Here is a 114,161-nt window from a genome sequence, read left to right as displayed (position 1 = left end):
ATGGGCATCAATCTGCATGCGTACAAGCTGCTCGCCTTCGTCACCTCGGCCTTCATCACCGGGATCGCCGGCGCGCTCTACGGAATCTATCTCTCCTTTGTCAGCGTCGAGGGCTTTCCGTTCCTGCTCTCGATCGAGGCGCTGGCGATCCTGATCGTCGGCGGGCTTGGCTCGGCGCTTGGTGCCGTGCTCGGCACCGTCCTGATCGTGCTGCTGCCGGAGGCGACACGGCTCGTCTTCAGCCTGTTCAGCGCGCAGATGGACGCGACGTTCGCGACCGGCGCGCAGGAGCTGAAGAGCATGCTTTACGGCCTCGTCATCATCCTGTTCCTGCGCTTCCAGCCGAGGGGGCTGGTCGGCGCCTGGCACGACATCAAGCGGGCCTGGGTGCACTGGCCGCTGCGCTACTAACAAAAAAGACACAACACCATGAGGAGGAGACAATGATCAAACACTTGGCGGCGGCCTCGCTGCTATTCACCACGGCCTGTCTTGTCATCGGGCCCGCTGCGGCCGCCGATCCCGGGATCACCGACACCGAGATCCTGATCGGCGACGTGGAGCCCCTGACCGGCCCGCCGGCGTTGCTCGGCGTCGCGGCCTCGATCGGCCACAAGATCGCGATCGCGGAGGCCAACGCCGCCGGCGGCATTAACGGCCGCAAGATCAAATATGTGCTGGAGGATGACGGCTACGTTACCGCGCGCACCATCCAGGGCGTCAAGAAGGTGATCGACGTCGACAAGGTGTTCGCGATGCTCGGCATCTCCGGTTCGGGGCAATCGATCGCCGTGATGCCGGTGCTGGAGAAGTCCGGCATCCCGACCGTGATCGACGTCGCTCCGGTCAAATTCCTGTGGGAGCCACCGCGCAAGAACGTGTTCGTGGTCGGCCAGTCCTACGAGGAAGGCATCATCCACCTCGTCAACTTTCTCGCCGACAAGAATCCCGGCAAGAAATGGGGGTTGATCACCCAGGACGACGATTACGGTATCACGGTCCACGACGGCTTCGATTCCGTGGTCAAGGCCAAGAAGCTGAACGTGGTCTATAGCGGCAATTACAAGAAGGGCCAGCAGGACTTCTCGTCCGACATGCTGCAACTGAAGGAGTCCGGCGCCGAGGTGTTCCTGGCCGGCGGCATCATCGCCGAGAACATCGCGATGATGAAGGAGCTCGAAAAACTCAGCATCAAGCCGGTGACCGGCATCTTCTGGCCCGGCCGCATCGAGCCGGTGCTGAAGCTGATGGGCCCGGCCGGCGACGGCATCTACGCGGTCGATTATGTCGAGCCGTTCGCCGGCGCGGCCGGCAAGGCGTTCCTCGAGAAGGCCAAGCCGCTGGTCTCGGAGGCCGAGTTCAAGGGCATCAACCGCTACACCATGACCGGCTATGCCGCGGCGAGGGTCATGATCGCGGCGATCGAGCGCTGCGGCAAGCAGCCGACCTGGGCTTGCACCATCGCGGAGCTGGAGAAGACCAAGAATGTCGAGACCGGCGTGATGGCGCCGATCAGCTTCGGTCCCGGCGTCCGCTTCTCGAACCAGAAGCTGCAGATCATGCAGGCCGATGCAGCGACGCTCAGCTTCAAGCCGGTGGAGTAGGAAAATGAGGGTCCTGATCGTCTTTGCCCATCAGGAGCCGCAGTCGTTCAACGCGGCGTTGCTGGCGCGGTCCGTGGCGGAGCTCAGCGCGATCGGGCATACGGTCAGGATCTCCGATCTCTACGCCATGCGCTTCAACCCGGTGGCGACATCGGAAGACTTCGGAGAGCGGCGGTTCCCCGACCGGCTGCAATATGACCGCGAGCAGAAATACAATCTGCAACACGGTTCGCTCAGCGACGACATCGCCGCCGAGGTCGAGAAGCTGCTGTGGTGCGACCTGCTCATCCTGCAATTTCCGCTGTGGTGGTTCTCCGTCCCCGCCATCATGAAGGGCTGGATCGACCGCGTGTTCGTCAACGGCGCGGTTTATGGCTCGGGCCGCCGCTACGACACCGGCGGCCTCGCCGGTCGCCGCGCGATGGTCGTGACCTCGACCGCCGCCTATCCCGGCATGTGCGCACCCGACGGGCTGGTCGGCGCACTCGACGTGGTGCTGTGGCCGATCCAGAACGGCATGCTGGCCTATGCCGGCTGCAAGGTGCTGCCGCCCTTCGTGTCGTATTCGGTGAATTTCGTCGACGAGGCCACGCGGCAGCGCTATCTCGACGACTATTCCGAAAGGCTGCGGCAGATCGAGACCACCGAGCCGCTGTTCTTCCATCCGCTGGCGGATTTCGGCCAGGACTGGCGGCTGAAGCCGGGGATCGCGGCACAGGCGATCGGCCAAGGCGCTCGCACCCAAAAATGACATGACCCGGACGTAGGTATGCTCCCTCGCCCCGTTCTTACGGGGAGAGGGTTGGGGTGAGGGGCTGTATCCGCACACATGGTGATAGAAGCACTCGCGGAGACTCCCCCTCACCCGGATCGCATCTGCGATGCGATCCGACCTCTCCCCGCAGGCGGGGCGAGGTAAGAGACCGCCCTCACATCCGCTTGGCGACCTCTTCGAGCATCACCTCGGTGGCGCCGCCGCCGATCGTCAGCACGCGGGCGTCGCGCACCATGCGCTCGATCGCGGTGCCGCGCATGAAGCCACTGCCGCCATGCAGCTGCAGGCAGCCGTGCACGACCTCGTGCAGCACCTCCGGCGACAGCGCCTTGACCATCGACACTTCGCGCAGACATTCCTTCCCGGCAGCCGCAAGCTCGGCGGCCTGATAGGCCAGCGCTCGCGCGGCGGCCGCCTTCGCGGCGAGCTGAGCGAGCTTCAGGCGCACGCCTTGCTGGTTCCAGAGCGGGCCACCGAACGCCTGCCGCGTTTTCACATAGTTCGTCGTCATTTCGATCGCCTTGGCGGACTCGCCGGCACAGATGCCGCCGATGCAGATGCGCTCGTTCTGGAAGGTCTCCATGATGCCATAGAAGCCCTTGTTCTCTTCACCGAGCAAATTCTCCGCCGGCACGCGCACGTCCTGGAAGCCGAGCTCGGCAGTGTCCGAACAGAGCCAGCCATGCTTGTCGAGCTTGGTCGCCGTGATGCCGGGCGTATTGCGCTCGACGATGAACAATGAGATGCCGCGACTGCCCTTGGCGTGCGGGTCGGTACGCGCCGCGACGATCAGGATGTCGCCATAGACCGCATTGGTGATGAACATCTTGGCGCCGTTGATCACCCAAAAATCACCGTCGCGCCGCGCACGGGTCTTCAGGCCAGCGACATCAGAGCCGGCGTCGGGCTCGGTCACCGCGATCGAGCACACCGTCTCGCCGCGAATGATCGCCGGCAGATATTTCTGCTTCTGCTCCGGCGTGCCGCGCAAGGAGATGTGCACCGCCGACATGTCGGTGTGCACAAGGATCGACGAGGTGAAGCCACCAAAGCTCGAGCGGCCGAGTTCCTCGGCAAATACCATCGAGGCCAGCGGCCCCATGTCGGTGCCGCCATATTCGGCGGCGTGGCGCATTCCGAGGAAACCGAGCGCGCCCATGCGGCGATAGACCTCGCGCGGGATCTTGCCGTCGCGCTCCCACGCCTCGGCAAACGGCACCACTTCCTTTTCGACGAAGCGGCGGACCTGCTCGCGCAACATCCGCAGCTCCTCAGGCAGATTGGGCTGCTCCGGGAACTGAAATTCGGCTTCGATGAGCTGGCGCGGATCCGAGGTCATGACGTTCATTGTGGCGCCCTCTCATGGTCGATGTGAAGATGCTTGCGCAAAAAAGCTGCCAGCGATGCGATCGCCTCTCGCGCCTGCGGAATTTCGGGGAACATCTGGAACACGTGGATCATGCCGTCCCAGACCTGCAATTCGATGTCGCCCCCGGCGGCCTTGGTGCGCGCGGCAAGCTCGGTCGAATCGTCGCGCACGGTTTCGCGGTCGCCGACCTGCACCAGCAGCGGCGGCAGCCGGCTGAGATCGGCATAGAGCGGCGACGCCAGCGGTTCGTGGGGATCGCCGTCCTTGCCGAGATAATTCTTCGCCAGCGCTACGATCATCGCGCGCTGGTGGATCGGATCGGCCTCCGCCCTGCTCTGATAGCTTGCGCCGGTCGCAGCGAGATCGGTCCAGGGTGACATCAGTGCGCCGGCCGCAGGCAACGGCAGGCCGCGGTCCCTCGCCGCCAGCATCGTGCCCAGCACGAGATTGCCGCCAGCAGAATCTCCGGCAAAGGCGATATCCGCCGGACATAGTCCCTGATCACGCAGATATTGGTAGGCGATCAGCGCATCGTCGAGCGCCGCAGGGAAGCGATGCTCCGGCGCGAGGCGATAGTTGAACGTGAGCAGGCGGCAGCCGGATGCATCGGCAATCCGCACAGCCAGATCACGATGCGAGGCGACCGAGCCGATGCGGAAGCCTCCGCCGTGAATATAGAGGATCGCCTTGTCGCGCGGCGCGCCGGCCGGTTCGAGCCATTCGCCGTTGACCCCGGCGGCGGAGAGCGGATGGCAGCTCATCGGCACCGAGCAGCCGGCAAAGGCAGCGTCCCAGTCGCTGCGCATCTGCACCACTGATGTCTCGCGAGTCCAGCCGCGATAGATCGCCCGCAGGCGCGCGATGGCTCGATCGACCGGCGTGACTGCGATATCGTCACTCGCGCCCGCCATCTCAGCCGCCGATGCCCATGCCGCCGGACACGCCGAGCGTCTCGCCGGTGATATAGGCGGCCTGGTCGGAGGCCAGAAACAGCGCGGCGGCCGCAACCTCCTCCGGTTCGCCGAGCCGCCCGAGCAATGTCGCGCCGGTCATCGCCTGCAGGATCTTGTCACCGCCCTTCGCGACCGCCTGCTCCAGCATCGGGGTGCGGATCGGCCCCGGCGCGATCGCATTCGCGGTGATACAAGAGCGTGCATTCTCCCGCGCGATGCTCCGCGTGAAGGAGATCACGCCGCCCTTGGCCGCGGAATAGACCGCGCCGCCCTTGGAGCCGAGCCGCGCCGCCTCCGAGGTGACGTTGATGATGCGGCCGAAGCGCGCCGCCTGCATCGCCGGCAACGCGGCGTGAGTGCAGGCCAGCACCGAGGTGAGATTGACTGCGATCAGCCGGGCCCAATCCTCCGCCGTCGTGTCGGTGAAGAAGGCGTGCTGGTCGACGCCGGCATTGTTGACGACAATGTCGAACGGCCCATCCTGCACCATCACAGCCTGCACCGCGGTGGCATCGCTGACGTCGAGCCCTGCGACGCCGGCACCGGTCTCCCGCGCGAGCTCGGAGGCTGCGGCAACATCGAGATCGGCGATCACGACCCTGGCGCCGGCCCCGGCAAAGCTGCGGACAATCGCAGCACCGATGCCGCGCGCGCCGCCGGAGACGAAGGCACGGCGGCCGTCGAGACGACCAAATGGCAAGCTTGCCACCTCAGCGCCCCGTGAACACAGGCTTGCGCCGCTCGATCACGGCGGCGAGCCCTTCGCGGGCGTCGGCCATCCCCGAGAGTTCGGCAACCGTGCGCGCCTCTTCCGACAGGCATTGCTCGACGCTGGTGCCGGTGCCGGCCCAGACCAGCCGCTTGGTCGCCGCCAGTGCCTTCGGCGCACCGGCGGCAAGCTCGCGGGCCAGCGCCAGCGATGCATCGGCAAGCTCGGCATCGGGCACGACCTTGGTGACGATGCCCATCTGCAACGCTTCGCCAGCCGATATCACCGGGTTGGTCAGCAGGATCGACATCGCCCGCCGCAGGCCGACCAGCCGCGACAACGTGACGGAAACGCCGGCATCCGGCGCCATCGCCACCCGCGTCGCACCGGCGAGGAACTTCGCCGACTCTGCCGCAATCACGATGTCGGAGGCGCAGACCAGACCGAAGCCACCGCCGCCTGCCGCAAAGCCCTGTACCGACGCGATGACCGGCGCCTCCAGCCGCAGCAATCCGGTGACTGCGTTCTGCAGATAGGCGGTGGCTTGCCGGATATAATCCGGCAGCTGCTCGCCCTTTGAGGCAAAGGCGCGGACGTCGCCGCCGGCACAAAAGTTGGTGCCTTCGCCGCTCAGCAGCACGACGCGCAGATCGGGATGGCCGTGGCAGACCATGATGGCGTCGCATAGCGCGCTGAGCAACTCGGCGCTCATGCCGTTGGCCGCATCGGGCCGGTTGAGCCGCAGCCGCGCGATGCCGTCGGTGATGTCGAGCAGAACGGGGCCCTTGTCGATCATGGCGAGACCTTCCCTAAACCAGGAATGACAGCGTGTAGATCGCCTTGTCGTTGTTGACGAGGATGACCTTCTTGGAAGCCATCCGCAGTTCGCCATCGACATGACGGAGCCGGTATTCATTGCGCGCCGCCCACAGCGTGTCGTCGCGCAGGCTCGATTCGAAGATCAGGCTGTTGCTGGCGACCGCGATGTCGCCATCGTCAGGCTGCCCGTCCATCAATTCGATGTTCGAGATCAGCCGGCGCAAATTCGATTGCGGCGTCTGAGTGAAATGCTTGCCGGTCATCAGCTGGCGGACGCGCAGCGCGATCCGCGAACGGTTGTCGTAGATGATCGACATCTGCCGCTCGGGATCAATGTCGGCGCCGTTAGCCGGCACCCAATAGACGCCGTCGTCGGTCCAGAGCTTTTCCCAGGCCTCGTATTGATGCTCGTCCTGCAGCCGCGCCTCGCGATAGAGGAAGGCGGTGATGGCGCTCATCAACGTGGCGCTGCTTTCGCGCGACAGCATCAGTTGGGCTCCATCAGCTTGCGATAATGGGTCCAGATGCCGCGCGACGGCACCTCGTCGGTGACGTGGCCGACCGTGAAGCCGAGCTCGTCCTGGCGCTGGCGTTTCTCGCCGCGGCCGAGGAAGATCCATTCCGGATTACGCGCCAGCACGCCGCGGTGGCAGCGCTCGTACATTTCGGAATCATCCGCGAGCAGGAAGCCGGCCGGCCCGACCGAGCCCATGGTCTGCTGGCGCAGCCTGCGGTTCAGATCCGGCGCGCCCTTGAACTGCAGCGCGGTGACGTGCTGCACGCTGTCGTCGACGCCGAGCGGCTGGATCACGAACATCTGGATCTCGGCGATGAACAGGTTCGGGAAGATCATCACGTGCGGCGTGCCGTCGATCATGATCTGGCGCGCCGCGGTGTCGCCGTAAGCCGTCTTCATCCGCGCGGTGTAGTCCGGCAGCCGCTCCTCGCTGGTGCCGAACCAGCTCATCGGCGCATCGCGCTTGCGGAACTCGGGCCGCAAATCGATCTCGGTATGGCCGTTGCCGTAATCGCGGGTCAGCGCGGTCGAGGCGCCGCCGTAGAGCTTGCCGATCATGCTGTCGGCGACGCCGAAGATCGAGGTGTGCACGAAGGCCGGGTGGTAGCCGTCGCACTCGTTCTCCAGGATGAACTTCCAGTTCGCCTTGACGCGGTGCTTGAGGAAACCCGCCGTGATCTCGACCTCGCCATCCGGCGAAGTCCGCACCAGGCGATCGATGGTCTCGGCGGCGCCGCCGAGATGCTCCTTCAGGGTCGGGCCATCGGCCGCGAACGAGCCGAACACGAAGCCGCGGTAAGATTCGACGCGCGTCACCCGCCCGAGCGCGAGCTGCGATTTGTCTTGCCCCTCGTAACCATCAGGGAATGCGTAGCCGACCAGGCGGCCGTCATTGGCGAAGGTCCAGGAGTGGAACGGACAGGTGAACGAGCGTGCATTGCCGCGCTCAAACGAGCAGACCTGGTTGCCGCGATGCGAGCAGCGATTGAGCAGCAGGTTGACCTTGCCCTGCTCGTCGCGGGTCATGATCACGGATTGCGGGCCGATCGACTTGACGACGTAGTCGTTGGCGTTCGGGACCTCGCTCTCGTGGCCGACATAGACCCAGGTCCGGTACCAGATGTTCTTCAGCTCGGCCTCGAAGATCTCCGGATCGGTGTAGAGCGAGCCGTGCACCCGGTCGGGCCGGATCAGCCGCTCCCATGGCGAGACGCCGGTCATCATGTTCATCGCTCCGTCTCCCTCGCCGGCCGCTTGCCGCGGATGTTTGTGCCGATCGCTCAAATAATAATCCGAACGACCGTTCGGTGAATTAATAGCACGGGCTCCGCGGGGCGGCAAGCTTCTTTCCGAACGCCGGTCTTCGTCGGGAAACTGTACAACGATGCAATCCCCGGTGGTCGGCGGCGAACGGTCTCAGCCCTGCGCCGCGCCACCCTCGCGTTCGCCGCCGGCGATCTGCTGCAGCATCGATTTCGGCGTCGTCGCAAGCTCGATCTTGAGCTGGTCGCAGATCGCCCGCCGCAACAGGCGCTCGATCTCGGCGGCAGCGTTGGGATCGGCCGCACGCGCGCCCTCGTCGCTCGCCCAGAGCAGAAGCTGCCCCAGCCGGCGGTCGCCATCGTCGCGCAACGCCTCGATCACGGCCGCATCGGAGATATCGCCTGGGATGCGCGGCGTCGCCGGAATCTCGGGATGTGCCATGCCGTCGGCCAACCGTTGGACTGCCGCAAACGTCTCGTCCTGCAGGCGCACCTGCTCCAGCAACGGACCCGCCCTCCAATCGGCGGCGAGCTTCAGCCCGTTCAGCGCATAGATCGCGGAAAATACCTGCCCGCGGACGAAATCGTCGTTGCTGTTCGGCACCACATGGCTCTGCAAGGCGTCGATGATGCCGTCGATCAGCCGCTCGAAGGATGCACTCATGCCGCGGCCTCCAAGGCACGCTCGAAGGCCCGGACGATCGAGGGCATCTGGCTTGCCATCACCGCAAGGCGCATGTCGTTGAAGCAATCGACCTCGAAGGCGCGCACCGCGCACATCTGGATCGCTGCCGCCTGGTACAGCGCATAGGCCTCATAGAAGGCCAGGCTCTTGTCCGACACCGCAATGCCGGAGGCGCGCTGGTAGAGATCGATCACCTCCGCGCGCTCGAGCACGCCATAGAGTTTTCGGCTCCTGGCGTTGAAGGTCGGCATCATTGCCCAGGCCAGATCCTCATGGGGATCGCCCAGGTGAGTGAGTTCCCAATCGAGAATGGCGGTGATCTTCCGCTGGTGCTCAATGAAATTCCCGATCCGGTAGTCGCCATGCACGATGGTGCGGCGTGGCGGCTGCGGACAATTGTCGTGCAGCCAGCGCCCACCCCAATCGAGCAGCGGATAATAACGCGCCGTCGGACGCGCGAGCGAGGTGCGCCAGCCGGCGATCGCGTGGAGCTCGGCGCGTTGCTCGCCCTGTTGCAGCGAGGCGAATGGCGTTGTACCCGGATCGATCCGGTGCAGCGACGCGAGGATCTCGACGAACTGCCGGGCGATGTCGCGCTTGTGGTCCGGATCGAGTTCGCTCGCCGCCCAGGGCGCGGGCACATCGCCCTCGATGTGTGCGCAGATGAAAAACGGAAAGCCGATCTCGGCGCCGTCTTGTTCTGCCGACACCAGCGCCGGCACCGGCACGCCGCTGCCATGCAGCGACTGCAGCGCATAAACCTGCGGCAGCACCGAGTAAGGCGCAAACAGCCCGTTCGGGGGACCGACGCGCAGGATCAGCTTGCGATCTCCTTCAGCGGCAGAGCGGGCCACAAAGGCGTAGGTGATCCAGGAGAAGCCCGACGATTTGCGGCCGAAGCTGACAATCTCCGTCCGGCTTCCGGATATCCGCGACAGATGCTGAGCGAGCGCCGACCGCACCGCGTCGTCATTCACCGCGACGGGACGAGCCGGCTCCCGGACGTCGTCGGATCGTTTCGCAGCCTCCCGCGTCAATTGACCGACCTCGTATAGCCCTGCCACTTCTCCTCGCGCAGCGCCGATTTCATGATCTTGCCGGAGCCGGTCAGCGGCAACGGCTCGAGGCGGATGTCGACCGATCGCGGGCATTTGTAGCCGGCGATCAGGGTGCGGCAATGCGCGATCACCATTTCAGAATCAAGACTCCTGCCGTCCTTCGGTACCACGATGGCGTGCACTGCCTCGCCCCATTGCGGATCCGGCACCGCGATCACAGCGCATTCCTTGACATGCTCATGCTGGAAGATGGCATTCTCCACCTCGCCGGAATAGACGTTCTCCCCGCCGGAGACGATCATGTCCTTCAGCCGATCGACGATATAGACGAAGCCGTCCTCGTCCATCCAGGCGCCGTCACCGGTATGCAGCCAGCCGTCGCGTAGCACGCGTGCACTTTCCTCGGGCTTGCGCCAATAGCCGAGCATGACACCGGCGCCGCGGATCGCGATCTCGCCGACCGTGCCGCGCGGCACTTCGTTGCCCGCGGGATCGACGATGCGGATCTCGACGCCGGGCGCCGCCCGTCCTGCCGATTTGCGCTTACCCGCCAGCGGCCCTTCCAGCGCGTGGTATTCCCAGGGCAGGATGGTCGCCAGCGCCGCGCTCTCGGTCATGCCGTAGCCCTGGTGGAAGCGCCAGCTCGGCAGCACCCGCATCAGCTTGACCAGAAGCGCATCCGGCATCGGCGACGCGCCATATTCGCAATCCTTGACGCTACTCAGATCATACGTGCCGAAGGACGGATGATTGAGCATCATGTTGAGCATGGTCGGCACGAACAGGCAGTAATCCACTTTGTGCTCGGCAATCGTCTTCATCGCAAGCTCCGGCTCGAACTTGGGAATAGTGACATGAGTGCCGCCCACCAAGGTCAGCGCAATCATCGGCGAGGTGCCGGCCAGATGAAACATGCCGGCCGAGTGCAGATACCTGGTGTCTTCGCGGAAGCGAAGCGCATAGATCCAGACCAGCGATTCATAGATGATGTTGGCATGCGACAGCATCACGCCCTTGGGGAAGCCGGTGGTGCCGCCGGTGTAGAAGATGCCTGCGAGGTCGTTGTAAGCGCCGGAAGCGTCCTCGACCGGCGCGTGCGCAACAAGCTCGTCATAGCTCTGCATGCCGTCGGGGACCCGCCCATCATCCAGATAGACCATCGCGGTAAGTGATTTCGCGCCGCGCAGCGCCGAGCCGATCTCGGCAAAGGCCTTGTCGACCAGCAGCAGCTTCGGCGTGGAATCATCGATCGCATAGGCATTCTCCGCAACCGCCCAGCGCGTGTTGAGCGGCACCGCGACGGCACCGGCCCAGGCGATGGCATAGAGCGCCTCGATATAGAGATCGCTGTTGTGCGCGAGGATCGCGACGCGGTCGCCGGCTTCGACGCCGAGCCGCCGCAACCCGCCCGCAGCACGGGCGACGCGTTGGCCGATCTCCTTCCAGCTCCGCGATCGTCCGGCTTGGATGGTGCCCGGTGAATCCTTGCGCAACTGCACTGCCGAGATGAGCGCCTGCGTCAGCTTCATGTTTCCTCCTCGCCGTCATGCGGCCGCGCACGCCTGCGGATGTTTCCGTCGTTGCGTGATGCCGATCTGCCGCCCGGAGATTCCAGTTGATAATCCGGACAGACGGTCTATTATTGCATAGCCGCCGCGACGGGTAAAGCCTCTGATGGCACCGCAGGTGGGATCAACCAGCCCCGCAAAAGAGGGCGTCATGGGAGGGGAAGATGCGGAAGCCAATCGTCACGCTTGCGGTATGGGCGTTCGCGCTCACCGGCGCGCTCGGACCAGCGAACGCCCAGAAGGCCTATGGTCCCGGGGTCAGCGATACCGAGATCATCCTCGGCGCCAATGCCCCCTACAGCGGGCCGGCGTCGATCTATGCGAGCTTCCCGAAGACCATGCTCGCCTATTTCACGATGCTGAACGAGAAAGGCGGCATCAACGGCCGTCACATCAACTTCCTGACCCGCGACGATGCCTATAGCCCGCCCAAGACGGTGGAGGTGACGCGCGCGCTGGTCGAAAACGACAAGGTGCTCGCGATGATGGCGCCGTTCGGCACGCCGACCAACGCCGCGATCCAGAAATATCTCAACAGCAACGGTGTCCCGCAGCTTCTCGTGCAGAGCGGCGGCACCCGCTGGAACGATCCGAAGCAGTTTCCCTGGACGACGCCCTACTCGCCGACCTACGTTAACGAGTCGCGGATCATCGCCCGCTATGTGCTGCGCGAGAAGCCCGACGCCAAGATCGGCGTGCTCTTGCAGGCCGATGACATCGGCAAGGACTTTGTCCTCGGCCTGAAGGAAGGGCTCGGCGCCAAGGCCGACACCATGATCGTCAAGGAGGCGATGTATCAATCGACCGAGCCGACCATCGACTCCCAAATCGTGAACCTGAAGGCGTCCGGCGCCGATACCATCCTGATCGCGGCGCAGAACAAATTCGCCTCGATGGCGATCCGCAAGATCCACGAGCTCGGATGGAAGCCGCTGATCTTCCTCGGCTCGACCGCCAACTCAATCGCCGGCGTGCTGGTGCCGGCCGGGATCGAGGCCTCGACCGGAATCCTGACCACGACCTCCTACAAGACGCCGAACGATCCGGAGTGGGCCAACGACAAGGGCATGACCGACTATCTCGCCTTCGCCGCGAAATACATGCCGGGGATGGACCCGAACGACGTAATTGCGGTGACCGGCTACACCACGGCACAGCTCGGCGCGATCATCCTGCAACGTTGCGGCGACAACCTCACGCGGGAGAACGTGCTGAAACAGGCCACCAACCTCAGCGGCATCGAGCTGCCGATGCTGCTCCCTGGCATCACCATCCAGACCACACCGCAGGATTATGCCGCGATCACCGAACGCCGCTTCGCCCGCTTCGACGGCAAGACGTGGGTGCTGTTCGGCGACATCGTGGGCGCCAGCCCGGCCAAGGATTGATCTCGCGCTTCGTATCCCCGGCTCAAACACAAGGACAAGAACAATGCTGACAGCCCAGGACGACCTCATCGGCCACCAGACGCCGCAACCGTTTGCCAAGGCAGGCGGCGGCGATATCCGCTTCACCGAGCGCTACTGGTACACCGCCCATCCGATCGACGGCAGCGAGCTGCTGATCGATATCGGGCTCGGCTATTATCCGAACCGCAACGTGATGGACGGCTTTGCCGGTATCACCATCGGCCGCCGCCAGCACAATTTCCGTGCCTCGCGCCGGCTCGGGGCGCGCCCGCTGGAGACCGAGGTCGGCGGGCTCAGGATCGAGATCGTCGAGGGCATGGGTCAGCATCGGCTGTCGCTTGCCGAGAACCCGTCCGGCATCAGCTTTCAGCTCGAATTCAAGGCCAGCTTTCCGGCGGCGCAGGAGAAGCAGAATTTCCGCGAGCGCAATGGCGTCGTCGAGGAGGACCTTGCCCGCGTCTCGCAGTTCGGCCGCTGGCGCGGCTGGATCGTCGCCGATGGCAAGCGCTACGAGATCGAGCCGGAGCTGTGGTGGGGACAGCGCGACCGCTCCTGGGGCCTGCGCTCCGAGATGCGCACCGACGAGACCAGGCCCCCCGTTGCGACCCATCGCAATTTCCTCTGGACCTGGTCGATGTTCCAATTTGAGCAGTCCGCGCTGTCGATCTTCATCAAGGAGCGCACGCCGGGCAAGCCGCATTACCTCTCAGGCACCGAGTTCCGCCGCGAGACGGACGGATCGGTATCGCATCGCGAGGTCACCTCGGTCGAGCACGCGATCGAATGGGCCGACGATCCGCTCGGCCAGACCATCGCGGCAGCCGATTTCACCTTCACCTTCGAGCATGGCGAGCCGCGTCGCGTCAGGATGCTGGGATTGCCGACGCGATTTTATCTCAAGGCCGGCATGTATGGTGGCCTGCAAGGCTGGACCCATGGCGACGACCGCGGCGAGAACCATGCCGCGCATGACATCTGGAACCTGGACGATGCCGGCACACGCGGCATCGCGCGCACGCTGTCGGATCACGTCGTCCGGCTCGAGAGCGGCAACGAGACCGGATTTGGCATCAGCGAATACGGCGTCGCCGCGGGCTATCCGCTCTATCCGGGGCCACAGAAATTTCCGGCGATGTGATGGACGGGCAAGGCATCCGGGTCGCGCAGCGTGACGACACCGCATGCGACCAGTGGGACAACCAGGCGGCCGAGGCGCTGGTTTCGCTCGAGACCGTCGCTCCGCTGCGCTATCGCAGCCGGTTCGGCGACGGCAATCTCAACCGCCGCTCTTACGGCGGCCAGATCCTCGGCCAGGCCATGATGGCCGCGACACTCAGCGCTCCCGAAGATCGCCCGGCGGCAATGCTGCAGCTCCTGTTCCTGCGCGGCGCCGATCCCACGCGGCGCATCATCTTTGACGCACAGGTCCTGCAGGACGGCAAACGGTTCTCCTCCCGCCATGTCGTAGGCCACCAGGACGACGGCCGCACTGTGCTCAGCGCGCACGCCACGTTCTGCGCGCCGCAGCCGGGTCCGCGGCACGCAGTGCCGTTTGTTCCGCCGGAAGATCCCGACGGCCTGCCCGAACTGAGCATGATCCCTGACGCGTTGATGACGCAATTGCGGCCGCTCGGCCCTTACTCCCAGCACGTCAAGCCGAGTATGGATTTCCGGATCCCCGCGATCGAGCGTCAGCTATCGGCCGCGACGGCAGAGCCGCGCTTGCGCTTCTGGATCAGGAGCAGGCAGCCACTCGCCGCGGGTTCCCGTGCCCAGGCTGCGGTATTCGCCTATCTCTCGGATTGGTGGCTCAACTTCTCCAGCGTCGGCGGCCATCTCCGCGAACTGCAGTCGCGCGCGCCGCTTTATTTGTCGAGCCTCAACCATTGCATCTGGTTTCATCGCACGTTCTCGCCCGACGCCTGGATGCATGTCGAAACCGAAAGCCCCTGCGCCGATGGCGGCCGCGGGCTGTCGATTGCCCGCGTCCATGATCGGGACGGAGCGATGCTTGCGACCTCGATCCAGGAAACCCTGATGGTGCACCCTGACGACGATGCGTAGGCCGAGCGACGATTTGAGAGCGTGCCCCGATCCCGCCTGAGCTGCCGCCGCTGCCCTCGCTGGTTCCATCATCTGTTGAATCCCGGCAACACCGCCGGACAAAAATGCGCAATCGTGCAGATTGCGCATCTTGAATCACGACTGTGCCGCATCTCTGTCAAATCCTGCCCGCGGGTGGCGCAACAAAAACACTATTGGGGAAAACCTACATGCAGCAGGCACCGTTGGCCGCACGGAATGCGGACTCATCCGGCTATGTCCTTTACTTCCAGCTTGCCAGCAATGGCGCGCGACGCGCGTGCAGTCTGACGATCCAGGCAGAGAGCGCTAACGAGGCGGCGCGGATCTTTCGCGAGAACTGGGGCGAGATCGAATCGATGGCACGTGACGGCGTCAGCACGGGAGTTGTCGGCAAGGCACCGGTCAGCCTGGCGATGTCGTGAGGCGCATCGCGCCACGCGGCGTACACAATGCTTGAGGCGTGACAGGACGACGACCGCAATCTCAAGCCATCGCGCGACCATTTGACGCGGTGACGCGACAATCAAGTCATGAGGTGCAGGGCTCGCGCGCACACGCGAGCCCTGCTGCGTCTTAGAACGATTCAAATCCAGTTCGGTTAGAGAGATTCAAGTCTGCTCCGGTTCTTTTCGCGTGCGCCGACTGCTAGAGGCCCGGCGTGAACGAGTTCGCGTGAATCGGAAGTCCAAGAGTGCCTGTGAATGCTGATCGTCGCATTGTCGGCGACCGTCTAAATGCCGCCGACAAGGGCCGCACCCACCTGCTGATCGGTGCAGCATTCCTGCTCGCCGACGTCTCCTCCGCGGCGACCCCGGCAAGCGCCCAATCGAGCGTCCCGTTGCCGCCGGTCACGGTCGAGCAACCGACGCAGAAGCGCAAACCGGTCGCCAATTCGGCAAGGTCGGCGCAGCGAACGCAGGCGGCCGCCGCGGCACGGCAGCGCGCCCGCAATGCCCAACCAACACCACCGACCCCATCGCAGCGCGCGGCAGCTAGCGCCGCGGTCCTGAACGAAGCCAAGCTCCATTATCGCGCAATGCCGAGCTCGACCACCTTGCGCAGCGGCGCCTCGCCGCTCGACACCGCGCAGACCGTCAACGTCGTACCCGAGCAGGTGTTGAAGGATCAGCTGCCGCGCAATCTCGATGACGCGCTGGCCAATGTCAGCGGCGTCACCCAGGGCAACACGCTGGCCGGCACCCAGGACGCCGTGATGCGCCGCGGCTTCGGCGACAACCGCGACGGCTCGATCATGCGCAACGGCATGCCGCTGGTGCAGGGCCGCAGCCTCAACGCGGCGGTCGAGAGCGTCGAGGTGCTGAAAGGCCCGGCGTCGCTGCTCTACGGCATCATGGATCCCGGCGGCATCGTCAACACGATCAGCAAGCGCCCCGAGCTCTACCAGCACGGCTCGGTGACGCTGCTCGGCTCGACCTACGCCAACAACAAGAACGGCGCCGACGGCACCATCGACATCACCGGCCCGATCGGCGATGGCGGCCTCGCCTACCGCTTCATCGGCTATGGCGTCAGTGAGGATTACTGGCGCAATTTCGGACGGCATCGCGAGATGCTGGTCGCGCCGTCACTGGCCTGGTACGGCGACAACACCACCGTCCAGCTCAACTATGAGCATCGCGAATTCATAACGCCGTTCGACCGCGGCACCGCGTTCGTCAACAATGCACCGCTTGCGATTCCCGCGACACGCCGGCTCGACGAGCCCTTCAACAACGTGTGGGGAACCTCGGACCTGATGCAGGCCTCGGTCGAGCACCGGCTGAATCAGGACTGGAAGCTGTTCGCGGCCTACAGCTACAACACCGAGACCTTCAGCGCCAACCAGCTCCGCATCACCGGCATCAACACCAAGACCGGCGTCGAGACCCGCAGCAATGACGGCACGCAGGGTTCGCTGAGCAATGCGAGCTATGGCACCTCCTATCTGCAGGGCAATGTCTGGCTCGGCGGCTTCCGCAACGAGGTGCTGTTCGGCGGCGACGGCCAGTACCGCACGATCTACCGCGACAATCTGATCCGGCAGGCGACGCCGAGCTTCAACTTCTACAATCCGATCTACGGCCTGGTCTCGCCGGGCACCACGGTCTCCGCCACCGACAGCGCCCAGACCGACAAGCTCGGCCAGTGGTCGCTGTTCTTCCAGGACACGCTGCATCTGACCGAGCGCTTCGCGCTGGTCGGCGGCGTGCGCTACATGGACTACGACCAGATCGCCGGCAGAGGCAAGCCGTTCATCACCAACACCAACGTGTCTGGGGACAAGGTTCTTCCGCTCGGCGGCGCGATCCTCAAGCTCACCGACGAGGTCTCGCTGTATGCGAGCTACACGCAGTCGCTGAAGCCGACCTCGACCATCGCGCCGCTCACCGGCGGTGTCGTGATCGGCTCCAACATCGCGCCCGAAGAAGGCACCCAGTGGGAGACCGGCGTCAAGTTCGACTTCAACAAGCGGATCTCCGGCACGCTTGCGCTTTACGACATCGACAAGAAGAACGTCCTGGTCTCGCAGCTCAACGCCTCGACCGGCATCGTGGAGTACCGCACCGCCGGCAAGGTTCGCTCGCGCGGCGTCGAGCTCGACGTCACCGGCAGGCTGACCGACAGCTGGAGCATGATCGGCAGCTATGCCTACACCGATGCGCGCGTCATCGAGGATCCGACGTTCGCCGGCAACGCCTTGCAGAACGTCGCGCTCAACACCGCATCGCTCTATCTGGTCTACGATTTCGGCACCACCTTGCCCGGCCGGCTGCGTCTCGGCGGCGGTGCGCGCTATGTCGGCGACCGGCCCGGCGATGCCGCGAACAGCTTCGTGCTGCCGGCCTATACCGTCGCGGATGTGTTTGCGACCTACGAGACCAAGGTCCAGACCTTCCCGGTGATCTACCAGTTCAACGTCAAGAACCTGTTCGACACCGTCTACTACCCCTCAGCCGTCAGCAATCTGGCCGTGGCGATGGGCGATGCGCGGCGCTTCTCGCTCTCGGCGACGGTGAAATTCTAGCATGCGCGCAGGTAGGACAGCGATCGGACTGCTAGCCGTCCTGGCCACGACCGCGCTCGCCGCCGCCGTCCGCGCCGACGAACTCACGCTGTATTCGACCCGGGAAGCCAATCTGGTCGAGCCTGTCATCTCGGCCTTCACGGCCGCGCGCGGCACCAAGGTCAAGACCGTCTTCATCGAAGACAGCCTGGTCAATCGCCTGACATCGGAAGGCGACAATTCGCCCGCGGATGTCCTGCTCACCATCGGTCTCGACAAGACAACGCAGCTTGCTGCGCGCGGGCTGACGCAGGCGCTTGCATCGCCCACGCTTGAGCAGACGGTGCCCGTGAACTTGCGCGGCAAGGACGGCCAGTGGATCGCGCTCGCCATCCGTCCACGCGTGCTGTTTGCACGCAAGGACGATGCCCTCACCACAATCACCTATGAAGACCTCGCCGATCCCAAATGGCGCGGAAAATTGTGCATGCGGCCGGCCGCGCACCAGAACAATGTCGCGCTGATCGCAGCCTATCTTGCGCATCACGGGGCAGAAGCAACGGAGACCTGGCTCGCCGGGTTGAAGGCCAATCTCGCCCACAAGCCGGCCGGCAAGGACAACGACGTGGTCCGCCAGATCGCCGAAGGTCGCTGCGCCATCGGCATCGGCAACACGGTCGCGCTCGCCCAGCTCCGCGACGGCCGTGAAAGCAGTGATTGGCGCGCGTGGGCGGACGCCGTGAAAGCCGTGCCGACCGCGTTCGCGGGGGGCGGCAGTCACGTCAATCTGACCGGCGCGGCGATCGCCCGGCACGCACCGCATCCGGCTGCCGCGCGCGACTTCCTGGAATTCCTCGTCACGCCCGAGGCGCAGACAATCTTTGCAGCCGCTGAGCTGGAATATCCCCTGCATCCGACGGCAAAGCAGCCGCCGATCGTCGAGGGGATCGGATCGTTCTCCGCCGATGATCTGCCTGTCGACGAGATTGCCGCGCATCAAGTGGCCGCAATCGCCTTGATCCGAAAGGCCGGATTCGATGAGTGATGTCCGGCGCCCGATCAAGGCCGCACTGTTGCAGGTCCATTCCGTCATTGGTCTTGTGCTGGCCCTGCTCTGGGCCGTGGTCGGGCTCACCGGCGCGACCATGGCCTTTGAGGATGAGATCGAGGCCAGCCTGAACAGCCAGATGATGCATGTCGACGCCAGCGCCACCCGGCGGCTCACGCCGGACGAACTGGTCGCGCGGCTGCAAGCGGCCGGCGGTTTCGGCAAGGTTTCGGCCGTCACCATGTCCAGCGATCCATCGGCCGCAGCCCGCATCCGCTTTGCCCGCAGCGACGGCGGCGCGCGGCCGTCCTCGGTCTATGTCGACCCCTACAACGGACACGTGCTCGGTTCGCCGCGGGCTGAGGACTTCTTCGCCACCGTCCGCAAGCTGCACCGCTGGCTGCTGCTGCCGGGCGACGGCAATGGTCTCGGCCGCAAGATCACGGGTACCGCCGCGATCTGCCTGATCGTGATGCTGATATCAGGCCTCGTGCTGCGCTGGCCGCACCGCGCGCGCAGCGTGAAGATGTGGCTGAAGCCCAATCTCGGCCTGCGCGGGCGTGGCCTGCACCGCTCGCTGCATGCCGTGATCGGCACCTGGGTGCTGCCGGTCTATCTGGTGATGACGCTGACCGGGCTGTGGTACTCGTTCGAATGGTACAAGGCCGGCGCCAACTGGCTGTTGGCGCGGCCTCAGGCCACAGCCGCAGCGATGCAACCGAAATCACCACGCGGCGCGGCGGCTGCCGACGGCAAGGGGGAAGCCAGGGCGGAGGCGAAGACCGAGGCAAAACCGCTCGTGTTCGATCACGTCTGGTCAGCGTTCCTGCAGCAGGAGAATAACGATTACGGACGGGCTCTGCTGACCCTGCCGGCCGGCGCGGGCACGGCGGTGCGGGTGCGGTCGTGGCCGCGGGATTCGTCGCTCGAGAGCGTACGCGACGAATTCCGCATCGATGCCGTCACCGGGCGCGTCATCTCCTCGGATCGCTACGCCGACAAGACATTCGGCGAGCGGGTGCTGGCCAGCGTGCTCGACATCCACCGCGGCGCCATCCTGGGGTGGCCCGGCAAACTCGCCTTCATGCTGGCGGCCGCGATGATGCCGCTGTTCGCCGTGACCGGCCTGCTGCTCTATCTGTCCCGCCGCAGGCATCGCCGCCTCGCCGCGCCGCCGGTCGCAAGCCTGGTTCCGGGCGAATAGATCGTCCGCCCGGAACACGCGCTATCTGCGCAATCAGGGCTGCAGCTTGGCGGCGACCAGCTTGGCCAGCGCGTTCACGCGCCGTGTGGCGTCGTCATACAGCTGGCGATCGCGGTCACCGCCGCTGACCCGCACCTCGACCACGAGCCGTCCTTTCCTGATCACAATCGAGTTCATCTTGCTGATGCTGGCTTCATCGCCAAGTCCGGGGACATCGGTGTCGGCATCGCCGGTCTTGCGCGCGATCTGATAGAACTTCTTCGACAGCTCGTCGTTCGCTGCCATGTTGGAGATGATCAGGCTGGCGTCATACACCGCAAAGCGCTTCTCGCCATTGACGATGTCCGTCCGGCTGGTCGAGTAGACGCAACGGATCGGCTTCGGCAGGGTTTCGACCTTGTCGATACGGGATTCCAGCTTGAGCTGCGCCATCGTCTTGCGCGGCGGATCGATCTTCATGTCGCCGAAATTCGCGCTGACATCCTCGGGCGACAGCAGCGCACAGGCATCGGGCCACTGGTCCGCGGGCGCCGCCGACGAGGCGCGGGTGTCCTCGGGGATATCGACGCTGCCGTTGGCGGCAATCGGCGTAGCGGCCTCGACCATGCCCACGCCCGGCTTCCAGCGCTTGGCCGCCTGCGTCGCGAGCGCGACGACATTCGGCTGGGTCTGCGGCGAGTAGATGTCGAGATTGACGACATAGATCAGATCCGCCTTGCGTACCCGAACCGTGACGGTCGACGGCGACGTCTCCACGAAAGCTTCATCGCCGATCCCGGACAGTGGCTCCAGCTTCAGGTTCAGCTTCGGATCCTGCGTCAGCCTCTCGCGGGTCGAGCGCATGTTGGCGAAGGTCGCCGTCGAGCCTCGCAGACCGTCGATCGGCTCGCCCGATTGCACGATGGTGATGGTGGTGAATTTGGTCAGCTCGGATTTCGATGTCGGGCTCGGCACCTTGACCGTATACATGCAGCTCTGATTGTACTGCGGACCCTTATAGACCGGGCTCAGAGTCCCGCCTTTGCTTGCAACCGGGCGGCCCGGGAACAAGGCTTCGAGGTCACCCTGCGTCAGCAGCTTGCAGGCGTCCGGCATGTTGGCATTGGCTAGCGCCGCCGGTGCATCGGGATTCGGGGTAACCGTGGTCTGCGCCTGCACTGCGGACGCACCGAGACAAATCAAGACGGGAACAGACCAAAGCGTGCATTGCTTGAAAGACATGGAGAGACGACTCCTTGATTTTCTTGTGTCGCGCGCGGAATCGGGAATGGGGAACTCCCGATCGATGAGTTTGCGCACGTCAATTTCTTCGTAGGCTCGCCAGCATTTGGGCGAGGCACGGACTATTCAGTGACGCCAAGGAGAAAATGAGGCGGAGCGCATCTCACGCGAGCCACAACCTGCGGGTTTCGCGTGACGTATTTTCATCACATCAAATGGAACCTGCGAGGGCCGCAATCCGGGTGCGCAACACGGCGTCCGTTTCAGCGGCAAGCTCGAGCAATGCGCGGTAGGGATCTCCGGTGATCCCGAGCACAGCGGCGAATGCGGGCTCGGTCTTGACGCCGCCTGCCCTCAATCTGCCGACGGCGCGCCGCAGCCGTCCGTCATCGAGCGCAAGCAGCCGCCGCTCGACCTCGAAATGGATCCAGCCCGGCTGCTGGTCCACCGGACGCTGATCGCCGAACAGTTCGAACGGCCAGCCGTTCAAGACAAAGCGCGCAATCGCCGGACGCGTTTCCGAGATCCATCTGTAGAGCGCGAAATCATCGGCCGATCGATAATGAGCCCAAACGATATCAGCGAAAGCGTTCGTATCAGGCGCATGGCAGACGATGTCGATGTCGCTGCCAGGCACCGCAAGATCGAGCGGCAGCGTTCCGACGACACGCGGATCGAACGGCGCGAGCCGCTCCATCACGGCGGAGCTGGTGACGGCGGATGCATAATCGGCAGCACTCATCGCGCGGGCCGCCGTGTCGCGGCGCGGGCCTCGGCCGCCGCCGGCGCAAATATCACATGAGAGCCGGAATCGCCCTGAACAGCGCGACGTTCAAGCGCCGAACCGGATCGTCGGACGCGTCCGGTTGCGACGAGAATTTGGCGATCACGATCTCCGCCGCGGGATTCACATAGAGCCATTGGCCGTGAATGCCGACCGCGAACAGTGATCCGGTTCCGTCGCCGACCTGATACCATTGATTGCGATATCTCCCGTCCGGCAGGACGCTGGCAAAGGTGCCGCCTTGCAACGCCCCATCTCCGCCGCAAGCCGTATCACGAATCCAGTGCTCCGGCACGATGCGGCGACCATCGACGCTGCCGCCGCAACGTACCATCTCCCCGATCCTCGCGAGATCGCGCGGGCTCATGGATAGCCCGCCGCCGGCCCGCGCGGTGCCCTCGGCATCGACGGTGATGGCGGCGTCCGTCCGGGCCTGCAAGGGCTCCCAGAGTTTTTCAGTGAGCAAGTCCGGATAGCGCTGGCCTGATGCGCGCTCGACGATGAGCCCGAGCACATCAGAGTTGGGAGAGCTATAGGTGAACCGCTCGCCATGTTCTCCTTCGCCCTTCCTGAGCGAGGCGAGAAAGCCGATGACGGTTTCCGGCGGCTCGCCGGCGAGCGGTGGATCCAGCATCCCGGCGCGCCGGTAGCGCGCGAAGCTGCCGTTGGGATCGGAATAGTCCTCGGTGAACGAAAGGCAGGTCTGCATGTCGAGGACGTGCCGGACCGAAGCATCGCCGAATGCGGATGCGGCAAGCTCCGGCACATAATCCGTCACCGGTCGCGCGGGATCGAGCCTTCCCTCACCCACGAGGATGCCGGCCAGCAGGCCGGCCACCGACTTGCTGGCCGAGAACAGGATATGCCGGCTCTTCGAGGTGAAATGCGGGGCATGAAAGTCGGCGACGAAGCGGCCGGATTTCATGACCACCAGCGCATCGGTGAAGGTTTCGCGCAACACCTCAGCGACGCCAAGGCGCCGGTCGCCGAACAGCAGGGTTTCGCGCAGCAGCGGCGACGGATCGGCCAGAGCGCCTTCCGGCGCGGTGGACGCGGACGCGATGCGCGCCGTCGGGATCAGCTCCGGCACGTGACGGAACGCCCAGACATTCCACGGCGCGCTCCGCCAATTGGCGAGACTTACGCTTGCCCGGGGAAATCCATGGGTGCTTTCGAAGATCGATGCTGACATCAGGACTATGAGCTCCGTTCAGGGCCGGCGGCTAATGAACGTGTTGCAGGAAATCGCGGAACCGTTCGCTTGGCGGCGACAACAGCAGCTCCACCGGATTGCCGTCGTGAACGATGCTGCCGCCATCCATGAACAGCAGCCGCGAGCCGACCCGCTGCGCGAAACCGATCTCGTGGGTGACGACGACCATCGTCATCCCCTCGCCTGCAAGTGCCTGCATGACCTTGAGCACTTCCTGGCGCAATTCCGGATCGAGCGCCGATGTCGGCTCATCGAACAGCAGGAGTTTCGGCTGCACCGCGAGCGCGCGGGCGATCGCGACGCGTTGCTGCTGGCCGCCCGACAGTTGCGAGGGATAGTGATGCATGCGCTCGGCGAGGCCGACCTTCTGCAGCAGCGCGGTCGCGATGTCGCGCGCCTCCGACCTGGATTGCCCGCGGGCACGGACCGGCCCGAACATGACATTCTCGACCGCGGTCAGGTTGGGAAACAGGTTGAATTGCTGGAACACCATGCCGGCTTCCAGCCTGATCTGCCGGACATCCTGCGCGGAGCCGAGCACACTGATATTGTCGACCCTGAGATCGCCGCCGCTGATCTTCTCGAGCACGTTGATGCAGCGGAGCATCGTCGACTTGCCCGATCCCGAGGGACCGATCACGACGGCGACCTCGCCGCGCTCGATCGCAAGATCAATCGGCTTCAGCACGAGGTGCGGCCCGAACTGCTTGGTGGTGCCCTTGAATTCGACCATGCTCATGGGATGCGCACCCGACGTTCGAGCAGACGCAGGCTGACGGTCAAGGCAAGGATCACGACCAGGTAGATCGCGCCCACCGCGGTCCAGATCTCCACCGCCCGGAAGTTCTCCGCCATGATCTCTTGGCCGCGCCGCGTCAGCTCGCCGACACCGATGACGAGGAAGATCGAGGTTTCCTTGACGACGTTGACCAGCTGGTTGCCCATCGCCGGCAGCGCCCGCCGGAATGCGATCGGCGCCACGACATAGGCAAGCACCGCGGGCAGCGACAAGCCCATCGACAGGCCGACTTCCTGCAATCCCTTCGGCACGCTTTCGAGCGCGCCGCGGACGATCTCGGCGATGTAGGCGCCGGAGTTGACGATCAGCGTGATGATCGCAGCACTGGTCGCGCTGATCCTGACACCCGCCAGGATCGGCATCGCGAAGTAGATGAACATCACCTGCACCACGATCGGCGTACCGCGGATCAACGCGACATAGAGCTGGGCGGGGGTCACTACCGCCAGCCCGCCATAAGTCAGGGCAACCGCGGTGAGGACGCCGACGATCGTCCCGCCGATCAGGCCGACGAGCGCGATGATCAGCGTAAGCTGCAATCCCTGCATCAGGTCGGGGAATGCCGAGACGACGGCTGAGAAATCGAAGGTCACGCCGGCTAGTCCGATCCGAACCATTTGGCAGTCAGCGCCTGATAGCGCCCATCGGCCTTCATGGCGGCGATCTGCGCATTGGCGGGCGCAACCAGCGGGCTTCCCTTCTGAAAGCCGATGCCGACGTCCTGGCCGACCAGCGTCGGCAGGATCACCTTGACTTTCCCCTTGCCGGCCGTCTTCGCGTAGTACATCAGCAACGGCGTGTCGTAGATCACGGCGTCGGTCCGGCCGGCTTCCAGCGCCAGCAGGGCGTTGTTGATGCTCGGCAGCTGCGCCAGCGTCGCGTCCTTGACATGCTCCTTGATGTAGTCGACCGCGATCGTACCGGTCTCGGTGCCGATGGTCTTCCCGGTCAGATCGTCCGGCGTCTTGATCGCGGCATTGTCGACCCGCGTCACAGCGACCAGACCGCTGTTGTAATAGGGATCGGAGAAGTCGATCACCTTCTGGCGCGCCGGCTTGATGAAGAGCTGGGACACGACCGCGTCGATGTTCCGGGTCTGCAGCGCGGGGATCAGCGCGCCGAATTCCATCGGTTGCAAGCGCCATTTGCGATTGAGCCCCTTGGCAACCTCGGCCCAGATCTCGACATCGAAACCGGTATAGGCGTCACCTTGCTTGAAGGCGAAGGGCGGCCCGCCGACATTGGCGCCGACGATGAGCTCGGCGTCGTCGGCGAAGGCCCGGCGCGACAGCACAAGCGCCGGCGCGGACAGCAGCGCCAGTTGCAGAATCTTGCGACGATTCATCTGAGTTCCCCTGTCGATAAAACAATGCCCGTTCATTGCGCGTGCTCCGCGTCTTCGTAGCGAACCGCACCACCAAGCCAGCAGCCGGTCGGGCGACCACCTTCAAGCTGGAAGCGAACCGACATGATCGAGGGGCGGCCCATGGCGATGCCCTGGCGCACGAAGATCGGATCGCTGGTCGGCTGCACCTCGCCATTGGCGAGCAGCCCGAAGGCGAGCGCGGCGCCGGCAATGCCGGTGGCCGCATCTTCGGGATAGCCGGACGATTTGGGGAACTGGCGCGCCTCGAAAATCCGGGGATCGGCGTCCGATGGCGCGTAAGGATAGAGGCCGGTCGAGCCGATGCTCTCGCAGAGCGCCTCGATCCGATCGAAGTACGGCTGCAAATTATTCAGCATCGAGACGCTGGCGAGCGGAATGAGCGTCTTGACCCGCGCGGTGCAGGCGTTTCGGATAGGGTACGGGCTCAGCTGCCGGACGTTGATGCCAAGCACATCAAGGATGGCGGCACGGCTTTGATCGGACAATGGCTCCGCCGTTCCCGCCGGCTGAGAGATCTCGATCGCAACGCCGTCGCCGGCTTTGTCGTCGATCCGGGCCTCGACCCTGCCGCTCTTGGTCTGGATGGTGGCCCGGTCGCCCGGCAACCGCCCCGCCTGGTGCAGCAGCCACAGCGCACCGATCGTGGCATGCCCGCACATCGACATCTCGTGATTGGGCACGAAGAAGCGGAATTCGAAGTCGCAACCCGAACCGGCCTGAGCGGGGACGACGAAGCCGCTCTCATGCCCATAGGCGCGCGCGACTTCCTGCATCTGCGTCCCGGTCATCCCGTCGGCATCAATGACGATGGGAGCCGGGTTGCCACCGCCCGTACCAGCAGCAAACACGCTCACGAGCTGAACTTCGTTATTCCCAGGCATGTCGACGCGATCCCGCTCTTGCAAAGCTCCCCGCTGCGTCTGGCGGACGCACTGGCGCGCAATCCTGCGCCAACGTGCAGCCGTTCGGCTGGGCTCAGCCGACGAACGGGTTATCTGATGAGGGTATGCGTCCCGATGGCGGCGCGCGCGGCCCGCCGGGCCCTATTGCTTGATCGAGCGGGCCACGCCGTGGCGAACGTCGAGGGGATTGCGGCCGCTGACCCGCTTCATGGCGCGCGCGAACGCCGCGCCGCTTTCGAAGCCGACCCGGAACGCAATCTCGGTGACGGGCAGGTCCGTCCCTGAAAGCAACGCTACGGCTCTTTCGAGCCGCGCGTGTAGCTGGAATTCCCCGATCGACTGGCCGGTTTCCTGCCGGAACAGGCGCGTCACATGCCGCCTGGAAACACCGAAACGATCGCCGAGCCGGTCGAGCGGAATGTCTTCGGCAGCATGAAGCATGACGAAGGCCTTGATGTCGGTGACCAGCGCACTGCCGTGCTCGCGCCGCGACGCGTCCGGCAACGGCTGGCTCGCCGCCGCCTCAGCAACACATTGCAGCACGAGCGCCGATGCGAGATTCTGCCTGATGGCACGGTCTCCGTAAGGTCCGACGTCGTGCCGCATCGACAGGTCCTGCAGCGCGCGAATTGCCGGACTGCGTGGCAGCACCATGGTCGCCCGGGTCCGCCTGCGAAACTCGCGCAGCGAGCCGAAATTCTCATCAAGCCGGCGCAAGGCGTCATCAGTCACATACAATGCAAGATGGTGATGCGCTCCGACACCCGAGCGTGTTTCATGGGCGCGGTTGGCCGGAACGATCGCAAAGCGATCCTGCGAGAGCCACAGCCCCTCGCGGCGGTCTTCATGCCTGAGCTCGACGACGCCCTGGCTCGGCAGAATGAACATCAGGCAGTCGTGCCAGTGCCAGGGCTTGGCATAGCCGGCACCGCTCCCGCGAATCGCAAGCCGCTCCTCGTCGGCAGCGACCAGCGAGGCGCGATCGGCAGGATGTCCCAATTGCTCAAACGACCGCAGCATGAAGATACCGGTGGTTTCCCTGGGAAACATACGTCCGGTACGGTTGAGGAGGCAATCTCCTATTTGACAGCCGTGTGTCGCCGCAATGGCCGCGGGAGCTGCAAAAAGTTGCGGGGCGATTTCGACCGCGTCACCACGGTCGATAATCGCCCCGTCAACCCGGCGGACAGGTGGCTGCTCGCAAGCCAGCCCGTCCAGCCGATAGTCCGAATGATGCGTTCGATTAGCCGAACTGGTTCATCGTGTTGTGGACGCCGCCCGCCTTGAGGGCGGCCTCACCGGCGAAGTACTCCTTGTGATCGTCGCCGATGTCGGAGCCCGCCATGTTCTGATGCTTCGCGCAAGCGATGCCCTGACGGATTTCCGCGCGCTGGACGTTCTTGACGTAGCCGAGCATGCCCTGCTCGCCGAAATACTCGCGTGCGAGATTGTCGGTCGACAGCGCAGCCGTGTGATAGGTCGGCAGCGTGATCAGGTGATGGAAAATGCCGGCGCGCTTGGCCGAATCCGCCTGGAAGGTCCGGATCCGCTCGTCGGCTTCCTTCGCCAGCGGCGTCTCGTCATACTCCACCTTCATCAGCTCGGCGCGGTTGTACTTGCTGACATCCTGGCCCGCTTCCTTCATCGCGTCGTAGACCTGCCAACGGAAATTGAGGGTCCAGTTGAACGACGGCGAGTTGTTGTAGGCGAGCTTGGCGTTCGGGATGACCTTGCGGATGCGATCGACCATCGAGGCGATCTGCTCGATATGCGGCTTCTCGGTCTCGATCCACAACAGGTCCGCGCCATTCTGCAGCGAGGTGATGCAGTCGAGCACGCAGCGATCCGCACCGGTGCCGGGACGGAACTGGTAGAGGTTGCTGGGCAGGCGCTTCGGACGCATCATCTTGCCGTTCTGGTTGATGATGACGTCGCCGTTGCGCGCATTGGCAGCCGTCACTTCCTCGCAATCGAGGAAGCTGTTGTACTGGTCGCCGATGTCGCCGGGCTTGTGGCTGACGGCGATCTGCTGGGTCAGGCCGGCGCCGAGCGAGTCGGTGCGGGTCACGATGATGCCGTCCTCGACGCCGAGCTCGAGGAACGCATGGCGGCAGGCGCGAATCTTCGCGATGAACACCTCATGCGGCACGGTGACCTTGCCGTCCTGATGGCCGCACTGCTTCTCGTCGGAGACCTGGTTCTCGATCTGCAGGGCGCAGGCGCCCGCCTCGATCATCTTCTTGGCGAGCAGATAGGTCGCCTCGGCGTTGCCGAAGCCGGCATCGATGTCGGCGATCACAGGCACGACGTGGGTCTGGAAGTTGTCGATCTTCTCGATCAACGCCTTTTCCTTGGCCTTGTCGCCTTCCTTGCGCGCCGCATCGAGCGCACGGAAGATGTCGTTGAGCTCGCGCGAATCCGCCTGACGCAGGAAGGTGTAGAGCTCTTCGATCAGCGCCGGCACCGAGGTCTTCTCGTGCATCGACTGATCCGGCAGCGGACCGAACTCGGAGCGCAGCGCCGCGATCATCCAGCCGGAGAGATACAGATAGCGGCGGTCGGTATTGCCGAAGTGCTTCTTGACCGAGATCAGCTTCTGCTGGGCGATGAAACCATGCCAGCAGCCGAGCGACTGGGTGTACTTGGTGCTGTCGGCATCATAGGCGGCCATGTCGGCGCGCATCAGCGCAGCCGTGTAGCGGGCGACATCCAGACCGGTCTTGAAGCGGTTCTGCAGGCGCATGCGCGCCACGGCTTCGGCGGAGACGCCGTTCCAGGTGTCCTTGTTCTTGAGGAGCGCCTCGGCTGCCTCAATCTCGCTCTGATACGAAGCCGGTCCCTGGATGGCCCGGTCGCTGATCCCGCGCGGTTGGAAGTTCATGTCCGTGATCCCTTCGGTGACGAAATAACTGCACCGTTTGTGACCCGCGGCAGCGCAGGGAGCTAGACCTGGCGCGGAAAACTTGTCATAACTTACAAGAAACTGATGTATTGTTGTAAGAACCTTACAAACGATGGATTAGGCGGATGGTAACCTCAAGCGCCCGCTCCGTTTTCATGGGCCCCCGGCTACGCCGGCTGCGGCGCGACCTCGGGCTGACCCAGGCGGATATGGCCGCCGATCTCGAAATCTCGGCCCCCTATGTCGCGCTGCTGGAACGCAATCAACGCCCGGTGACGGCGGACATGCTGCTGCGCCTGGCCCGCACCTACAAGATCGATCTGGCCGATCTTGCCGGCGACGGCGGCGCCGATCACACCGCGCGGATGCAGTCGGTGCTGAAGGAACCGATGTTTGCCGACATCGATATCCCCGCGCTCGAGGTCAGCGACCTCGCGGTCAGTTATCCCGGGATGACCGAGGCTTTCCTGCGCCTCTACACCGCCTATCGCGAAGAGCAGCTGGCGCTGGCGGAGCGGCGCGCGCCGGACCTCGCCGGCGCTGCATTGCCGGGCGAGAACTTCGACGCCAACGATCCCGTTGCTGAGGTCCGGCGATTTCTCGCCGCGCGCCGCAACAATTTCGTCAACCTCGACGATGCCGCCGAGCGTCTCGTCCACGAACCGGCGGGACCGGCCGGATTCATCGAGCGGCTTCGCGAACGTCACAAGCTCCAGGTCCGCTATCTGCCGCCGAACGTCATGCTCGGTTCGGTCAGGCGGCTGGACCTGCATCGCCGGCAATTGCTGCTCGAGGACTCGCTCGATACCGCAGGTCTCAATTTCCAGCTCGCCAAGCAACTCGCCTATCTGGAACTGGAAGGCGAGATCAGCGCGGCGGTGGAGGACGGCAAGTTCACCAGCAAGAGCGCTGAGCTGCTCGCACGCCGCGCGCTCGCAGCTTACGCCGCGGCCGCACTCATCATGCCCTACTCGGTGTTTGCGAAAGCGGTCGAGACACGGCGCTACGATCTGGAGGCGCTGGCGCGTCAATTCGGCACCAGCTTCGAGCAGATCGCACACCGCGTCACCACCTTGCAGCGGCCCGGCCTCGAGAAAGTGCCGTTCTTCCTGATCCGGGTCGATCCGGCCGGCAACATCTCCAAACTGCTCGATGGCGCCGGATTTCCGTTCGCCAAGCACGGCGGCGCCTGTCCGCTGTGGTCGGTCCACGATATCTTCAAGACGCCGCGCCAGATCGTCACGCAATGGCTGGAATTGCCGGACGGTCAGCGGTTCTTCTCGATCGCCCGCACCGTGACCGCCGGCGGCGGCGCATTCGGCGCCATCCGCGTCGAGCGCGCGATCGCGATCGGCTGCGCCGCCGAGCATGCCGGCCAGCTCATCTACACCCGCGATGGACAGGGGCCGAACGCAGACGAGCCGACGCCGATCGGCGTCGCCTGCCGGGTCTGCCATCGCCCCAGATGCGCGGCGCGGTCGGCACCTCCGATCGGACGCGAGATTCTCCCCGACGATTTCAGGACCTCGAGTGTGCCGTTCGGGTTCTCGGCGGACTGACGCCGCGCGGCTGCATTCGCGGCGAGCCTTGGCAAATCCGTACCTGGCAAATCAAAGGGGCCACGGTGTCAAACCGCGGCCCCCAGAGCAGATCCAGTCGCGACGACTTTCTCAATCACTTACTGGCAGGGATACCGCCGGCCGTCCTTTGCCTGGAACGTGTTCGATGCAGCATCGTATGAGCGATAGCGCTGAGCGCAAGACGCCGCATGCTGCTGGGCGGCAGCAGCTTCCTGCTGCGCGGCAGCATTGGCCGCACCGGCTGCGATGACGCCGCCGATGAGGCCGCCGACCAGTCCGCCGACGGCTGCGCCGCCATCGCAATTCCCGTAACGGCACCAGACCTTCTCGGTCACTGCCGGCACCGCGGCCGCAACACCGGCGCCGTGCTGGAGCGGAGCCGAGATCGCGGAGGCGGAAAACATCATAACGCCGGTGGTGGCCGTCAAAACGATTTTCAGAAAGCGAGCCCTACGCATCATATCTCCTGCTTCATTGCTGTGGGCGCAGGCCGGCGCTGCATCCCGATTCCCTCGACATGGTTGGCTCGCCCGGTCTCAGACCGGGCGACACCCAGACACGCGCGGCCGGTTACAATTCGCGCGTCAGTCTTGCTTTACAGATGGGCGGATTTCACTGGCCGGCTGCGTTCACGACGCGGCAGAGGTTATCGCCGACACCTGGAGCCAACTGTCCCGGCGGCAAGATGAAGGTCGCATCGACGCGGCTGCCCTTGCCGTCCTTGCGGACGACGACTTGCAACGTTTGCGGCCGCCCGGATCCGGTGGTCTCCTGCTGCGTGGTGATCGTGCCGAGTTTCTTGTCGATGTTCACACCGACAAAACCCTCCGCCAGAACGGCACGGGACACCTTGTCGAGGGCAGCGCCGGGATTGACCGACGGGAAGATCATCCAGGTCTTGTGCGTCATGCCCGTAACCATCGGAACGCCGGTGGCCTGGACGTGATCTGCGCAGCTATCCGCCAGCGCAGGTAGGGACGAAAGAACCGTGAGCGCGAATACGCAAGTAATCCTTGTAAGCATGCTTTCATAACCCGTTTGAGTTGGTCGGGACGATGTAGGCCAAATGGGCTATGAGTCCATGGAGGTGATCGCATTCCGGATGGGCGCGTTCGGATTTTGGCTAGCGGTCACTCACACGTCACGCTCGCTGGAACTCCGGAACGTCAGCACCGCAACAGGTGTGACGTCAGCGAAGGCGCGGCGAGTGATGATCGGCGCGGCATCGCCGTCGATCGAGGCGAGCGAATTGGGTCAAGTCTTACCTTTCGCGGCGGCTCGATTTTCGCAATCTGGATATTCTGTTCGGAAATTGGATACTGAGAGAGAAGAAAAAGAGAACGCGACCTGAATTCCCCAAGGCTGTGCTAATGTGATCGTGCGGTTTGTGCGTGTGGCAGACGTCCTGAATGATGGACCGCGATTCTGATTGATCGGGTCATGTCGCGCACAGCAATTGGTTAGGACTGATGGTCGAAGACGTACTCGCTGCACCCCCCACACGATCGGGGTCTTCGTTCGAAGATCTCGTTGAAATGCTCAGACCGCACGGGATCAATCCCCACTCTTCGCCGCAGTCTGACGAATCGTTTCGCTGGCATGCGGATATTGCGATTGGAGCGGAAATTGATGTCGTACGGGCGGACCTTTCTGCTGGCTGGGATTGGCGCTACTCATACGAGGACTCCGCTGGAGAGCTCGCAATAGGCCTGCTGAATGCCGGCAAGGCCGAGACGCTCATTGCGGGAAAGAGCGTCGAGAGAACCGCCTCCGAGATCGCCATCGTACCCCTCCCGACGATGCAAGCGCAGCGCGTCGAAGCGGTCGACGGACGATACTCGAGCGTCACGCTGACCTTGCATACGGGCGCAGTCACGAAGGTGCTGTCCGCGACGTTCGGGAGCACAGCCCTGGAAGATCTCAATCTGACACCAATTGTCGACTTGTCGACCGGCGTCGGGCAGACCCTTCTTCAGCTCGTTCGCACGAGCGCGACCGGTTTGTATGACGGGACCCTGGCGCGCTCTCCAAAGGCCAGCGCGCTGCTGTCCGAGGCTGCGATACAGCTGATTCTCGAGAACGTCCCCCACCGGCTGACCGACCGCTTGAACCGCTACCCGCTGGATACACCGCCGCGGTACGTCCGGCGGGCGGTCGAGTACATGCGGGCCAATCCTCATCTGCCGCTGACGGTATCGGACATTGCCGCGACGGTTGGTGTCAGCAGCCGGCTCCTGCAATTGGGTTTCCGCAAGATCCACGACACCACGCCGGTCGCCTATTTGCGGCAGATTCGCCTCGAGGCAATCCACGATGAGCTGTCGCGACCGGAGAACATGCTTCCGGTCAGCGAAGTTGCCCTGAAGTGGGGTTTTACCCATATGGGCCGTTTCGCTGCGGTGTACCGCTCGGCTTTTGGCCTGTATCCGTCCGATACCGTCCGGCGGGTGCGAGGGTTCAGCAGCTAGGCACGTAGCTGTTGCGCAGGCCGCTCAGCAAATCGCCATCCCTGACGCCTTGTCGAACAGATGCGTCCGCTCGAGATCGAGCGCGACGTCGATCGCATGGTCCGGCTCGGCGGCGACGCCGACCGGCATTTGCGCCGTGAATGCGAATGCGCCGACAGTCCCGATCACCAGCGTGTGCGGCCCGAGCGGCTCCACGTCCTTCACAAGGATACGGATGGAAGAGCCCGCCGGCGCGCCTTCGCGCAGCACATGATCGGGCCGTACGCCGAGCACCACGGGCTTTCCGACGCTGCCCGCATAGGCCGCCTCTCGCGACTTCGGCACGGTCAACGCCGTGCCCGACGGCTCGGTGAAGGTGAGCGCGCCGTCGCGGGCTGTGATCTCGCCGTGGATGAAGTTCATGCTGGGCGCGCCCATGAAGCCCGCGACAAAGAGATTGCTGGGCTTCTCGTAAATCGTGATCGGATCGGCCGCCTGCTCGATCCGGCCCTTGTTCATCACCACGACGCGGTCGGCCATCGTCATGGCCTCGACCTGATCATGCGTGACATAGACGATGGTCTTGGCGAGACGGCGGTGCAGCGCCTTGATCTCGGTCCGCATCTCGATGCGCAGCTTGGCGTCGAGATTGGACAGCGGCTCATCGAACAGGAACACATCAGGGCTGCGCACGATGGCACGGCCGATCGCCACGCGCTGGCGCTGGCCGCCGGACAGCTGCTTGGGCCTCCGCTGCAGGTATTGCTCGAGATCAAGCACGCGCGCCACGTCGTTGACGGCCTTCTCGATGCTGGCGCGCGGCTCGCCGCGCACCTTCATGCCGTAGCCGATGTTCTCGCCGACCGTCATGTGCGGATAGAGCGCGTAGTTCTGGAACACCATCGCGCAATTGCGCAGGCCCGGCCGCAGCTGCGTCACGTCGCGGTTGCCGATGCGGATGGTTCCGCTGGTGACGGCCTCCAGCCCCGCGATCATGCGCAATGTCGTGGTCTTGCCGCAGCCGGACGGGCCGACCAGCACGACAAATTCCTCGTCGGCCACGCTGAGATCGAGCCCCTCGATGATCTTGTAGGGCCCATATGCCTTGCTGACGTTCTCGATCTCGACGTGCGCCATGGAATCCTTTTCCGTCCCTTCGTCGACGGTAGATAAAGCCCCGGATGACACTTGCGCATCATCCGGGATGTCTCAGTTGAAAGCTAGTTCTTGGGCGGCAGGCCCATCGCCGCGCGATAGGCCGCGAGCTGCTTGGCCCGGCCGAACTCGTCGGTCAGCCGGTTCCACTCCTTGGCCATCGCGTCGAGCGCCGCCTGCGGCGTGGTCTGGCCGGCCAGCGCCTTGCCAAGCTCGATCTCCACCACCTCGGTGTAGGAGAAGTAGCCGGGCAGACGCATGTCGAGCGCGACGTTCTTGGCGTTGATGGAGTCCGATTGCGCGCCGAGATATTCCTTGGCCTCTTCCGGCGTGAAGATCTTGCTCCACAGCTGTAGATTGGCGGTGTGCGATTTGCGATAGGGATTGACGCCGCTGCCGCCGGTGATCGCCGCCTGCCCCGACACGTCGGGACTGGTCAGCGTCTTGACGAAGTCCCACGCCGCCTGCTGGTTCTTGCCGGCCTTCGGCACCGCGATCTGCCAGCCGCCGAATGCCATGAAGGGCCCCGGAAGCACGCTCGGGAATTTATCCCACTTCTTGCTCTTCGCGTTCCAGATCTCATCCGAACCGGGCAGCATCGCCGAGCCGACCTTGCCCGAGATCTTCGACTGCTTCGGGTCGGCGGCGATGACGCCGGTGTCGCCCCAGCCGATCGATTCCGCCACCTGGCCGCCGGCGACCGCGGCGTTCACCTCGCCGAACGAGAAGTTCAGCGCGTTGGGCGGCCCGAGCTTCGATGCGCGGATGTATTCCTCGAGGCCCTTCACCCAGCCCGGATTGTTGATCTGCGCGTCCATGGTTTCGGGGTCGAAGAACATCGCGCCCGGATAGTTCGGATTGTTGGTGTAGGCCGCCGCGTGGCTGAAGAAGAACCAGAACTGCTGGCCGCCGCGACGGAAGGCTTCCGCCGTTCCCCACAGGCCCTTGTCCGGCCGCTGGAAGAATTCCGCGATGTCGAGATACTGCTTCCAGGTCTTCGGCGGCGCGAGGTCATAGCCGTATTTGGCCTTGAACGCGTCCTTCTCCTTGGGATCGCTGAACAGGTCGGTGCGGTAGGTGTAGGTGTGGACGTCGCCGTCCATCGACTGCGAATAGATCTTGCCTTCCCACACCATCAGGCGTTCGCGATAGGCCGGCTCGATGTCGTCCCAGTCCTTGCCGGACTGCATCTCCTTCGGCATCTCGCTGAGATAGGGCACGAAGTCCGGCAGCCAGGCCGGCGCGAAGCTGACAAGGTCGAACGTCGCGTCCGACGCGGTCAGCGAGGTCGCGATCTTCGGATAGAGCTCGGACCAAGGGAATTCGACCACATTGACCTTGCCGCAGGTCTTCTTGGCCCATTCGTCGGCGCCGAGCTTGAGCGCGGAGGCGATATACGGTCCGGTCTGCGACGCCACCGTCAGGGTGACGCCGGTATAGTCCGGGCTACAGGCGGCATTCGCCTGGCTTGCAGCGCCCGCGATCGCGAGCGAGGTGGTCAACATCAGGAACGTCCGTCGCAACATCGTCTAGTCCTCCCTACATACGTTTTTGCTATTTGATGGCCCCGAGCAGCAGGCCCGACCGCATCATCCGGCTGAGCAGGCCCGCCATGATCATCATGGGAACGATGGCGACGAGTGCCGCAGCCGAGATCGCCCACCATTCGTCGCCGCGCTGGCTGTTCTGTCCCGCCACCAGGATCGGCAGCGTCTGCCATCTGGAATTGGTCAGGAACAGCGCGAACAGAAACTCGTTCCAGACGAAGGCCAGCGTGATCATGAACGTCGCCAGCAGCCCGTTCATCGACATCGGCACCACGATGCCGATGAAGATGCGCCAGCTCGGCACGTTGTCGACCATCGCGGCCTCCTCGACTTCGATCGGGATTGCCTCGAAGAAGTCGCGCATCAGCCAGACCACGATCGGCAGCGAGAACGCGACGTAGCACAGCGTCAGGCCGACGAAGCTGTCGATCAACTGGAAGCCGAGCCGGCCGATCTCGCTGTAGAGCAGATACAAAGCGAACGCCGTGACGATCGGCGGGAACATGCGCTGGCTGACGAACCAGAACAGGATGTCCTCATTGCCGAGTATCGGCCCCGGCAACGGCAGGCGATTGGCGACGATGGCGGCGATCAGCGCAATCGGAAAGGCGAGCAGAAGCGCCTGCGGCCGGGTCAACCCCAACGTCGCGTTGAACAGCAGATAGCCGCCGAGCGCGAGCAGGAAGAACATCAGGCCCGCACCAAGCCGCACCTTGAATTCGAACCGCACCAGCGCATAGGCCGCCATCGCGCCGATCGTGGTGGCGATCGCCGCCGCCGACAGGCCGACGATCGTCGAGTTCAGGAACGTGTGGAAGAACTCGCCGCGGATTCCTTGATAGAGATCGATGAAGGGCTGCAAGGTCGGCGTGAAGTCGACGAACGGAATGTAAGTCGGCCCTCCGACGACGCCCGGCGGCGTCTTGAATGCGGTCACCACCACCCAATAGAGTGGAAACACCGTGATCAGACACCAGGCAAGCACGCCGAGCGCGACCAGGCGGCGACTCCATGGCGACAATCCGGTCAAACCCTGCCCGCTCATCGGCGCTTCTCCAGATGCGGCCGCAGCAGCGCCAGATAGGTGACGCCGATGATCGTGATCGCGATCAAGAACAGGAAACTGAGCGCCGACGTGTAGCCGAGATTGAACTTCTTGAAGCCTTCCTGGTAGGCGAACAGAGTCAGCGTCTCGGTGTCCACGCCCGGCCCGCCGCCGGTCATCACGAACACCGTGTCCATGATCTTGTAGCTCTCGATCAGGCGGATGAAGACGACCGCGGCCGAGATCGGCAGCATCATGGGAAAGGTGATGCCCCAGAACTGCTGCCAGGCGCTGGCATTCTCGAGTTCGGCGGCCTCATAGACATCCTCGGGAAGCGTTTGCAGACCGGCCAGCATCATCAGGATGATGAATGGGGTCCACTGCCAGACCTCGACCGCGATGATGCAGGCGAGCGCCCAATGCCCGTTGGTCAGGAATGGCAGATTGGCCAGCCCGAATTTCGCCAGGAACTGGTTGAGCGGCCCCATCGTCGGGTTGAAGATCATGCGCGCCACCAGCGCGACCGCGACGGGCGCCAGCAGCATCGGCAGCAGCAGGGCGACGCGAAACAACCGCTCGCCCGGCACCCGCGCGTTCAACGCCAGCGCAACGCCAAATCCGATCGCGTATTGCAGCCCGACCGCGATCAGCGCAATCAGCGTGGTGGTGAAGAGCGCATTCCAGAACCGCGGCTCCTGCAGCAGCGTGACATAGTTGCCGAGCCAGACCACCCGCGGCGGGATCGGCGGAATCAGGCGATAGCTCAGGAAGCTCGTGGTCAGCGAATAGATCAGCGGAAAGATCGAGATCGCCAGCACGACGAGCACTGCCGGCCAGATGAAGACATGCTTGATCGGATCATTCCGCATCATCGCGCAATCATCCCTTCAGCAGCGCGTCGATCTCCGCGCGCTTCGGCATCGCGGGCGCGGTGCCCGGTCGGGTCACCGAAATTCCGGCCGTGGCCGAACCGAACCGTGCCGCCTCGAGTGGATCGGCGCCGCCTGCGAGCGCTGCGGCAAAACCGCCGACGAACGCATCACCCGCGCCGGCGGTCTCCACCACCTTGCCGGCCGCGAACGGCGGCACATGCAGCGAGCGATCCCGTCCGTGGAACAACGCGCCGCGCTCGCCGAGGGTGATCAGCGCCGTGCCGGCGCCTTTCGCCAGCAACGCATCGCCGGCGCGGCGGGCGCCGGCAAGATCGCTGACCGCGATGCCGGTCAGCCCTTCGGCCTCGGTCTCGTTGGGAACGACATAATCGCAGAGCGCAAACAGGCCATCATCGTCGAACTTGATCGCCGGCGCCGGATTGAACACCGTGACGCTGCCGGCGGCACGCGCAATCTCGAGCCCGCGCCGCGCCGCATCGACCGGCTGCTCGAGCTGGGTCACGAACACGCGGGACTCGCGGATCGCGTCCGCCACCGCGTCGACATCGGCCGGGCTGATCCCGCCCGCCGCACCCGGCACCACGATGATCGCGTTGTCGCCGCGGGTCTCGTGGACATAGATGAACGCAGCTCCAGTCGGCGCTTCGGCGCTCTTCGCGACGCGCGGTCGAATTCCCTCGGTCTCCCAGGTCTTCAGCGCGAGTTCGCCGAAGGCGTCGCTGCCGATCCGCGAGATAAAGCTCACGCTGGCGCCGGCCCGCGCGGCCGCGACCGCCTGGTTGGATCCCTTGCCGCCGGGACCCATGGCAAAGCCCGATCCGGCGATGGTCTCGCCGATCGCCGGCATGTTGCCGGCGCGGAACGCCAGATCGACGACGAACACGCCGAGGACGGCGACGCCATTCCTGCTCATGTCGTCACTCCCCGTCAGGCGCGATGACGCCCTTGCTGAACAGGAAGCAGCCGTAGAAGCGCCGCTCGCCGGTCGCGATCACGCAATAGGCCGTCTTGGCCTTCTCGTAGAACGCATGGCGCTCGACGCCGACCAGCGGCCAGGACCGCCCCTCGGCGCCATCGATCGCTGCCTGCACCTCGCGCTGCACAGGCGGCACTTCCTGAGGCTGGCCGACGATCTCCATGCGGATCGCGGCATCGTCGACGAACGTATCGAGCGGCATCACCGAAAGCACGGCCTCGACCGCCTTGGCGGCACTCACATTGTCGATGCGCAGCAGCTCGCCAAAGGCGGTCTGCCGGGCAATCGAGTCGGCCGGAAAATTGGTGTCGCACACCACCAGGCGATCGCCGTGCCCCATCGCCCGCAGGGCATAAAGCACGTCGGCATTGAGCAGTGGATTGATGCCCTTGAGCATGTTGCGTCCCTCCCTCGTCTTCAAAATCGCCGGACTCTGCCGGTCCGGATCCCCATCCGTATCACCGCAAGGTGACTTTCTTAGTCACCGTACGGAATCCAGATGTTCTTCACCTGCACCGCATGGCGGAGCAGGATCGGGCCCTCGCTTGTGGCTCTGTCGTACCAATCGAGCGCGAGACCATGATCGACCAGCGTCCGCTTGAGATTGCCGATCGACAGCCGCTCCGCTGCCGTCGAAGCCTCCTGCGAACCGAACGCCCAGAGCGCGTCGACATCGTCATGCTCGGCAAGCACCTTGACCAGATCGTCGCGATCGCCGGTGACGATGTTGACCACGCCGCCCGGCACATCAGAGGTCTCGAGCACCTGATAGAAGTCGGTCGCGGCGAGCGGATGCCGCTCGCTCGGCACGGCGACGACCCGGTTGCCCATCGCGATCAATGGCGCGACCAGGCTGATGAAGCCAAGCAGCGGCGCCTCGTCGGGACAGGCAACACCGACCACGCCGATCGGCTCGTGCATCGCGAGCGCCACGCCGCGCAGCGGCGGCGCGTGGATCGATCCTTCGAATTTGTCGGCCCAGGCGCCATAGCTGAACAGCCGCTCGATGCTTGCATCGACTTCCGTGCGTGCCTTCGCGCCCGTAACACCGGTCATGTCAGCGATACGGCGGGCGAACTCGTCGCCGCGCGCGGAGAGGTTCTCGGCAAGGTAGTAGAGGATCTGGGCGCGATTATGCGCCGTCGCCCGTGCCCACCCCTCGGCTGAGCGCGCCGCGGCCACCGCATTGCGGATGTCCTTGCGATTGCCCTCGCCCGCCTCGCCGAGCCGCCGGCCTTTCGGCGAGAGCACCGCGCGGGAATAATTGCCGTCCGGACGCACCTGCTTGCCGCCGACGAACAGCTTTGCCGTTCGATCGATCGGCGGCACGTCGAAGCCGGTGCTGGCGCCCGCCGCCGTCGGCAGCGGCGATGCCTTGGCCCGCGCCTTGCGCCCGCTCCAGGCCCTCGGCTTGAGGTATTCGTACATGCCTTCGCGGCCACCCTCGCGGCCGAAACCGGACTCGCGATAGCCGCCGAAGCCGACGCTGGCGTCGAACAGATTGGTGGCATTGACCCAGACCACGCCGGCCAAGAGTTTCGGCGCGATGTCGAGCGCGAGCCCAATCGTCTCGCTCCACACGCTGGCGGCAAGGCCATAGCGCGTGTTGTTGGCGAGCATCACCGCTTCGTCCGGCGTGCGGAAGGTCATCGCGACCAGCACCGGCCCAAATATCTCTTCGGTCGCAACCGTCGAGGATGGATGCACGTTCCAGAGCAGGGTCGGCGGATAGAAGCATCCTTCGGCCGGGATCGCGCCGGATGCCTGATATTTCTCGGCGCCCTCCTTCACCCCGGTCTCGACCAGCGACTTGATCCGCTCGAGTTGCACGGGGGCGACCACCGCGCCCATGTCGATCGCCTTGTCGAGCGGCATGCCGACGCGAAGCGTCTCCATGCGGCGGATCAGCCGCCTGCGGAAAGTCTCCGCAATCCCTTCTTGCAACAGCAGCCGCGATCCGGCGCAGCAGACCTGGCCCTGGTTGAACCAGATCGCATCCACCACGCCTTCCACGGCGCCATCGATATCGGCATCGTCGAACACGATGAACGGCGATTTGCCGCCGAGCTCCAGCGTCAGCGATTTGCCGGTGCCCGCTGTCGCCTGGCGGATCAGCCGCCCGACCTCGGTTGATCCGGTGAAGGCGATCTTGTCGACGCCGGGATTTTCGACCAGCAACGCGCCGGTCGCACCATCGCCGGTGATGACGTTCAGCACGCCCGGCGGCAGGCCGGCCTCGGCTGAGAGTTCGGCGAACAGCAGCGCCGTCAGCGAGGTGAACTCCGCCGGCTTCAGCACCACGGTATTACCCGCGGCAAGCGCGGGCGCAATCTTCCAGGCCAGCATCAGCAGCGGGAAATTCCACGGGATGATCTGCCCGATCACGCCGACCGGCACCTGATCGGCGAATTCGCGCTCCTGCAACTGCGCCCAGCCGGCATGATAGTAGAAATGGCGCGCCGCGAGCGGCACGTCGAGATCGCGGGTTTCCCGGATCGGCTTGCCGTTGTCGATCGCCTCGAGCACGGCGAACAACCGGGCGTGACGCTGCAGCATGCGTGCCAGTGCATAGAGATGACGCGCGCGGCCATGACCGCCAAGCTTCGCCCATGCGGTTTGCGCAGTGCGCGCGGCGTTGACCGCGGCCTCGACATCGGCGGCAGCACCCTGCGCGATGCGCGCCAGCGTCTTGCCCGTGGCAGGCTCGCTCGTCGTGAGGTGCTCGCCCGCATGCGGTGCGACAAACTTGCCGGCGATGAAATGGCCGAACGTGGCGTCATGCCGCGCCAGCCAGGCGCGTGCCTCGCCGTCCGCCTCTGGCGCGGGGCCATACTCCATGGTCTCGAAATAGTTTGCGACGCTCATCTCATCCCACGGGGTGGCGGTTGAAAGCCGAGTAGTGGCCGGTCACGTGATGCTCGAGCTGCCGCTCGATGTCGGCGAGCAGGCTGGAGGCGCCGATGCGGAACAGGTCCGGCTCGAGCCAGTCGCGTCCCAGCTCCTCCTTCATCAGGAACTGATAGTTGAGCACGTCCTTTGCCGTCGAGATGCCGCCGGCCGGCTTGAAGCCGATCTTGTAGCCGGTGCGCTCCTGATAGACGCGTATCATCCGCAGCATCGCCAGCGTCACCGGCAATGTCGCGTTGACGCCTTCCTTGCCGGTGGAGGTCTTGATGAAGTCGGCGCCGGCCATCATGCAGACCATCGACGCCTTTGCGACGTTGCGCAGCGTCTTGAGGTCGCCGGTGGCCAAGATCGTCTTGATATGCGCGTTACCGCAGGCGGCGCGGAAATCGCGGACCTCGGCGTAAAGCGCCCGCCAATCGCCGGTCAGCACGTGCTCGCGAGTGATGACGATGTCGATCTCCTGCGCGCCATCGCGGACCGACGCCTCGATCTCCTTCAGCTTGACATCGTGCGGCACGAGGCCGGCGGGAAATCCGGTCGAGACCGCAGCGACTGGAATGCCGGTTCCGTCGAGCGCTTCGACAGCCGTCGCAACGAAACGATGGTAGACACAGACCGCACCGGTATGCAGGTCACGACCGGCAAAGCCGAGCTTCTCGATGACATCACTACGCACCGGCGCCTTGGCCTTGGCGCAGAGGCGCTTCACCCGCTCGGTCGTATCGTCGCCATTGAGCGTCGTCAGGTCGATGCAGGTGATCGCCTTGAGCAGCCACGCCGCCTGCGCGTCCTTCTTGACGGTTCGCCGGCCGGGCAGGCTGGCGACGCGCCGTTCGGCGGCCGACAGATTGATCCTGATATCGTCGACCCAATCCATCTCGAGCGCGCGACCGCTGTTGCGTGGGATCGCATGCGGATGCTCACCGCCCGGAGCAGGCGTCTGCATGGCCAATGGGGACGGGTTCTGTATGAAGACGCTCTGCGTCATGGGAGGCGCCGTGCGTCCTAGCGAATCGACGAGATCGCCAGATAGACTGAATGTGCAGATCGCAACATGTGATCCTCCCCTAACCTCGCCGCTGGGTTTGCCGATTGCCGAGGAACGGGATCGTTCCGGCACCGGTTCAGCCCACCGAACTGGATGTTATTTTTGTAACAAACTGACGTTGATAAACTCACAACATTGTAAGATCATTGTCAATCGGATAAGCAAGCTCGGCGATCAAAATGGCTGAAACCCCCAACGCACGACCAAGCGAGACCCGCGTCCAGCGCCTGCAGAGGCTGCGCCGCGCCGTTGAATCGAGCGGCGCACTGCATCTGAAGGACGCCGCCGAACTCCTCAGGGTTTCCGAAATGACGGTGCGGCGCGACCTTGCCGGTCCGGAAGCCGCCCTCGCTTTGCTCGGCGGCTATGTCGTCAATGCGGCGTCGCCAACCGGCATCAAATACGCGTTCGAGCAGGAGATCGACCAGCACACCCAGGACAAGCGCCTCGCCTGCCGGGCTGCCGCCGCCTCGATCAAGGAAGGCGATACGATCTTCATCGACTGCGGCACGACGATGCAGTCGCTGGCCGACTGCCTGCCCGAAGACCTGCCGCTCTCGGTGATCTGCTATTCGATGAATGTGGCCTCGATCGTCACGCGGCGGCCGGCTACGCAGGTGATGCTGATGGGCGGGCTCTACCATCCGTCGTCGCAGTCGTTTGCGTCGGACGACGGTCTGTCCTACCTGCGGCGGCTCGGGATCAACAAGGCCTTCATTTCCGCCGGCGGCGTGCACTGGACCCGCGGCGCGAGCTGCTCCAATTTTCACGAGGTCGCTGTCAAGCAGGCCGTCATCGAGACCGCGATGGAGAGCATCCTGGTGATCGACGCCAGCAAGCTCGGCAGCCTCAAATCGGCATTCTTCTCCGACATCGCCGCGTTCTCGCGGATCATTGTCGGTGGCGCGGCGTCATCGGACATGCGCAAGCATTTCCGTACCCTTCCGGTCGAATACGTGACCAGCGCAATCTGACCCGGACGGGGGCTGGCTCGCCCGGGTCAGCTTCGTCCATGATGCACGCCGTTGCGACACCGCGCATCGCTGGCCAAAGATCAATTGCAGGCAGGCTTCGCCTTGTTGCAGGCGTCGGTCAGTTCCGGCGGCGGCTCCTTCTTGAACACCGTCTTGTAGGATTCCAGCACGTTGGACTGCGTTACCGGCAGCGACTGCACGCCAACCCAGGCCGGCGTTTCCTTGCCAAGCAGCGCATTCATCATGGCCATCGCCTCCGCGACGCCCTGGTCATAGGGACGTTGCGACCCGGTCGCCTTCAGTGGTCCGCCTTTCGCAATCTCGATCGCCGATTGCAGGCCGAGATCGACGGTCGTGACCGGAATGTCGATGCTCTGCGCGCGCATCGAGCTCAGCGTATCCAGTGCCGGCTGATCCCAGACCGCAAACACGCCCTTGACGTCGGGATTGCCGGTGAGGAAGTCGCCCGCGATCTGCGATACCTTCGGCGGGTCGGTGAAGTCGACCTGCTTCATCTTGATGTCCGGCCGGTTCTTCTGCATCCACTCGCGAACACCTTTGGTGCGCTCGTTGGTGCTGAAATAGTCGACGCCGAAATTGACCAGACCGATGGTTCCGCCCTGCGCCACGCAGGACGCCAGGATCTGCGCCGCAATCTGCCCGTTACCCAGATTGTCCGCCGAAATCATCGAGGCATATTCCTCGGGATGCTTGAGGCCGGTCGGAATGCTGTCCATCAGCACCAGCTTGATACCGGCCTTGGCGACCTTCTTGTAGGTCGGCGCGGTCGCGGTGAAGTCGACCGGGATCGAGATGATGCCGTCCGGATGCTGCTGGATGGTGTTTTCGATGTCGGCGATCTGCTTGTCGACCTGATATTCGGCGGACGCGACGCCGGTCACCGTCACGCCATACTTCTTCAGCGTGTCGGTGATGCCCTGGATCTGCAGTTGCGCCCAGTCGAGGTTGACGGTCTGCATCGAGATGCCGACCTTGAAGTTCTTCTCCTTGATCTTGGCGGCTTCGGCATCCGACAACGCCAGCACTTCGGGCGAGGCGGCCTTCTCGCCATGCGGCCCCTGGCCAACGATCGATTTCGGTCCGAGCGTTGCGAGATCGACGCCCTTGACACAGCTTGCCGGCACTTCGGCACGGGCCGAGGGGGCGATCGAAATGGCCGTCGCCGCGATCAGCGCGGTCAACGGCAGGGTTTGTCGCAAGATTGGCTTCATTGTTTCCTCCCTTTGTGGTCGCCGATTGACCGGAGGCCGGCGACCTTGCCCCTACCCTTGCAACGCAGTGGCCTCGCGACCCTTGCGCTGCATCTCTTCCTGACTAGCGTTTCGTGAAGGCGACCGCGGCCACGATGATCGCTCCCTTGATGACGAGTTGCAGAGGCGAGCTGACACCGAGCAACACGAGCCCGTTGTTGAGCGTGCCGATGATCAGGCTGCCGAACAGCGTCCCCAGGATGTAGCCGCGGCCGCCGAACAGGCTGCAGCCACCGAGGATCACGGCGGCGATCACATCGAGCTCCATGCCCTGCACGACGTCGGGCCGCGCCGCATGCGAGCGCGCCGACAGCACCAACGCAGCAAGTCCGGCCAGCGTGCCGGTCAGCACGAAGGCCGCGGTCGTCACCCATTTGGTGTTGATGCCGGAATAGAGCGCCGCGGTCGGATTGCCGCCGACCGCATAGATGCGGCGACCGAACACATTGTAGTGCAGCAGCAGGATGCCGACGATCATCGCCACCAGCGTCCAGGCGATCGGCACGGGGATGCCGAGAAACGATCCTTCGCCGAAGATCGCAAAATATGTCTCATTGGTGATGATGACGGGCTTGGTGTTGGTCACCATCATCGCCAGGCCCCGCGCCATGCTCAGCGATCCCAACGTGACCAAGAAGGACGGAATCGAGAGCTGCGTGGTAAGGATGCCGTTGAGCAGCCCGACCAGCGCGCCGGTGCCGAGGCCTGCGACGGCACCGACGATCCAGCTGTTGTTGATCTGGCTCATCGCGAGCGCGGCGGCCATGCCCGACAGCGCCAATGTCGATGCGACCGACAGATCGATCTGGCGCGCGATGATCACAAAGGTCATGCCGACGGCGATGATCGACACCAGCGTGGTCTGGCGTCCGATGTTCAGGAAATTATCGACCGACAGGAACCAGGGCGAGGACAGGCTGAACACCACCAGCAGCACCACGAAGGCGATGTACAGCATGTAGGGCCGCTCGCCCCGCAGCAGGTTCTGCAGCAGCTTGCGGCGTCGATCGGATCGGGTCGACGCAGCGACGACATTGGGCGCGATTAATTCAGTCATGCGGGCAGCTCTTGCAATGCGCTTTGTCCTGAAGCCTGGTACATCTGCAGCAGATGATGCAGCTCTTCGGCATCATCGATCTCGCCGCGCTGAAGCGTTCGCGCCACGCGCCCATCGACGATCACGGAGATGCGGTCGCACAGCGCGATCAGCTCGACGAGATCCGACGAGACGACCAGCACGCCACTGCCGTCGCGGGCGGCGTTGCGGATCACGGCATAGATCTCCTCGCGCGCGCCGACGTCGACGCCAACCGTCGGCTCGTCGAGCAGCAGCACGCGCGGCCGCGGATCATTCCATTTTCCGAACACGACCTTCTGCTGGTTGCCGCCCGACAATGTCCTGACCAGGCTCGAGGCGCCCTGCGCTTTCACCGATAATCGAGCGACCGCGGTTTCCGCGCGCCTCGCAGCGGCGCGCTGCTGCATGAAACCCCAGCGCGAGAAGTGCGGAATCCGCGGCAGCGTGATGTTGCGCTCGATCGAATGGTCGAGCACCAGGCCTTGCACGTGACGATCCTCCGGCACCAGCGCGACGCCGTGGTCGATCGCATCGGCCGCGCCCTTCGGCAGCCACGGCCTGCCCTCGATCTCGAGCCTGCCGCGCTCGACCGGCCGGAGTCCGAAGACCGTCTCCAGGATCTCGGTGCGCCCGCTGCCGATCAATCCGGCAAGGCCGTGGATTTCGCCCTTCAGCACGGTCATATCGACGGCGGACAGCCGGTCGTTGCAGACGCCCGACAGCGACAGAACCGGCGACGGATCGAACGCACGCGTGGCCGCAGGCGCGACGCGCGAGGCGGCGGGCGCCGATCGATCGGTGCCGATGATGGCGTTGACCAGCCGCTTCATGTCGGTCTCGGCGGTGACGAAGGTGCCGGCGTTAGCGCCATCGCGCAGCACCGTGACACGCTGCGAGATCTCGAAGACCTCGTTGAGCCGATGCGTCACGTAGATCACGCCGATGCCCCGGCGCGTCGCCTTGCCGATCGCGTCGAACAGGATGCGGACTTCATCTGACGTCAGCGAGGACGTCGGCTCGTCGAGGATCAACAGCCGCACCTCGCCCATCAAGGCCTTGGCGATCTCAGTCATCTGGCGGTAGGCGAACGGCAGCGAGCCGACCGTGGCTTTCGTGTCGAGGGGAATGCCGAGTTCGGTCAGGAACGCCTCGGCCCTGGCCATCAACTCGCGCTTTCGGACAAAGCCGAAACGCGCGCGTGGCTCGCGGCCGAGCAACAGATTGTCGGCGACGCTGAGCGATTCAACGAGGCTGAGATCCTGATAAACGACGGCGATCCCCGCCTCGCGCGAGCGCGCCGGGCTGTCGAACGCGACCGGCTTGCCGGCGATCTCGATGGTGCCGCTGTCGGCGGCATGAACCCCGCTGAGGATCTTGATCAGCGTGGATTTTCCGGCCCCGTTCTCGCCCAGCAGCGCGTGCACCTCGCCGGGGCGGACCTCAAGGTTGACGTCGCGCAACGCGCGTACGCCGCCGAAGCGCTTGTTGATGCCACCGACCAACAAAAGCGCCGTCGACGGTCGAGGCTCTGCCGCGATCGAACCGGACAATTCCAAAATTTCCTCCCGTCACCCGCGCGCGGCGCTGGTACGATGATGACATGTTGTTATTTTTACAACCTATTGTGTTATAATTCTATCATCGCGGCGGCCTGTCAATGGGAGATCGCGGTGGCGGGCCGCGAATTGGGGGCGTCCCGGTCAGGTCCTGCACCACCCGAACCACGCCGCCCGCGGCCGGACGATTGTGCTACGCTTCGATCGCTCATCTCATCAAAGCCAACGCCGGTGAACCGCGATGAAACTGAGTGCTGTGATTGCCGTCGCCCTGGTCTGGTCTTGCCTGCCTGCGACCGCGCAGCAGGGCGGAGACGCCCTCTTCACGCAGCGCTGCGCGCAGTGTCACGACGGCGGCAACGCCAATGTTCGCGCGCCGAGTCGCGCCGCCTTGCAATCGAAGTCGTTCGACGAGGTTCTCGGTGCGATCACCACGGGCCCGATGGCGTCCTTCGCGCAAGGGCTGAGCAATGACGAGCGGGCGGCGATCGCCTCGCTCGTCACCGGCAAGGCCGTCTCGCATGCGGCAACCGAAACTGCCGGCCAATGCGCGCAGAGCGAGACCGGCTTTCCGCAGCCGATCGATGGGCCACGGTGGAACGGCTGGGGCGCGGATCTCAACAACAGCCGGTTTCAGCCGGCGGCGATGGCCGGCCTCGCGCCAGACCAGGTCCCGCGCTTGCGCCTGAAATGGGCCTTCGGATTCCCGAATACATCCGTCGCCTTTGCTCAGCCGACGGTGATCGGCGGGTTGCTGTTCGTCGGCGGCGGCGACCGCAAGGTCCACGCCCTCGACGCCAAGACCGGATGCACTCGCTGGCTGTTTCCGACCGACGCGGCAGTCCGGGCAGCCATCAGTTTCGCCACGCTGGATAACGGCCAACCTGTCATCTTCTTTGGCGATGTGCTCGCCAACGTCTACGCCGTGAATGCGACGAGCGGGACGTTGATCTGGAAGAGCCGGGTCGACGATCATATGGCCGCCCGGATTACCGGCGCACCGGTCTTCTATTCCGGCGCCGTTTATGTCGGCGTGTCATCGATCGAGGAAGCCACGGGGTCGCGGCCGACCTACCAGTGCTGCACGTTTCGCGGCAGCGTCGTGGCGCTGAAGGCCGACAGCGGCGCGCAGATCTGGAAGACCTATACGATCGCCGAGGCGCCGCACCCAACCCGGACGAACGCCATCGGGACCCAGCTGTTCGGGCCGGCCGGCGCCTCGGTCTGGTCCGCACCGACGATCGATGTTGCGCGCAAGGCGCTCTATGTCGCGACCTCGAACAGCTATGCCGACCCGGCAACCGACACCAGCGATGCCATCCTCGCGTTCGATCTCGCGACCGGGCGGATGCTCTGGCATCAGCAGGCGACGCCGAAGGACAGCTTCGTGGTTGCGTGCTTCGGCACCGACCAGAGCAATTGTCCGCAAGACCGCGGGCCCGATCATGATTTCGGACAATCGCCGATCCTGGTGAGCTTGCGCAGCAGACAGCGCATGCTGGTGATCGGGCAGAAATCCGGCGTGGTCCATGCGCTCGATCCCGACCACGAGGGCAAGATCCTGTGGCAGACGCGGATCGGCCAGGGCGGCCCATTGGGCGGGACCGAGTGGGGCTCCGCCGCGGACCAGGATCGGATCTATGTCGCCAATTCCGACGTGCGGTTTCTGAGGGACGGCTCGAGGCGCCTCAACTCAAGCGAAGGTGGCGGCCTGTTCGGCCTCGATCTTGCGACCGGGAAAATCGCAATGCAGGTGGCGCCGGTTGCCTGCGGCGATCGTCCCCAATGCAGTCCCGCGCTGTCCGCAGCGGTGACTTTGATTCCCGGTGTCGTGTTCTCGGGCGGGGTCAGCGGCTTCCTGCGCGCCTATGCGACCGATGACGCAAGGCTGCTTTGGGAGATCGACACCGCGCATGACTACACCACGGTGAATGGCGTCGCAGCCCGCGGCGGTGCCATGGACGGACCCGGCCCGGTCGTCGTCGACGGCATGCTGTACGTCAATTCCGGCTACGCGCAATGGAGTGGCCTGCCCGGCAACGTCCTGCTGGCCTTCGAGGTCGGCAACCCCTGACAAACGCGTGTCCGGATTTGCGATGGCACGCTCGGCACTACTCGCCGCGGGGTATTCGTGCTTTGATGTCGGCCAAGACCGGCTAACGGGTCCGAAGGGAGGTCATCCCGGTTCCAGGCGGCGCAAGACCGCAGCGACTCATGCTTGCGACTCGCCGATATCAGGGACATACGTCGCTCAATCGACGGACATGGCAGCCGCGCCACAAATCGATGCGCATCTCGTTGCGCACAAAAAACACAGAAACTATAAGTGCTTGAAGAAATGGTCGGAGTGGCAGGATTCGAACCTGCGACCCCTGCGTCCCGAACGTAATCAGCGGTCGAAAAAATCAACAAAAACAATGAAGTTCGATCCTGATTGACCACCGTTATCGCCGTTTGTTCACGGGGTTTCGGTGGTCAATCGGTGGTTGGTGTCGGATCCTAGACCAGCGAAACCGATGGTGTGCATGACGATCCGTCGGGGGTTCGACGCTCCTCAAATACCCCACTCCGTGCCTTCCAAATTCCAGATATTCACGACCGATTTCCTATCCCCGCTTGCAGCGGAACGACCGTCGGGAGAAATGGCCACGGACTCAACTGCAGCAGCATGGCCATTGAAGCTCTTCATCAACCGGCGCTCGCGAATGTTCCAAAGCTGCACGATCGCATCCTCTCCACCTGCGATCACGGTGCGGCCGCTCGGCGAAATTCCAAACGCGGAAATTTTCCGATTGGCCCCGAACTTGGCGACTTCCTGAGTCGACGCCAGCTCCCACAATCTGATGACGCCATCGACACCGGCTGAAATGACATGCTTGCCGTCGGGCAGTGCGCCGACGGAAGTGATTTCGCCATCGAATCCTTTGAGCACGTTGATTCTACTTCCGTCGGCAACATTCCACATTTGGATCGCACCATTCGCCCCCGACACGGCGATCTTTCCGTCAGGCGTCGTCGCAGCGCAAAGAAGCCTCGAACCATAATTGAAGGTTCTGATCGGGATGTCCGTCGACAAATCCCACAGCTTCATGGTCCCATCAAGGCTCGCCGAGAGGACCTTGTCCTGGCCGGCCAACAATGACACCGACCAAACCTCGTCACTGTGCCCCTTGAACTCCCTTATGGGATGGACGTTTGCGAGATCCCACAACCGCAAGAGACCGTCGTCTCCGCCCGAGATGATCCGATGCGAGTCCGGTAGAACAGCCAGACTCCACACCACGTGCGAATGGCCGTCGAAACGACGAACCTCGCTGCCGTTCTGAATATCGCGCAGGCTGATAGCGCCATCCCAGTCGCCCAAGAGGATGCCGTTGCCCGCGAAAGTGTAGACAATTGCCGAGATGGTATTCGATCCGATCTCGAATGTGCGTACTGGCTTGTCGGAGCCGGAAACCCTGCCCTTCAATAAAGGAATCGCCGCAAGCGCACAGGCCGCCGCTGACGCGCCCACCAGGGCAAGCGCATATCGACGTGACGGCGGAGCGGGTTGCGGCTTGAGCGGCGTCTCACCCGGCCGGATACCGAGCCGTTCGAGTGCACCAAAGATCGCATCGCGGTTTGTAACCAGCTCGGTATGCAGAACGTCGAATGGCGGAGGGATCAAATCGAGGTTCAGATCGGGTGTGTAAACCGGGATTAAGACGTTGCGCTTGAGAGCTCGGCCGGCCTCCGATTTCACCCAGTTCGAAGCTACGGACGTCGGCGTCCAGATCACCACTACCGCCCGAGCGCGCGCCAGCTCATTGGAAATAACGTCCTGGAATGGTTCGCCAGGGGACATATCCGTATCCCACCAAACGTTAAAGCCGCGAGCCTCGATATCCGCAGCAAGTTCCTTCGTCTCCTTCTGACGAGACTTTGAGTAGCTGATGAATACGTCCGACATCCTTTTTGGGTCTCGGCCTAGTTGGGTGGGCTCAACGACCTGACCACACCGACAAGCCAGGGATCGGTATCGGAGAAGAGGTGCCGGTAGGACTCGATCAAGCTGTTAGCCTCCTTCAGGTTGGCGGTCCTGCTCTCCCCTGACTGCGCCGCCTGAGCCATCGAGATGTTCGCCATGACGAGCGCCTGAACCCCGAAACGCGAGTACGGGTTTTGCTCGTGAGCACTGCGCACGCCATCGATTCCCTCACCTCGGCGAAATCGTGAGACTCCGGCAAGCAACGTTGCATCGTTATGCACGAGGCTGTCCGTCCGGGAATCGCGTACCCTGGAGAATAGTTGCTCGGCTTGTTCGAAGTCGCCTCGGAGATACGAGATCAGCGCCGCGGTGAAATCTATCACTTCCCCCTGAGCCTGGGACAGATCCGGAAGCAGCACCCAGCCGGTAGCGCCGCTCGGCTGCCTCACCAGAGCAAAATCGCCATCAATCCTGATCGAGCGAAACGGGCTACCCAAACGCCTTCCGGCGCAATCCGGGCTTTTCTGCTCGCACACGGTGATCTGGTTCGGGCGCGAATACTTCGCTGCGACATCCTTTGGAATAACCAGCGGGGAAAACTGATAATTGTTGCTCGGGAGCCTGAGCTCAATCCGCTGGTCCCGAAATTTTACCACCCATTTTTGGAGGGTATCGGTGGCAGGTCGATCGCGAACAACGCGGAGGTTCGCGAGAACGACGATCCCGGATCCGTACTCCTCGACACCGCCCCACAAGGCGAGATCGCTGCCGGTTTCGAGCGCCATCTGATTGGCGGCATCCGGTGTGCTCTCGATGACGCGTTCTGACCATTCGATTTGTCCCGACCCGAAATAGAGATCCTTCGGATTTGGATTGGGACGCGGGCGAAGCGTTGTCCAAAGCCTTAACGCCAGAATGGTTGACGCATTGGCCCCCAGGCTAGTGCTGCTCGTGAATGTCGGAACTAGCGTCCGGACCGAAATCTGGTCGGCAGGGCGGACCGGTCGCGCGGCGGCCAGAAGGCAAAAGACGACGATTGCGCAGCGAACTACTTTTTGCCGCCGCATGCGCGAGCCTCCAGCTCGTACGAAATCGCTTTGAAGAGCTCGTCGAAGTACATTTTCATGTCCGCGCCGAGATCGCGATCCCTGTACATATTCGCGCGATCAAGAACCTTGCATATGACATATCGGCTACTATCAGCCGGCGATGCCTTCGCCAGCGCCATTCCGTATGCATAGAGCGTGACGACGGCCAGGGCTTCACGGTTAATCGAGTAGAGACCCGGCTCAATCTCCCTGGAGAAGTGCACGTAGGGGGCCTTGAGCCGCCCTCTAAGGTCTCCGAGATAGATGTCATTATCGACAAAAGTCGAGTGGCCGGCGAACCGGCCGATCGTACTGAGAACCTGTAGACTGGGCTGGGTCAGAAACGAGCTCTCGAGAAGATCAGTATCGGCCGTCTCCACGTTTTTTGAGACGAGCAAAACCTTAAAGACCGGGTCGGTGCCTGGGTTCTCGTTGGCAAAATCGGACAGCAAAAACCGAAGATTGTTCTTGAACGCCTGGATCCATTCGGTGACGCCCTTCATCGCATTGTCATCGGGCGTATTGATGACGAACAGCATAATCACCCGCGTCGCCCCGGTCTCGGCCGGCGCCCGACCGGTCGCCAGCAAAGCGAACGCAAGAACAGCTGCAAGCATACGACGCATCGTACGTTCACCACATCCTCAAGGCTTTACGCCCCTCCGACTATAGGTGTTACAACGCCTGATTGACAAGGACATATGGCTCCCGGGTCTTGCCCACGGTCTGCTCGTTCGCTAACCTTTACTCACATGGCAACGGTTGATGCCGGTTCTCATGATCGGATAAGCATTCGATGCGCGAACGAAATGATGCGGCTCGAATACTCGCCGGCACGTGTTTCACCGCGCTGTTGACGATCTCGCCGCTATTCGTAGAACAGGCATTTGCCGACGACGCTTGGAAGAACAGAACCGAGGTCGTGTGGAGCAGCGAAACACGTAGCCTGATCCGCAAGGAGTTCCGGGTTTGGGACCCCCATCCTGAACTCGATCTCGATTTCCTCTGGGAGCCTCGCGCTCCAGTCCGCTCGGATGACAGTACTCTGGCAAGCGGCGTCGGCACCTTGAGCTGGCGCGTCAAGAGCGCCCCCGACTACGATCGCCAGTATATCTACAGCGTCTTCAAAGGGACCTTAAAGGACGGTCGTCCGGAAGGAGACGGAGTACTTCTCGTCTTCCGTACTGGGTATTCCTACTCCGGGCACTGGGTGAACGGATTGATGGACGGCCATGGAATATTGAAGCTGGAAAACGGCGACAGGTATGACGGTGAGTTTGTTGCGGGAAAGATGGACGGCGAAGGCCGATACGCTTCAAGCGATGGCTCGATCTATCAGGGCGGGTTTCGGAACGGTTCAAGACACGGTCGAGGAAAGCTCCTCCTAGCCGGCGGGTCATACTGGACTGTCTGGGACCAAGGTGTGGAAATCAGCCGGGCGCAGATTCCCGACGTCACGCCGATTCCGCATTCGCTAAAGCCACGGCTCGCCGCCGCTTCCAACTCAGTGAAGCTGAAGCTGACGCTGGATCAGGAGAAAAACCGCGCCTTCGCCGACGCTGATCCCGGTACTGAAGCTCACGTCTACGACGCCGAGTTCTCGCCCGGAATGATGACCATCCAACCGGGCTCAAAGGCATTTCGCGAGGCCTGGAAGGCTGGCGGCGAGATATCGTCCGGGTATGAGGACAGCCTGCCTTCGATCTATAACGACAATCAGTTCGCTTCCGTATTCATGAAGGTACAGGTCCAGAACGAGGGCGTTCAACCAGCGGTCATCGCCGACGCATTTCTGGATGTAGCGTCAAGCACGCTCGATCCGGAGCCTTATCTGGAGGCCTCCCAGACCGGTCCCGGATATTGCGGGATCGACACGGCCTATAGACCGGACATCGTATTTCGGAATCTCGGATGGGGACAAGTCATCGGCGCAAAACTGACCTTCAGTTTGGGTACGGCCGATCGACGCACCCAGCAGACCACTGCGCTACTGGGCTCATTCGACGGCACCAAACAGGCCTCTATTGTTGAGAGCCTCCGCGGCTTCGGCGTCGATACCGAGCGATTGAAGAAAGCCGCACTCGGTCTCTATCACCAAAAAATGTCCGACAGACCCAAGACTAACGACCTTGCGTTTCACTGCAACATGCCCCGCGGCGATGCGACGGAAGATCAGAACGAGAAGGCTCTCGCGGTCTGCGTGAGTAAGGTCAAGAAGACTGGCCTATTTGGTCGGCTTGCTGATTTTGTCTACCCCGAGCAGAACGTCATTTTCACGAAGATGTCCGGTAAGATCGAATACCAATGGAAATCGAACGACGGTGAACTCAAATCGAAATCCTCGCCGTTTTCTTTGAACATACCTCTAGTGTCTTTCGACATCGAGATGGGCGAAGCTGGCTGTGATGACGCGTCTGACCGCGGTTCAAAGATGCAGAGTTCGCCGAGCTTGTTGTCAGTCGGGCGAACCTCGTATCAAATTCATCTGCCAAAGAGCTGGCAGGCAAGCATCGCTCAAGGCACCGTCAAGAGCTTTGATCTTGATATCTCAGCACCCAAGACATCGCGACACAAGTTCCAACTGTTGCTGAAGTTGACCGATGGATCGGTAGTCACCTCACCGGTGGTTGACCTGACGTATTTCAGGCCGCGAATGCCGAAGCGGTGATGCTGGATGGCACTATCGTTGCTGCAGTGCGGCTTCGAAAAAATTGCGATGGGGAACAAGGCGCACGAAGTAGGTCCCCTGTGTGAAGACGCGAACCTCGAGGATACTGCCGGAGGCAACGCGTGAAGTCTGATCGAAAATGAAGTTACCCAACGAGTGAACGCTGATCCCCTCGCCCCCTTCAAGCAGATCCAGATCTAAGGCTGCGAAGTGAGGATGGACACCGATCACTAGCGAAATTGCTGACTGCCGGAGCTCCGATCTCAACTCAATCTGACGCGGGTCCGGCCTGTTGACGTAGTCCGAGCCCCAATTGATCATCGCGAAAACTGGTGGCTTGGCATGCGAGGCCGCGAGCCGCGCGATGTCGTCCGATCCGATCACGCCTTCGCTCCGAAGGCTTTGATTGTCGAGATCGGTCAGCGCCGTCAAGCGAAAGCCTCCGAAGTCGACGATCTGCCCTTGCGTCAATGTGGTGATATGGGCGTCGGACAGAATTCCTTTCATTTGATCGAAGGCCGCGGACCCGAGATCCATAGCATGGTTATTGGCAAGACTAACGCCAACAATGTTCATGGCTTTCAACGCCTCCAAAGTGAGGATCGAGGGCATTGCCAGCATCATAGGCTCAAGCTTCAACGGAATCTCCGGAACGATGACGCCGGTCAGATTCACGATGAGCCGGCAACCGTTCAACACGCTGCGCGCCTCCCGAAGGAAGCGTTGCTGCTCGTCCCGCGTCGATAGAACTCGCAACAGGCCTCGTCCAAAGAAAGTATCGCCGGCGAAGCAGAATACCTTCGATCCGGGGAGGTCCTGCCCGATCTGCATTGACGGATCGGACTCATAAAACTGAACGATGTAGGTGGTCGTCAGTCCATTTCGGCCGTCGGCAAATGCGTGTGAGTTCGAATTATAGACGATCAGCGGCCGGCTCTTGAAGAACTCCTGCTGTATTCGCATCTGCAGGTACTGCGACCCGCGCGAGTCCATATGCTGTGGTTGCCTCAGGCGCGCGACCGAGGCGAGATCACCGGAAGCAAGAACATTCAGAACTTCCTGATCCCGCTGCATCGCCTGCTCGAGCGGCAGATAGTGCGAAAAGTCGGTGGACTGAACCACCAGCGTGTCGTCAGAAACGATCGAATGCAGGACTGCAACGAGCTGATCCCAATCGACTTGCTGCGAACGAAGAGAAACTGCGATCGGGACGATCCGGGCGTCTGGCAGGTAATGCCTGACGAATGGGACAATCGCACCAATCCCGTGATCGCGCTCGAACAGATCCGATCGGGCGACCAGCCGTCGTGCCCCAAGCAAAGTCCGAACGTCGGGCAGACTGATCTCGACTCGACCAAAAACGGTGTCGAACGGACGGTCAGTCGTCGCAAACGGCAGGTTTGACCGTTTGAAGTGGTCGGGAAAAACGACAATGACTTTCTTTATGCGCCGGCTTTCGATCGATTGAAAGGCCTGCGCGATCAACCTAGCCGCCAGCAGATGATGCGGGACAGTTATTCCCGACAGCTTTCTCCGTGCGAGACCGGATTTTGCCGCTTCGTCGATCGGTTTCGAGAACATTTCGGCTTGAGTGAATTGAGCCGGAATCGGTTGCCTGGAGGACCCTTCCGCTGCGGTGGCAACAACCCCGGCGATGCCGACGGCCGCGAGAAGCAGTTGCAAACGCTGGTACGGTCTGTCGACTGGTGAATGCATTCTTGTCGTCGTTCAGCGGCCTTGGTCCACGCGGAGCTATTGCAGCTTACCCGAACGTTCCAATTCAAGTAACGGCACTCGGCGCTCGTCTCGCTATATTTCTCTTGCTGCTAGAACATCTGGCGGATTAGGATCACAAGATGAGCCAAGCTTCCGATCGGTGCAGGCTGACAAGACGTGCTGTTTTGGCGGGCGCGTTCGCCAGCGCGGCATTGCCCGCCATGGCTTTTGAACAGCATCAAGCACCTCAATATTCGCCGCCGCTCGACAACCGGGAGGATTTCATTCGGTGGATGGAAGTCAACCGCGGAGAAGAAGCGCCATTGCTGGCGAACAGGTGGCAGCGATATCTGGCGCTCCGATCGAATCGAGACATCTGGGAGCCGCGGGGCGCGACGGCGTTTCTGATGACGCCACGAGATCAGTTCGTCCTCGCCCATGACATGATCCGCGCTTACGACAATGCCTATCTGGGCATTGGCTATGGCGCGACTATCTCCGGACCGGGCATTGTCGCGCGGATGACGAGTGCACTCGAAGTGTTACCTGGCGACCGTGTTCTTGAGATTGGTACGGGATCTGGCTATCAATCTGCCTACCTCGCTCATCTCACGGACAGAATATGGACCGTCGAGATCGTCGGAGAGCTTGCTGACAGGGCTAAAGGCAAGCACGAGAAGCTGGTCGGGCACGGTCATCAGGAATATGCCTCCATTTCCGCCAAACAAGGCAACGGATATTTCGGTTGGGCCGAGGCCGCCCCGTTCGACAAGATCATCGTAACGTGTGCAGTCGATCACGTTCCCCAACCATTATTCGATCAGCTCAGACCTGGCGGCACGATGATCCTGCCCTTGGGGCCTGGCTCCATGCAGCACGTTGTTAAGGTCGTAAAAGCTTCGTCTTCGTTTCGGCGTGACACGGTCGATATTTACCATGGGAAGCTGATCCGCTTCCTCCCGATGCGGGTGTAGCAGGATCTCTCCCGGCGGACATGAGCTGGGGTCGCTCAAAATCACCTACTGGCCCTCATTGCGCACAGATGCCCCAGGGCTCGCCCGACCACTCATAACGGTCTGGTTGCAGGTTCGAGTCCTGCCGGGCCCACCAATGAGATCAATAGCTTACTTCGTTCTTGTTGCCCACAGCGCGGCCGCCGCACCAGAAACCGCACCAGATACGTCCCCTGTTCGTTCGTGGCAAATCTTCTCCGCCCTGCTTTTCGTGATGAGGTTGGATGCAACGAACAAGACTATTGAGGACTATGTGCTGTTGCCCTCAAAATTGAGGCCAGGCCGACACGTCAGGCTATCGAGAATCGCCATTCAGTTTGGCGATCTTCGATAGCCTGACGTATCGGCTTCATTCGACATCCCGCAATGCTCAGGTAGGAGCGCGCGATGGTTCCCCCCGTAGCGCGGCCTGATGGATGTCGACGATCGCAACAGCCACGAACGTAATGGCGACGCACGCAGCAATAATGGCGAAGAACGCCGCCGCCCCGTAGTTCAGGGCGAAAGCGCCGGCATAGGCGCTGACTATGGCACCTGCCCGGCCGAACCCGGCTGCCGCACCGATACCGGTCGATCGGATATTCGTGGGGTAGACGTAGGCCGCCAGCGCATAGAGCGAGCCTTGGGCGCCGAGCAGGCAGAAGCCTTCGATGCAGAGCAGGCCCATAATTAGGGGTTTGGTCTCGACTGAAATCGGCATCGACGCCAGCACCACTGCACCGACCGTCGCCGCGCCGGCAACCGTAAGGATGGCCGGCCGCGTGCCGAACCGGCCGATCGCCCATCCGGTCACGATGCAACCGGCGACGCCACCGAAGTTGAAAAGCGCGAGGGCAAAACTAGCGGTTGGGACGTCGAACCCTTTGCCGGTCAGCAGCGTGGGGGCCCAAGCGTAGAGCACGTAGACCGGCAAGAGGCAGAAGAAGAAGGCGATCCAAAGCCCAGTCGTGGTGCAACGAAGGGTGGCGACGAACAACGAAGCGAGCGAAGCGCGCTCCAGTTCGACCTCGCGTCGGTCGACGAAGACGCTCGATGCCGTATCGGTCTCGCCGAGTATCCGCACCGACTTCGCCACCTTTTTCGGATCGGCTCCCTTCGCCAGCAGATATTGCGGGGATTCTGGCAACGCCACCGCGAGGATGGCCGCGACCACCATCGGTAGCAGCCCGCTGACGACGAACAGCATCCGCCAGCCGAATTCGGGAAGCAATTGCGCGGCGAGCACGCCTCCTACCATGCCTCCGACAGGTATGCAGACGATGCCCAACATCACCGACAAGCTGCGATTGCGCTTGGGCGTGAACTCCGCGATGAGCGCGGTAGCGGCAGGAAGCGCACCGCCCAGCCCCAGACCCGCGAGGAAGCGGTAGAGGCTGACCTCTCCGACGCTGTGAGCGACCGAGATGGCGAGCGTGGCCGCGCCGAACAGGAAGACCGATGCGATCAGGGCGATCTTTCGCCCGAGCCGATCGCCGACTACACCTCCGATCGGAGTACCGATCGTCATCCCGACGAAACCCAACGCGAGCGCGGGCGCGAAGTCGCCGCGCGTGATGTTCCATTCTTTGATCATGGACGGAATCGCGAAACCGAGTGCCTGGTTGTCCAATCCGTCGAGAATGATCGCGAGCGCGCACAGGAACAACACGCCCTTGCGCGCTCCGTTCCATGCGCCCTCCTCCGCAAGAATTCCGATATCGATCACCGGCCTCGTCGGGTCTTCCAAAACCTGTGTCGTCATGTCCAGCCTCCCCTTCTCTGAAATTTGATGCGATGACCGTCTTCTTGTTGGAAGCCCCTCGGCACGGGCCTCGGACATTTTCGTCCGTTAGACGGCCGTTTCCGCTTCGACCGCCTTGCGCCGCGCGGCTTCCATCCTCGCGGCGCTCAACGTGTTCGCAAGCAGACAGGCGATGGTCATCGGTCCGACGCCGCCCGGGACCGGCGTGATCGCGCCTGCAACTTCGAGGGCTTCGTCGAACGCGACATCTCCGACGAGCTTGTCGACGCCGGATGCCGACGCGACACGGGTAATGCCGACGTCGATCACCGTCGCGCCAGGTTTGACGAAGCGACCGCGGATAAGACCAGGAACGCCGGTCGCGACGACGAGGATGTCGGCCTCACGGCAGCGGCGCTCGAGATCGGTGGTCCGGATGTGCGCGATCGAGACCGTGCACAGTTCCTGCAGCAACAGGCGTGCCATGGGGCGGCCGACGACGTTGGACGCTCCCACGACGAGAGCCCCTAGACCCGCGATGTCTTGATGCACCGACTTGATGAGACGCATAACGCCGAGCGGCGTACACGGGACCAATGCGCCCTCCATGCCTGCGGCGATGCGTCCCACGTTCAGCGGATTGAATCCGTCGACATCCTTGTCCGGACGGATCGCCGTCACGACGCGCGCGATGTCCATGTGCGGTGGCAACGGGAACTGAACCAAGATACCGTTCACCGCGAGATCCCGGTTCAGCTCCTCGATCAACTCCAGCAGGCTGCGCTCCGTCGCGTCCGAGCCGAGCAAGTATCGGCGCGAACGCATTCCGACGGCTTCAGTCTGCCGCACCTTGTTTGAGACGTAGACACGACTGGCTGGATCTTCACCGATCAAGATGACGGCTAGTTCCGGCGCCGGCACGCCGCCGGCGACGAGGGCGGCGACGCCCTCTGCGACTTCCTCCCGAACCACGGCGGCAAGTGCTTTTCCGTCGATGATGCGCGCGGTCATGGCTGCCGCTCAGACCTTGGACAGGTCGGCGCGGCGATTGTCCTTCTTGTAGGGTGCTGGAGCCACTTTCGCGCGAATGCTTTTTTGTCGACGACCCGGCTCGCCCCAGACCACGACGACCTCGCTTCCGATCTCTGAATGATCGACGTCGATGGTACACAGCGACAGCATCTCGCGGAAAAAATAGCTGTAGCCTCGTGATGTGGTCACGCCGACATCCTTGTCGCCGCTCAGCACGCGGTCGGCATACATGAAGCCGCGCTGATCCCGAGGCATCTCCATGTATTGATAGGGCTGCTGCTCTTTCTGAAATAGCGAGGCGTGGACGTCAGCCACGTCATCTCCGTTCCAGACCAACGTTCGGATCACTCTTCTCGGATTTGCGACTTCCTTCTCGAGTACATCGCGCCCAATGAATTCGTGATCGAACTTGATATTCTTGCTCCAGCCAAGTTCGACCGGACTTCTGTACCAATCACGGATGTCGTCCGATTGGAAGCTACCGGCGATATTAAAGGTCGACGCAAAGCCCGGCATCGCGGCGCGGAATTCGTCCTGGTACTCCTTCATGTCGTCGTCGAAGATCGCAGGCATGTAATCTGTAACAATGGTCGGGAAGCAGGCCTCAAGGTGGTTGATGAAGATCGCCCGGCCGCCGATGCGACGGAGGCCGAACTCTTGACCGGCGGCGACGATGGCGTCGTAGACGGCCGCTGCTTGTGCCATTGGCCCCTGCAGCTCGAAGCCGATCTCGCCCGACATGCCTTGGCGTAGCGCGAGCATCTTGCATCCGGCGATTTCGATCTCGCCCGAATGCATGAACTTCACGTCGCGGAGCGACTGCTTCGAGACCCTCTCGAGCAGCGCCAGGGACGTCGGCCCCTGGACCTGGAAATTGAACCAGTCGTCGGCCTCGGACGTGACGTCGTAGTTGCCATGACGACGGATGTAATCGACCCAGAACGTGCCGCGCCCGAACAGCATGAACTCGTCCTCGGACAGGCGGGTGAGGATGCCCTCCGCGATGACCTTTCCCTGCTTGGTAGTGTGGACGACGTGCTTCGACTGCCGGATATCGAACTTTTGGAAGCTGTTGACCGATGTATCCGAGAAGAGCTTCAGCGCATCGGGTCCCTTGAAGCGCCGCTCCCAGAGAAACGACCAGTCGCCGAGCGCACACGTTTCCTTCCAAGACATGCTCTCGTCGATCCAGTCGGTGTACTCCGGAAGGCCCCATCGCGAGGTGAAGTAGCCTTCGGGCGTCTTGCGCATGCCCCTGGGTGTCAGCATTGGTCGTTCTCCATTCTGTTCAATTGGCGAAGACGATGGTCCGCTCGCCGTTGATGATCACGCGGTCCTCTAGGAAGAGATGAACCGCACGCGAAAGCACTCGACGCTCGATATCCCGCCCCTTTCGGACTAGGTCCTCCGGCGTATCGCGGTGACTGACGCGTTCGACGTCCTGTTCGATGATTGGCCCCTCATCGAGATCCCCGGTCGCGAAGTGCGCGGTCGCACCGATCAGCTTCACGCCACGGGCGTGCGCCTGGTGATAGGGTCTCGATCCCTTGAATCCGGGCAGAAAGCTGTGATGGATATTGATGCAGCGGCCGTGGAGATGACGCGCGAGATCGTCCGAGAGGATCTGCATGTAGCGCGCGAGGACGACGAGATCGGCGCTCGTCTCCGCGATGAGCGTCTTGATCTGCGCCTCCTGCTCCATCTTCGTGTCCTTCGTGACGGGAAGGTGATGGAACGGAATCTCGCCCACGAGACTGACGGTGAGCACCGAGCGCGGATGGTTCGAGACGATCCCGACGATGTCCATGTCGAGCTCGCCGAGCCGATGGCGGTACAGGAGATCGCCGAGGCAATGATCGAATTTGGAAACGAATAACAGGACCCGCTTGCGTTCGGCCTGCGAGCGCAGTCTCCACTCCATTGCGAACTTCCGGGCGATCGCGCCGATCCCGTTCCGCGCTGCCTCGGCGCCCGCTTCCGAGAGCGTCACGCCGATCCTCATGAAGAAGCGCTCGCTCGTGATCTCGTTGACCTGCGCGGCCTCGACGATGTTGCCGCCGTTCTCGAACAGGCAGCGCGAGACATCGGCCACGATGCCGGGTACGTCGCGACATGACAGGGTCAGGATGTATTGCGATATGGGTACAGGTTCAGCGTACATAAACGGACGATTTCTGGCGGCCACGGACGTTTAGTTCCGGCGGCACCGGTTGGGTGAGCGGATGTTCGAAAACTGAGAGGCAGAGCGGGAGGAAATAACCTAGGGGCCGCACGGCGAAGCCATTACGCCTCTGATTTCACTCCCAAAGTCGTCACCTGCGGGACGTTGCAGAGCGACCATTGCGCAGAATGCCGTCATTGAAAATCCGGTATTATTCAATACAAGCTATCAGCATGATGGATATCAGACGGCTCGACCTGAACCTCCTTCTCCTGCTCGACGGACTGTTCCGCGCCCAGAACCTGTCAGCGGTCTCCCGCCAGCTGGGAATGAGCCAACCGATGGCCAGTGCCGGGCTGCGGAAGCTGCGGGAATTCTTTAGCGATCCGCTCTTTCTGTCGACCGGACGCGGCATGCGACCGACACCGTTTGCGGAATCGATCGCCGACGCGGTGCGAACCGTGCTTTCGACGGTCGACCAACAAATCCTCCGCAAGCCTCGCTTCGTGCCGGAAGAGAGTGACCGCGTGTTCACAGTCACGACCTCGGACATCGGCGTTCTGATTTTCATCCCGCCAATTCTTCAGCGGATCCGTGCGATGGCCCCTCGAGCGGCTTTGCGATGCGTACCGACCTCTCACGATGAGCTGGAAGACGCGCTGGAGAGCGGCGAAATCGACTTGGCGATCGGCTATTTTCCGGATCTCCTTGGTCCGAATGTCGTGACCGAAGACCTATTCGATCACCCCTTCACCTGCATCGCCCGCAAGGACCATCCCACGATCGGTGATACTCTTACGCTCGAGCAGTTTCTCGCGGCCGACCATATCGTCGTGAACCAACAGGGTCGCAGTCAGGAGATATTCGAGAAGCGCGTCCGGGAGCTCAAGCTGCAGCGCCGTGTTGTCCTGCACCTGCCGCATTTCATGAGCGTGCCGCAATTGGTCGCAACCAGCGACATGATCTCGACCGTCCCGTTCTCGCTTGGAGCCTGGTACGCGAATGCCGGCCTCAAGCTGCTCCCGCCGCCGGTTCCTATACCTCTCATCGAACTGAGGCAGCATTGGCACCGCCGGATGGACAACGAACCGGCGGTTCGCTGGCTTCAATCTATTGTGGCCGAAGAGCTGCGCGATCGTGATCCGGCGTTGGCGATGTCCGCCGATTATGCAAAGTCACGCGCTAAAGCCGCCGAGCCAATTGCCGCAGGAGTCGCTTCAACAGAGAAAAAGCGGCGTGCGCCGCCGCGCGGTCTCCTTCGTTGATCTCGGCGCAAGCCGGCACAGCGTGTGGCAGACAGGTCGCTCTAAATGCCTCTCATTGCCTGTCGGCTCTCCCGACTTGGAGCGGCGAGCCCGCGGCAAGGGACTATGGTGCGCTCGGAGGGAGGTCACATCTTTTGTGATTTCAACGGGTTGCCGAGGTAAACGACGAGCTTGGGTGCATTTCGGGACCACCCGTGCTCTTCAGCGTGGTCAAGTATCCAAAATCATCAAAGAAAGCCGGCGGAAATTGATGACCAGCAAAAGAGATGGGCAGGACGCGAATCGGAAGGCCCTATTCGGCGAGATTGCGCGGGGGGCGGAAGTCGCGTTTAGAAATGCCGAGGAGCTGTTTTCCGAAGCGTCCTTGCTCGGCAAACACCGCGCCCTCAGCCGTTCCCTCTTTTTGCATCAAATCTCGTTGGAGGAATGTGGGAAGATCGAGCTTCTGACCGCATGGGCAACGGGATTGCTGATGGGTGAAGAGATCGACCCTCGCAAGCTCACTAAGGCGCTGGTGAATCACAAGGCGAAAAACCACGCGAACGCATACATGCTCGACGTCTCCGACGAAGAACAGGCAGCCCGTAAGAACAGGGACTGGAAAGCCGCGATCGGCTTATTCGAGGAGCGCCAAAAAGCATTCCATGAAGAATCCAATACGGCAAAGAACGCGTCGTTGTATGTGGATTTCAACGGCGAGCGTTTTGCAGCTCCGAGCGACCGGATCACGAAGGATATGGTTTCCGAAATCGTCAAAAGGAACCGCGAATACCTTGGTCTCATGTACCCAAAGGTGCGGCTGCTCTCGAAGTGGAATAGCGACATCGACAAGACCGCCGAAAAGCTTAGAGCGTTCAAGGCGTTGGCGCTGAAATTCAGGGAAGAGATGCCAAACGACCCTGAAAAGGCGATGACGCGGATGCTTGAGGAAATGCTCGAGACTGCCACTAGGGGTGAAGCCACGAAGAGCGGCTAAGCAATCTCTACTCCGCTTGCTGTGCTTTCGGCGTCGTGCCTGCAGTTTCCAACCCCGCGAATTCGCGGACTTGCTGCAACGATACCTTCTCTCTCTTGAGTTCATCCTCTTGCTCGCGGAGCGCGCTGAGCGGCATACGCTGCGGGGCGACCGATGGCTGCCCATCCAAGAAGAGTGCCAGAGCCCTCGCGATGGCGACGATATCGGCCCATCGGAAAAGTATCTGAAGTTGCCCTGCTACGATGTGCCCAAGAACAGTAACCGACCTGTCGGCTCCTCGATTGCTCGGTAAGCCACGCACAAGAAGATCGTTCACGGCGAAGCCAGATCTAGCTTTTTCGAACTTTCGTATCTGATCCAATAATTCGGTCAGTAGATCATACGCGGGCGTCTGCCTAAAGTTGCCATCCGCCGGCTCATATTTGAGGAGCAAATCCGATCCCAGGGCCGCGTCCAAACCAGCTTCGTTCAAGGCCGCGTTTGGTGCATACAATGCCAGGCTAGCAAGTCTTCCATAGGTGCGATCACTCAGCCTAATCGACCGTGTGAGATCATCGACCTTGAGATCGATTTCAGTTGCAACATTCAAGATCATATTTGCCGGAAGGAGCGGCTTGTCTTTAATGATCGGAACCAAATCCCGCAGGAGGGTGAGCAACTGATTTTGCAGCGCCTTGCGGCCCGCCGCGTGACGGACGGACAAGCCGTTCAAGATCAATGGATCGATCACATCCCGGATATCCGAAAATCGCGTGAAAGGATGAACCCAATTACCGATCGGCATCGGGCCGCAGCCTTTTACGGCCTCTGCTGTCTCCTTGTTCCGCGATATCTCGTCGATAAATGACACGATGAAATCATTATCGCTTGCGAACTTGGTCGGCCGGGATTCGATATTCCGGCGTATTTCGTCGTCCAGATCAGCTACGCTCTCAAGGTACTTTGACAGTTCCTTGGTGCTCTCCCGGTGAAGCCAAACTTCCTCGCGGACAAACGATAGTAGTTTTATCTTGCCTTCCTGAGCCAGTTCGTAGGCGGTGCGGTATTCTTGCTGCGTAATGCTGACGCGGTTGGGAGCATCATACCAACCTCCGACACGCGTGCCGATCAACAACAGGAAGAAATCGGCCTGTTGGATCGTGTCGAGACATGCCTGATAGGAGTGCTTGTCGAGCGGCTTCGTAAAATCATTAAATTCCGAGGCCAGTACCCTGCACCCGTTCTCCTCCAAATGGTCCTTAATGGCGCTCCGCATGTCGCGGAAATCGTAAATCGTTGAAGAAATAAAGATGGTGGGACGGTCCATGGATCACATTGCTCAGCTTAGGTGGGAGGACGCCGCTCGCCCCGCACAACCATAAATAGGCTGCGATCGACGTGGTATCAAGGAATAGCGAACTTTGCTCCTTCGGCGCCCAGAGAAATTGCACTACGCCGAGGGAGCCCGATCGGCAGCAGGGTTCTCGTTGCTTGGCTGAGGGGGAAGAAGGATGCTTGCCCAGTTGATTTCGGCCAGTTCAGCTGTCAACGAAGCCTCGTAGACCCGAAGGGCCGCGTGGCCTGGATGAGAGTCTACCGCGAACGCTATTAACGCACGGGCTCGAGCTTCGTTGCCGGCGGCGCGGTTGACCTCGGCCAAATGGAGCGACAGGGCAGCTTCGAGCAAGAGCCCGATCTTGGTCACGCCCGCTGTATGCCGGGTCTTGAAATAGCTTTTGTGCAGTTCCTCGAACTGCCCCAACGTCCAATCAACTGGATAACCCATGACCAGATGGGCAACGAAGCTCTCGATGGTAGGGGCATCAAAGTCGGCTTTATGTTTCTCAAAGAGCGCAGGCCACTGTTTGCAGCTGAATTCGGGGCCCGCCAGCTGGTGGAACAGATAATACAGCGTCAACATCGGGACGCGCTGACTCGGTTTTCGTAACCCCGGCACCAACTCCTCAACCATGGTCAAGATCGGCCGCAAATCCGTTAGCTTGGTACCCTTCTGACGCAGAAGCACGGCGGCGGTAATTTGCTCCAAAAACGCCGCGAGCCGTACCGGCGCGGATTTATGGTCAAAGCCCCCGGTCGAGGCGATCCAATACTCGGGAGAAAGCTTGACGGTAACGATGCCTGGCAGCTCACGGCGGTAATTGAACGTCTCGCGCTCAACCGTGCGCCCACGTGCGATGAACTCCATGATGATGTGACGCGCGAGGCGCGACAAGCCCGAGAACGACAATGTTTCCTTGTCCTCGACGTCGGTAGCCTCGGAAAATCCACTTATGGTTAGTTGACGCGGTACATCGCGCAAGAGATGCACGTAGCCTGACCGGATCGTGTACGCTTGCTGAAGCGCAATAGGAAGATCGAGTAGACTTATCGGTCCCTGCGCACCAGCAGCTTCTTCTCGGAAGAACGACGGCGCGATATGGGCCATGGCGAAATCGCGGAAACGTCGTGCCAGCGCGACATGCTCGTTAGACAGTATCGCGTCCCGGACACCAGTGGCGACTGCGTCTGATGCATCCTTCAAGGCTTTATCGACTTTATTGCGCTTGCGCGAGTCGTAGTCGCTCCACTCGGCTACATGACCATCAAAGCCCTGCGCGAGAGATTCTATCGAGGTAACAAACAGCGTGTACGCGAGGTTGAGGTCGTCAGCCAAGCGGTGCGATCCTATGACGAATTGCCGAATGGCACGCATGGCTCCGACAAACGTCTCACGCTCTAATCCGACTAATTGCGTGATGAATGCCGCCAGCGCAGCAGATTCGTCGTCCTTGGCATGCACTTCCTTGTCGAACATGCGGCGGATGAACCGGCTTGGCACCGCCTCGATACCGATGCTAGGCCGCTCCGCCAAGAGAAGACGCCTGGTGAGGTCGGGATCGGGAGTGCAGGTTACATTCAAAAAGAAGGAAATAACGGCGGCGAAATCGTTCAGGAGGTCGTCCCCGCTTGTCGCAATAAAAACACCCGGCTTGGGACCGTCTGGATGCTTCTCCTGCTTTTCCAGCATCTCGCATGTAAGGGTCGCAAGGGAGTGAAGGCCGGTCGAGGGCAGAAGAGACCCTACAGGCGTTATGATCTTCTCACCGCGCATGACGCGGTAGTTGGTGTAGAAGATTGCTCGGTGCAGCGTTTCGTATCGCTCGCCGGGCGGAAAGAACTTCTCGGTGATGATCTGCAGCATGTCCAGCGATCTATCAGAGCTTTACGATCGAGGCGGTCCCGGCGGGAACCGGTTCAAGCCCTCAGGTCGTGCATAGCCGGTCTTGTCGAACACCTCGGTGAAGAACGTCAGCAGAGCCGCATCGATCGCCGCGGCATCGGCCGAGCTAAGCTCCATTTGCACGACGGCTTCGTCGAATTTGATCGGACCGCGAATATCCTGCTGATCGACGCCGAGATGCGCTCCGCGCATGCTCACTAGGCCGAGTTCGACCTCGCACGGGAATGTCAGTCCGAGATGCGCGACAGCGAAGGCTATGTTCTTGTGAAGTGCACGATAAAACCCTTGCTCAAGGGTGAGCGCGGGAATGAGTGGCAACGGGACGTCTGCCGGGCGCCAGGCGCGCTCGCGCGTTATCAAGGTATCCGTCAGGCTCCAAAGTTCGCCGTTCTGAAAGACTTGCGTCGCCCAGCGCAGCGGCGCTGGTCCCATCGGGTAAGCGCCAGCGGGATCGTAGTAGATCGCCCCGTAGGCGTTCACCGTTGAAAGACCGCCATATCCGGTCGCCCGTATCATTTCGGACTGATTGACGCTGGCGTTGAGGCTCGACAGCGTCAGCGGCTTTTCCCGGCGCTCCATGGGAATAATACGCATGTAGCCATCGGGGGCGTCTGCGAACGCAAACTGGACCTGATCGACGCCGGGTACGCCGATCTCGGCGAGCACCTGCCCTTGCGTGAAGTAGCTGCCCTTGCTGTAGGTGGACTGCGTTCGCAGGAAGACAGGCTTTGTCTTTCGCTGACCGCCATCCAGCCCTGAAAGGATCTCGAAGGCCGCAGCGCTTGCGGCATCGGCGGCTCGCTGCTGCGATCCTGCCTTGTCAGCGCTCGCTTTGCCGGACAGGAGGTCCGAGATACCACGGATGACGGCACCCTGCGTAGGGTGACTGATGTGCACCCCCTTCAAGAATCCGCTGCCCTCCATCTCGACGGCGATGGCATCGCCATAGTGCTCCTTGATCAGCTTCGCGGTGGCGGCTTCTTGCGAAGCCACGACTTTCTCACCTGCCGCGATCGGCGCGACGAAGAACGCTGGATCTTCGTGCTTGATCGCAGGATCAAGCCGCGATTTCCAGTCGGTTCCTTGGCGGATAACGCGTGCGCGCTGCTCCAGCGCATGCGCGGTGTTCTGAACGTCAGGACGCGGCTGGAAGCCTTTGGCGGTATCCTTGCCGGACTCGTAACCGTAGACTTTGGTTGCGACCACTACGTCGCCGATGGCCACGTCTTTCACGCCGCCGGCAACGCCGACGAACAGCGCAACATGGGGCTTGTAGTGCCCAAGAGCTCGAACCGCGATTGCGGCGGCGCCCGCATTGCCGGGGCCGGCCTCGACCACCGCGATGTCCCATCCCTCGAATTGCCCTTTAAAAAAGCCGGTGCCGCTAACGGTCTCAACGTCGTATTTCCCGAGGTGCCGCAAGACCGCGCGCGTCTCGACCTCGAGGGCGGTGACGATGACAGCAGTGGGGAATGGTCGTTGTGGCACGAGGTACGCTCGGCTGGTATGGGGATGCGCCTCAATATATAGGTGCTCATTCGGCTTCGCCTAGCGATATTGGCGTGATGTCGATCATCGGCATGTCGATGATCGGCCAGCGCGTGCTGGTGCCGATGATGCCGCCGGTGCCGATGATGATGATTGCTACTGCTGCTGCTCGTCATCATGATGGTCATCGGCATGATCATCATGCTCATCGGGGCTAGGTCGCTTTCTCCCCGTCCTTCAGGGCGAGAGCTCGATTCGCCCGCGGCATCAGGAAATCGGCCAGCGTCTTAGTTACATCCGTCAGCGGGCCTGGGTCGACCGCAACCTGTCTGATGAACGCCGCCCATTGGTCCTTCTTGCCGGCGTCCTCGGCGAAGGCCGGCGTGAATGCGTCCGGAAGGGCGGTCGGAATCTCGGTCTTGCGGCGTGCGAAAGTCGCTTTGATAGCGCGGGCGAGCGTGTCGCCGTCGAACCTATAGGAGCGGATCAGCACCCAGATGTCGTAGAAATCCTTCAAACGGCTGTTGGCGAGGCCGAGGGCGACCATCGCCTGGAATTTTTCGGCTATCACGGTCTCGCGCGGATAGGACCGCAGCTTGGGCGCCGGAAAATCCAGCAATACCGGGAGGTCGGTTTCCTGCACGCCAGGCTCGATTGCATCGCCAAACGCTATGTCGATCACGACGCGGACGCGGGCGTTGTCGACCGTGGCATTGCCCTTGATCCGGACGCCGCCATATTCGTTTTCGTCGCGGATGCGGTCGACGGTGAAGCTGGCCGGGTCGAAGATGACGCCGTCGGCGACGTCGACGGCGGCGATCTCGTTGAATATTGAAAGCAGCGCGTCGGGGTCGGGATCGCCCGAGCCGAGGAGATCAAGGTCGCGCGTCGGCCGAAATTGATTGTCGACCCAGGTCGCGAGCAGCATCGCGCCCTTAAGGACGAAGCGGTTGCGGTAATCCGTCGAGCCGAGGCGAAATAGCAGCCGTTCCAGCACGTAGCGGGTGAGGAGGAGCTCGAAGGGTTGATTGCGCTCTCTGGAGAGCGTGATCAATCGCGTGCGAACCGAAGCCGCGACATTCTTGGGTGGGTTAGCCATTGGCGGTCATTGCGTCCATATAAGGCTGCATGGCCTTCCAAACCCCGGCCTTGCGCGCGAAATCCGCGATCTCCGAGGGCTTGACCTTGCGGGTTCGCAGGGCCTCGCGCAGACCTTCGAGCGCGAGGTTGAGGCCGGTGCTGTGACGATAGCGTGTCCCGGCACTGCGTCGGTAGCGAAAAAGATCGACGACGGTCTTGGCTGGGCTGAAGATCTTCACCGAGCAACCTTCGATGATATGGGTCTCCACGCCCTCCTGAAGCCGCTCCGGGCTGAAGCGAACGAATTGCATGGGCGGGTTGGTCGGAAGCGGTTGCCGGTCTTTCGAGCCAATGGCGAGCCAGACCCGTGAGGGGATGGTGTCGGTCAGGTCATGAAAGGAGAGCGCCGAGATCAGCGCGATGACCCCCTTGGGCACTCGCTTGGTGGCCTCGACGAGAGAGTGATGGGTATCGATGGGTGCATCGGGGAGTTGGTAAAGTCCGCGTCCGAGTTGAACAATGAGGCCCTTCTGCTTCATCCGCGCGACGGTGGCCGCCGTGACGCCCGCCGCGGTAAGCTCAGAAGAGCGCGCGATGCCATGCTCCTTGAGGAGTTTGATGGCTCGGTCCTGCTGCGTTGATGGTAGCTTCATGTTTGTGTTCTTATTTGTCGGATATGATATATTTATATCCGACATTTAATATCAGATCAATCTGCCATTACTAAAGGGCAGATTTCACGCAACCAATTGACAAAAAATACCACTTTGTAAGATCTCGCGCACAATAGAGTTCCAGCGAACAGTGGCACCGAGTCCAATGTCAGCTCCGATTGAGCGGACCACCTGGCTTTGGAATCCAGAAGATACCGTAGTTCGGCCGCTCACTTTCAACCAATCGACCAGTCCGAACCAGCCGCCGGCACGCAGTCAGAACATCCCACGGAATCTCGTCGAGCTGATCGGCAAGCCTGACGTAGTCGGCGGGTCCAGCCGCAAGCAATGACAGGATACGGTCCGGTTCGGTCAGCACGAGTTCTTGCGGCTCCTCGTCGTGACCGAGATCGCACCACAACACTTGGCCGTGCCACAGAATGAAGTGACTCTTGCATCCAGTCGGCCGGTCAATCGACGGAAACAACGACCACCGTCCGCGCCGCTCGTATATTCGCCAAGCCTTGCCGCTGCGGGCGTCGAGATTCACCGACAGCGTCTCGCCGCAGCCGTCAGGGCAACGCATCACCAGCTGCCGCTGCGTGTCGCCTCGCTTGACGATGGCACAATCACCCGCATTGGCCAGCAGAGCCGCGGCCTCGCTATGCCGCTCGACGATTCCTCGGATGGAGTATCGCGAGGCGCGCATCGTCATCAGATTGCCCGCTTTGGCAGCAAGTAGCGATCACCTTGCCCCAGAAAGGCGTCCGCCGAGCAATTGACGCACCCCGGCCGCGGTGCATCGTCGAGCCGGCGCGTGTCGCCCTGCATGCCGCGCAGCACCTGAGAACGGGCTTCGCTGGGGATTCCGGCGACGGCGGCGAGGAACATGGTGCCGGCTTGTGCAACCACCGCCGAGTTGAGCGACATCACGGCGGGCTGCTCGATGGCGACCCTAGTATTGAAATAGGGATCGGCTACCCGCGCTTCCACGCTGCTAAGATCCCAGCGGACCTCGTCGGCGGAGAGAATGCCGTCGCGACATACCAAGCAGCCGAGGCCGGGCGACAACATCTGGACGCGACCGCCGAAGTGTGTGATGCGGCCGTCGACGACGTGGATCACCACGCCCATATCGATGACCGGGATGTAGTACTGATACGCTAACTGGTTGAGAAACGAGCGGCTGCCATGCGAGTCCGTGCAGCAGAAGACGAAATCACCCTTGAGCGCCATGGGGCCGACCTTGGCGTCGAGCACGTCACCTTGACGAATGGTCACGGACGCGTCCGGCGCAATGCTCTTTATCATGCGGCGGGCGACTTTGACCTTGGCGCGTCCGACGTCGCTTGGGCGCGATCCGGCCACACGATTGCGATTGGTCTTCGAGATGCATTTGGGATCGATGAGGATAAACCTACGAATACCCTTGTGCGCAAGCATCTGCGCCATCACGGAGCCGGTTCCGCCGAGGCCGACGATCACCACGGTGAGCGCCGCGATCACGCGTTGCCCGGCTTCGCCAAAGGCACGAATCTGCCGTTCAAATTCATCGCCAGCCGGACGCGGCACGCCGGGAAGATAGCTGGTCACATGGCGACCGATCTCGAACACGCTCACCGGCGCCGGATCGGCCATTGCACGCGCCGTCGCCGACTGCGCGCCGATCAGCAGCGACACGTGCGGGACCGCGCCAAGGCGCGACCTAGCATAGGGGGCCAACGCGGCTTCCGTCGCATCGTCGGTGACCGAAAACACCGGCATCCCGGCCTGCAACGGGTGGCTGTGGCAATAGACCAACGTCATGCCGTGACGCCGCGCCTGCTTTTCCATCCGGAGGCGAAACGCCGCGGTTGGTCGGACATTGAACACCGTGCGCTCCTCATATTCATTTGCGCCGGGCTCATGGATCGATGTCACCAGCAGGCGCCAGTCGTTGCCGATCCGCACCGGCCTGGCCAGTGCGAAGGCAAAGCTCTCGACGCTGACTGCACGGAACCGTTTCGCAAGCTCCGTTAACTCCGTTCCGGGAAACACCACCTTGATCATTCCAGGCACTCCAGCCGCTTGAGACAGACGCTAACGAAGGTGAGCAGGTCGTGATTGTTCGGCGACCACCGGTTCGCCTCAAGGTGCCACGAGAAGTAGTGGCCGGTGATGCCGGTCTCGGGGATCGGATGGTTGGTCGCGCTGTTCTTCGGGACGACGCCGTTGACCATCACGTTTGGCTCAAGCCAGAAGCTGTCCGGAGCGGCGACCGAATAGCCAACCGGCGCGATGAAATGCAGCGCCACGGTCGCCGGCGACCAGGCCGCCAGCAACGGTCGATTCGACAAGGTGATCAACCCCGCGCCGCTCGGAAGCGGCGTGAGGACGGCGTCTGGATAGCGCTCCTTCAGCCGCTTGAAGTGCGCATCGAGGGTCGGCGAGCTCATCGGCGTTAGCCGAAGTTGGCCGGCGGCTGATCATAGAAGTGCGGGAAATCGCAGATCTCGATCTCGTCATCGTCGTGCAACGGCTTGTCGGGATGGTCGCCGCAGGCCTCCAGCACCAGCGTATGCTCGACGTTGAAGCCTTGCACGTGCTGGGCGATGAATGCCTTCAAGGCGCGCACCTTCATTCGCTCCGCCGGCGCCTCCAGCTTTTGGGTACCAAAATAGAACCAGCGCTTGGCGTGATGGTGACCGCCGTGATCGTGGTGCTCATGATCATGGTGGTCGTGACCGCCGTGACGGGCATCGGACTGAATATCGTTCATGTTCCTTGTTCCTTGTCGAAACGCCGCCAGCCCGATTGCTGGCGGTTGCATTTCCGTAGCATGGGATATGAATTATTGCAAACAGCATAAACTTTTACATTGTTTGCTATAAGCACATTTGTTGGCCACGTTGACAAAAGGATGGTTCGTGAGCGACAAATACGGAATGAATCCTGAATCAATCTATCTTGAGATCGGCGAGCGCATCCGGGTACGACGGAAGGCGAATCGGCTGCGCCAGCACGAACTCGCCGATCGCGTCGGAATCTCGCGCGCCTCGCTCGCCAATATGGAAGTGGGGCGTCAGAAAGTTCTGGTCCACCAACTCTACGCGATCGCCATCGCGCTGGGACTTGCACCGGCAGACTTGATTCCGGCGCCTCCAGCCCTCCTGCGCGCTGATGATCTTCCGCTGCCTGCGAACCTCAAGCCGAAGGAGCGCGAACAGATTGCCCGTTTGTTGTCGGACCAACCGCAAACCGTGCCACGGCGAGACAAGGACGTGACCAATGCCGCCCAAAAGAAGCGCTAGCGTCGACGAGCAAGCCGAGCAGCTACGGCTTGAGCTTGGCATCACAACCATTCCGGTGCCGGTAGAACGCATTGCCCGCGCACTCGGCGCGCAGCTACGCTACTCGCCGCTGGAGAACGAAATATCCGGCATGATCTTCATCCGGGACGGCGCTCCGATTATTGGCGTTAACTCACTTCATCACGTGCATCGCCAACGCTTCACCATTGCACATGAAATCGGTCACCTTAGACTCCACCGTGACCAGCTTGCGGCGAGCGTGCATGTCGACAAGAGTTTTCCTGTCCTGCGCCGAGACGAACAATCAGCGACCGGCACCGATCAGATCGAAGTTGCGGCGAATCGATTCGCGGCCGCGCTTCTCGTGCCGCAGGCCATTATCGATGCCGAATTCAAAAACAAGCCTTCCGATATTGACGACGAAAGCCCGATTGAGGCCCTCTCGAAGAAACTGCGCGTCAGCAAGCAGACATTGGAATACCGCATCCGGAATCTAGAGAAATCGGCTTAGGCCACGGGTATGCATCATGGCGTACGTGTTCTATGATTTTGAGACCACCGGCCCGAATGCCTACCATGACCAAATCATCCGGTTCGCCGCCGCCCGCACCGACGGCGACTTCCAGATACTCGAACGGTTCGAAACGGAGTGCGCCCTCCTCGACAGCGTCGTGCCGTGCCCCACGCATATGCGCTCGTTGCTACTGCCCGCCGCTCAACTTGAGAAGCCGGGCCTGCCGTCCCACTACACGATGGTGCGCAGCATCCAACAGCGTTTGAGCAAGTGGTCGCCAACGCTCTTCCTCTCAAACGGCGCGATCGCATTCGGCGAGCATGCCCTGCGGCAGGCGCTCTACAAGACGCTCCATAACCCCTATCTCACTAACACAAACGGAAACTGCCGAACCGACGTGACCAGGCTAGTCCAAGCGACCTTTGCTCACCTGCCCGATGCCCTGACAATTCCGCGGACGGACAAGGGGCGCGCCGATTTTGATCTCGAACGCCTTGCCGTGGCGAACGGGTTTACCTCCGCGCTGGCACTCGGTCCCGAGCGGAGGGTTGACGCATGCATCTTCCTCTGCCGCTTGATCGAAGCGAGCGCACCGGAAATCTGGTCGATGTTCATGCAGCACAGCAAGAAGACGTCAGTCGAAAATTTTGTCCGAACCGAGCGCGTCTTCGCATTGTCCGACGTTTATAACGGTCGCGCCTATCGCTGGCTTATGACGGTGATCGGCGAAAATCCAGATAATGCTTCGGAACTGCTCGCATACAATCTTGCCATGGATCCCGAGGAGCTTGCGCAGCTTTCCGAGCCAGACCTGGAGTTCCGCCTCGATCAGATGCCGCGACCATTGCGCCGCTTAAAGTCGAACGGCTGCCCGATGCTTGCCTATCCCGACGAGTTCCCCGTCGCTCTGGCTGATGGTATCGATATCGCGGAGATCGAGCGCCGGGCCGAGTTCTTGTGCCGTGATGCCGCGCTGCGAAGCCGGCTGGTCTCAACTTTCTATCGTCTCCATCCCAAGGCGACGCCACCGGATTACGTCGAGCACCTAATCTACGAAGGCTTCTTTCCGCGGCCCGACGAGGTGCGCATGACAGCCTTTCACGAGGCAACGTCGTGGATGCGACGCTATGAGATCGCCAATGAGTTCGAGGATGATCGATTAAGAACGATTGCTCTGCGCTTGGTGCACGCCGAGGATCCGGCGGTCATCCCGCCAGCACGTCGACGGATTCTGGACCGCAGGCTAGCTAACCGCGTCGCCGGAACCGACGTCAACGCTCCCTGGCGCAATCTTCGCGCCACCCTCAACGAATTCGACGCTTTGTTGATGGCGGCCTCTGCCGAGCAGATTGCCGTCCTGGAAGGTCATCGCGAGCGCTTGCGAGCGCGTTGGGACCACTCGCAGACCGTCCTCGCTTAGGCGCTACTCCCATACCACGTCACCCACTGGCTGTTGCGTGTGTCGACATTGCACGTTGCCACCGAACCTCATCCGCTGGGGCGAGCGATTAACCGTCGAGAATAGTTCGCCACTTTAGCAGAGTCGCCTGGGATATGACGGGCCGCCCCACATCCAGGTCGCTTATTCGCTCAGTCCAGATGTTTCACCGGCGGTTTGAGCGGGCCGACAGTTCGCTCTTCTTTCCGGACTGCCGAACCTCTCCGCCTCGCTGGAAAGCTCTCTGTGACCCGTTTCAGTCAAAACAAACATTCACCTGGTCCCAAAGGCTAGCGACGCTCCAACGCGTCTGAATAAGCACTGCTACTTCGGCTTCAACAATTCACCAACCTCGACACCAAGCGCTTTAGCTAGCTTGCCCAGCATCGTGACCGAGGGACTGTAAACGCCCGTTTCTAGTTGGCTGATGTAGCTCCGGTCCACTTTTGCCCGAAACGCGAGCTCTTCCTGACTCAACTTCCTTTCGTTGCGGAGCCGCCGCAGATTCCGAGCAACGATTTGCTTCATCTCGTCCATCGAAGGCGAGATGCTTCTTGTTGAGTAAACTCATCAATTGAGTATACTCAACAAAAAGGAGAGCCACGCGTGCTGGCTGATCTTGAACCATTCGTTGAATTGCCTGGACAATGCCTCGGCTACGGGGGCGATGTGTTCCGGTTCGGATACCGTTGCCGGCGAACAGGTGCTCCCTTCGCTATCGTTGAGATCCCGGCTTCAACGGTCGCCAAGTTCGTTCCATTACAGACTTCAGTTCGAGTGACGATCGACGGACGAGTCGTCACCGAGGCCGAATTACCATACGATCGGAGCGCGCTCGACCGCAGTTCCCAAGGAGTTTCCCTGATTAAGCTGATTGAGGAAACCTTGCACCCCGACAACCTCCGCCTGGAGGATGCCGGCCCGCGCGAACTGAACAGTTTACACCAAGAGCTCGAGATTTGTATGCAGCGGGTAAAAGCTGCGCTTGCCTCTTTGAATGTTCACGGACTAGCGACGTCCCCCTCGAAATTAGAGTAAGACGATCCTGTCTTGGAAATTTTCCGGCGACCGCGCGCCACCGCTTGCGCTCTTTAGCCGATCGAGGAACGCCAACTGCTCCGACCGCAACCCCTTTGAACTAGCGAGCAGCTCGATCGCGATTTTGATCGAGGCCGCGGTCTGGAAAGCTAGCGTCCGATTCACGCCTGCAACCTGTTGACGGTATTTTCTCGTGTGATGACGACGGCATGCCCCTGTATCATCCCTGCCGCGGAGCAGGAGTAGCTGTGCGGGTGACAGGCGTTGAGGAGATCGGCAGCCCCCCAGTCGAGCCCGGTGCCAAGGCCAGCACTATTGCCATCAACCTCTCGGGTGAAGGACTTCACGGCGGAGAGCTCTGGGTATCCCGGGGCACCACGATGAACCGGAACTGGTGGCGGTCGTCGGCGCTTCGCTCAGTCAAGTCTTGCCGTTGCCGGATTCGCGTGCGGCATCGTGGCGTCCTCCCTCTCGCGTGACACCGCGCTGCACGTAGCTCAGATGCGCCGAATGGCACCGCTGCTACCTGCCTTGGTACGTACGAGGCTCGCGCCTGATCACAATCCAACACTGATCTCTGTCACCACCCCGCCTGACCAGCACCGCACCGTACGCCATCTGGTGGATCCGACCGCCTGAGTTCGACGCGCGACGAGCCGCACACTATCCTTGGCCGCGGCTTGCCGAACGCGGCGAAGATATCTGGCCTCTTCATGGCTCTGCGGTTTCCGGTCCGTCCGAAGTTCACTTAGCCGAAGCGATGCATGACGCAGGCTCCTTATTGCGAAGACCGCGGATATGTGAAGGCATGAACTATCGCCAGATCGCAGACGTGATCGGCGAGCAATAGCATTGCCTTGAACTCCGATTGGCGACATCGCGGCCTGCGGTATCTCCAGCTCTTGGATGTGCAGACAACGACTTAGCCGCCCTTCGGCGACAGTGCTTTTATCTTGCTGTGCGCCCTAACCTGCTCCGTCCCCAAGCTTCGTTGGTCTGGCTTTCCTCTCATTGCCTCGTCAATTCACCGCATGTTCGATCAGAGCAGCATGAAACAGCGGCCTATTGCACAAAAATACGAAGTGCAATTCGAGCTCTGAGGGCATGAGCGGACACATCATTTCGGTTCGTTAGAGGAACGAAATTGATCTTACGAGATCGAAAATCGGAGCTCGATCCGACTCAAAATGCGAGCGTCAGCTCAAAAATACTGCGTCAAATTCCCTCGGATCGACCGCATTTTTCGGGTCGCGAAGAGGCACTTCTGAACGCAAAAGTGTTCCTCTGCCCCTTCTTGAAGGGGCGCAAGCAACGGAAAAAGGCCCCGCCTCCGAGGAGGCGGGGCCGATGATCCGATGCGATCAGTCGCCGCTACGGCGGGACCAGATCAGGCTGAAACTTTCCTCGCCTTCGACCTTCACCAGCGAGGCGTAGATCGGGGCCGGGAAGCTCGGATCGTCCAGCTTGACCGAGAGGTATTCGCGCTCGCTGTCGCGGGCGGTCTTCTTCCAGGCGGCGCCGAACTCGGTTGCGCCGGCGAAAATGCGGTAGTCGGGAGCCTTGTCGTTGTCCTTCTCGGACGCCGTGAACTTGGCCTTGAAGTTGAGCGTCAGCGTCTTGATCGAGCCGGTATAGCCGTTGTCCGAAGCAGTGAAAGTGCCGATGGTCGCCATGGTAATCTCCGTCTGTTGCTCGGGCTGCGTCCATCGCAGCCTCGATGGCTGTCCTTGGCCCGGGGAGCGATCGGCCCGCAGCCCTTGGGCCCGCAGCGCCAGCGGAGGACGGCGAAAGCCTGCTTTTTTGTCTTGCGCGAGGAATGACGCCGCCAGGCGGCAGGGGAAAAAAGCAGGTGTGAGCTGTTGCGGGAAGGCGATCGAGGCTCTTGCCGTCCCTCGGGCCTGATCAGCCCATTCGAGGGTGCGTTGGACGCGAGCCCATGCGCGAACTGATGGGGATTACCAGGCTACCCACCCCACGGGAGCATCGGAAAACGTTGGGATCGATCGGAGAAAAGTGAGCGTCAGTGCATCAATCGCACGGACGACGCACTGGACAAATCAAAGCGACCGGGCTGCATTTTTGGCGCGCAGACCGACGTCGCCGCCAGTATTAATCAGCCCGATTGCGCTCTCGACTCGCGAGGTCCGGAGACGATCGAGGCCTCCGGCCTGGTCGCCTAACCCTCGCAAAGGAAGGAGCGACAGAGCCACCCGGGCCGCTGCCGACCGCGTTGAGCGGACCGATCCAGGCCCGCATTAAAGAAGAGGCCAGCGTGCCCAATCGCGGCTCCACATCGCTCGAACCGGCCGCGCACCGTCAGGTGCGCGGCCGCAAATTTGGAGTTCGCCGGGGCCGCCCTTGCGACCCCGGCTCACCTTTTACTCCGCAGCTTCCAAGCGGGGTTCACTGGCCTGTGCCTCGTCTGGCGCGTCGGCCTGAGCCTCGCGCTTCGCCGTCCGCAGCAAAGGAGGCAGCCAGTCGGTTGCCGCCAGCAGCTGCTCGGCAGCAGCCGCCATCTCGGCCTTTTTCATGCCCGACAAGCGCTCCGCGGCCTCCTTGCTGACGCCTTCGCAGACCGCCTCCAGAATGCCCGCCTTGGTAACCCGACCAAGATAACTGCCGACCGTCGGCCGCCAGTATCCGGTCATGTCGAGGGCCACGGCTTCGGCCAAATGCCGGGCTGCCGCGAGGGCGCGCGGCGTCCGGTCGAATGGCAGCTTGACCGCATTGACGGTCAATGCCGTACAATGCGCGAACAGGGCCATACGGCTGTCTTGGTCGAGTTCGGTCACGAATTCCCACAAACGGCTGGGGTCCTTGGGCATCTGCGTGGCCCAATTGGCATGGCGATCCGACCATGCCTTACCGGCCGCCTTGTCCTCGATTCCGACCGCATGCACAGCCAAATCCGTCTTCACCGGTTGGATGCCGACTACATGAGCATTGGCCCCGAAATAGAAAATCTGAGCCGCCAGCGCATGGGTCACCGCGACGATGGCGACGTCCGGCTGCTCACTCAGATTGAGGCGCAGCCCCAAGGTGCGATGCGCGGTGAGGTCCCGAACGAGCGTGTCAGACAGCCGTTGATCCTCGTCCTCCTCGTCGCTGGCACTCCCCTCTTCTTCACCGTCGTGCGCAGCTTCGACGCCTCCTTCGCCCTTCTCTTTCGCTGCCTGAGCGTCGCCTTCATGCCCGGTTTCAGCGTAGGGTTTCTCGTCCTCGGGGCGGATGAAACCCCGTTCGATCCGGACGGTGCCGTCATGATTAAGGATCACGAACGCACCGCCGCACGCGACGTCGTCGGGATCGTAGACCTGCCGCTTTGCTTCCAGCCGGTCAATTTCGGTCTCCAGCTCGCCAAACCGCGCATCCACCTCGTCAGGCAATTCCTCAGCCGTTTGATGCTGCTCGGTCAGCCGCTCGAACTCATTCTGCGCTACTGCCAACGCAGCCTCATCCTCCGGAGAAAGCGCGATCGGATGCGGGTAGACGCGGCGCATGCTGTGGGCGTGCGGGAAGTCGAGATGGGGTTCAGTCCACTTCCATCCCTCGGCTGCTCGCAGGCTATCCGCCTCCCGGCCAAGCCTTGCCGTCACCAATAGATTGAGCAGCGCGACGTCTTCCAGATAGCCGCCGCGATCCTCGGTAAAGAGGTCGCGCAGGATCGTGCCGCCCGCCTCCGTATAGGCCTCGAGCCCGACAAAGCGTGCCCGACGATCCGTGGCAGGAACGTGGGTTTCGGTGAGCAGACGGCGGATGGTGGCAGCATCGGGGTCAAAGGGCAGGCGCTCATAGACGGCCTCCTGCCGGGCATGATCGTCCGTGATGGCAAATGACATCAGCTGCTCAAGGGTCAGATCGCCGTCGCGATAGAGCTGCACCAGTCTGGGCGACACCGCGCCCAGCCGCAGGCGTTGCCGTACCACATGCGCGGTGACGCCGAAGCGCGCCGCGATCTCCTCCACACCGAGCCCGCGCTCATCCGAGAGCTTCCGGAACGCCTCGAACTCGTCGGCCGGATGCATCCTCTCCCGGGTGACGTTCTCGTCCAGGCTGATTTCGTGAGGGTCGTTCGCGGTATCGATGACGCAGCGGATCGGTTCGTTTTTCTTGATTTCCTTGCGCTTCACCCGCAGCAGCTGGGCCAGCCGCCGGCCCTCGCCGATGGTCACGCAAAAGAACCCCGTCGCCGCCCCCTCGCCATCGACCTCCGGCTCGACAACCAGATTCTGCAGGATGCCTTTGACGGCGATGCTCGCCGCCAACGCCTCGATTGCCGCCTCGCCGTGCGGCGTCCGGCGCGCATTCTTCGGCGACTTCTTGAGCTTGCCGAGCGGAATGCGAACCTCTGTTCCATCAGGTATTCCAAATGTTTTGGCCGACATGATCATTCTTCCTTTTGCTTCCATGGGTGCAAGGCGCACCACGCGCCTGCGCCCCTGCCCGTCGGCGAGACCGGGGGTAGCGAGTGCCAGGGCGACCCGAGCGGTGGGGTTTCACCCGCCCGAAGGCCGCTTCGTGAGAAGCGGGTCTGCACAAGCGTGTGTCACATCATCGAAAGTCGACAACGCGAAAGCAGCGCGGAAGACCGGGGAGACCGCTCGGGGCGGCGTCGGCGAAAGCCGGCGCTTTACCCTGGCGCGCGCGAGGGGCGGCGCCCCTTCAATGTCTTCTTTCAAGAAAAAAGACGTGAAGCGGCCGTCGCCGCACCGAAGGTGCGGTGGTTAGGTGATGGCAATGGTGTGATGTTCTCAAGCGTGAGATTGCTGGGCAAAGCAAAGGAAGTGTAATCAAGCCAAGGGTGAGAAAATCGAAACGCAGCCGACGAGAGTGCAGTGATAGCGACGCGGGCATGCAGTGACCGCGGGCACCGAGGCGACTGCAGTTGCGAGACCGGTCTAAAAAGGCACCCGAGCGCGGGGCAGTGATAACGACGCCGGCATGCAATGCCGGGGGACCCGCGAGCGCGTGCCTCCGGCGAGCGACACATTATATTCAACTCCTTGCGCGAGGGATCGAAGCCGAACGGCCGAGACGCCGCGCGGCTCGGTCAACGAGAGCCCGCCGCGGCGCCTGCCGCACGCGTTCAAACCAAAACCAGGAGAGCCAAGACGAGAGAATCGGCAACTTCCCTGTAATATTTGGTTTGTGCGTCAAACATTCTAATCCGAAGTATCAGAAACGATTGCAGCTCTTCGAGAAGCCGGGGCGCGTCGCTCATCGCACACACAATCCTACTCTCTCCTCATCACGAATCGCCGCCCCGTGATAGCGGAGGAACGAATGACAGACCTAAGGATTCGTCGTGGCAGGAGCTATCTCAATGTTGACGACGCGAGAACGAAGGCCAGCTATACGGACCGTGCGGGGATGGGCGATCCAGGTGCTGCGGGAAGCGGGCGCCATCCGCGAGTGCGAAGAACACGGTTGGATGCAAGATCGCGTCGATCCGCATGCACGGAAGCGGGCCTTTGATGCCGCCCGTAGGGATCCCCCAGCAGGCGTCCCCCCTGATGCAGCGGCGGCCGAGCTCCGCGAGGTGTTGGACTCCATTGGTGATACCTGTCCGGAATGCCCCGCAGACTAGAAGGGCTGGTGCGGAGCCTCAACGCCACAGGGCCCTTACCATTTCGGCGGCCGGCTTTGTCTCCACCCTCTTGCGCACATTGACCTAGCTAGCCCCGCGCGCGCCGCAGCGAAGCTTCCAATCGTGCCTTCTCCTTATCCCAGCGGGTTTCTTCGGCCTGCGACCTCCTCTCGATAGCCTCGACCTCGGCCTGGATGGAAGCGGCGCGCTTCGCGTGCTCCTGCTCTGCCTTATCAAACGCAGCTTGCGCCTTGTCGACCGCCTGCTGACGGCGTTCGCGTTCCTTCTGCCGGGCCGTCTCCTCTCTCGCTCGTTCAAGCTCGCGGCGCCTTTCCTCCCGTTCGTAGTCAAGGGCGGCCTTGCGCTCCGCAGCCTTGTCGACGGGGCGAGAGGAAGGCTTCTTCGCCTTGGAGCCTTTCGACTTGCGAGCAGCTTTCGCTGGTTTGCCATCGCCGAGATTGGTGGGCAGCTCGGCATGTTCGCTGAAAGGTCCGTCAGATCCGACCGGGCGCCTGAGCACGACGCCAGGCTTTGCCATGGTCGCAGCGATGACATCCGGATCATCGGTTTCGTTGGCCGCGCCCTGATGAAAGAGATTGCTGTCTGCGCCCCACGCTTCCAGCGCGGCTTTCATGGAAGGGGCAGCAATCGCCAAATCGAAGAAGCCGAGCGACGTCTGGTAGGTTTTCAGTTTTCTCGCCATGACACGCATCCCCGCCCGCTGACGCGATACGATGCGCCGTTTCACCTATCGCGCAAGCAAGGAATGCCGGAAGCGAGCGAACAGCGCTGCCGGCCCGGGATAGATCTCGGCGCATCCGGCTTGCCTGAGGGAGTTCGCGGTGAAACCGCCGCAAAGTACGCCGATGGTAGCGATTTTGGCCTTCCCGGCTGCTTCGGCATCGTAGGGCGTATCACCAATTGCGACCGCGTCTGCACCTTCGACCTTGAGCTTCTTGAGAACGATGTCGAAGATGTCCGGCGCAGGCTTCGATTCCTCGGCCTCATCTGAGGACGTCATCACATCTACTAGGTCCGTGATGCCAGCGATGTCGAGATACTGACCGACTTCATCTTTCTTGGCCGAGGAAGCAACCGCTATCCGAAGTCCGGCATCGCGAACGCGTCGCAGCAGGTCCGGGACCGCCGAGAAGGGACGCACGAGCGGCAGATATTCGTTCTTGAACCGATTGCCGCGCCACTCCTCGAGGTCCTTGCCATGGTCGCGTTGTTCGTCAGCGGACAGAAAAACGGGAATGAGCTTGTCTCCCCCTTTGCCTATCTGGCTTCGTACCTGCTCGAAACTCACATCGTGGCCGAACCGGAGCATGGCTTCCCGCCACGCCAACGCGTGAAGATCGATCGAGTCGAGTAGAGTGCCGTCCAGATCGAAGATAGCGGCTTTTGGATGTTTCACGACACTAAGCCGACTTCCGCTGCGGCTTGGCTGACGGCTTCTTCGCCGTAGCCTCCTTCGCCGGTTTCTTGCCTGCGATCGGCATCAGCATTTCCTTCTGCCCGGCCGCTACCTTCCGCGGCTTCTTGCCTGATTTCTTCGGAGCCTCTGTCGCGGCCGTCCCGTCTCTTCCAATGCTCTTGCGCAGCGCGTCCATCAGGTCGACGACGTTCTCACCTCGAGGGCGCGCTTTCGCGGTGATGGGCTTGCCGGCACGCTTCTGGTTGATGAGGTCGATGAGGGCCGTTTCATACTGGTCTTCGAACTTGCCCGGCTCGAATCTGCCTGCCTTCTGATTGACGATGTGCTTGGCTAGATCGAGCATATCCTTGGTGACTTTGACGTCCTGGATATCGTCGAAATATTCCTCCGCGGGTCGGACTTCGTAGGGATAGCGCAGCAGAGTCCCCATCAACCCCTTGGCCAGCGGCTCCAGCGCGATGATATGCTCGCGATTGGTCAGCACCACGCGACCGATCGCGACCTTGTTCATCTCACGGATCGTTTCGCGGATAACGGCGAAGGCGTCGTGCCCGACTTTGCCATCTGGAGTCAGATAGTAAGGGCGGATTAGATAGCGGGGATCGATCTCGCTGCGGTCAACGAACTCGTCGATCTCGATCGTTCGCGTCGATTCCAGCGCGACGCTCTCGAGCTCCTCCTTCGTCACCTCGATGAAGGTGTCGGTGTCGACCTTGTAGCCCTTGACGATGTCCTCGTTATCAACCTCTTCGCCGGTGTCGGCGTCGACCTTCGCGTACTTGATCCGGTGGCCGGTCTTTCGGTTGAGCTGGTTGAACGAGACCTTTTCGGATTCCGACGTGGCCGGATAGAGCGCTATCGGACAGGTGACGAGGGAAAGGCGCAGGAAGCCTTTCCAGTTAGCGCGGGGGGCCATCGCGGGGAACTCCGTTACTCGTGTCGGATTCAAGACGAGCGGCACGGCTTGGTTCCGACATCGCGCCCACCTCAAACCTGATGATCTTTTTGACAACGATGGGTCCGAGCGGACTCGACATTTGTTCTTGTTATGTTCTAATTCGGAATGACCGATCGACCCGCGAGCTGGCGCATGCCCACCCCAAAACAGATGGGAAAACTGGCCGCTGAAGCTACCCGGAGGCCGGCCTCCTCCTCTGCGCCTCCGGATGCGCCACTTCCCGCAGAATACTGGGAATCGATCCTGAAAGACCCTCGCGCCGACGAGACCGGAGTCGAGAGGCGGCAGCGACGTCTTTCCGAGATTCAACGGCACGTGCTGCGCATCTCCTGTCGCCGCTGTGAGCGGACCGTGGAGATCCAGACCGCAGATGCCGTCCGATTGTATGGCCGCAACGCAATCTGGAAGGACGTGGCGCAGCGGTTGCTCGACAACACTTGCCAGCAGCGCACCGGCAGGCATGAAGAAGACGGATGTTGGCCGGCGTTCGAGACGCCGTAAACCGCTCCGGATTGCCGATCGGATCTCTTAGAGCCTGGATGTCCGGATGGCGCCGAAGTATCACCCCACGCTCCCGTCGGGCGGCGATCGCAAGGCTCTGGCGAAAGAGCTCGGCAAGGCACGCGCAATGGCCAACATCCTCGCCGCTCAGTCTACAGAGATGCGAGCCAAGGGCGAGGCCATGATCCAACAAACTGACCGGCTGCTTTGCGAAAGCTGGAACGAGCGGATGTGGAGCGACGGCGAACCGATCGATCCATCGCCCACCATCGATCAGGCTGTGAACGGAGGCTTTCCATGGCTTGAGATCCGGTGTGCGCGCTGCAAGACGCCGAGTGACGTCGACCTTGGCGCGATCAAGCACCCGCCAACCCCACCTTCGTGCACGATCTCGCCAGCCGGCTGCGCTGCCGCAAATGCGCCAAGGCGGGCCGGCGTCCATCCGCTATTCTGCTACAGTTGGCCTGGCAGCCTCGCCACGCCCGAACCGAACCTTGACCGATGTGCAATCTCTACTCGATCACGACCAACCAGGCCGCTATCAGCGCGCTGTTTCGCGTCGTGAACCGATACGTCGGCAATCTGGCGCCGATGCCCGGCCTGTTTCCGGACTACGCGGCGCCGATCGTGCGCAACGGAGCCGAGGGCCGCGAGCTCGCCACGGCGCGATGGGGAATGCCGTCTTCGTCAAAGGCGTTGATGGACGCCACCAAGAAGCGGGCCGAAAAACTTCAGGCCAAGGGCAATGCAGTGGATTTCAAGGAATTGCTCAGAATGGAGCCGGACGGCGGCACGACCAACATCCGCAACGTGAAGAGCAAACACTGGTCTCGCTGGCTCGGCGTCGAGAACCGCTGCGTGGTACCGTTCAACTCATTCAGCGAGTTCAACAAGGCCGAAGGCGGCGACATCTGGTTCGCGCTCGACGAGACCCGTCCCCTCGCCTGCTTCGCAGGCATCTGGACCAACTGGACGTCCGTGCGGAAGGTCAAGGAAGGCGAGACCACCAACGACCTCTATGCGTTTCTCACGACGGACCCGAATGCAGAGGTCGGCGCCATCCACCCGAAGGCGATGCCCGTGATCCTGACGACGCCGGAAGAGGTCGAGACCTGGATGACGGCCCCTCCGGACGAGGCCCTAAAGCTTCAGCGGCCCCTGCCGGATGGGTCGCTGCAGATCGTCGCTCGCGGCAATAAGGAAGATCCGACCGGGCAGGCGGCGTGATCGACCAGACGACGATCAAAGATCGGGTCCTACCCCACCGGGCAAGATCATCCACGTCGACATGAGTGCCTTCTACGCATCGTCGAGCAGCGGGATAATCCGGGCCTGCGCGGTGGCGCGAGCGCCGACGGGCGTGAGGCAACCACGGCGACAGGTCTCGCTGCCATCAACTCCGTCGCATTCACGGCGGAGTGCTTGCTCGTCGGCGGATTGTCCGCTGATCGAAGCGTTGACTCTCGAACGAGCTTGCAAATTAACGCTTGATTAACCATGTGCCGGCCAACGTTCCGATCCAAGCAAGGAGGCGCTCATGGCCACATTTCGACTTCAGCTCGCCAACGGGGAAAAAAGCCTGAAGACCGACCTCAAAGCACCTAATGAGGACTCGGCGCGCAGCACTGCGGAACGATGGTTCGACGGCGCGCGATGGCGGATCATCGAGATACGGCAGCTGGCCGATTGACTGTGCTGATGTCGTTCAGGACCCGAGGAATTGGGTCGAAGCACGACGTGGCATGTGAGCCCGCTCGGAAGACCCGAAGAGGCAGTCCTCAAAGTAACCCGAGCAGAGAGACCGCCCGTCCAGGAATGCCACCTTGATTCGGATCTACCGATGGCCCCTGTACCTGCCATCGTCCAAAGGGCCGCCGAGCGAGCGCGCATCGATAAGCTCTCATCTCGCCGGCTGCGCGTCATTTCACGAGCGCATCATACGCTCGAGACCGGAGCCGCCTTCATCGCCGGCTCCGGGTCCGCATCGGTCTTGAAGCCCTTCGCGGACAAATCCCGACCGAGCGTCTCAGGAAGCAGAAGAGAGGCCAGAACGAAGACAGCTGCGGCGGGAAGAGCCACGGCGACCATGCCGTTCAGCAGGCTTCCGCCGAAATGAGCGGCCGCGAGGGGCACGATAACCGGCGCGATGCTGCCAAGGCCGCGGCCGCCCATATAGAATGTGGACACCGCCGTCGCGCGCAAATTGACCGGATAGAGCTCCGAGATCCAGACGCCCGTCACGCCGAGCGCAACGTTGCCAATCCCGAATCCGATATAGAGCCAGAACATCGGCCACTCGGTCTTCGAGCCGGCATAGAGCTGATCTCCCCATACCGCCATGCCAACCAGGGATCCTATCCAGAACAACGCCGGCACGAGAGCACCGAACCGGCGGCCGGCCCTGTCGTTGAAAAAGCCGTTGGCGAGGTAGCAGATGCCGCTGACCACGGAAAGAAGAACAGCCGTGGTGCGAACAACGTCGCCCGGGGTGTGCATATCCCGGAGCAACAGCGTCGGAATGAAGGAGACGACGCTGTAGTAACAAAGCATGTAGCTCATCAGCCACACGCAGGCCGTGACGGTCTGGCGCGCCAGCCCGTTGCGGAACAGATCTGCCAGGGGAAGCGTGCGGACCGCCTCCGCAGCCTGACCGGCCTTGCGTTGCGCCTCGTACTCGAGCCAGATTTTCGATTCAGGCATGAAGAAGCGGATGAAGATGATCAGCAGGATCGGCATTCCGCCGCTCAGCAGGCCAATGCGCCAGCTCCACTCGTCGCTGAACGTCGCGATAAGCCAGATTCCCACGATCGACGCCGTGGAGGATGCGATCACGGCGCAGCCCTGAAGCGCAGCCGCGCCCAGGCCTCGGCTGCCTTTTTTCCAGGCCTCATTGAAAAGCACCATGCCAACGCCGTACTCGCCGCCAAGACCAATGCCGGTGATGAACCGCAGCACCGCAAGCGACCAGTAATTCCATGCGAAGGCGGAAATGATCGCGGCGACCGAGAACAGCGCGATGGTGAGCTGAAGCGAGGTTTTCCGGCCAAGGCGATCACCGATGACGCCGAACAGGGCCCCGCCGATCGCCGATCCGAAGAGTGTCAGGGCCTGCAGAGAGCCGATCTCGGTCAACGACAGCGACATTGAGCGCTGGATCGCGGGCAGGAGAAACGGAAAGATCAGGACATCGTAGAAGTCGAGAATGTATCCCAGCATCGCCGAGATCATGATCGAATAACGTTGCCTGGCCGTGTAATCTTCCACGCCTGAGACGGTTTTAGACATGCAATGCGTTTCCCGTTGAAAGAGCTGAACAGTGGATGATCGTCGCCGAAGCGCTTTCCGCGTCATTGGGAGCCGCAACTGCGGCTCCGGGTCCCGGTTCGATGGCGAGGCCTAGCGGCCGGGTGCCCTCAACTCGGAGTAGGCAAATTCACCCTTGTCGAGGATGTGAATATCGTCGAGCCAGAGACTGCAGCCGCGGAGCGGGATATCGAGATGACACGGCGTGTCGTTCGTGCCGCCAAGCTCGGTATTCGGTCCCGTCGAGAACAGAACGTTTCCATAAAAGGAAAGCGCGTTCATGATGTGCTCCGAGGCGAGCTGCTGAGATGCAGCTATATGGTGCCAGTCGGCGCGCTCATTCGATCCCCACCCGATATGGGAGATTGCCCAACCTCGCGGATCGCCGAAACTGTCGATATAGCTCCTGATGAGCGTCGCGTCGGTGCCCTCGCCCTCGAGATCGACGATGTAGCCGTCCTTGATGGTGAGCGTGACCGGAGACTGGATGTAGCGCTTGAATGCGCAGAGAATGTCGCCCGGCATCAGAACGACAGTACCGTTGACGTCCCCATCCGTGGCTTGCGTGAAGGCAAATCCTGACGGGAAATGATCCCAGCGGCCCGGCTCATCGGTGTATCCGTACTCGGAAATGACCGGATAATGCTTTAGGCCGTAGGTCACATCCGTTCCGCCCGGCGACGTGATGCGCATGGTTCTGGCTGATTGCAGGAGCGTTCGTGAGAGCTCGGTTCGCCGGCGGAGATCCTCTGTCGGGAACATCTTCTTGAGAATGTGGAACGGCTCCATGACGCGCAGAATGCGCGTGCCTGCCTCCTGAATTTCGAGCTGCTCGCGCGAGAACAGCAGGCCCAGAAGATCAATCACCATATCCACGCGCTTGAGCGTGTCGATCGCCGGCTGGTTGCCGCTCAGCGCGTGTCTGCCCTGTTGGCCCGCAACCTTGCTCTGGCCGTACTTTGGAACATTGAGATGGAACGTTGTCGCGCCAAGGCTCCGCGCGGCCAGCATGAACGTCTGGGCATACTCCGACTGATCCTCGCCGCCGCTCAGGACAGCCACGACCTCGCCTTCCCTCACCTTGCAAAGTGCAAGTTCGGCCTTGAAGAGTTCGAGCATTTCAACATCGATGCGTTGCCGGGTCATCTTCAGTCATCTCCTTTGCCAGGCATGTATTCGCAGCGCTCCGACCGGTCTTTCGAGGGGTCAGGCGAGGACGTCATTGACGAGCGAAAGGAAGCCTTCCGTGTCGTCGATGTGCATTTGGTGGCCGGCGCTCTCCAGTCGCTTGATCACGATGGGGGGCAGCAGTCCTTGAATCTCTCTCTCATCCTCGGGACGGATGACGTCGCCTTTGCCCGCAACGAGCAGCCAGGTGGGAATGCTGAGATTGGCAAGATCATTGTGAATGTCATCGCGATGAAAGCCCTTGTGGCTTTCGATCAGGGCGCGCTCGTCACAGGTGTGCATCCATTCGGCCCGGGCGCGGATGTGCTTTTCGGGCCAGCGCGGCGCGGACGGGCTTCGCAGCGCCGCGTCCGCTTCTCCAAGGCTTGCGCTATGAAGCAGCTTGAGAAGAGGCCCGATCGGACTTGGGTAGGCGCGACGCCCGGGGCCGGAAACCGGTGGATCGACCAGGATCAACTGTCTTATGGACGATGGCCGCCAGCGTGCGGCACGGATTCCGATCCGGGCGCCCATGGAGTGGCCGAGCAAGGCATACGCGCCTATTTCCAGCGCCTCGGCGAACGAGACCAGATCGGAGGCGCAGGCATCCAGCGAATAATTGAGATGCGGTCCGCTTTCGGAAAGGCCGCGCCCCCGGACGTCGAGTACATAGACGTCATGTCTGATGCACAAACGTTCCGCGATGAACGCCCATTGTGCCGCGGCCGTCGAGATGCCCGGGACGATGATGATGGTGGGCCCGGCTCCGCCGAAGCGCAGATAATGCTGGCGGATGCCGTTCGCGCGTACGTGAGCGCCGTAGAGCAGACCGGTGACCAGGGCGACACTCATGTCGGGCGATCCTGGGTACGATCATCCGGCAGCACACGAAGCCGCTCGGTGACTTCCGAGGTGGGCATCACATCTGCGTACTTGCTGGCTATATCGAACAGGTTGACGGCGTGCGAAGTCGGCGAACGATCGTAGACGGCATCGCTCGGCACGATCGATTTAAAATTCAGCGCGCAGGCATCGACGACCGATGCCCGGACGCAGCCGCTGGTCGTGCAGCCGGTCACCACCAGTGAATCGATCCCGGCTCCGACGAGATACGTCGTGAGCGGGGTGCCGAAGAACGCGCTTGCCTGCGTCTTTGGCAGCACCAGCTCCCCCGGCTCCGGAGCCACCTCGCGAACAAAGTCGTAGCCCTCGGGCGGAATCTGCATGATGGCTGGAATTTTTGCCGCGAATGCCCCCTGGTCATGGCTGACCTTGCAGGCGACATGCGGAAATATCACCGGCCATCTTCTGCCGCGAAACAACCGCATCAGATCGGAAATCTGCGCTATGGCCTGCCAACCAGCCTCTCCGCAGCTGGTTGGATATTGCTTGATCGCCTCGCGGATCGGCATTGGCCGGTCACCCACCGAGCGGTACTGCACGTCAATTACGAGGAGCGCGGGCCGCTTGCCGAATCCAGCCGCGCCACCCAAGCCTGCGATCGCATAGGTCTCGCGCTCTTCGAGCGGTATTACCCTGTCCCAGGGCTGCTCTTTGCCGATCATCCTTGTGCACCGGTGCTCGTGGGGAGAGATGTCAATGAAGAGGAACGGCGGTCGCGTCGTACTGGTAGATCCAGTCGTAGCGAGCGGCGGTCGCTTCCGGCGCCCACTGGGTCCTGATGTAGTCTCCCGCCGTTTCGGACCTGGAGAGTGCCGGGTTATGGAAGATCGGCAGCATGCCGGCCGCAGACTTCACAACCCTGGTTGTGCGATCCAGGCGCAGGCTCTGATATGTCCCGAACGCTCTCGCTGGATCGTCGGGGCGCTGCTCGAGACATCGGGCGAGAATGGAGGCGTCCTCCAACGCCATGTTCACTCCCTGACCGAGATACGGCAGCATGGAGTGGCACGCATCTCCAAGAAGCGTGACCCGTCCTTGCGACCAACCAGCCAGCGTGGGCCGCACGAACAGGCCCCACTTGTGAAGGCTTTCGACGTTGCTGACGAGCGCGATGATGTCGGGATGCCAGCCCATGAAGTCCTTCAGGCACTCCTCGACAGATCCTTTCTCCGACCAGGATTCCAGGAGCCAGTCGTCGCGATCGACCTGACCCGAGAACGTCATCAATTCCGTGTTCTGCCAACGGACCGGATATGCCGTGACATGCGCGGTCGGCCCGATCCAGGTCGACACCACGGGCTCGCGTTGATGCGGCTCGAGCCGGTCGACCGGCACAAGACCACGCCAGGCGATTGCGTTGGTGTACTGGCTTTCGATTTGGCCGATCAGCCCGGTTCGCACCTTCGAATGCGAACCGTCGGCGCCGATCAGCGCCCGACCTTCAATATCGCGGCCGTCCGCGAGCCGGGCCCGAATTCCGTCCCGGCTCTGGCTGAATCCGACAACATGGGCGTTCAGATGGATGGCGTCCTTCTTCGCGCGCCGCACACCGTCGACAAGGATCTTCAACAGGTGCGCGCGCAGCAGAAGGTAGGGTTGGTTGCGGGCTGCGTCGGTGCTCCGGTCATACAGGGACCAGGTTTCACCGGTGTTCCAGAGCCGGATGGAACGTCGCTCGGCCGCGATGCAATTCTGTTCGACTTGCTCGGCGAGGCCGAGATCGCGAAGCACGCGCACGCCGTTCATGGAGACCCAAAGGCCGGCGCCGATTTCACGCAATTCGGATGACTGCTCGAGAACGTCGCAATCGATGCCGCGTCGAAGCAGCGATAACGCCATCGCCAAACCGCCGATGCCGGCGCCCGCGATCAAGACGCTCGTTCTTTTGACCTGATCAATACTCATGATACCTCCAGAAAGTAGCTGCGCCGTCTCGCGCGGTTTCAAGCGGCATCCTGCCGGCCCGCAAGGCTCTTCACGGCTTCGAAAATCTTGGTGTAACCGGTGCAGCGGCAAAGATTGCCGTCGAGATAGTGCCGGATTTCCGCGTCTGTCGGATGTGGCGTGGTCTTCAAGAGCGAAGTGACCGCCATGATGAAGCCGGGCGTGCAAAAGCCGCACTGCAGGCCGCCATGAAGCACGAACGCCTCCTGGATCGGAGATAGTCCCTCCGGCGGCGTGACGCCCTCGATTGTGGTGACCTCGCGCCGGTCCACATCGACCGCGAGCGTTGTGCAGCTCGAGATCGGCTCGCCGTCGAGAAGGACCGTGCAAGCGCCGCACACTTCCATGTCGCAGGAACGTTTCGTTCCCTTCAGGCCCAAACGATCTCGGATGAGGTCGATCAGGAGCATATGGGCCGGAACGTCGACGGCGATCGTCTTGCCGTTCAACGAGAAGGAGATTGCCAATAGCTGTGTCATTTCAGCCAGCTCCCGCCGGCGGTGACAGCCTCATCGGCGCTACGCAGAAGAAGCACGCCTGCAAGATGACGCTTGTAATCAGCCCCGCCATGCCGATCGGCGTTGACTTCAAGCTGATCCAACGCTGCCGGAAGAGCAGACTCAATCGCCTGACGGACCTCTGTTACCGCTACGTTTTGGAGGGCACCCTCGACGACCGGCAAAGGCTGTGGTCGCGAACCAAGCGCACCGACCCGCACACGGGCACTCCTGATCGTGCTCCCGCCGGCGTTCAGTGACCAGGCCATCGCGACGTTCACGGAAGGCCTCTCACCATGCTTGAACCGACGATAGGTTACGGGTCCCGCGGGCCGCGGGAACACAATCACTCTCAGCAGTTCGTCAGGTTCGCGCACCGTTTCCATTTCGCTTCGGACGAAATCATCAGCGTGAACTTCACGCGTGCCCCGGGATCCCTCGAGCACCAGCCGTGCGTTGAGGGCGGCAAGCATCGTCGGCGGATCGGCGTGAGGCTCTCCGAAGCAGAGATTGCCGCCGATTGTTCCAACGTTCCGGACCCTGATGTTTGCGACCTCGGCGCAGAGCGATGCGAGCGCCGGCACGTGCTCGCGGATGACGGGATCGCCGCTGATCTTCCTGTGCGTGCAGCGCGCGCCGATCTCGATCTCGTTCATGCCGTTGACGGCAATGCAATCGAGCCCAGGGATACCCTTGATGTCGATGAGGCGGTCTATACGGATGACGCGCATTTTCAGCGCGAGCAGCAATTCGGTTCCGCCGGCATAGAACATGCCGTCGCCGAAATCGCCGACGGCACGCACGGCGTCGGCAATCGTCGAAGGCCGCTCGAATTGGAAGGATGACGGCAGCATGATCAGGCCGCGCCCAGCATTTCTTTGAGCCGCTTCTCGAACTCTTCGAAGTTCTGATCGACCCGGCGCTTGATGATGCCGAACCCCATGCTCGCAAGCCGGCCCTGCACGTCGACTTTCGCATCCACGGCAAATGTGGACCCAGAACCGGCCTGCGTGACGGTCACGTCGAGGACAACAGCCAGCCGCGTTCCTGTGATCTTGTCGCGGCCCGTAGCGCGGGTGCGCACGTGAGACGGCTCGGTAATCGATTCAACGATGATGTCAGCAGGCACTTCGAGCTTGAAAGGACCGATCTTCTGCTTGACGGTCGCCTTGTAGGTTGCAAGCCGCTGGATTTCCTCGACGCTTTCGCACCCGGGAATGCAGCTCGATATGCGTGGAACGTCGAGCAGCGTGCTCCAAAGCTGCGCCGGCGTCGCCGGCACCGCCATTGACATGTTGAATTCCATGAATTCAGTTCCTCTTCTGGAGTGCGCGCCACACTTTTTCGGGTGTCATTGGCAGATCGGTTAACCGGATGCCGTAGGCGGCAAATAGCGCGTTGGCGATCGCCGGTGCGACCGGAAGGATTGCTCCCTCGCCCATTCCTTTGGCGCCGCCAGGCCCGGGGCCGTCGCCGTTTTCGACAAGTATCGTGTCGAAGGAGGGCGGCACGTCGGTGATCCGTGGTATCGAATAATCGATCGGCGTCGCGTTGACGGGTTGCCCGTCCTCGAACTCGAGCGCCTCGTGAAGCGCGTGACCGAGCCCCATGACAGCAGCGCCCTCATCCTGACCTTCCGCGGCGACGCGATTGATCACACGGCCGACGTCGGCGGCGCTGGCGTACCGAGGCACACGGATCTCGCCGGTTTCCTCATCGACCACGATCTCTGCGAGAGCTGCGGATGTCTCCCAGAACAAAGGTGACTCCGCCAGGGAGCCTTTCTTCGAACGCGGCGTGATGGCGCCACGGCCGACGACTTCTCCCGAATCGACACCCAGGCTGCGGTGAAATATCTGATGGAAAGTGAGAACGTCTGGACCGGTCGAGACGCCTCCCTCGACCAGTGACAGGCCGTCGCGGGGAAGCTCCCAGACCTCGGCAACCAGATCGAGAATCTGATCGGCTGCGTCGAGAGCGGCGCTCTCGACAGAGAGGCCGACGACGACGGTCGAGCGGCTCGCACCGGTACCCCAGTCGTAAGGAGCGACCGCTGTATCCGAGCGCAGGACGGTGACCGCAGACACTTTCTGCTTCAATGTCTGCGCCGCGATTTGGGCCATCGTCGCGTGCGCACCCTGACCAACCTCGATGCTGGAGACCGAGACGAGAATCGACCCATCGATCTTGAGACGCACGATCGCGTTGCTGATCGGCGTATTCGCCGGATCGGTTGCGGCAACCGCCAATCCATGCGCCTTGCGGTTGGAGGGTTGCGCGTCCGGCGCGAACGACCGCCTGACCCGGCCGATCAACTCGCTCATGTCCATGTCGAGCGCGCGCAGGTCGGGGCGGATGCGCTCGCCACGGGAGGCCAAGTTCAGCATGCGGAACTCGATCGGGTCCATGCCGATTGCCGCCGCGACATTGTCCATGTGCGATTCCTTGGCCCAAACCGCCTGCGGGCCACCGATTGAGCGAAATGCCGCGCCAGGGACGGTGTTCGTGTAAACCGCACATGCTTCGAGCCGCATGTTCGGCACCACGTATGGCCCCATGATGCGATTCGCCGATTTCGTGGCGACTGCTGAGCCCGTATCTGAATACGCTCCGCCGTCGAGCAGAAGCCTGGCGCTCTTCGCGAGGATCCGTCCATTGGCGTCGACCGCGGTTCGAACCGTGATGTCAGCGCCGAGCCTTCGGCAGGTGAGCATCGATTCGGCCATGGATTGGGCTACCCGAACCGGGCGCCGCACCTTCCAGGACGCGGCGGCGACCAACGGTTCGATCTTGACGGATGCCTTGCCGCCGAATCCGCCGCCAACAAACGGGACGATCACGCGGACCTTGGCCAGCGCCAGGCCAAACAGCCTGGACAGGACCTTCTGAACCGCGGTCGGCGTCTGCGCACCTGCCCAGACCGTCAGGGTGTCTCCCTGGAAGTCGGCGATGACCGCATGCGGCTCCATCGCGAAATGCGAGATCGCCGGAAACGTGAAGTGATCTTCGTGAACGTACGCCGCGACCGCCTCCGCGGCGTCAACATCTCCAACGTTGTTCCTGTAAGTGTGGAAGATGTTGCTGCCCGGTGTCGGCCGGGCGCCGCCCTTGAAGTAGAAGTCTTCGAGGTTTTCGTGATGCTCATGGATGAGCGGTGCATCCGCCATCATCGCCTCACGGATGGTCGTTGCATGAGGGAGTTCGTCGTACGCGATCTCGACAAGCTCCGCGGCGGCTTCGGCGATCTCGATGGTCTCAGCGATCACCACGGCGACCGGCTCGCCCACATACCGGACTCGGTCGATTGCCATGATCGGCCGGTCCTTGAGCACGACACCCCAGCAACCGAACGGGACGACATCCGCTCCGATGAGCACGTCGACGACGCCGCGTACGGACCTGGCGACGCTCGCGTCAATCGACGAGATGCGCGCGTGAGTAGCCGGCGAACGAACCACAAAGCCGTGCAGCATCCCTGGGATCACGAGGTCGGTAACGTATTCTGCCCGCCCCGTAACCTTCTCGATGAGGTCGGGTCGTACGGCACTCATGCTGTCAGTCACCGACATCTTCGGATCCGGGGTGCGAGGTCGCCGCCTATGGTCAGAAAGCCTGCGCGGCTCCTCCCAGGCGGCAATTCTCAACGCCTACCCGATTTACCACTCGTATGCAAGCGCTATGCTCGCATACAAGTAATAATCATTCACCGGACGGATCACGCTCGCGGTCAGACGGCATGGATTCTTGGGGGCAACGAATGTACACAAATGATCAACTCGGGACTTCCGAGGCCGAGCCATCCAGCTTTGTTCAAGCCGAGCCACGGCCAGGTGCCGCAAGAGGACGACAATCGTGCAACCGAAAACCAAGACGGCTCCGACGGAGAAGCCGAAAGAGGCCGCACAGTCTTACAGGTTGGACGATGCACCAGGATTCCTGTTGCGCGTCGCGCTCCGTACCCACACATCGATCTTTGTCGCGAAAATGATCGAAGAACTGACCCCACCCCAATTCTCGACGCTGGCAAAACTGAGGGAAGTCGGATCATGTTCTCAAAATCACCTGGGAAGACTGATCCACTATGATTCCGCGACCATCACTGGCGTCATCAATCGCCTCAAATCGCGCGGGCTGATCAAGAGCTCCAAGGATCCTTTGGATCCACGACGACGGCAGATCGAACTAACGGACAAAGGGAGGCGGACGGCGGACGCTGCGATCGAGACTATTGCTGAGATTTCCGGCGAGACATTTGCCTCCTTGACGAGGGAAGAATTTCGGACCCTGACCGAGATCCTCAAGAAAATCATACGCCGCTGAGCCCCACAGCGTTGAGCCAAGCCGACAGGCTGATCCCGAAAACGCTTCAGCCGCCGCCGGGCAAAAAAATGGCCCGGCACGAGCCGGGCCAAGTCCAGGGAGGAAGCGAAGGACGTGGATCCTTCGCAAACGCCGAACGCGGATCTCGATCGAAGACAGCCCAACGAACGATCTCAGCGAGAGAACTATCCGGTATGCCGCCCGGCATTTTGTGCTGAAGAAGACGGAACTGCACTGGTTTCCGGCATTTTTACGTGACAAGGCCGGGATGAGCCATATCGGCACGCGCCATGCTGCATGGACCGGAGTCCAGCTGGTCGATAGCCGATGACGACCCGATCACAACAATAGACGGAGCCCATCACCGGTCATCTACCAAATGCCGGCTTCATCGCACGATCGATCGGCGCCGTTCCCCGAGCGGATATCCCGCACGCCTGCGCAGGGCCCGGACGATTTTTGTCCTGAAGCGCGCGAGATCGAACAGCAATCTGGGGGCTCTCCTGATCGCAATCGCTTTACCCACGATCGCGAGCCGCAGAACGCGGACCAATCTAGCCAGGCCTAATTCCATAAATGCCCGCCGGACATGTGGCTGGTCGGCGATCGAAAGCATATTGTCCACTACAACGATGGACGATCTGAGCTCGGGTTTCTTCTGCAGAACAAAGTCACGGCATGCTACCGCGAACTCCAGCTCCTGAGCGCTCAAGGATATGCTGAAGGCGGTTCGATCTTCTTCCGCCATATTCAATTGCTCCCGAATGATCGTACGGCGCGGTCTTCCGTCTTTCGATGTCACAGCCTGCGCGGCCTGGCTCTCGCCTTCCAATCGGCAACACGCCCGTGCCGGCTTTCTGCGAGATATTCCTTGGTAGCATCGGCAGTCGCGGCATTTTCTGGCGAAAACCCTTGCGGACAACCAAGAAAGCGCGATCGGCGGAGCCGATTGACGCGGGAACGCGGCATTTTCTACCGTCGGGGCGGTGCGCGGTCTGGCACCCTGAGACGTGTCTTGCCGCAGCAGCTTCCTGCGTTGAGCCTTCCGGCTGTTTTCCCCATCGCGGAGCCAGGCGATGAGCGGCCGTGACAATCACCATCCAAGAAGGAACGAGGCTAACCCGCAGGATCAGATTCTTGCTTCCTCGCGCTACTTTCCGGTGACGATCATTTCCCGGAGCGCTATCGTCACCCGGACTCCAGGCGCGCCCCTTATCTCCGCCTCCTGAATTGCGGGAGCCGTAGCCAATAACGAGCGAATTCGATGAGCATATTATCCACGTCCGAAATGGATCCTGGTTTTGCCAGAATGAATTTGCCCGAACTTCGGATCAACTACGATCCGATTGATCCGGATCAGTTCGATCGGCCGATCACCTCATTCTGCATCGAAACCGGTGAAGACAACGACGAGCTTCCGCTCCACTCACACAAGAAAGGGCAACTCGTTGTCGCTTCACATGGATCGGTGATGTGTCGTGCCCCCGGCGGACTATGGATCGTTCCGCCGCAGGGTGCCGTGTGGATACCGGCCGGCGTCATGCACAGCAATTGCGTCTCGGACAATGGAAAGGTCTACGTCGTCTTCATCGATCCGCAGGCGAGTACGCTTCCGAGCACATGCTGCACATTCACGATATCATCGCTCGTCCGTGAACTGATACATCGGCTCTCCGTTTTTCCTCCGTTGTATCCGGTCGAGGGGCCGACCAGCCGGCTCGGACGCGTGCTGCTCGACGAATTGGTGCAGATGTCCACCGAACAGATGTACTTGCCTATCTCCACCGACAGCCGGCTTCAGCATCTCGCGGCATCGCTGCTCAATGACCCCGGCGATCGCAGCACGATCGACGAATTGGCAACCAGATATGCGATGAGTGTCCGGACCTTCGCCCGCCTGGTCTTGAAGGAAACCGGGATGACGTTCGGACGCTGGCGACAGCGCCTTCACATCCTCGTCGCGCTGCAGAGGCTGTCTGCGGGATCTTCCGTTCAGGCCGTCTCGCTCGATCTGGGCTATGAAACCCCCAGCGCCTTCATAACCATGTTCAAGAAGGCAATGGGCAAGAGCCCGCGCCGCTTCCTTGCCGAGCGATCCAGCTTCGTCGGCCGTGAGCCCTTGGCTTGAAGAACTGCACCCGGGAGCCCTGGCCCCAACATCGCCCGCTGGGGCCCAGGGCTCCCGGCGTCTCCTATCGCGAGTTGAATGCGACGAGAGGGTATTGGAGCGCAGCTTCGGCGACCGACTGCGGCGCCACCACGCGAGGCTTCCCGTTCTGCGCTTGAAGGATAGTCACGTCGCTGCCCATATTCTGGCCATTGGCGTCGAACTTGATCTTGCCGCTGGACATCAGGATAGGCGTCATGTCCGTTGCTTTTAGCGCGGTGTGGATCGCAGCGGACTCGGAAGAACCGGCGCGGCTTACGGCGTCCGCAACAATCTGAACAGCTTCGAAGGCACACCCTGAATTCCCGTCGACCCAGTCATTTGGATAATCGGACGCAAATCGCTTCAAGATCGCCGCGGCGTCAGGCGCTTTCGGATTGTACCACAGGGTCGAGAGTATCGCGCCATCGCCGTATTTGCCCAACGCGTCATAGTACGCCTTGTCCTGCGCGCCATTCGAGTTGGGTGAGAAGATCATTTTGGGATTCCACCCCTGCTTGGTGCATTCCCGAATGATCATGATGGCATCGTTGACACGGGTCACGGAGACCAACGCGTCCGCGCCTGACGCTTTGGCTTTTGCAACCTCGACCGAGAGATCCTTGGCTCTTTCATCGTATGGAATATACTCGGCAATCCTGAGAGGCACTTCGACCTCCTTCCAGGCCTGATCGATGCTCGCCGCGGTCGACTGTCCCATCGTATTGTTGAGGTGCATGACGGCGGCGCTTGTTGGAGCGTCCTTGATCGAAGACAGGAGTGACTTCAGCTCCATGAGCGACTTCCTGACGATTGTCAGGGACGTCGGGTAATACCTGAACACCTCGGTGAATCCTTGAGAGGTCACCTGGGTCGCGCTCGCGATGTGAACGACCATAGGCACTTTTGCGGCCTCTGCGGCCTGAAGCGCGGAGATGGTTGCTCCGGAATCCCACGCGCCGATAAGTACCGTGCACCCCTGCCTGATCAGGTTCTCGGCGGCAATCCGTCCGTTTTCCGGCCGGCTTTGCGTGTCCGCATGGATGATTTCCAGCTCTATACCGAACTTCTCCTTTGCGAACTTCGCACCGACATCGATGCCGCGTACGCAAGCCTGCCCCGGAAACGCCAGGACGCCACTGCTCGGATTGATTGCGCCGACGCGGACCTTGGCTGGGGTGGCCGCTCTTGACTGCCACGATGCGAGCCCGACTGCGGCGCCAATTCCGCTACCGATCAAGGACCGGCGGGTCAAACCGCTTTCGCTGTGCTTTCTCATGTAAACTCCCCCTTTTGGTTGGCTGCAGGAATATCGATGCGGTCTGACAGGCGGGCTCAACGAACAGTGAGGCGCTATCGCGCCAGGACAAGCACTCGCGCTCGGCGCTTCACGAGATGCGCCGACTGCGTAGGTTGGCTCACGGTTTGACTTCCGCCTTGACGAGGTTGTCTTCGCTCTCGTCATAAAGCGTATCGATCAGCGATCGATACCTCTCCATGATCTGCTTCCGACGCTTCTTTCGAGTCGGCGTCATCATGCCGTTCTCGGGAGAAAGCTCTTCCGGCAATATCCGAAACGCCTTGATCTGCTCCGCCCTGGCGAGCCTGCCATTCGCCTTGCCGATCTCTGCTTCGATCATCCGCACCACGATTTCGGAGTTCGCCAGTTCCGAGTACCGGTCGATGCGAAGACCGTGCGATCTGGCCCAATCCATCGTCGCGGTCGCGTTCACCTCGATCAGCGCGGTGAGGTACTTCTTTCCTTCTCCAAGCACAGCCGCCTCAGAGATAAACGGGCTGCGCCTGAGCTCGTTCTCGATCTGCGTCGGGCTGATGGATTTTCCATTGGAAGTGTTGATGATCTCCTTTTTTCGATCGACCAGCCTGAAGAGGCCCGTCGAATCGACATCCACGATGTCTCCGGTGTAGAGCCAGCTATCGCGTAGAGCGGATTTGGTCTCTTCCGGCTTATTCCAGTAACCGACAAAGAGTCCGGGTCCCCTGACAATCATTTCCCCGTCTTCCAGAACAGCCGTCTCCCAAGCCGGATCCCGCAGGGGTATGCCCACGGTGCCGGCTTCCGGCCATTCCGCCATCTGCACCAGATTGGCGCCGACCAGCTCCGTCTGCCCGTAACATTCCTTCAGCTGCAATCCCCATAGCTGCCACAGCGACATCAACTCGGGAGGCATCGCCGCAGATGAGGTGTATGTAACCGTGAGTTCCTCGAACCCGACCTCACCAAGCAGCGGACGGAAGACCCGTTGCTGGCACACGGCAAAGAGGCCGGAAATGAACGGGTCCGGCACGCCACCGGCCTGACGATCATCAAGGGCCTTGCGGGCGATGGTCATCGCGAGCTGATAGTCCTGCTTCTGCTTCTCGGACCCGGCGTGAACCTTGCTGAGGATCTGGGTGGCATATCGCTGGAAGAACCGCGGCGGAGCCATAAAGTAGGTCGGCTTCACTTCCTTGACCGTTCGAGCGAACTCCGCGCTGTTCTCGCCGAAATACGGCACCAGGCGGATGAGCAGAGGCAGTGTCGTTGCCTGAGCGCGTGCCACCGTGTGTGACATCGGCAGATGCACGACGACACGGTGGACATCGGAGCGCAACTTCGACGTGAACAGGGTTACGCTGTGCGCGCCGGCGAGCAGCGACAGATGGGTCAGCATCGCTCCCTTCGGAAATCCCGTCGTTCCGGACGTGTACCCGATGCTGGTCAGGTCGCTCGCCTTTGCTTTCGCGACCTGCTCCTGCAGAAAGATGTCGGCGTCAACCGATGTTTCGCTCCAGAAATCATGAAGAGAGACGACGTTCGCCGGCCCGCCTGTCTTCTTCCACGCGGGATCGAGCACGATGATTTTTTTCAGCTTATCAGCATGGCCCGATGCAAGGACGGTACCGAGCTGAAGTTCACTCCCGACGAACATGAACGACGTTCCGGAGTCGCCGAGATAATAGCCGACCTCCTCCGCCGACGAGGTGAAGTAGACGCCGACCATGATGCCGCCGGCACAAATGATCGCCATATCCGCAAGAAGCCATTCCCGGGACACGTCCCCCATGATCGCCGCGCGATCGCCGCGTTCGAAACCGGCCTTTTGCAAAGTGGCCGCCAACTTGGCCACCTCGTCCGAATACTGCTTCCAGGTCGTGGCGATCCACTCACCGCGACGTTTTTGCCTGAAAGCGATCTCGTCAGAAAGCTCCACCCTTCGCCGGCTCAGAAGCTGCGGAATGGTCACGTCGGCGAGTTGGGCGCCCGACGCAAAACCCTCGGCGCTCACCTCAACGCTCCGCGAAGCGCTTGCGCTTTTCAGCGAAGGCGGCCACGGCATCGCGCCGGTCGGGCGCGGCAAAGGTGATCGTCTCAAGCGCGGTCGAGGTATCAAGGAGCAGATGCGCGTACTGCTTGATGATCTTGTTCACGCAATACTTGGTCCAGATGATTGATTCTCTTGGGCCGCTCGCGAGCATCTCTGCGTACTCGATTGCAGCATCCTTGACGTCCCTGTTCGAAATCACCTCGTTGATCATGCCGATCGACGCGGCCTTTTCCGCGGAGATGAAGTCACCGGTCATCAGGTAGTGCTTCGCACGGACGGGTCCCATCAACAGCGGCCACATCACCGCGCCGCCATCGCCCGCGACCACACCTGCGGTAACATGCGTGTCGGCAAATCTCGCCGCCGGACTCGCGAATATGACGTCGCAGAACAAGGCGAGAGTTGCCCCGAGACCGACCGCGACGCCGTTCACCGCGGCGATGATCGGCGCCTCGACTTCCAGCATGTTCCGGATCAGATGGCGTCCGCCCCGGGTCGGCGACGGGATTGGACTCTTGTCCAGCGTTTTCTGATCGCCGCCCGAACAGAACCCCCGTCCCGCCCCCGTCAGAACGATCGCGCGGACCGCCTTGTCCTCGTCCAGCTCGACGAAGACCCGCTCAAGCTCGCTGTGCATATCCCAATTGATCGCATTGAGGATCTCCGGCCGGTTCATCGTGACGATGGCGACACCGCTCGGCCGCTTCTCGACGATCAGATATTTATAGTTCTGCTTCGACATGGCTATCTTCCGTTTGTTCCGGTTGGCTTACTTTTGCGGTCGCATGGCGCGGATCTGTCCGAGAATATCTTCCGTAGGCCGGACGACATTGTTTCTGTCGTTGAAGTGGGGGATCACATAGCGGCCACACATGTCGATCGCTTCCATGATTTTCTCGTGATTGACCGAGTCGAGATGGAGAAGCACCTCGTCGACGCCCATCGCCTGGAACTTCTCGATCTGACGAATGACAGTGTCCGGGCTTCCGCAGACCGTTGTCGCGGAGTGGTTGAGCAAGTAGTCCCAGTCCTTTCCCGCTCGCTCCATGGCTGGCACGCTCTCGCTCATATACGCATAGTCGTCGGCAAGCTTCGCGAGACGGGGATAGGCGTCCGTTGAAATCCTCGCATAGTGCATGAGGGGCTCGGCGTAATCGTCCTTCGCTTTCTGATCGGTTGACCCGATGCCGAAGAAAAGCGGAATGCCGATGCGCGGCCGATCGAGCGGACCTTGCTCGTCACGTTTCCAGCCTCGACGGTAAGTGTTTAGAAGTTTCTCCTGGACCTCCCATCCCTGGTAGATGCAGTTGCTCATGACGGCGAGGCCTTCGGATCCGGCCCAGCTGTGGCTCCGCTCGCTGGTCGCCGCGATGCCGATCACCGGGTGCGGCTTCTGTATCGGTTTCGGCACCAGCATCCGCGGCGGGATCTGATAATACTTGCCCTCGAAGGTGAAGATATCTTCGCGCATCGATTTCTTCAGGAGCGCGATACCCTCCTCCATCTGGGCGAGAGTTTCGCTCGGATCAACGTTGAAGGCGCGCATGGCGATGGTCGTGTTGGCCCGGCCAGCGTAGAATTCCATGCGGCCGTGCGACAGGATGTCGGTTACTGCCAATCGCTCCGCCGATCGCAAGGCATGATTGATCTTCTGGGGCATCAGCGTCACCGCTGACCTCAGCTTCACGCGCGAAGTAACGGCAGCAAGGTAACCGTAGACGACCTCCGGCGCGGAGCTCGAGATACCGCCGAGTGCAACGTGTTGCTCGGAAAGTGCGACGCAGTCGAATCCGACCTTTTCCGCCAGACGCACCTCGTCTACGAGTTCATGGAGTCGGCGGGCGTAGCTCTGCCCGACCTGGGTTTCTTGCTCCGACCAAAACCCGAACGTAAGTGCCATCTTCTGGATCCTCATGGAGTGTCAAGATGGCGAAGCATTTCATGGGCGCGGCAACATTTTTGTTCGAATGCACCCCGCAGTTACATGACTTTCCAAATTTTGTGCTGTGAGCAGTCGACGCCTGCTCCTTTCGCAGCCAACGCCTCTGAACGTGGCGCGACAATCATTCTCGGCGTTCATCCGCGGAGGAGCATGAGAGATTCAGACAGCGTTGCTTCGGATTCCAAACGAGACAGCCAGAAGATCTGCTATCGCCGCGAGACATCGCTCGCCGATCCGGGCCGTCGAGCCAAACGGGTTGCCGATGATGCCGTTGGCGGTGACGGACTTGATCCCGTTTCTCCACATTGCCTGAAGCTGCTCCTCGGTTAGCGCGCCGAGATGCCCGACCTCGAACCGATCGAGCCGAACGCTGTCCGGGCGGAGCAACATCATGAGCGACGTCTCCGCGATATCGGCATGTCCTCCAACAGCATTCGGGTCACCACCCGCTTGCTCGACGGCGCTTCGCCATCTCTCGATCCAGGCGACTGCATCGCAGTACGCGTCGATCTCGACGTCCACCGGAACGGCGCTCCTCAGCCGGGGAAGCATGTCCCGGAGCGCGGGAAAATTCCCGATGTGGCCCGAGAACAGCAGGATGCGCCTGAAGCCGTGCCTCGCAAGACTTGTGCAATAATCCAGGCAGATCGATTCGAACGTCTCCGGGCGAATGGAGATCGTCCCCGGGAAGACCAGATGATGGGCTGAACAGCCGACCTTGATGGTGGGCGCGATCAGGGTGCGTCCCAGATGCCGTGCCAGCCTCGCCGCGATGGCGTCTGCATGATCCGCATCCATGCAGAGCGGAAGGTGCGGTCCATGTTGCTCCACAGCTCCGCAGGGTATCAGGACGGTCGATGCCCCCGCAGCAAGGGCGGCCGATACCTGTTCGAAGCTCATCAGTTCAAGACGGAGCTCGTCAGGCAATGCCGGTGCGGCCATTCACGCTTTCCTTGGCTGTTTCGACAGGAAACGCGACCGCGCCTCTGCCGAACTATCGTCTACCAGATAGGCCGCGAGATCCTCAATCGTCACCGCCTCGAGCGCAGCATCGTCCATTTGACCTGTCAGGTTCAGCGAACGCTTGATCGCCGTAAACAGCTTGCGCTCCTTTCCACGAAGATACTTGCATACCTCCCCGGCCCTCACCGTTACTTCCGCTGTGCTTGCGATCTCGTTGATCGCCCCAATTTGGAGTGCCCTCTGGGCGTCGGTCAAGTCGCCCCAGTACAGCAATGCCTGCGTCTCCCGAAGCCCAAGCTTCTGAACTGCCTTCCGGATGCCCTTGGCTGCAGGCAACAGGCCGTGGTTGATTTCCGGGAACCCGATCTTGCATTCTTGGTTCGCTACGACGTAGTCGGCGTGAAGAAGAAACTCCAAGGCCCCGCCGACGGCGTATCCACGCACGGCACACACGAAGGGCCCGGGGTATCTCTCCATCTCGCAAAGAAGCGCATGGAAGCTCCTCATCCGAGGCCGTGATATTTCGATGCCCGCGACCTCCTTTATGTCTCCGCCCGCGCTGAAGAAGCGCTCGCCCTGGCCGGTCAGGACAATGCCCGGCGGCGACGCCTCGCGAGACAATGCGCGAAACGTGTCCAGTAGCCGGCCAACAAGCACGTTATTCAGTGCGTTTGCCGGCGGCCTGTTCATGGTCATGGTGACCACATCGCGGTCGCGTTCGATTAGAAGGGCGTCATCGGCTTCCATAGAAACAGCCTAAGCGAGGCCTTGTGGAATTGGTTGCGGTACACCCTTTCCCCGACGCCGCGGCTCGACACAAATGGTCGTGCCCGGGCTATTTCGCGGCATCTTCTGCTGCGATCGCTCGGCCGCCTTTTCGGATGACGGGGCTAGTCCCGCCATTCAGGACCGTTACAATCCAAGATAAGCGCGCTGAATCTCGGGATTGTCCAGCAACTCGTCGCTGGATCCGTGGAGCACGATTGAGCCGTTCTCCAGAACGTAGCCGCGATTGGCTAACGCAAGCGATTTAGCCACATTCTGCTCTACCAGCAGGACCGTGGCTCCCTGCTCGTGCAGGGACTTCACCACACCAAACATGACGTCCGTCAGAGCCGGCGACAACCCGATGGAAGGCTCGTCAAACATGACGACCTCCGGCTTCGACATGATCGCACGGCCGATAGCCAGCATCTGCTGCTCGCCGCCCGATAGCGTACCGGCCAATTGCCCCCGGCGCTCTCGAAGCTTCTCAAACAATTGATAAACGAAGTCGAGCGTTTCGGACTGCCCGGCCTTCGCGCGCTTCAGCGTCCCTCCGAGCAGCAGGTTTTCCTCTACAGAAAGACTTCCGAAAATCTGCCGACCTTCCGCGACCTGGGCAATGCCGCGCTCGCAGATCTCCCATGGCGGCATCCCGGTGATATCAACACCGTTCATCTTGATGACACCGCTCGAGGATCGAACAATGCCCGAGATTGATCTGATGAGTGAGGTCTTCCCTGCGCCGTTCGCGCCGACGACGCAGATCAATTCGCCTTTGTGGATCTGCAAGGAGACGCCGTTCAGAGCGCAGGATCCATCGTACGCGACACAAAGTCCATCGATCGTGAGAAGCGCACCACTAAGCATGGAAGCCCGCCCCCAAGTAGCTCTCGAGGACTTTCGGATCTGCAACCACCTCTTCGGGAGGTCCCTCTGCGATCTTGGCGCCGTGATGCAGCACCACCACACGCGAGGCCACTTCCATCACGATGCGCATCACGTGCTCGACAAGGAGGATCGTCAATCCACCTTCGGCAAGCCTCTGAAGTACGTCTACAATTCCCGCAGCTTCAGTCGGTCTCAGACCCGCCATAACCTCGTCCAACAACAGCAATTTCGGTCGGGTCGACAGCGCCTTGGCCGTTTCCAGCATTTTCCGGTCCGGTAGCGTTAATTGATCCGCCCTCGCATGGGCCTTGGCGGCCAGACCAACGCTTTCAAGAGACTCGTACGCCTTCGATCTGGCCTCGCTTACGTTTCTGGTCCAGCTGAAGGCTCCGATCATGGCATTCTCAAGCACCGACATCTCACGCATCGGCCGCACGATCTGAAATGTTCGCGCGATACCCATCCTGCAAACAGTCTCGGGTGGCGAATTGTCGATCTGGCGGCCTTCGAACAGCACCCGGCCGCTGGTCGGCTTCAGGGCACCAGCGACCAGGTTGAAGCATGTCGTCTTTCCCGCTCCATTCGGTCCAATCAGCGCTGTGATCCGCCCGGCCCGAAGTGAGAAGCTTACATCCTTCACCGCGACCAAGCCTCCGAACGATCGGGACAGGTTCTCGACCTCGAGCAGAGTTGTCATTCTTCGACCTTTCGGGACTGCCACAGCCATGCCGTGGGTGGCGCCTGGATAGCTTTGCAAAGGCGCACAATCGCCGGCCAGATGCCGTCTGGCAGGAACCAGACGACCGAGATCAGGACAACACCGTAGGTAATATTGTTCAGTCCCGGGATCCGAAGACTGTCGCCGAGCGCGCTCATCAAGTGATTGAGCGGAATCGCGGCGAGCGACCCGACCAGCGGACCGAACGTGGTCCCCAGCCCCCCGACCACGGGCCCTATCAGGACGTCTACCGATAGCCCCATCCCCATGATCGAGTCCGGGAATATCGACCCTTGAACGAGCGCCAGAACGCCACCGCCCGCGGCGGCCGTTGCGGCCGATATCGAGATCACGAGAATCTTGTGCTGGAAGGTCCGGACGCCGAGTGCGCGTGCGGCCGATTCGTCGTCGCGCATCGCCCGCCATACGTATCCGAGGTAGGATCGTGAAATAAATTCGGTTCCGATTATTCCCAACGCCGCCAGTGCAAGCGCGACGAAGTAGTAGAAGCGGGTATCGCCGCGAAGCATGGAGATCTCAATCCCGCCTGTTGGCGCAGGAAAGAACAATCCCTGCATTGCGCCCACGAACTCCCAGCCACTGAACATGATCCTGGCGAACTCGGCGGCGGCAATCGTGAGCAGCGCGAAATAGATACCGCGAACCTGGAACCGAAAGCTCAACCAGGCGATCGACGCGCCAACGGATCCGGCGAGGATCATTCCAGTCAAGAGCCCGACCCAAGGCGAAATGCCGTACTTTACGTAGAGGACACCGACGGAATAGGCTCCCAGCCCGACAAAGAGGGCGTGACCGATCGATAGCTGCCCGCCGATCCCAAGCATCAGGTTCCAAGACTGTCCGAGGAAGGTGAACAACAATACGATCGTCATCAGCGAGATGACGTACGGGTTTGCCAGCATCCCGACCAATCCCAGGACAGCGAAGACCATTATTCCGACAAGCCACCGTGTCCTTTCCAGCCCACGGTCAAATTTCTTTTGCACCAAAAAACCCCCTCGGACGGAAAACAAGGATGATGATCAGGAGCGCGTAAGGAAGCGCCGTCTTCATCGAAGGCGTGAACATCAACGCCGCGATTGCCTCGGCGACGCCGATCATCAGACCTCCGAGGAGTGCTCCGCCAAAGCTGCCGAGCCCGCCCACGATGACCGTCACGAAAGCAAGGAGGGTGAAATCGACGGCGAGATATGGTTGAGCGTCGAACAGGGGAGATATCAGGGCGCCGGCGACCCCTGCGCAAGCTGCCCCGATGCCAAAGGTAACGGCATAGACTCGTGGAATGTTCAGTCCAACGATGAGGCCGCCCAAACGATTGTCCGCCGCCGCCCGCAGCGAGCGGCCGAACGAGGAGAACTTCAGATACGCTCCGAGCAGAACTATAAGCAGCCCGGCGGTCGCTGCCGCCTGCACTCTCGCCAGGTCGAGCGTCACAAGGCCGAGAGACACGGTCTGAAACGACAGTTGCGAGGCAGTTGGACGCGGATCCGGCCCGAACGCGACCAACAGGGTTCCGCTAAAGAGCAACGACAGGCCGATGAAAACAATGAATTGATAGTGATGCGGCCGGTTCACGAACCGCTTTACGATCAGCGTTTCCAACAGATATCCGAAGACGAACATCACGACCGCAGCGATTGCTGCCGCCACGATGATTGGGACGCTCCACAGCCGAACCGTCCAGTAGCCAATGTAGACACCGAACACGACCATCTCGCCGTGCGCAAAGTTTACGACGCGCATGACGCCAAATATGATGGTCAGGCCCAACGCGACGAGGCCGTAAACGAGACCGAGCAGAATGCCGCTCGCAAGAACATTGAGCCAGAGCGAAAGCATCAGCAAGCACTGACTGGCGCGAGCGAATGTCGGGTATTGGACACCGCAACAGTCAGATAGGCTGCTACCCGCGGCTGGCCGCACTCGGATATTATCGAGACCAACCCGGCGTTGAATTCGCACCTGATCTGGTCAGCGAAAATGGTCCCCCGCATTGGTATTTCTCCTGCGTTTGTGACAGATATCCTCTTAGCCGCCGGACCCTATGTCCTGAGCCTTTGCTTCGCATTCGCGGTCGGCGTCCGGGCGCTATTCTCACTGAGTGCGACACTCATTCGGCAGCCCATGCGCTGGACCTTCTAACGCTTCGGTACGGTGAATTCGCCGTTTACATAAACAAGCGGCTCGCGATCGAGGTTGGTTGTTTGGGCAACAACCTCGCCGACGAAGACCGTATGGCTGCCGGCATCGTACGAACCGGACACGCGACAGTCGAAGCTGCAAATTGCCTCGATGAGGCTCGGCGAACCTGTCGTAAGTTGACGCCACAAACCGTCAGCAAAGCGTATGTCGCCCTTGCTTCCGTCCTGTCCGGCAAACTTCTTTGCGAGCTCAGCGTGACCCGCCGCGAGAATGTTCCAGCAGAATGATCCGCTCTGCTTTATTGTGTCGTGGCCACCGGCGGACTTGTTGACGCAAACGAGCACGCTCGATGGTTCGGTTGACAACGAGCACCCGGCCGTCAACGTCAAACCGTGCCTGCCCGGCCGCACGCCCGTCGTCACGATAGATACCGCGCCGGGCACGTTGCGCATTGCGCTCCGGAACTCCGCACTGCTGAACACCGGGGATTGTTGGTTTGGCATCGGTGACACTCGGAAGTTCATGGTGATAGGTTCCCGCAAGTACTCAGACCGAATCTCTGGAGCCGGCTAGCCGTCCTGCTTGTTCGACGCCTGAAAGAGCTGGATCGTGTTGTTTTGCGGATCCTTCAAGCAAGCCACACGGCCATGCGCTCCCATGTCCCGCACTTCGACGAAAATCTCGGCTCCCAGGGCGCGAGCCCGATCGAGCGCCAGCTCCAGATCATCCACTTCAAACACGACGACCGCGTTCGGAGCCCCTTCGGAGGCCGACTCTCCCAGGCCCGCGATGCAGAAGGCGGCCTTCTCTCCGGCGAATTGAACCCATTTGGCGCCGTCTGCGAAACGGATCGTCAGTCCAAGTCCTTCGTAGAAGCCGGCCAACGCTTCAGGTTCCTGGGCAGTAAGATAGACGTGCTTCAGCTTCATCCCTTGCTTTCAATTCCGAGCTCACCGGCAATCCGTGACCTCCGGCCACGATTGTCTGACGATACTTGCGCCACCCCGGTCGGCATTAATGTTCGAAGTTTTCACCGCGCGCATCGCCAATCAGCATATTGTGCTGCAGGCTATCGGGGCTGGCTTGTTTGATTTCCAACGATGCGAAGACGAGAGACGATTCATGGCGTCATTTTCCCGGCAGAACGTTCGGCGCGTATCATCGCCTGCGCCGGTTGCGATTTGCCTGGCGCCGGTCCGTTGATCATCCATGTGGATCCGCCGCTGCTGAGCGCTTGCGCAGCTCGCGAGTTATCCGATGACCGACTTTTCCGCTATTGGACTCTACCGGCGCATCGCGCATCTGCGAACAAGCTCGGCTCTTGAGCCGTCCCATGTGGCATAACAAGGCTTTCAGGATGCTCGCGTGGAACTACAGTTCGCCTTGACGTGGTGCGGGCTGAAAGTCAGACGCGGGCGCGATATCGGTCGACGATGATCGCCCGCAGCTCGTTGCACAAGAGGGCGGCCGCCCTTTTCCCGACTTGGGTCAACCGACATCCCCTCACGGTAGAATGCGGAGATCGCGATCCCTATTGTCAGGCGAACTCCAGGATCAGCGCATCGACCGCGAGCGTGGCGCCGGCGGCGGCGTGGATCTTCTTTACCGTGCCGTCGCGCTCGGCGCGCAGCACGTTCTGCATCTTCATGGCTTCCACGACCGCCAAGGTCTCGCCGGCCTTGACCTCCTGCCCCTCGGTGACCGCGATCGACACCACGAGCCCGGGCATCGGGCACAGCAATTTCTTGCCGGTGTCGGCCGCCGAGACCACCGGCATCAGCTGCGCCGAGGTCGCCTCGGTCTCGGTGAAGACATAGACCGGGACCTCAAAGCCCTGATGCGCGAGGCGGAAGCCGTTGTTGATCGCCCGCACCTGCACGGCGACGAAGTTGCCGTCGATGGTGCCCTGCCAGACCGGCTCGCCCGGCACCCAGCTCGACACCAGATTGTGCGGATTGCCAGGCAGTCCGTCGGCGCCGATGAAGCGCACCGCGATGGCGTCGGCCTCGCGCGCCACGTCCAGCGCGATCTCGGTGCGATCGAGCCATACCGCGCGGCGGCGCTCGCGCAGCACGACGCGGCCGCCCATCTGGCCGGAGATCTGCCGCTTGCGCTCGCCCAGCACGTGATCGATAGCAGCGCCCACTGCCGCGAGCCGCCGCGCGATCTCGCCTTCGGGCGCGCGCGCCGAAAACCCTTTCGGGAATTCCTCGGCGATGAAGCCGGTCGAGAGCCGGCCCTCGCGCCAGCGCGGATGGTTCATCAGCGCCGACAGGAACGGAATGTTGTGCCTGATGCCGTCGACATAGAAGGCGTCGAGCGCAGTCGCCTGTGCCTCGATCGCCGCGGCGCGCGACGGCGCGTGGGTGACGAGCTTGGCGATCATCGGATCGTAATGGATCGAGATCTCGCCGCCCTCCTGTACGCCAGTATCGTTGCGGATGGTGATGCCGTCATGGCTGGCTTCGGCCGGCGGACGATACTTCACCAGGCGTCCGATCGACGGCAGGAAGTTGCGGAACGGATCCTCGGCATAGACGCGGGATTC

Annotated in this window: 107 protein-coding genes, 1 tRNA gene and 1 pseudogene (1 of these 109 running past the window's edge); 31 read left to right on the top strand and 78 right to left on the bottom strand. The window is 61.9% G+C overall.

The window, feature by feature from the left end; genetic code table 11:
- The 3 genes in view from JQ616_RS35715 to JQ616_RS35705 are tightly spaced (at most 32 nt apart) and all read left to right on the top strand, a layout consistent with a single transcriptional unit that may run on beyond the window.
- Positions 1–411 carry the end of a branched-chain amino acid ABC transporter permease gene (locus JQ616_RS35715; RefSeq protein WP_212022863.1) on the top strand. The gene continues 636 nt to the left of window position 1, outside the view, so only the last 411 of its 1,047 coding nucleotides appear in the window; its start codon lies beyond the left edge, outside the window; the stop codon is at positions 409–411.
- 32 nt (positions 412–443) lie between these two features.
- Positions 444–1,604: an ABC transporter substrate-binding protein gene (locus tag JQ616_RS35710; RefSeq protein WP_212022862.1), complete on the top strand. Its 1,161-nt coding sequence runs from the start codon at positions 444–446 to the stop codon at positions 1,602–1,604.
- A 4-nt stretch (positions 1,605–1,608) separates the two neighbouring features.
- Positions 1,609–2,355, top strand: a complete 747-nt coding sequence (locus JQ616_RS35705; RefSeq protein ID WP_212022861.1) for an NAD(P)H-dependent oxidoreductase — start codon at positions 1,609–1,611, stop codon at positions 2,353–2,355.
- A gap of 178 nt (positions 2,356–2,533) precedes the next feature.
- Here the strand turns inward: JQ616_RS35705 and JQ616_RS35700 are convergent, their stop codons facing one another.
- The 9 genes from JQ616_RS35700 to JQ616_RS35660 all read right to left on the bottom strand — a co-directional run bounded on the left by JQ616_RS35700 (position 2,534) and on the right by JQ616_RS35660 (position 11,280).
- Entirely contained in the window at positions 2,534–3,727 is a 1,194-nt protein-coding gene (locus JQ616_RS35700; protein ID WP_212022860.1) for an acyl-CoA dehydrogenase family protein, read from the bottom strand.
- Complete coding sequence (locus tag JQ616_RS35695) at positions 3,724–4,659, bottom strand: alpha/beta hydrolase (protein WP_212022859.1); 936 nt, start codon at positions 4,657–4,659, stop codon at positions 3,724–3,726. Before JQ616_RS35695 ends, JQ616_RS35700 begins: the two co-directional genes overlap by 4 nt.
- 1 nt (position 4,660) lies before the next feature.
- A complete protein-coding gene (locus tag JQ616_RS35690) occupies positions 4,661–5,410 on the bottom strand; it encodes an SDR family NAD(P)-dependent oxidoreductase (protein ID WP_212022858.1) in 750 nt (249 codons plus the stop codon).
- Between the two features lies 1 nt (position 5,411).
- Positions 5,412–6,206 (bottom strand): enoyl-CoA hydratase/isomerase family protein, encoded by a 795-nt coding sequence (locus JQ616_RS35685; protein WP_212022857.1) that lies wholly within the window; start codon positions 6,204–6,206, stop codon positions 5,412–5,414.
- A 13-nt stretch (positions 6,207–6,219) separates the two neighbouring features.
- On the bottom strand, positions 6,220–6,717 hold the full coding sequence (locus tag JQ616_RS35680; protein WP_212022856.1) for an aromatic-ring-hydroxylating dioxygenase subunit beta: 498 nt from the start codon (positions 6,715–6,717) through the stop codon (positions 6,220–6,222).
- Positions 6,717–7,976, bottom strand: coding sequence for an aromatic ring-hydroxylating oxygenase subunit alpha (locus JQ616_RS35675; protein ID WP_212022855.1), 1,260 nt, complete (start codon positions 7,974–7,976; stop codon positions 6,717–6,719). The genes JQ616_RS35680 and JQ616_RS35675 overlap by 1 nt, the downstream gene beginning before the upstream one ends.
- A 186-nt stretch (positions 7,977–8,162) precedes the next feature.
- Complete coding sequence (locus tag JQ616_RS35670) at positions 8,163–8,672, bottom strand: hypothetical protein (RefSeq protein WP_212022854.1); 510 nt, start codon at positions 8,670–8,672, stop codon at positions 8,163–8,165.
- Positions 8,669–9,757, bottom strand: a complete 1,089-nt coding sequence (locus JQ616_RS35665; RefSeq protein WP_212022853.1) for a phosphotransferase family protein — start codon at positions 9,755–9,757, stop codon at positions 8,669–8,671. The genes JQ616_RS35670 and JQ616_RS35665 overlap by 4 nt, the downstream gene beginning before the upstream one ends.
- Complete coding sequence (locus tag JQ616_RS35660; RefSeq protein WP_212022852.1) at positions 9,727–11,280, bottom strand: acyl-CoA synthetase; 1,554 nt, start codon at positions 11,278–11,280, stop codon at positions 9,727–9,729. Before JQ616_RS35660 ends, JQ616_RS35665 begins: the two co-directional genes overlap by 31 nt.
- Positions 11,281–11,483: 203 nt before the next feature.
- Between JQ616_RS35660 and JQ616_RS35655 the strand changes: the two genes are divergently transcribed.
- The 7 genes from JQ616_RS35655 to JQ616_RS35625 all read left to right on the top strand — a co-directional run bounded on the left by JQ616_RS35655 (position 11,484) and on the right by JQ616_RS35625 (position 20,069).
- Positions 11,484–12,707, top strand: a complete 1,224-nt coding sequence (locus JQ616_RS35655; protein WP_212022851.1) for an ABC transporter substrate-binding protein — start codon at positions 11,484–11,486, stop codon at positions 12,705–12,707.
- Positions 12,708–12,750: 43 nt separating this feature from the next.
- The gene (locus tag JQ616_RS35650) at positions 12,751–13,866 is read left to right on the top strand and encodes a hypothetical protein (protein WP_212022850.1); all 1,116 of its coding nucleotides are present in this window, start codon (positions 12,751–12,753) and stop codon (positions 13,864–13,866) included.
- Positions 13,866–14,792: an acyl-CoA thioesterase gene (locus JQ616_RS35645; protein WP_212022849.1), complete on the top strand. Its 927-nt coding sequence runs from the start codon at positions 13,866–13,868 to the stop codon at positions 14,790–14,792. The genes JQ616_RS35650 and JQ616_RS35645 overlap by 1 nt, the downstream gene beginning before the upstream one ends.
- 209 nt (positions 14,793–15,001) lie before the next feature.
- Positions 15,002–15,235 (top strand): hypothetical protein, encoded by a 234-nt coding sequence (locus tag JQ616_RS35640; RefSeq protein WP_212022848.1) that lies wholly within the window; start codon positions 15,002–15,004, stop codon positions 15,233–15,235.
- 275 nt (positions 15,236–15,510) lie between these two features.
- Entirely contained in the window at positions 15,511–17,838 is a 2,328-nt protein-coding gene (locus JQ616_RS35635; RefSeq protein WP_212022847.1) for a TonB-dependent siderophore receptor, read from the top strand.
- A 1-nt stretch (position 17,839) separates the two neighbouring features.
- On the top strand, positions 17,840–18,862 hold the full coding sequence (locus JQ616_RS35630) for an extracellular solute-binding protein (RefSeq protein ID WP_212022846.1): 1,023 nt from the start codon (positions 17,840–17,842) through the stop codon (positions 18,860–18,862).
- On the top strand, positions 18,855–20,069 hold the full coding sequence (locus JQ616_RS35625; protein WP_212022845.1) for a PepSY-associated TM helix domain-containing protein: 1,215 nt from the start codon (positions 18,855–18,857) through the stop codon (positions 20,067–20,069). Before JQ616_RS35630 ends, JQ616_RS35625 begins: the two co-directional genes overlap by 8 nt.
- Before the next feature lie 33 nt (positions 20,070–20,102).
- Here the strand turns inward: JQ616_RS35625 and JQ616_RS35620 are convergent, their stop codons facing one another.
- From JQ616_RS35620 to JQ616_RS35580, 9 genes are all read right to left on the bottom strand, one after another.
- Entirely contained in the window at positions 20,103–21,290 is a 1,188-nt protein-coding gene (locus tag JQ616_RS35620; protein WP_212022844.1) for a hypothetical protein, read from the bottom strand.
- Positions 21,291–21,501: 211 nt separating this feature from the next.
- Positions 21,502–22,032 carry a DUF4269 domain-containing protein gene (locus JQ616_RS35615; protein ID WP_212022843.1) on the bottom strand — a complete coding sequence of 177 codons (531 nt, stop codon included), beginning with the start codon at positions 22,030–22,032 and terminating at the stop codon, positions 21,502–21,504.
- Positions 22,033–22,084: 52 nt separating this feature from the next.
- Positions 22,085–23,266: a serine hydrolase domain-containing protein gene (locus JQ616_RS35610; protein ID WP_349630088.1), complete on the bottom strand. Its 1,182-nt coding sequence runs from the start codon at positions 23,264–23,266 to the stop codon at positions 22,085–22,087.
- Between the two features lie 31 nt (positions 23,267–23,297).
- A complete protein-coding gene (gene glnQ / locus JQ616_RS35605) occupies positions 23,298–24,026 on the bottom strand; it encodes a glutamine ABC transporter ATP-binding protein GlnQ (RefSeq protein ID WP_283812709.1) in 729 nt (242 codons plus the stop codon).
- Complete coding sequence (locus JQ616_RS35600) at positions 24,023–24,679, bottom strand: ABC transporter permease subunit (protein WP_212022842.1); 657 nt, start codon at positions 24,677–24,679, stop codon at positions 24,023–24,025. The genes glnQ and JQ616_RS35600 overlap by 4 nt, the downstream gene beginning before the upstream one ends.
- Positions 24,680–24,684: 5 nt before the next feature.
- Entirely contained in the window at positions 24,685–25,431 is a 747-nt protein-coding gene (locus JQ616_RS35595) for a transporter substrate-binding domain-containing protein (RefSeq protein WP_212022841.1), read from the bottom strand.
- 32 nt (positions 25,432–25,463) lie between these two features.
- Positions 25,464–26,354, bottom strand: a complete 891-nt coding sequence (locus JQ616_RS35590; RefSeq protein WP_212022840.1) for a PhzF family phenazine biosynthesis protein — start codon at positions 26,352–26,354, stop codon at positions 25,464–25,466.
- Positions 26,355–26,516: 162 nt separating this feature from the next.
- Complete coding sequence (locus JQ616_RS35585) at positions 26,517–27,395, bottom strand: helix-turn-helix domain-containing protein (protein ID WP_212022839.1); 879 nt, start codon at positions 27,393–27,395, stop codon at positions 26,517–26,519.
- 223 nt (positions 27,396–27,618) lie between these two features.
- Complete coding sequence (locus tag JQ616_RS35580; RefSeq protein ID WP_212022838.1) at positions 27,619–29,256, bottom strand: isocitrate lyase; 1,638 nt, start codon at positions 29,254–29,256, stop codon at positions 27,619–27,621.
- Between the two features lie 146 nt (positions 29,257–29,402).
- On the opposite strand from JQ616_RS35580, the gene JQ616_RS35575 reads away from it, so the two are divergent.
- Positions 29,403–30,836: a helix-turn-helix domain-containing protein gene (locus JQ616_RS35575; RefSeq protein ID WP_212022837.1), complete on the top strand. Its 1,434-nt coding sequence runs from the start codon at positions 29,403–29,405 to the stop codon at positions 30,834–30,836.
- Positions 30,837–30,955: 119 nt separating this feature from the next.
- Here the strand turns inward: JQ616_RS35575 and JQ616_RS35570 are convergent, their stop codons facing one another.
- Together JQ616_RS35570 and JQ616_RS35565 are read right to left on the bottom strand one after the other, a co-directional pair.
- On the bottom strand, positions 30,956–31,261 hold the full coding sequence (locus JQ616_RS35570) for a BA14K family protein (protein ID WP_249137724.1): 306 nt from the start codon (positions 31,259–31,261) through the stop codon (positions 30,956–30,958).
- 208 nt (positions 31,262–31,469) lie between these two features.
- Positions 31,470–31,766 (bottom strand): hypothetical protein, encoded by a 297-nt coding sequence (locus JQ616_RS35565; RefSeq protein WP_249137722.1) that lies wholly within the window; start codon positions 31,764–31,766, stop codon positions 31,470–31,472.
- 157 nt (positions 31,767–31,923) lie between these two features.
- Between JQ616_RS35565 and JQ616_RS35560 the strand changes: the two genes are divergently transcribed.
- Together JQ616_RS35560 and JQ616_RS35555 are read left to right on the top strand one after the other, a co-directional pair.
- Entirely contained in the window at positions 31,924–32,208 is a 285-nt protein-coding gene (locus JQ616_RS35560; RefSeq protein WP_212022834.1) for a hypothetical protein, read from the top strand.
- 118 nt (positions 32,209–32,326) lie between these two features.
- Positions 32,327–33,325: a helix-turn-helix transcriptional regulator gene (locus JQ616_RS35555; protein WP_249137720.1), complete on the top strand. Its 999-nt coding sequence runs from the start codon at positions 32,327–32,329 to the stop codon at positions 33,323–33,325.
- Between the two features lie 24 nt (positions 33,326–33,349).
- Here JQ616_RS35555 and JQ616_RS35550 read toward each other — a convergent pair whose 3' ends face one another.
- The 8 genes from JQ616_RS35550 to deoC all read right to left on the bottom strand — a co-directional run bounded on the left by JQ616_RS35550 (position 33,350) and on the right by deoC (position 42,773).
- The gene (locus JQ616_RS35550; protein WP_212022833.1) at positions 33,350–34,441 is read right to left on the bottom strand and encodes an ABC transporter ATP-binding protein; all 1,092 of its coding nucleotides are present in this window, start codon (positions 34,439–34,441) and stop codon (positions 33,350–33,352) included.
- A gap of 83 nt (positions 34,442–34,524) precedes the next feature.
- Complete coding sequence (locus tag JQ616_RS35545; protein ID WP_349630091.1) at positions 34,525–35,964, bottom strand: extracellular solute-binding protein; 1,440 nt, start codon at positions 35,962–35,964, stop codon at positions 34,525–34,527.
- 49 nt (positions 35,965–36,013) lie between these two features.
- Complete coding sequence (locus JQ616_RS35540) at positions 36,014–37,051, bottom strand: carbohydrate ABC transporter permease (protein WP_212022831.1); 1,038 nt, start codon at positions 37,049–37,051, stop codon at positions 36,014–36,016.
- A complete protein-coding gene (locus tag JQ616_RS35535; protein WP_212022830.1) occupies positions 37,048–37,923 on the bottom strand; it encodes a carbohydrate ABC transporter permease in 876 nt (291 codons plus the stop codon). Before JQ616_RS35535 ends, JQ616_RS35540 begins: the two co-directional genes overlap by 4 nt.
- 7 nt (positions 37,924–37,930) lie before the next feature.
- Positions 37,931–38,857 carry a ribokinase gene (gene rbsK / locus JQ616_RS35530; RefSeq protein ID WP_212022829.1) on the bottom strand — a complete coding sequence of 309 codons (927 nt, stop codon included), beginning with the start codon at positions 38,855–38,857 and terminating at the stop codon, positions 37,931–37,933.
- A 4-nt stretch (positions 38,858–38,861) separates the two neighbouring features.
- Positions 38,862–39,317: an RbsD/FucU family protein gene (locus JQ616_RS35525; RefSeq protein ID WP_212022828.1), complete on the bottom strand. Its 456-nt coding sequence runs from the start codon at positions 39,315–39,317 to the stop codon at positions 38,862–38,864.
- Positions 39,318–39,397: 80 nt separating this feature from the next.
- Complete coding sequence (locus JQ616_RS35520) at positions 39,398–41,785, bottom strand: aldehyde dehydrogenase family protein (RefSeq protein ID WP_212022827.1); 2,388 nt, start codon at positions 41,783–41,785, stop codon at positions 39,398–39,400.
- 1 nt (position 41,786) lies between these two features.
- A complete protein-coding gene (gene deoC, locus JQ616_RS35515) occupies positions 41,787–42,773 on the bottom strand; it encodes a deoxyribose-phosphate aldolase (RefSeq protein WP_212022943.1) in 987 nt (328 codons plus the stop codon).
- A 281-nt stretch (positions 42,774–43,054) separates the two neighbouring features.
- Between deoC and JQ616_RS35510 the strand changes: the two genes are divergently transcribed.
- Positions 43,055–43,849, top strand: coding sequence for a DeoR/GlpR family DNA-binding transcription regulator (locus tag JQ616_RS35510; RefSeq protein ID WP_212022826.1), 795 nt, complete (start codon positions 43,055–43,057; stop codon positions 43,847–43,849).
- Positions 43,850–43,929: 80 nt separating this feature from the next.
- Here the strand turns inward: JQ616_RS35510 and JQ616_RS35505 are convergent, their stop codons facing one another.
- The 3 genes from JQ616_RS35505 to JQ616_RS35495 all read right to left on the bottom strand — a co-directional run bounded on the left by JQ616_RS35505 (position 43,930) and on the right by JQ616_RS35495 (position 47,748).
- Positions 43,930–45,081 (bottom strand): substrate-binding domain-containing protein, encoded by a 1,152-nt coding sequence (locus tag JQ616_RS35505; protein WP_212022825.1) that lies wholly within the window; start codon positions 45,079–45,081, stop codon positions 43,930–43,932.
- A 103-nt stretch (positions 45,082–45,184) separates the two neighbouring features.
- Complete coding sequence (locus JQ616_RS35500; RefSeq protein WP_212022824.1) at positions 45,185–46,177, bottom strand: ABC transporter permease; 993 nt, start codon at positions 46,175–46,177, stop codon at positions 45,185–45,187.
- Positions 46,174–47,748: a sugar ABC transporter ATP-binding protein gene (locus JQ616_RS35495; protein WP_249137719.1), complete on the bottom strand. Its 1,575-nt coding sequence runs from the start codon at positions 47,746–47,748 to the stop codon at positions 46,174–46,176. The genes JQ616_RS35500 and JQ616_RS35495 overlap by 4 nt, the downstream gene beginning before the upstream one ends.
- Positions 47,749–47,995: 247 nt before the next feature.
- On the opposite strand from JQ616_RS35495, the gene JQ616_RS35490 reads away from it, so the two are divergent.
- On the top strand, positions 47,996–49,828 hold the full coding sequence (locus JQ616_RS35490; RefSeq protein ID WP_212022823.1) for a PQQ-binding-like beta-propeller repeat protein: 1,833 nt from the start codon (positions 47,996–47,998) through the stop codon (positions 49,826–49,828).
- A gap of 265 nt (positions 49,829–50,093) precedes the next feature.
- Here the strand turns inward: JQ616_RS35490 and JQ616_RS35485 are convergent.
- From JQ616_RS35485 to JQ616_RS35470, 4 genes are all read right to left on the bottom strand, one after another.
- A tRNA-Pro gene (locus JQ616_RS35485) sits at positions 50,094–50,198 on the bottom strand.
- 110 nt (positions 50,199–50,308) lie between these two features.
- The gene (locus JQ616_RS35480; RefSeq protein ID WP_212022822.1) at positions 50,309–51,703 is read right to left on the bottom strand and encodes a toll/interleukin-1 receptor domain-containing protein; all 1,395 of its coding nucleotides are present in this window, start codon (positions 51,701–51,703) and stop codon (positions 50,309–50,311) included.
- Between the two features lie 17 nt (positions 51,704–51,720).
- Complete coding sequence (locus JQ616_RS35475; RefSeq protein ID WP_212022821.1) at positions 51,721–52,788, bottom strand: hypothetical protein; 1,068 nt, start codon at positions 52,786–52,788, stop codon at positions 51,721–51,723.
- On the bottom strand, positions 52,770–53,426 hold the full coding sequence (locus JQ616_RS35470) for a hypothetical protein (RefSeq protein ID WP_212022820.1): 657 nt from the start codon (positions 53,424–53,426) through the stop codon (positions 52,770–52,772). The genes JQ616_RS35475 and JQ616_RS35470 overlap by 19 nt, the downstream gene beginning before the upstream one ends.
- Positions 53,427–53,605: 179 nt before the next feature.
- Here JQ616_RS35470 and JQ616_RS35465 point away from each other — a divergent pair, with 179 nt between their 5' ends.
- Positions 53,606–55,477: an MORN repeat-containing protein gene (locus JQ616_RS35465; protein WP_212022819.1), complete on the top strand. Its 1,872-nt coding sequence runs from the start codon at positions 53,606–53,608 to the stop codon at positions 55,475–55,477.
- Positions 55,478–55,489: 12 nt separating this feature from the next.
- Here the strand turns inward: JQ616_RS35465 and amrB are convergent, their stop codons facing one another.
- On the bottom strand, positions 55,490–57,193 hold the full coding sequence (gene amrB / locus JQ616_RS35460) for an AmmeMemoRadiSam system protein B (RefSeq protein WP_212022818.1): 1,704 nt from the start codon (positions 57,191–57,193) through the stop codon (positions 55,490–55,492).
- A 140-nt stretch (positions 57,194–57,333) separates the two neighbouring features.
- Between amrB and JQ616_RS35455 the strand changes: the two genes are divergently transcribed.
- Entirely contained in the window at positions 57,334–58,167 is an 834-nt protein-coding gene (locus tag JQ616_RS35455) for a protein-L-isoaspartate O-methyltransferase family protein (RefSeq protein ID WP_212022817.1), read from the top strand.
- A 409-nt stretch (positions 58,168–58,576) separates the two neighbouring features.
- On the opposite strand, the gene JQ616_RS35450 is transcribed toward JQ616_RS35455, so the two are convergent.
- From JQ616_RS35450 to purU, 4 genes are all read right to left on the bottom strand, one after another.
- On the bottom strand, positions 58,577–59,947 hold the full coding sequence (locus tag JQ616_RS35450; protein ID WP_212022816.1) for an MFS transporter: 1,371 nt from the start codon (positions 59,945–59,947) through the stop codon (positions 58,577–58,579).
- A gap of 87 nt (positions 59,948–60,034) precedes the next feature.
- Entirely contained in the window at positions 60,035–60,937 is a 903-nt protein-coding gene (locus JQ616_RS35445) for a bifunctional 5,10-methylenetetrahydrofolate dehydrogenase/5,10-methenyltetrahydrofolate cyclohydrolase (protein ID WP_212022815.1), read from the bottom strand.
- Between the two features lie 9 nt (positions 60,938–60,946).
- Positions 60,947–62,209, bottom strand: coding sequence for an aminomethyltransferase family protein (locus JQ616_RS35440; RefSeq protein WP_212022814.1), 1,263 nt, complete (start codon positions 62,207–62,209; stop codon positions 60,947–60,949).
- A 37-nt stretch (positions 62,210–62,246) separates the two neighbouring features.
- On the bottom strand, positions 62,247–63,119 hold the full coding sequence (gene purU / locus JQ616_RS35435; protein ID WP_212022813.1) for a formyltetrahydrofolate deformylase: 873 nt from the start codon (positions 63,117–63,119) through the stop codon (positions 62,247–62,249).
- A 233-nt stretch (positions 63,120–63,352) separates the two neighbouring features.
- On the opposite strand from purU, the gene JQ616_RS35430 reads away from it, so the two are divergent.
- Together JQ616_RS35430 and JQ616_RS35425 are read left to right on the top strand one after the other, a co-directional pair.
- Positions 63,353–64,384 (top strand): LysR family transcriptional regulator, encoded by a 1,032-nt coding sequence (locus tag JQ616_RS35430; protein WP_249137716.1) that lies wholly within the window; start codon positions 63,353–63,355, stop codon positions 64,382–64,384.
- 250 nt (positions 64,385–64,634) lie between these two features.
- Positions 64,635–65,360, top strand: a complete 726-nt coding sequence (locus JQ616_RS35425; protein ID WP_212022812.1) for an AbiV family abortive infection protein — start codon at positions 64,635–64,637, stop codon at positions 65,358–65,360.
- Between the two features lie 7 nt (positions 65,361–65,367).
- Here the strand turns inward: JQ616_RS35425 and JQ616_RS35420 are convergent, their stop codons facing one another.
- The 3 genes from JQ616_RS35420 to JQ616_RS35410 form a co-directional block, all read right to left on the bottom strand.
- A complete protein-coding gene (locus JQ616_RS35420) occupies positions 65,368–66,666 on the bottom strand; it encodes a DUF4062 domain-containing protein (RefSeq protein WP_212022811.1) in 1,299 nt (432 codons plus the stop codon).
- Between the two features lie 123 nt (positions 66,667–66,789).
- Positions 66,790–68,541 carry a hypothetical protein gene (locus JQ616_RS35415; protein ID WP_212022810.1) on the bottom strand — a complete coding sequence of 584 codons (1,752 nt, stop codon included), beginning with the start codon at positions 68,539–68,541 and terminating at the stop codon, positions 66,790–66,792.
- 21 nt (positions 68,542–68,562) lie between these two features.
- On the bottom strand, positions 68,563–70,068 hold the full coding sequence (locus JQ616_RS35410) for a 5'-methylthioadenosine/S-adenosylhomocysteine nucleosidase (RefSeq protein ID WP_212022809.1): 1,506 nt from the start codon (positions 70,066–70,068) through the stop codon (positions 68,563–68,565).
- Positions 70,069–70,142: 74 nt separating this feature from the next.
- Between JQ616_RS35410 and JQ616_RS35405 the strand changes: the two genes are divergently transcribed.
- Positions 70,143–70,286: a hypothetical protein gene (locus JQ616_RS35405; protein ID WP_212022808.1), complete on the top strand. Its 144-nt coding sequence runs from the start codon at positions 70,143–70,145 to the stop codon at positions 70,284–70,286.
- On the opposite strand, the gene JQ616_RS35400 is transcribed toward JQ616_RS35405, so the two are convergent.
- From JQ616_RS35400 to JQ616_RS35375, 6 genes are all read right to left on the bottom strand, one after another.
- The gene (locus tag JQ616_RS35400; protein ID WP_212022807.1) at positions 70,283–71,167 is read right to left on the bottom strand and encodes a nucleotidyl transferase AbiEii/AbiGii toxin family protein; all 885 of its coding nucleotides are present in this window, start codon (positions 71,165–71,167) and stop codon (positions 70,283–70,285) included. The genes JQ616_RS35405 and JQ616_RS35400 overlap by 4 nt on opposite strands.
- Positions 71,160–71,801 carry a type IV toxin-antitoxin system AbiEi family antitoxin domain-containing protein gene (locus JQ616_RS35395; RefSeq protein ID WP_212022806.1) on the bottom strand — a complete coding sequence of 214 codons (642 nt, stop codon included), beginning with the start codon at positions 71,799–71,801 and terminating at the stop codon, positions 71,160–71,162. Before JQ616_RS35395 ends, JQ616_RS35400 begins: the two co-directional genes overlap by 8 nt.
- A 169-nt stretch (positions 71,802–71,970) precedes the next feature.
- Positions 71,971–72,516, bottom strand: coding sequence for a DUF6527 family protein (locus JQ616_RS35390; RefSeq protein ID WP_212022805.1), 546 nt, complete (start codon positions 72,514–72,516; stop codon positions 71,971–71,973).
- Positions 72,516–73,850, bottom strand: coding sequence for a HesA/MoeB/ThiF family protein (locus JQ616_RS35385; protein ID WP_212022804.1), 1,335 nt, complete (start codon positions 73,848–73,850; stop codon positions 72,516–72,518). Before JQ616_RS35385 ends, JQ616_RS35390 begins: the two co-directional genes overlap by 1 nt.
- Positions 73,847–74,236, bottom strand: coding sequence for an E2/UBC family protein (locus tag JQ616_RS35380; RefSeq protein ID WP_212022803.1), 390 nt, complete (start codon positions 74,234–74,236; stop codon positions 73,847–73,849). Before JQ616_RS35380 ends, JQ616_RS35385 begins: the two co-directional genes overlap by 4 nt.
- Positions 74,237–74,241: 5 nt before the next feature.
- Positions 74,242–74,559 (bottom strand): hypothetical protein, encoded by a 318-nt coding sequence (locus JQ616_RS35375; protein WP_212022802.1) that lies wholly within the window; start codon positions 74,557–74,559, stop codon positions 74,242–74,244.
- A 148-nt stretch (positions 74,560–74,707) separates the two neighbouring features.
- Here JQ616_RS35375 and JQ616_RS35370 point away from each other — a divergent pair, with 148 nt between their 5' ends.
- The 3 genes from JQ616_RS35370 to JQ616_RS35360 are packed head-to-tail and all read left to right on the top strand — an operon-like array spanning position 74,708 to position 77,025.
- Positions 74,708–75,091 (top strand): helix-turn-helix domain-containing protein, encoded by a 384-nt coding sequence (locus tag JQ616_RS35370; protein ID WP_212022801.1) that lies wholly within the window; start codon positions 74,708–74,710, stop codon positions 75,089–75,091.
- Entirely contained in the window at positions 75,069–75,602 is a 534-nt protein-coding gene (locus JQ616_RS35365; protein WP_212022800.1) for an ImmA/IrrE family metallo-endopeptidase, read from the top strand. The genes JQ616_RS35370 and JQ616_RS35365 overlap by 23 nt, the downstream gene beginning before the upstream one ends.
- 16 nt (positions 75,603–75,618) lie before the next feature.
- The gene (locus tag JQ616_RS35360; protein ID WP_212022799.1) at positions 75,619–77,025 is read left to right on the top strand and encodes an exonuclease domain-containing protein; all 1,407 of its coding nucleotides are present in this window, start codon (positions 75,619–75,621) and stop codon (positions 77,023–77,025) included.
- A 342-nt stretch (positions 77,026–77,367) separates the two neighbouring features.
- Here the strand turns inward: JQ616_RS35360 and JQ616_RS35355 are convergent, their stop codons facing one another.
- Positions 77,368–77,580 carry a helix-turn-helix domain-containing protein gene (locus JQ616_RS35355; RefSeq protein ID WP_212022798.1) on the bottom strand — a complete coding sequence of 71 codons (213 nt, stop codon included), beginning with the start codon at positions 77,578–77,580 and terminating at the stop codon, positions 77,368–77,370.
- A 69-nt stretch (positions 77,581–77,649) separates the two neighbouring features.
- Here JQ616_RS35355 and JQ616_RS35350 point away from each other — a divergent pair, with 69 nt between their 5' ends.
- A complete protein-coding gene (locus JQ616_RS35350) occupies positions 77,650–78,081 on the top strand; it encodes a hypothetical protein (protein WP_212022797.1) in 432 nt (143 codons plus the stop codon).
- A 1,361-nt stretch (positions 78,082–79,442) separates the two neighbouring features.
- Here the strand turns inward: JQ616_RS35350 and JQ616_RS35345 are convergent.
- Both JQ616_RS35345 and JQ616_RS35340 read right to left on the bottom strand, forming a co-directional pair.
- A complete protein-coding gene (locus tag JQ616_RS35345) occupies positions 79,443–79,754 on the bottom strand; it encodes a DUF736 domain-containing protein (protein ID WP_212022796.1) in 312 nt (103 codons plus the stop codon).
- A 705-nt stretch (positions 79,755–80,459) separates the two neighbouring features.
- Positions 80,460–82,472, bottom strand: a complete 2,013-nt coding sequence (locus JQ616_RS35340; protein ID WP_212022795.1) for a ParB/RepB/Spo0J family partition protein — start codon at positions 82,470–82,472, stop codon at positions 80,460–80,462.
- Positions 82,473–83,404: 932 nt separating this feature from the next.
- On the opposite strand from JQ616_RS35340, the gene JQ616_RS39545 reads away from it, so the two are divergent.
- Positions 83,405–83,668 (top strand): hypothetical protein, encoded by a 264-nt coding sequence (locus JQ616_RS39545; RefSeq protein ID WP_249137713.1) that lies wholly within the window; start codon positions 83,405–83,407, stop codon positions 83,666–83,668.
- Between the two features lie 88 nt (positions 83,669–83,756).
- On the opposite strand, the gene JQ616_RS35335 is transcribed toward JQ616_RS39545, so the two are convergent.
- From JQ616_RS35335 to JQ616_RS35325, 3 genes are read right to left on the bottom strand one after another with little or no spacing between them, the layout of a single operon-like run.
- Entirely contained in the window at positions 83,757–84,371 is a 615-nt protein-coding gene (locus JQ616_RS35335; protein ID WP_212022794.1) for a cell envelope biogenesis protein TolA, read from the bottom strand.
- Positions 84,372–84,416: 45 nt separating this feature from the next.
- Entirely contained in the window at positions 84,417–85,085 is a 669-nt protein-coding gene (locus JQ616_RS35330; protein WP_212022793.1) for an HAD family hydrolase, read from the bottom strand.
- 4 nt (positions 85,086–85,089) lie between these two features.
- On the bottom strand, positions 85,090–86,022 hold the full coding sequence (locus JQ616_RS35325; RefSeq protein WP_212022940.1) for a Ku protein: 933 nt from the start codon (positions 86,020–86,022) through the stop codon (positions 85,090–85,092).
- 147 nt (positions 86,023–86,169) lie between these two features.
- On the opposite strand from JQ616_RS35325, the gene JQ616_RS35320 reads away from it, so the two are divergent.
- The 4 genes and pseudogenes from JQ616_RS35320 (at position 86,170) to JQ616_RS35310 (ending at position 88,255) form a co-directional block, all read left to right on the top strand.
- Complete coding sequence (locus JQ616_RS35320) at positions 86,170–86,565, top strand: hypothetical protein (RefSeq protein ID WP_212022792.1); 396 nt, start codon at positions 86,170–86,172, stop codon at positions 86,563–86,565.
- Positions 86,566–86,611: 46 nt separating this feature from the next.
- Positions 86,612–87,063, top strand: a pseudogene (locus tag JQ616_RS39540) (hypothetical protein).
- 3 nt (positions 87,064–87,066) lie between these two features.
- The gene (locus tag JQ616_RS35315; RefSeq protein ID WP_212022791.1) at positions 87,067–87,792 is read left to right on the top strand and encodes an SOS response-associated peptidase; all 726 of its coding nucleotides are present in this window, start codon (positions 87,067–87,069) and stop codon (positions 87,790–87,792) included.
- A gap of 310 nt (positions 87,793–88,102) precedes the next feature.
- Positions 88,103–88,255: a hypothetical protein gene (locus tag JQ616_RS35310; protein WP_212022790.1), complete on the top strand. Its 153-nt coding sequence runs from the start codon at positions 88,103–88,105 to the stop codon at positions 88,253–88,255.
- 245 nt (positions 88,256–88,500) lie between these two features.
- Here JQ616_RS35310 and JQ616_RS35305 read toward each other — a convergent pair whose 3' ends face one another.
- The 9 genes from JQ616_RS35305 to JQ616_RS35265 form a co-directional block, all read right to left on the bottom strand.
- Entirely contained in the window at positions 88,501–89,850 is a 1,350-nt protein-coding gene (locus JQ616_RS35305) for an MFS transporter (protein ID WP_212022789.1), read from the bottom strand.
- 111 nt (positions 89,851–89,961) lie between these two features.
- Positions 89,962–91,014 carry a leucyl aminopeptidase gene (locus JQ616_RS35300; protein WP_212022788.1) on the bottom strand — a complete coding sequence of 351 codons (1,053 nt, stop codon included), beginning with the start codon at positions 91,012–91,014 and terminating at the stop codon, positions 89,962–89,964.
- Positions 91,015–91,074: 60 nt separating this feature from the next.
- Positions 91,075–91,887: an alpha/beta fold hydrolase gene (locus tag JQ616_RS35295; RefSeq protein ID WP_212022787.1), complete on the bottom strand. Its 813-nt coding sequence runs from the start codon at positions 91,885–91,887 to the stop codon at positions 91,075–91,077.
- Complete coding sequence (locus JQ616_RS35290; RefSeq protein WP_212022786.1) at positions 91,884–92,600, bottom strand: isochorismatase family protein; 717 nt, start codon at positions 92,598–92,600, stop codon at positions 91,884–91,886. Before JQ616_RS35290 ends, JQ616_RS35295 begins: the two co-directional genes overlap by 4 nt.
- A 31-nt stretch (positions 92,601–92,631) precedes the next feature.
- Positions 92,632–93,843 carry an FAD-dependent monooxygenase gene (locus tag JQ616_RS35285; RefSeq protein WP_212022785.1) on the bottom strand — a complete coding sequence of 404 codons (1,212 nt, stop codon included), beginning with the start codon at positions 93,841–93,843 and terminating at the stop codon, positions 92,632–92,634.
- A gap of 38 nt (positions 93,844–93,881) precedes the next feature.
- Positions 93,882–94,361, bottom strand: a complete 480-nt coding sequence (locus JQ616_RS35280; RefSeq protein WP_212022784.1) for a (2Fe-2S)-binding protein — start codon at positions 94,359–94,361, stop codon at positions 93,882–93,884.
- Positions 94,358–95,233, bottom strand: coding sequence for an FAD binding domain-containing protein (locus JQ616_RS35275; RefSeq protein WP_212022783.1), 876 nt, complete (start codon positions 95,231–95,233; stop codon positions 94,358–94,360). The genes JQ616_RS35280 and JQ616_RS35275 overlap by 4 nt, the downstream gene beginning before the upstream one ends.
- 2 nt (positions 95,234–95,235) lie before the next feature.
- Positions 95,236–95,685 (bottom strand): CoxG family protein, encoded by a 450-nt coding sequence (locus tag JQ616_RS35270; RefSeq protein ID WP_050401596.1) that lies wholly within the window; start codon positions 95,683–95,685, stop codon positions 95,236–95,238.
- A 4-nt stretch (positions 95,686–95,689) separates the two neighbouring features.
- A complete protein-coding gene (locus tag JQ616_RS35265; protein WP_212022782.1) occupies positions 95,690–97,948 on the bottom strand; it encodes a xanthine dehydrogenase family protein molybdopterin-binding subunit in 2,259 nt (752 codons plus the stop codon).
- 283 nt (positions 97,949–98,231) lie between these two features.
- Here JQ616_RS35265 and JQ616_RS35260 point away from each other — a divergent pair, with 283 nt between their 5' ends.
- Entirely contained in the window at positions 98,232–98,699 is a 468-nt protein-coding gene (locus JQ616_RS35260; RefSeq protein WP_212022781.1) for a MarR family winged helix-turn-helix transcriptional regulator, read from the top strand.
- A gap of 388 nt (positions 98,700–99,087) precedes the next feature.
- On the opposite strand, the gene JQ616_RS35255 is transcribed toward JQ616_RS35260, so the two are convergent.
- The gene (locus JQ616_RS35255) at positions 99,088–99,447 is read right to left on the bottom strand and encodes a hypothetical protein (protein WP_212022780.1); all 360 of its coding nucleotides are present in this window, start codon (positions 99,445–99,447) and stop codon (positions 99,088–99,090) included.
- A gap of 516 nt (positions 99,448–99,963) precedes the next feature.
- Between JQ616_RS35255 and JQ616_RS35250 the strand changes: the two genes are divergently transcribed.
- A complete protein-coding gene (locus JQ616_RS35250; protein ID WP_249137711.1) occupies positions 99,964–100,827 on the top strand; it encodes an AraC family transcriptional regulator in 864 nt (287 codons plus the stop codon).
- 64 nt (positions 100,828–100,891) lie between these two features.
- Here the strand turns inward: JQ616_RS35250 and JQ616_RS35245 are convergent, their stop codons facing one another.
- From JQ616_RS35245 to JQ616_RS35185, 13 genes are all read right to left on the bottom strand, one after another.
- Positions 100,892–102,124, bottom strand: coding sequence for an ABC transporter substrate-binding protein (locus tag JQ616_RS35245; protein WP_212022779.1), 1,233 nt, complete (start codon positions 102,122–102,124; stop codon positions 100,892–100,894).
- 139 nt (positions 102,125–102,263) lie between these two features.
- Positions 102,264–104,135 carry an AMP-dependent synthetase/ligase gene (locus JQ616_RS35240; protein WP_349630087.1) on the bottom strand — a complete coding sequence of 624 codons (1,872 nt, stop codon included), beginning with the start codon at positions 104,133–104,135 and terminating at the stop codon, positions 102,264–102,266.
- 1 nt (position 104,136) lies between these two features.
- Positions 104,137–104,850 (bottom strand): enoyl-CoA hydratase/isomerase family protein, encoded by a 714-nt coding sequence (locus JQ616_RS35235; protein WP_229185233.1) that lies wholly within the window; start codon positions 104,848–104,850, stop codon positions 104,137–104,139.
- Between the two features lie 93 nt (positions 104,851–104,943).
- Positions 104,944–106,074 carry an LLM class flavin-dependent oxidoreductase gene (locus tag JQ616_RS35230; RefSeq protein WP_212022778.1) on the bottom strand — a complete coding sequence of 377 codons (1,131 nt, stop codon included), beginning with the start codon at positions 106,072–106,074 and terminating at the stop codon, positions 104,944–104,946.
- A gap of 201 nt (positions 106,075–106,275) precedes the next feature.
- Entirely contained in the window at positions 106,276–107,058 is a 783-nt protein-coding gene (locus tag JQ616_RS35225) for a creatininase family protein (RefSeq protein WP_212022777.1), read from the bottom strand.
- Positions 107,059–107,826: an enoyl-CoA hydratase/isomerase family protein gene (locus JQ616_RS35220; protein ID WP_212022776.1), complete on the bottom strand. Its 768-nt coding sequence runs from the start codon at positions 107,824–107,826 to the stop codon at positions 107,059–107,061.
- A 165-nt stretch (positions 107,827–107,991) separates the two neighbouring features.
- Complete coding sequence (locus tag JQ616_RS35215) at positions 107,992–108,711, bottom strand: ABC transporter ATP-binding protein (RefSeq protein ID WP_212022775.1); 720 nt, start codon at positions 108,709–108,711, stop codon at positions 107,992–107,994.
- Positions 108,704–109,429: an ABC transporter ATP-binding protein gene (locus JQ616_RS35210; RefSeq protein WP_212022774.1), complete on the bottom strand. Its 726-nt coding sequence runs from the start codon at positions 109,427–109,429 to the stop codon at positions 108,704–108,706. The genes JQ616_RS35215 and JQ616_RS35210 overlap by 8 nt, the downstream gene beginning before the upstream one ends.
- Positions 109,426–110,373 carry a branched-chain amino acid ABC transporter permease gene (locus JQ616_RS35205; protein WP_212022773.1) on the bottom strand — a complete coding sequence of 316 codons (948 nt, stop codon included), beginning with the start codon at positions 110,371–110,373 and terminating at the stop codon, positions 109,426–109,428. The genes JQ616_RS35210 and JQ616_RS35205 overlap by 4 nt, the downstream gene beginning before the upstream one ends.
- Before the next feature lie 67 nt (positions 110,374–110,440).
- Complete coding sequence (locus JQ616_RS35200; protein WP_212022772.1) at positions 110,441–111,310, bottom strand: branched-chain amino acid ABC transporter permease; 870 nt, start codon at positions 111,308–111,310, stop codon at positions 110,441–110,443.
- A gap of 299 nt (positions 111,311–111,609) precedes the next feature.
- Complete coding sequence (locus JQ616_RS35195; protein ID WP_249137710.1) at positions 111,610–112,065, bottom strand: flavin reductase family protein; 456 nt, start codon at positions 112,063–112,065, stop codon at positions 111,610–111,612.
- A gap of 117 nt (positions 112,066–112,182) precedes the next feature.
- On the bottom strand, positions 112,183–112,542 hold the full coding sequence (locus JQ616_RS35190) for a VOC family protein (protein ID WP_212022771.1): 360 nt from the start codon (positions 112,540–112,542) through the stop codon (positions 112,183–112,185).
- Between the two features lie 608 nt (positions 112,543–113,150).
- A partial coding sequence (locus tag JQ616_RS35185) for a biotin/lipoyl-containing protein (protein WP_212022770.1) occupies positions 113,151–114,161 on the bottom strand: 1,011 nt, incomplete at its 5' end.

The sequence above is a fragment of the Bradyrhizobium tropiciagri genome (assembly GCF_018130545.1).
GTDB lineage: Bacteria > Pseudomonadota > Alphaproteobacteria > Rhizobiales > Xanthobacteraceae > Bradyrhizobium > Bradyrhizobium tropiciagri_A.
The sequence above is the reverse complement of the archived record's forward strand: the minus strand, read 5'-3'. Positions and strand labels throughout refer to the sequence as shown.

Bases quoted from the DNA above. Each gene is read 5' to 3' on its own strand.
- JQ616_RS35710 (WP_212022862.1), top strand. From the start codon at position 444: ATGATCAAACACTTGGCGGCGGCCTCGCTGCTATTCACCACGGCCTGT.
- JQ616_RS35705 (WP_212022861.1), top strand. From the start codon at position 1,609: ATGAGGGTCCTGATCGTCTTTGCCCATCAGGAGCCGCAGTCGTTCAAC.
- JQ616_RS35700 (WP_212022860.1), bottom strand. From the start codon at position 3,727: ATGAACGTCATGACCTCGGATCCGCGCCAGCTCATCGAAGCCGAATTT.
- JQ616_RS35695 (WP_212022859.1), bottom strand. From the start codon at position 4,659: ATGGCGGGCGCGAGTGACGATATCGCAGTCACGCCGGTCGATCGAGCC.
- JQ616_RS35685 (WP_212022857.1), bottom strand. From the start codon at position 6,206: ATGATCGACAAGGGCCCCGTTCTGCTCGACATCACCGACGGCATCGCG.
- JQ616_RS35680 (WP_212022856.1), bottom strand. From the start codon at position 6,717: ATGCTGTCGCGCGAAAGCAGCGCCACGTTGATGAGCGCCATCACCGCC.
- JQ616_RS35675 (WP_212022855.1), bottom strand. From the start codon at position 7,976: ATGAACATGATGACCGGCGTCTCGCCATGGGAGCGGCTGATCCGGCCC.
- JQ616_RS35670 (WP_212022854.1), bottom strand. From the start codon at position 8,672: ATGAGTGCATCCTTCGAGCGGCTGATCGACGGCATCATCGACGCCTTG.
- JQ616_RS35660 (WP_212022852.1), bottom strand. From the start codon at position 11,280: ATGAAGCTGACGCAGGCGCTCATCTCGGCAGTGCAGTTGCGCAAGGAT.
- JQ616_RS35655 (WP_212022851.1), top strand. From the start codon at position 11,484: ATGCGGAAGCCAATCGTCACGCTTGCGGTATGGGCGTTCGCGCTCACC.
- JQ616_RS35650 (WP_212022850.1), top strand. From the start codon at position 12,751: ATGCTGACAGCCCAGGACGACCTCATCGGCCACCAGACGCCGCAACCG.
- JQ616_RS35645 (WP_212022849.1), top strand. From the start codon at position 13,866: ATGGACGGGCAAGGCATCCGGGTCGCGCAGCGTGACGACACCGCATGC.
- JQ616_RS35640 (WP_212022848.1), top strand. From the start codon at position 15,002: ATGCAGCAGGCACCGTTGGCCGCACGGAATGCGGACTCATCCGGCTAT.
- JQ616_RS35630 (WP_212022846.1), top strand. From the start codon at position 17,840: ATGCGCGCAGGTAGGACAGCGATCGGACTGCTAGCCGTCCTGGCCACG.
- JQ616_RS35625 (WP_212022845.1), top strand. From the start codon at position 18,855: ATGAGTGATGTCCGGCGCCCGATCAAGGCCGCACTGTTGCAGGTCCAT.
- JQ616_RS35620 (WP_212022844.1), bottom strand. From the start codon at position 21,290: ATGTCTTTCAAGCAATGCACGCTTTGGTCTGTTCCCGTCTTGATTTGT.
- JQ616_RS35615 (WP_212022843.1), bottom strand. From the start codon at position 22,032: ATGAGTGCTGCCGATTATGCATCCGCCGTCACCAGCTCCGCCGTGATG.
- JQ616_RS35610 (WP_349630088.1), bottom strand. From the start codon at position 23,266: ATGTCAGCATCGATCTTCGAAAGCACCCATGGATTTCCCCGGGCAAGC.
- glnQ (WP_283812709.1), bottom strand. From the start codon at position 24,026: ATGAGCATGGTCGAATTCAAGGGCACCACCAAGCAGTTCGGGCCGCAC.
- JQ616_RS35595 (WP_212022841.1), bottom strand. From the start codon at position 25,431: ATGAATCGTCGCAAGATTCTGCAACTGGCGCTGCTGTCCGCGCCGGCG.
- JQ616_RS35590 (WP_212022840.1), bottom strand. From the start codon at position 26,354: ATGCCTGGGAATAACGAAGTTCAGCTCGTGAGCGTGTTTGCTGCTGGT.
- JQ616_RS35585 (WP_212022839.1), bottom strand. From the start codon at position 27,395: ATGCTGCGGTCGTTTGAGCAATTGGGACATCCTGCCGATCGCGCCTCG.
- JQ616_RS35580 (WP_212022838.1), bottom strand. From the start codon at position 29,256: ATGAACTTCCAACCGCGCGGGATCAGCGACCGGGCCATCCAGGGACCG.
- JQ616_RS35575 (WP_212022837.1), top strand. From the start codon at position 29,403: ATGGTAACCTCAAGCGCCCGCTCCGTTTTCATGGGCCCCCGGCTACGC.
- JQ616_RS35570 (WP_249137724.1), bottom strand. From the start codon at position 31,261: ATGTTTTCCGCCTCCGCGATCTCGGCTCCGCTCCAGCACGGCGCCGGT.
- JQ616_RS35565 (WP_249137722.1), bottom strand. From the start codon at position 31,766: ATGACGCACAAGACCTGGATGATCTTCCCGTCGGTCAATCCCGGCGCT.
- JQ616_RS35560 (WP_212022834.1), top strand. From the start codon at position 31,924: ATGGGCTATGAGTCCATGGAGGTGATCGCATTCCGGATGGGCGCGTTC.
- JQ616_RS35555 (WP_249137720.1), top strand. From the start codon at position 32,327: ATGGTCGAAGACGTACTCGCTGCACCCCCCACACGATCGGGGTCTTCG.
- JQ616_RS35550 (WP_212022833.1), bottom strand. From the start codon at position 34,441: ATGGCGCACGTCGAGATCGAGAACGTCAGCAAGGCATATGGGCCCTAC.
- JQ616_RS35545 (WP_349630091.1), bottom strand. From the start codon at position 35,964: ATGTTGACCACCTCGCTCGCGATCGCGGGCGCTGCAAGCCAGGCGAAT.
- JQ616_RS35540 (WP_212022831.1), bottom strand. From the start codon at position 37,051: ATGAGCGGGCAGGGTTTGACCGGATTGTCGCCATGGAGTCGCCGCCTG.
- JQ616_RS35535 (WP_212022830.1), bottom strand. From the start codon at position 37,923: ATGATGCGGAATGATCCGATCAAGCATGTCTTCATCTGGCCGGCAGTG.
- rbsK (WP_212022829.1), bottom strand. From the start codon at position 38,857: ATGAGCAGGAATGGCGTCGCCGTCCTCGGCGTGTTCGTCGTCGATCTG.
- JQ616_RS35525 (WP_212022828.1), bottom strand. From the start codon at position 39,317: ATGCTCAAGGGCATCAATCCACTGCTCAATGCCGACGTGCTTTATGCC.
- JQ616_RS35520 (WP_212022827.1), bottom strand. From the start codon at position 41,785: ATGAGCGTCGCAAACTATTTCGAGACCATGGAGTATGGCCCCGCGCCA.
- deoC (WP_212022943.1), bottom strand. From the start codon at position 42,773: ATGCAGACGCCTGCTCCGGGCGGTGAGCATCCGCATGCGATCCCACGC.
- JQ616_RS35510 (WP_212022826.1), top strand. From the start codon at position 43,055: ATGGCTGAAACCCCCAACGCACGACCAAGCGAGACCCGCGTCCAGCGC.
- JQ616_RS35505 (WP_212022825.1), bottom strand. From the start codon at position 45,081: ATGAAGCCAATCTTGCGACAAACCCTGCCGTTGACCGCGCTGATCGCG.
- JQ616_RS35500 (WP_212022824.1), bottom strand. From the start codon at position 46,177: ATGACTGAATTAATCGCGCCCAATGTCGTCGCTGCGTCGACCCGATCC.
- JQ616_RS35490 (WP_212022823.1), top strand. From the start codon at position 47,996: ATGAAACTGAGTGCTGTGATTGCCGTCGCCCTGGTCTGGTCTTGCCTG.
- JQ616_RS35480 (WP_212022822.1), bottom strand. From the start codon at position 51,703: ATGTCGGACGTATTCATCAGCTACTCAAAGTCTCGTCAGAAGGAGACG.
- JQ616_RS35475 (WP_212022821.1), bottom strand. From the start codon at position 52,788: ATGCGGCGGCAAAAAGTAGTTCGCTGCGCAATCGTCGTCTTTTGCCTT.
- JQ616_RS35470 (WP_212022820.1), bottom strand. From the start codon at position 53,426: ATGCTTGCAGCTGTTCTTGCGTTCGCTTTGCTGGCGACCGGTCGGGCG.
- JQ616_RS35465 (WP_212022819.1), top strand. From the start codon at position 53,606: ATGCGCGAACGAAATGATGCGGCTCGAATACTCGCCGGCACGTGTTTC.
- amrB (WP_212022818.1), bottom strand. From the start codon at position 57,193: ATGCATTCACCAGTCGACAGACCGTACCAGCGTTTGCAACTGCTTCTC.
- JQ616_RS35455 (WP_212022817.1), top strand. From the start codon at position 57,334: ATGAGCCAAGCTTCCGATCGGTGCAGGCTGACAAGACGTGCTGTTTTG.
- JQ616_RS35450 (WP_212022816.1), bottom strand. From the start codon at position 59,947: ATGACGACACAGGTTTTGGAAGACCCGACGAGGCCGGTGATCGATATC.
- JQ616_RS35445 (WP_212022815.1), bottom strand. From the start codon at position 60,937: ATGACCGCGCGCATCATCGACGGAAAAGCACTTGCCGCCGTGGTTCGG.
- JQ616_RS35440 (WP_212022814.1), bottom strand. From the start codon at position 62,209: ATGCGCAAGACGCCCGAAGGCTACTTCACCTCGCGATGGGGCCTTCCG.
- purU (WP_212022813.1), bottom strand. From the start codon at position 63,119: ATGTACGCTGAACCTGTACCCATATCGCAATACATCCTGACCCTGTCA.
- JQ616_RS35430 (WP_249137716.1), top strand. From the start codon at position 63,353: ATGATGGATATCAGACGGCTCGACCTGAACCTCCTTCTCCTGCTCGAC.
- JQ616_RS35425 (WP_212022812.1), top strand. From the start codon at position 64,635: ATGACCAGCAAAAGAGATGGGCAGGACGCGAATCGGAAGGCCCTATTC.
- JQ616_RS35420 (WP_212022811.1), bottom strand. From the start codon at position 66,666: ATGGACCGTCCCACCATCTTTATTTCTTCAACGATTTACGATTTCCGC.
- JQ616_RS35415 (WP_212022810.1), bottom strand. From the start codon at position 68,541: ATGCTGCAGATCATCACCGAGAAGTTCTTTCCGCCCGGCGAGCGATAC.
- JQ616_RS35400 (WP_212022807.1), bottom strand. From the start codon at position 71,167: ATGGCTAACCCACCCAAGAATGTCGCGGCTTCGGTTCGCACGCGATTG.
- JQ616_RS35395 (WP_212022806.1), bottom strand. From the start codon at position 71,801: ATGAAGCTACCATCAACGCAGCAGGACCGAGCCATCAAACTCCTCAAG.
- JQ616_RS35390 (WP_212022805.1), bottom strand. From the start codon at position 72,516: ATGACGATGCGCGCCTCGCGATACTCCATCCGAGGAATCGTCGAGCGG.
- JQ616_RS35385 (WP_212022804.1), bottom strand. From the start codon at position 73,850: ATGATCAAGGTGGTGTTTCCCGGAACGGAGTTAACGGAGCTTGCGAAA.
- JQ616_RS35380 (WP_212022803.1), bottom strand. From the start codon at position 74,236: ATGAGCTCGCCGACCCTCGATGCGCACTTCAAGCGGCTGAAGGAGCGC.
- JQ616_RS35375 (WP_212022802.1), bottom strand. From the start codon at position 74,559: ATGAACGATATTCAGTCCGATGCCCGTCACGGCGGTCACGACCACCAT.
- JQ616_RS35365 (WP_212022800.1), top strand. From the start codon at position 75,069: ATGCCGCCCAAAAGAAGCGCTAGCGTCGACGAGCAAGCCGAGCAGCTA.
- JQ616_RS35360 (WP_212022799.1), top strand. From the start codon at position 75,619: ATGGCGTACGTGTTCTATGATTTTGAGACCACCGGCCCGAATGCCTAC.
- JQ616_RS35355 (WP_212022798.1), bottom strand. From the start codon at position 77,580: ATGGACGAGATGAAGCAAATCGTTGCTCGGAATCTGCGGCGGCTCCGC.
- JQ616_RS35345 (WP_212022796.1), bottom strand. From the start codon at position 79,754: ATGGCGACCATCGGCACTTTCACTGCTTCGGACAACGGCTATACCGGC.
- JQ616_RS35340 (WP_212022795.1), bottom strand. From the start codon at position 82,472: ATGATCATGTCGGCCAAAACATTTGGAATACCTGATGGAACAGAGGTT.
- JQ616_RS39545 (WP_249137713.1), top strand. From the start codon at position 83,405: ATGTTGACGACGCGAGAACGAAGGCCAGCTATACGGACCGTGCGGGGA.
- JQ616_RS35335 (WP_212022794.1), bottom strand. From the start codon at position 84,371: ATGGCGAGAAAACTGAAAACCTACCAGACGTCGCTCGGCTTCTTCGAT.
- JQ616_RS35325 (WP_212022940.1), bottom strand. From the start codon at position 86,022: ATGGCCCCCCGCGCTAACTGGAAAGGCTTCCTGCGCCTTTCCCTCGTC.
- JQ616_RS35320 (WP_212022792.1), top strand. From the start codon at position 86,170: ATGACCGATCGACCCGCGAGCTGGCGCATGCCCACCCCAAAACAGATG.
- JQ616_RS35315 (WP_212022791.1), top strand. From the start codon at position 87,067: ATGTGCAATCTCTACTCGATCACGACCAACCAGGCCGCTATCAGCGCG.
- JQ616_RS35310 (WP_212022790.1), top strand. From the start codon at position 88,103: ATGGCCACATTTCGACTTCAGCTCGCCAACGGGGAAAAAAGCCTGAAG.
- JQ616_RS35305 (WP_212022789.1), bottom strand. From the start codon at position 89,850: ATGTCTAAAACCGTCTCAGGCGTGGAAGATTACACGGCCAGGCAACGT.
- JQ616_RS35300 (WP_212022788.1), bottom strand. From the start codon at position 91,014: ATGACCCGGCAACGCATCGATGTTGAAATGCTCGAACTCTTCAAGGCC.
- JQ616_RS35295 (WP_212022787.1), bottom strand. From the start codon at position 91,887: ATGAGTGTCGCCCTGGTCACCGGTCTGCTCTACGGCGCTCACGTACGC.
- JQ616_RS35290 (WP_212022786.1), bottom strand. From the start codon at position 92,600: ATGATCGGCAAAGAGCAGCCCTGGGACAGGGTAATACCGCTCGAAGAG.
- JQ616_RS35285 (WP_212022785.1), bottom strand. From the start codon at position 93,843: ATGAGTATTGATCAGGTCAAAAGAACGAGCGTCTTGATCGCGGGCGCC.
- JQ616_RS35280 (WP_212022784.1), bottom strand. From the start codon at position 94,361: ATGACACAGCTATTGGCAATCTCCTTCTCGTTGAACGGCAAGACGATC.
- JQ616_RS35275 (WP_212022783.1), bottom strand. From the start codon at position 95,233: ATGCTGCCGTCATCCTTCCAATTCGAGCGGCCTTCGACGATTGCCGAC.
- JQ616_RS35270 (WP_050401596.1), bottom strand. From the start codon at position 95,685: ATGGAATTCAACATGTCAATGGCGGTGCCGGCGACGCCGGCGCAGCTT.
- JQ616_RS35265 (WP_212022782.1), bottom strand. From the start codon at position 97,948: ATGTCGGTGACTGACAGCATGAGTGCCGTACGACCCGACCTCATCGAG.
- JQ616_RS35255 (WP_212022780.1), bottom strand. From the start codon at position 99,447: ATGGCGGAAGAAGATCGAACCGCCTTCAGCATATCCTTGAGCGCTCAG.
- JQ616_RS35250 (WP_249137711.1), top strand. From the start codon at position 99,964: ATGAGCATATTATCCACGTCCGAAATGGATCCTGGTTTTGCCAGAATG.
- JQ616_RS35245 (WP_212022779.1), bottom strand. From the start codon at position 102,124: ATGAGAAAGCACAGCGAAAGCGGTTTGACCCGCCGGTCCTTGATCGGT.
- JQ616_RS35235 (WP_229185233.1), bottom strand. From the start codon at position 104,850: ATGAACCGGCCGGAGATCCTCAATGCGATCAATTGGGATATGCACAGC.
- JQ616_RS35230 (WP_212022778.1), bottom strand. From the start codon at position 106,074: ATGGCACTTACGTTCGGGTTTTGGTCGGAGCAAGAAACCCAGGTCGGG.
- JQ616_RS35225 (WP_212022777.1), bottom strand. From the start codon at position 107,058: ATGGCCGCACCGGCATTGCCTGACGAGCTCCGTCTTGAACTGATGAGC.
- JQ616_RS35220 (WP_212022776.1), bottom strand. From the start codon at position 107,826: ATGGAAGCCGATGACGCCCTTCTAATCGAACGCGACCGCGATGTGGTC.
- JQ616_RS35215 (WP_212022775.1), bottom strand. From the start codon at position 108,711: ATGCTTAGTGGTGCGCTTCTCACGATCGATGGACTTTGTGTCGCGTAC.
- JQ616_RS35210 (WP_212022774.1), bottom strand. From the start codon at position 109,429: ATGACAACTCTGCTCGAGGTCGAGAACCTGTCCCGATCGTTCGGAGGC.
- JQ616_RS35205 (WP_212022773.1), bottom strand. From the start codon at position 110,373: ATGCTGGCAAACCCGTACGTCATCTCGCTGATGACGATCGTATTGTTG.
- JQ616_RS35200 (WP_212022772.1), bottom strand. From the start codon at position 111,310: ATGCTTTCGCTCTGGCTCAATGTTCTTGCGAGCGGCATTCTGCTCGGT.
- JQ616_RS35195 (WP_249137710.1), bottom strand. From the start codon at position 112,065: ATGCGCAACGTGCCCGGCGCGGTATCTATCGTGACGACGGGCGTGCGG.
- JQ616_RS35190 (WP_212022771.1), bottom strand. From the start codon at position 112,542: ATGAAGCTGAAGCACGTCTATCTTACTGCCCAGGAACCTGAAGCGTTG.